Origin of the sequence: Streptomyces sp. Z423-1, assembly GCF_013009255.1 — a bacterium.
Classification (GTDB): Bacteria; Actinomycetota; Actinomycetes; order Streptomycetales; family Streptomycetaceae; genus Streptomyces; species Streptomyces gossypiisoli.
This window is the reverse complement of sequence record NZ_CP053109.1, coordinates 1305433-1416764: the sequence shown is the minus strand read 5'-3', so window position 1 is coordinate 1416764 and position 111332 is coordinate 1305433. Positions and strand designations below refer to the sequence as shown.

The window sequence follows — 111332 nt, the reverse complement described above, 5'->3', positions numbered from 1 at the left end:
CAGCATCCACCAGTTCGACCTGCTGCTCTCCGTCCTCGGCCCGTGGGCCGAGGTCAGCGCCTTCGCCGGCCGGCTCGCCCGGCCCACCGACCCCGAGGACGTCTCCATGGCCCTTGGCCCGGTTCGGCAGCGGAGCGATGGCCACCGTCGTCAACTCCGTGCTCGCCCCGCGCGAATCCTCCGGCCTCCGCTTCGACTTCGAGCACGCCACCGTCGAGCTGGAGCACCTCTACGGCTACCGCGAGAAACACTGGCGCTTCACCCCTGCCCCCGGCCACGAACACATCGCAGACCTGTGGCGGCCCGACGACGGCACAGACGCCGAGAGCGGGCACCGGCTCCAGATCGAGGCCGTCCTCGACGCCCTCGCGAGCGGCGCCGAACCGGGTGTCCCGCTGGACGAGGCCCGCCGCACCTTCGGGCTTGTTCACCCGAGTCGGCGGAGACCACTGGGAGGCCGACTTCCTCGTTGACCCACGGGAGGGCGCGTTCACCGTCGCGCTACGGCTCGATGGTGCTCAGAGCGTTCTCGGCTCCCGGCCACCGCCCGACTCTTCTGCCACCCTCCGCATCCGATCTACGGAGCCGACCTGGAACGGACCAGACGACATCGAACTGGGCATCGGTCACGGAACCGGCACCGATGTCCTCGGCCGCCTGGACGGACGCTACCTCGCCACCGAAGTAGCAGGCGGGTTCACCGGGCGCTTGATCGGTCTGTGGACCGAGTCGGGGCAGGTCCTGGTCCGCCGGGTCCGTTTCACCGAACAGCGCGCCTGACACCGCCTCGGCCGAACCGACGACTACAGGCCTCGGGTGCCGACCAGCGCATGTCTGCCTCCCACCTGACGCGATGTCGGCGTACACCTGAACGCGAGCTGCTCGACAAGCCGCTTGAGGAAGAGGCCCATCGTGATGCCTGCGGCCTTGGTGTTGGCGTACGCCTGGGCGTGGAGCTGCGCAGGGACCATGCCGGTGAGGCGGACCATCCCCTTGCGGTCGGCCGGTGTTCAAGGGGCTCTTCTTCCTGCATTCGTAGGTGCCAACCAGCAGAACGCATGAGAAGAAGAGCCCGGATGGAACGCTACGGCACCCACGACGTTCCTGACCCGTTTGCCTGCTCGATTCAGGCGGCCAAGTCGCTGGCAGTACGGCTGCCGGCGCCTGAGACCGCCCAGTTGGACCATGCCGCGGTGGAACGGCTGATCGAGACGGACGGCCGGGACATCCTGTGCTGCCGCCCGGCCGGATGCATGTAGAAGGCCCGGGTCATCAGCAGGGACGTGGCATCGCTGCGCGCCGTCCTACCGGCAGAATCTGGACAGACTGCCGCCGCCTGGTGTTGTGGAAGTCGGTGATCCGGGTGGCGATCTTGCACCGTACTGGCCAAGGCCGGGCGGGGCGTCGGACAATGATCCGGACATCAAGCGGGGACCGCCCCGCGCAGCCACCGGGGGAGGATCCCTTGGAGCAGTCCGCGAGCGACGACGGCCTCTTCGACCACTGTCCCTGGCTGTTCGGCAAACAGGCTTCCGAAGGGCAGCGCGCGGCACAGCGGGAGCGGCAGAAGCGGCTGCTCGGCGCCGGGCAGGTGCGGTTCGGCGAGGGGTGCTTCGTCGCGGCGACCGCGGCCGTGTATCCGAAGCGGCTGCACCTGGGCGACCGGTCGTACATCGCGGCCCACGCCTACGTCACGGACGACGTGCGCACGGGCGCCGACTGCACGGTCAACCCGTTCGCCGTGGTGCGCGGCACCGTCACGCTGGGCGACGGCGTACGCATCGGCGCGCACAGCTCGCTGCTCGGCTTCAACCACGGCGCCGCGCCCGATCTGCCGGTCCATCGGCAGCCCGTCACCAGCCGCGGCATCACCGTGGGCGACGACGTGTGGATCGGCTCCCACGTGGTCGTCGTGGACGGCGTCACCATCGGAGACCACTGCGTCGTCGGCGCCGGCGCGGTGGTCACCAAGGACCTGCCCGCGTGGACGGTGGCGGCCGGCAACCCCGCGCGCCGCATCCGCGACCGCCGGGACGCGCGCGGCAAGGCCCCGCGTTCCGCCGCGCCGCTCGCCGGCCGACTGCCGGAGTTCGCCGAGACCGCCCGCGCACAGGCCGCCGGCCTGCTGGCCCGCTGCTGGCTTCCGGACGCCGGCCGCTACGCCGACCAGCCCGGCTCCGAGCCGACCGTGCGGGCGCACTGCGACGCGGTGGAGATCGCCGATCTGCTCCTCGGCACCGCTCCACCGCAGTTGCCGGCCGCCGAACACGCGGCGCGGCTGCGTGCACTGCAGGATCCCGCCACCGGCCTGGTGCCCGAGTACGGCGAGGCACCCACGCAGCCCGGCCCGGCCGGCCCGGCCGGGCTGCCGGACGACGGCGCCTGCGCCTATCACGTGCTGTGCGTGGGTTACGCGCTGGATCTGCTCGGCAGCTCCTTCGCCCACCCGCTGCGCCCGGTGCGGGACACCACAGCGGACCAGCTGGTCCGGCGCCTGGCCGCACTGCCCTGGCGGGACCGCGCCTGGCGCGCCGGGTCGTGGGTGGACGCCTGGGCCACCGCGGCGCACTGGAACCGGCGCCTGGGCGGGGAACCGGCCGAACCGGGGGCGCTGGAGGCGATGTTCGGCTGGCTGCACACCCATGTCGACCCGTGGACCGGCATGTGGGGCTCTCCCACCCGCGAGGGCGGGCGCCTGCAGATGGTCAACGGCTACTACCGGCTCACCCGCGGCTCCTTCGCCCAGTTCGACCTGCCGGTGCCGTACGCCGAGCGGGTCATAGACACCGTTCTCGACCATGCGCGCGACGCACGCCACTTCTCTCCCGGCCGGGAGAACGCCTGCAACGTCCTGGACGTCGCCCACCCCCTGTGGCTGTGCGCCCGGCAGACCTCCCATCGCGCCGAGGAGGCCCGTGCCTGGGCGGCGGACCAGCTCGCCGCCGCCCTCCGGCGCTGGCATCCGGGACAGGGTTTCGCATTCGGTCCCAGGCCCGACGGCACCGGCCCGGGCCGCGCACCCGGGCTGCAGGGCACCGAGATGTGGCTCGCCATCATCTGGCTGCTCGCCGACCTGCTCGGCCTCGCCGACCTCCTGGGCTACCGCCCACGCGGCATCCACCGCCCGGAACCGGCCCCGGCCGACGAGAGCGGATAAGCCCGCTGACCCACGCCCCGCCGCTCGGCGCCCCGTGCCGGTCCCGTATCACCGGCGTGGGCGCCCGGTTCTTCACGCGGCGGCTCCTCAGCAGGCCGAGCCGCCAGGGCAGCAGGTTGCAGGGGCCGGTGGCGGCGAGGTTCACGCCCTGGTACACGTAGCGCATGCCGCAGGGGCTGATGGTGAGCCGCTGGTCGATGCCGCTGCGGAACAATTCGCCGTGGCTGATGTCCCGGGTCCAGGCGGTGCCGTCGAAGGTGACGTTGTGACCTCGATGGAGCCTGCGGCGGTGGCCACGGTGCGGGACCGGTGGTGACCGTTGCGGAACACCAGCCGATGTCCGGCCGCGTCCGTCTCTGCGGTCAACTCCGCTATGTACTGGTTGACTTCGGCCTCCAGCGCGGCGGCGGGCACCCGGCGTGAAGCTGCTCGGCCTCCAGCAGGCTCCGCGCCCCGAGCGCCATCGCGACGGCGAGCTGGACGAGCACCCCGGCCCGCCCCCGCCACCCGGCATTCGTGCTGGAGGGAAGCATCCCGGCGAGCCCTCGCGTCAGCCCCACCCGATCCGCCAGCCGACGCGGCAGCACCGCCCCCGCATGTCCGACCAGCCCCTTTCCGTCGGCTGCCACGGACAGCCCAAGATCCCACCCGGTACGCTCGCTCACCAGAAAGGTGTCCTGACTTCTGCACCGATACGACCAAGACACTCGCATCCTCGCAGGTCAGCGCACCTTTCTGCGGTCAGGCGCCATCCGCTTACCGCTGGGCAGGCTGGGGACTCAGTTCCTGATACGCGCCACCAGCACCCGACGACCGCCGGTGCTGGCGCTGCTGCCCGACGGCTCCTACCTGACCCGGATGGCGGGCCTCCCGCTGCGGGTGATCGAGGCCGAGATCCACTCCCGCACCGCCGACGGCGGCGACTTCGGCGGGACCTACCGCCTGCTGACCACGCTCAACGACCACCGCACCGATCCCGCCGACGCTGCTCCGCGGCGGCGGGTGGACGGCGGCACCACGCGGTTGACTGGCCGACCAGCCGGGCGACGCATCAACAAGCCCCTTCAACCGCGACCACCGTGTCTTCCAGGACCGTACACACGTTTTCACGGCCTTCCAGGAGCATGCGGCGACCGTCTACCGCGATGGCGACCACGACCCGCGTGACATCCACGCCCTCGATCACCCCTACGCCGGGCTCGTCGTCCAGGTCATCGAGTCCGACTCGCCTGGCAGGCGCGGGGAAATGCTCGCGTGGCTGCGCGACGGAAACAGGTCGAGGGGGTCGGGACCCGGTTGACACTGCTGTGGTCCCTCCAGCGCGATCCCCGCGACAAATGGCGGGAGCACTACGCGGACCTGCACACGGCAGTGGCGGCTTCGGGGCTGGGCAACGTGCAGTTCGTCGTGCCGTTCATCCCGACGGTGCCCGGGACGGACCGCTACGTGGACGAGCTGCGGTGAACCTCGGCGACTGCCGCCACCGGAAGCCCGATCTTCACAGAGGTGGGGGTACGGGCCGCCACGAGGGGCCGGTGGCCGCGCCGCGCATCAGTATGCGGTCCGCTCCGGAGTGGGAGCTCGGACCCGCGCACAGACACGTGTGTCCGCTGCCCGGGAGCCGTTCCGCTACCAGGACGCCAGCGAGCCGTCCGCGTTGCGCCATACCGGGTTGCGCCAGCGGTGGCCGCGTTCGGCGGCTGCCCGGACCGCGGCCTCGTCGATCGTGATGCCCAGACCCGGTGCGGTCGGGCGCTCGATGTAGCCGTCGCGGAACGCGAAGGTCTCGGGATCCACGAGATAGTCCAGCAGCCCGCTGCTGTCGCCGTAGCCGATGCCGAGCGCCTGTTCCTGGATGAGGAAGTTGGGTGTGGCGAAGTCGAGTTGCAGGCTGGCGGCCAGCGCGATCGGGCCGAGCGGGCAGTGCGGCGCCACCAGGACGTCGTACGCCTCCGCCATCGAGGCGATCCGCCGGGTCTCGGAGATACCGCCGGCGTGGCTGATGTCCGGCTGCGCCACGGCGATGCCGTCCGACAGCACGGAACGGAAGTCCCAGCGGGAGTACAGCCGTTCACCGGTCGCGATGGGGATCGAGGTGGCGCGCACCACCGCGCCGAGGTCCCGGGAGAACTCGGGCAGTACCGGCTCCTCCACGAACATCGGCAGCAGCGGCTCCAGCAACGGCAGGACGCGCCGGGACATCGCGCCGCTGAAGCGGCCGTGGAAGTCCAGTGCCACGTCGCGGTCCGGGCCGATGGCCTCGCGTACCGTGGTCACGCTGTCCACGATGGCGTGGATCGCGGCGGCCGTGGCGAGCGGCTCCAGTTGTCCGCAGGGGTTGAGCTTGACCGCGGTCATGCCCTTGGCGACCTGTGCGGCCGCCGCGTCGGCCAGATCCTGGAGGGTCTTGCCGCCGACCCAGCCGTAGACGCGTACCCGGTCGCGCACATGGCCGCCGAGCAGTTGGTACACCGGCACACCGTGGGTCTTGCCCGCGATGTCCCACAGGGCATGGTCGATGCCGGCCAGTGCGCTGTTGAGCACGACACCCCCGCGGTAGAAACCGCCCTTGGCGAGCATCTGCCAGTGCTCCTCGATACGGGCCGGGTCCTGCCCCACCAGATAGTCGAACATCTCCTCGACGCACCTCGCCACGGTGTGCGCCCTGCCCTCGACGATGGGCTCTCCCCAGCCGGAGATGCCCTCGTCGGTGTCGACGCGCAGGAAGAGCCAGCGTGGTTCGACGAGGAAGAGTTCGTAGCCAGTGATCTTCACGGTGCGGACCTCCGGGTCCTGGTGCACGGCCCTGGGGCCGATGGCTGCGGGTAGGGGGCGTGCGGGCTGGGGGTCGGCCAGGCAGTGAGCGGTCTCGCGGACCGTCTGCCGGACAGTCGGAAGCCCGGGCTATTCCTGGGAGCTGATGCTGCGGCCGCCGTCCACGAGCAGGTTCTGGCCGGTGATGAACGAGGCGTCGTCGGAGGCGAAGAAGGCCACGGCGGCCGCGATGTCCTCGGGGCTGCCGAGCCGGCCGACCGGCGCACGCTGGGCGGTCCGGGCCTGGGACTCCGGCGGTGTATGCGCCCACAGGGCCGTGACCACGGCGCCGGGAAGGACGGAGTTGAACCTGATCTCACCGCCGTACTCGACGGCGAGCTGGCGTACCAGGGCGCCGATGCCGCCCTTGGCCGCCGCATACGCGGGGAAGCCCTTGAAGCCGATGGCCGCGTGCACGGACGAGGTGATCACCACCGCGCCCCGGGCGGTCCGGAGCGGGGGGACCGCGGCCCGGACGCCGTAGAACACCGAGTCGAGGCAGAGCCGTAGCTGGTCGTGCCACGCGGCGTCGTCCAGCTCGTGCGCCGCCCCGGACCGGTTCCGGCCGGCGTTGAGGTGCAGGACGTCGAGGCGCCCGGTCCAGGACGTCACCGCCTCGACGGCCGCGGTCCACGCGTCGGGTGAGGTGACGTCGAGCCCGCGGTGCCGGGCCCGTCCGCCCCGGGCGCGGACCTCCTCGGCCACCCGGCGGGCGCCCTCGGCGTCCACATCGGTGACGAGGACCGACGCCCCTTCCGTTGCGAGGCGATGGGCGGTGGCTTCGCCGATGCCGGAGGCGGCGGCGGTGAGCAGGGCCGTACGGCCCGGAAAGCGCGCGAGGCCGGCGCGACTCATGGTGTTTCTCCCGCTCTTGCCGTGGAACCGCGCAGCATCAGGCGCGGCTCGGTCGGTACGACGACATCTCCCATTGGCACCCCCTGGATGGCGGCTACCAGAGCATCGACGGCCGCGGTGCCCAGTTCGTACAGGGGCATCGCCACGGTGGTCAGCGGCGGGGAGAGGTGGCCGGCGACCGGCAGATCGTCGTTCCCGACCACCGAGACGTCCTCGGGGATCCGCAGACCGAGGCCCCGGATCGCCGCCATGGCGCCGATCGCCTGGGCCAGGGAGCTGGTGTAGAGCGCGGTGACCGGCGGGCGCGTGCCACCGTCGACCGGACGCAGCAGTCGCAGTGCCGCGGACACACCGCCGTCCTCGGTGAAGTCCCCGGAGGCCACCGGAGCGGCGGCGAGCCCGAGTTCCCCGGCGCGCCGCAGGAACGCCTCCTTGCGGGCCTCACTGGGGGTGATGCCCGGCGGGCCCGCGATGTGACCGACCGCGTGGTGACCGAGGGAGTGGAGGTGGTCGAGGGCGGTGACGCTGGAGCGGGCCACGTCCATGGTGACGTTCCGGCCGGACCCCTCCACCGAGCGGTTGAGGAAGACGTGGGGGACCGCGCTGCGGCTCAACGCGTCCAGCAGGGGGTGGCCGGGGCGCGCGGAGGCGATGAGCAGTCCGTCGACCCGGCCTTCCTGCACCAGGTCGTTGAAGGACTCATCGGCTTCCTGCCCGTCGAAGTCCTCGGCCAGCAGGGAGAGATAGCCCAGTTCGCGGGCGCGCTGGTAGGCGCCGCGGGCGATGGTGACGTACGTGGGGTTGGCGAGGGCGGGGACGAGCAGGGCCAGGGCGTGCGTGCTGGCGCCCGCCAGCGCCCGGGCCCCTGAGTGGGGACGGTAGCCCAGCGCCTGGGCGACGTCGTGCACGCGCCGTCGGGTCTCCGGCCGGACGGACAGATCTTCCCGGCCGTTGAGCACCTTGGACACGGTGGCCTTGGAGACTCCTGCCTCGCGGGCGACGTCCACCAGCCTTGCCCGAACCGGCTGCTCAGCCACCTCGGCAGCCTCCCTCTCCCGTAGTGAGCGCACGGCACGCGGTAACTGTTTCGGCAAGCGGTTACCGAGTGCGTGTCGGATCTCTTGACACCCTCTGGCGCCACAACCTAGCGTTCGCCGAAGTTTCAGGCAACCGGTTTCTCAGCGCTGATAAGCACTATGTCTGGGCAAAACGGATAGCCGTAATACCAGTCAAAACATGACAAGTCGACTGACGCCGACCATCCGTGAGGTGTGCGATGAAGCGCTCCGGAAGACTCTCAGGGCGGCCGCGACGCCGTTTACCTGCACCTGTACAGGCAAGAAGTCGAAAGAAACCGGTTTCACGCATCAGGCGGGCTGCCGCCTGAGCTCGGTGCGATCACGACGCGGGCCGCAGCCGGAGCCACTTCCCGGCGAGCTTCACGCCCTCTGAACCCGTTCCGCGCGACGGCGCGGACATCCGCTCCTGGCCGCGTACGGCGGCAGCAACGACCGCCTCACCCGGGCGGCGCCGACGGGGCCGGGGGCAACCTCCACCGGGACGCGTCCCGCGCGCACCACGCCCCCAGGGCGGCGGAACCAGGCGCCCCCCACGACGAACAGCTGCCTGCCCCCCGGAACCGACTCCGGCGAGACCCGCCCCCGGTCCGGACATCGTCCGCACGGCGACCACCCGAAGCCGCTCTGCGTCCCCGCACCTCGGCGTCCTCAAAGGTCCGTCCGTGAGGCCGCGTCACGACTGCCCCGTCGGTCTGCCGGCCACTCGGCGGCGGCCACTCGGCTCTACCCCGGCACGCTCCCGTGCGCCTCACCGGGCGAGCCGGCGCCTCACTCCTGCCTTGCCCCAGCGGAGTTCCTCGCGGATCTCCGCATCGGAATTCCCGCCGCACATCGGCCCTCGATCCGCCCCGCAGCCCCGCTGTCACCTGTACGAAAGGTTCACGACCATGTCCGTTCCCGCCAGAAGCGCCCTCGGACGGCGCGACTTCCTCGCCGCCACCGCCGGTGTCACGCTCGCCGCCGCGGCATTGCCCGGATGTGCCGCCTCCGTCGACGACGGCTCCGGCTCCGGCACCAAGAAGGGCGCGTCGACGCTCACCGTCATGGCCAACGACGAGGACAAGAAGACCATACAGGCCGCCGCGAAGGTGCTGGGTGTGAAGATCACCTTCCTCGCCTTCGACCAGACCAAGCTCAACGCCATGCTGGCCAGCAAGAACCCGCCGGACGTGGTGCGCGGCTTCGGTGCACTGGACACGCCGTACTTGGCCGCTCGCGGCCTGATGGCCGACCTGGACCCCTACTTCGCCGAGAGCTCGGTCCTCAAGACCTCCGACCTCGACCCGGTCAACGACCTCTGGCGCTTCGATGGAGAGAAGCAGGGGGCGGGCCCGCGCTACGGCATGACGAAGGACTACTCCCAGGACGCGATGTTCTGGTACCGCACCGACATGTTCGACGCTGCGAAGCTGGAGCACCCCAGCGACACCGAGCCGCTCTCCTACGACGAGTGGCTGGACCTCGGCAAGCGGCTGGCCAAGCGTCGGCTCGGCAAGGTGAAGGTCTACGGGCTGAGCGCCGGGCCCGGCACCTTGCCCCAGTTCATGAACATGACCGCCTCGGCCGGCGGCAAGCTGTTCGCCGATGACCTCGCCTCCGTCGACTTCTCCTCGCCCGAGGCGATGAAGGGACTGAGCTGGTACCTGGAGTACGCCAAGGCCAACATCGGCCCGAGCCCCGCCAACCCGAACCCGGACGGCTGGGACTGGCCCACCTACCAGGCCGGGCGGATGGCGATAGCCGGCGACGGCTACTGGTTCGGCGGGTCGATCGGCGGCGACCCCAAGATCGCCGAGGTGTCACGGTTCGCGCCCGCTCCACAGATGGGCGGCCACCGCATCAGCCCCACCTTCGGTGCCACCGGCTACTGGATCCCCGAGGGCGCCAAGAACAAGGACGCCGCCTGGAAGTTCTTCGAGTGGTACTTCGCAGGCCAGCCGGCCAAGGACCGGGCCAGCAGTGGCTGGGGCATCCCGAGCCTGAAGTCGCTGCGCTCGCTGATGCCGCAGGCGCAGCCGTTCCACAAGCAGTCCTACGCCGTCCAGCAGAAGGAACTCCCGTACTTCCAGATGATGACCGTCACCCCGTACGCCCAGGCGACCGCCCTGGACGCGGTGATCAACAAGGTGCTGCCGGGCGCGGTCAAGTCCGGGACCTCCGCCGGGAAGGTCGCGGACGCACTGAACTCGCAGATGAACGAGGCGATCGCCGCGGGCAAGGAGCTGGTGGGGTGAGTACCGGTCAGCTCACCGGAGACACCGCCCGGGCCATGCCGTCCCCGTCCCCGGGGTCGGCCGCCCGCCCGGCACGCAGACGACTGTCCCTCAGCAAGCGCAGGGCATGGGCGTTCTACGCGTTCAGCGGCCCGTGGGTGCTGGGATTCCTGGGGCTGACGGCCTACCCGCTCCTGTACGCGCTGTGGCTGAGCTTCACCAACTCCGACGGACTCTCCCAGCGCACCAGCTTCGTCGGTCTGGCGAACTACAAGGAGGTCTTCTCCGACCCGGACACCATGGCCTCCCTCGGCCGGACCGCGCTGTTCACCGGCATCACCGTGCCGCTGTCGATCGCGGCCGGGCTGATGCTGGCGGTCCTGGTCAACCAGCCGATCCGCTCCCGTGGCCTGTTCCGCACCCTGCTGTACCTGCCCGCGGTCGTACCGCCGGTCGGCGCGGCGCTCACCTTCAAGCTGATCTTCGACCGGGACTCGGGGGCCGCCAACGGTGTCCTGGACGTCCTCAACATCAACGGCGTTCCCTGGCTGATCGACCCCTACGCCCGCTGGGTGCTGATCACCCTGACGATGTGGGGTGTCGGCAACGTCATGATCATCTCGCTCGCCGGGCTCCAGGACATCCCCAAGGAACTTCTGGAAGCGGCGCGGGTCGACGGTGCCAGTTCCTGGCAGTCCTTCACCCGGATCACCCTGCCCCTGCTCTCCCCGGTGATCTTCTTCCAGGTCGTCACCGGGATCATCGGAGCGCTGCAGAGCTTCGCGCCGCTGCTGATCGCACTCAACCCCACCCCGGCGGGCGTGACGTCCGTCCCCGAGAGCAACTACTTCTACATGATCAACGTTTTCGCCCAGTACTTCGCCAACGGACGCTACGGCTATGCCTCAGCGATGCTGTGGGTGCTCTTCGCGTTCATCGTCGTCATCACCTTCCTGGTGTTCAAGGTGAGCAAGGGCGCCGTCTTCTACACGGTGGAAGCGGAGCCGGCGAAGGACAAGCCCCGCACGATGGGAGACGCGTAATGGTGTTCGCCCGGCGCAACGCCGTCTACATGCTCCTTGTGGCACTGCTCGTCCTCTTCCTCAGCCCCTTCGGCTGGCTCGCGATCACCGCTCTCAAGGACGCGTCGGAACTGCGGGTCATGCCCATCCACTGGTGGCCGCACCACCCGAACCTGGACAATTTCCGGCAGGCGCTGACCGCGTTCGACTACCTCGGCTATGCGCGCAACTCCCTGACGATCGCCGGCATCTACGCCGTTCTGGTCACCCTCGCCTCGGCCTGGGCCGGATTCGGCTTCGCCCGGCTGACCGCCCCGGGCAAGCGTGTGATCTTCGCGGTGCTGCTGTCGACGATGATGCTGCCGCAGGTCATCACCCTCATCCCGACCTATCTGATGTTCGCCGAGCTCCACCTGCTGAACACCTATATGCCGTGGGTGCTGTGGGGGCTGTCCGGCGCACCGTTCCTGATCTTCCTGTTCCGGCAGTTCTTCAGCAACATGCCGAAGGAACTGGAGGAGGCGGCGATCGTCGACGGCTGCGGTACCTTCCGGATCTTCCTGCGGATCTTCCTGCCGCAGTCATGGCCGGTCATCGCCGCCAGCCTGATCCTGTCCTTCAGCTGGTCATGGGGCGACTACATCGGCCCCGCGCTGCTGCTGGACGACGCGCACACCACCCTCACGGTCAAGCTCGCCAACGGCTACGTCAACGCACAGGGCATGCCGATGTCCAACCTCGTCGCCGCAGGCGCGGTGATGTACGTGATCCCGGTGCTCGTGCTCTTCCTGATCATGCAGCGCGGCTTCGTCTCCGGCATCGCCACCTCCGGGCTCAAATGAGCCGGCGGGCAACTGGCACATCGTCAATTTCCCGCGAGCAACCTGAAAGGCACGACGAACATGACCGACGTCCAGGGCGCCGACACGACCCGCAGGGTGGGGTGATGGACCGCCCCGCCCTCACTCCGCAGCTCGGCCGGACCCGGGTGATGGCCATCCTCCGGTCGGCCGACGCCTCCGGGCTGCCCGCCGCGGCCCGGGCGCTCGCGGCCGGCGGCATCACCTGCCTGGAAATCACCCTCACCACCCGCGACGCACTCGACGCCCTGGCCTGGATCCGTGACGACCTCGGGCCCGAGGTCGCGGTGGGCGCGGGCACGGTCATGAGCTGCGGCCAGGCCCGGGACGCGCTCGCGGCCGGCGCCGAGTTCCTGGTGGCGCCGGTCGTCGACGCCGACGTGGTGCGCGGCGCCGCGAAGAGAGGTGTGCCGTGCTATCCGGGCGCCTGGACGCCGACCGAGGTGGCCGCGGCCTGGCGGGCCGGTGCCGCCGCCGTCAAGCTGTTCCCCGCCTCGACCGGCGGCCCCGGGCACCTGCGCCAACTGCGTGCGCCGCTGCCGGAGATCCCGCTCATGGCCGTCGGCGGTGTCGACATCGCCCACGCCCGCGAGTACGTCGACGCGGGAGCATACGCCGTGGGAATCGGCTCCCCGCTGCTGCGCGGGGCGGACCGGGCCCCGGGCTCCGGGCCACTGGAGTCCCTCACCGCGAGGGCGCGTGACCTGCTCGACGCGGTCGGCGCCACCATGCGGGCCCCCGGCCCCCGGACCGAAGAGGCCGGCCGGTGAGCGGCCGGCAGAAGGAGCCCTGTCTCGTGACAGTCGGCGAGGCTCTCGGGGTGCTGTCAGCGTTCCGGCCCGGCCCCCTCGCCCTGGGGACGGACCTGCGCCTGGGGCTGGCCGGAGCGGAGTCGAACGTCGCCGTCGGAGTCAGCCGGCTCGGCGGCAGCGCCACCTGGATCAGCCGCGTCAGCGACGACGCACTCGGCGACCTCATCCTGCGCGAACTGCGGGCCGAAGGGGTCACCGCCGTCGCCGTACGCGACGCCGCTCCCACCTCGCTGCTGCTGAAGGAGCAGCGCACCGCCGGCCACAGCCGCACCCGCTACTACCGCACCCACACCGCCGGTGCCCGGCTGTCACCCGAGGACATCCCCGAGGACCTCATCGCCCGGGCGACGGTCCTGCACGTCACCGGCATCACGCCCGCGCTGGGTGACAGCCCCGCCCGGGCCGTCACCCGGGCCGTGGACATCGCCGCAGGCGCCGGGGTGACCGTGTCCCTGGACATCAACTTCCGTTCCCTGCTGTGGAGCGAGGCGGATGCCCGGGCCGCCCTGCTGCCGCTGCTGCGCCGCAGCGACCTGGTCTTCGCCGGACCGCACGAGGCGGGACTCGCGGTGGACGGCACGCAGGACCCGGACAAACTCGCCGAGGGCATCTGCCACTTCGGCCCCGCCTCCGCCGTGATCAAGACGGGGGCCGAGGGCGCGTACGCGCTCATCGACGGGCGGCAGTACCGGCAGCCCGCCATCCCCGTCCAGGTCCACGACTCCGTCGGAGCGGGCGACGCCTTCGCCGCCGGGTACCTCGCCGAACTCCTCGCGGGCGAGCCGCCCGAGCGGCGGCTGCGCACGGCGGCCCTGCTGGGCGCCTTCGCGGTCGGCACCGCCGGTGACTGGGAGGGCCTGCCCCGTCGCTCCGAACTGCGGCTCCTCGACCACCATGACGACAACGTCCGCTGACCTCCCCGGCCTCCCCGCACCTGCTCAAGGACCACTCATGCCCACCAGCACCCCCGACGACCGGCCCCTCGTCCTCACCGGCTCCCACACCCCGGACAGCGGGGGCGACGGCACCGGAGTCGCCGCCCTGCGGCTCGATCCGGCGACCGGCCACCTGGCGTACGACAGCGGGGTGCCGCCCGTGCCGGTCAGTGGTGCCTCCTTCCTGGCCGCGCACCCGTTCCTGGACGTCCTCTACAGCACGAACGAGAAAGCCTCCGGATCCGTGACCGCCCTTGCCCGGCAGGGCGACGGCACCCTGACCGCCCGGGGAGCACCGGTCAGCAGCGGGGGCGCGAACCCGTGCCACCTCACCGTCCACCCCGACGGCGGCTGGCTGCTGACCGCGCACTACGGCGACGACGTCACTCCCGGCAGCGTGGCCGTGCACCGGCTCGGCGCAGACGGACGGGTGGGCGAACCGACCCACGTCGTGGTGCACGAGGGGTCGGGACCGGTGGCCGGCCGGCAGGAGGGCAGCCACGCCCACCAGGTACTCGTCGACCCGGCGGGCCGTTACGTCCTCGCCACCGACCTGGGCGCCGACGCGGTCTTCACCTACTGGCTCGACACGCGCACCGGAACCCTCGAGCGGGCGGCGGTGAACCGGCTGTGCGCCGGCTCCGGCCCTCGCCACCTCGCCTTCGCTCCCGGCGGGGAGCTGGTGTTCAGCGCGGACGAGCTGTCCTCGACCCTCACCTGCCACCGGTACGACACCGCCAAGGGCACCCTGACGGCCGTCGCCACGGTGCCCGCCACCAGGGCCCGGGACGTCGTCAACCAGCCCGGCGGCATCGTCGCCTCCCCCTGCGGGCGCTTCGTCTGGCTGACCAACCGCGGCGCCGACACCGTGGCCGCCTTCCGCCTCACCGGCACCACCCCGGAACCGATCGGCGAGACGGCGAGCGGCGGCACCTGGCCCCGAGGCCTGACCTACGCGGCCGGTCATCTGCTGGTCGCCAACCAGCACAGCGGCACGATGGCCGCCCTGCGCGTCCTCGACACGGGAGCCCTCGAACAGGCTGCCCCGGCGATCTCCGCGCCCTCGGTCGTGTGTGCGCTCGTTCTCTGATGACTCACTTCGCTCACCTGCTGGGTCCGCTGATTTGAAAGGCAGTCATGTCCGATCCCCGCACCACCACCCCGGTCGCACGCTTCACCCTCGACGCGGCCTTCGGCATCGGTGACGTCCACCCTCGGCTGTACGGATCGTTCGTCGAGCACCTGGGCCGCTGCGTCTACACGGGCCTCTACGAGCCCGGCCACCCGCAGGCCGACGCCGACGGTCTGCGCCACGACGTCCTGGACCTGGTCCGGGAACTGGGCGTCACCACCGTGCGCTACCCAGGCGGCAATTTCGTCTCCGGCTACCGCTGGGAGGACACGGTGGGACCGCGCGAGGAGCGGCCGGTACGGCTGGACCTGGCCTGGAAGACCACCGAGACCAACGAGTTCGGCCTCGGGGAGTTCATCGATTTCTGTGCCAAGACCGGCATGGAGCCCATGATGGCCGTCAACCTCGGCACCCGCGGGGTCGAGGACGCCGTACGACTGCTGGAGTACTGCAACCACCCGGGCGGCACCGAGCTGTCCGACCGCCGTGTCGCCCACGGGGGCAAGGAGCCGTACGGCATCAAGATGTGGTGCCTGGGCAACGAGATGGACGGCCCCTGGCAGATCGGCCACAAGACGGCCGAGGAATACGGACGGCTCGCCGCCGAGACGGCCCGCGCCATGAAGATGATCCAGTCCGATCTGGAGGTGGTGGCCTGCGGAAGCTCGAACTCCGGCATGGAGACCTTCGCCGCGTGGGAGGCCACCGTCCTGGAGGCGGTCTACGACCTGGTCGACCACGTCTCCCTGCACGCCTACTACGAGGAGATCGACGGCGACCGGGACTCCTTCCTCGCGTCCGCCGTCGACATGGAGCACTTCATCGAGTCGGTCGTCGCCACCTGCGACCACGTCCGCGCCCGGCTGAAGAAGAGCAAGCGCATCAACCTCTCCTTCGACGAGTGGAACGTCTGGTACCAGAAGCGGCCCAACCCGCACCCGGTCGAGGACTGGCAGCAGGCGCCACGTCTGCTGGAGGACGTCTACACCGTCACGGACGCCGTGGTCTTCGGCTCACTGCTCATCGCCCTGCTGCGACACGCCGACCGGGTCACCGCGGCCTCATTGGCACAGCTTGTCAACGTCATCGCGCCGATCATGACCGAGCCGGGCGGCCCGGCCTGGCGGCAGACCACCTTCTTCCCCTTCGCCCAGGCGTCGGCGTACGGGCGCGGCCGGGTGCTGCGCGTCGAGGTGGACAGCCCGACGTACCCCACCGCCCGGTTCGGCGAGGTGCCGCTGCTGCACACCACCGCCGTGACCGACGACGAGACCGGAGCGGTCACCGTCTTCGCCGTCAACCGCGGGCAGAGCACCGCCCTGTCGCTGGAGATCGACGTGCGTGGGATCGAGGCCCACACCGTGGCGGAGCACCTGGTTCTGGCCGACGCCGACCCGGAGGCACGCAACACCGTGGACCAGCCGGCCCGCGTCGTCCCGCACCCCGCCACCGGCACCACCGTCACCGACGGCGTCCTGCGGGCCGAACTCGAGCCGCTCTCCTGGAACATGATCCGTCTGGTGCGTGCCTGAAAGCTGCACCGGACGGGCCGGAGCGCGCGGATCCCGGCCCGCAAGGCCGCCGAGCGCGACGGAGCCGTGGTGGTGGCCGGACGACTCGGGCACCGGGCGGCGCATCGTCCACTTCGGTGGTCGATCAGGCGACCGTGGGAGCGGCCATGAAGGCATCCACCCGCCGACCGATCTGCACCGCACGTACCTCAGATGGGCGGCCACGCAGCACGACTGGAGCCCCGACGAGTGCCGCAGGGAAGACGGCCGGCCGGCCCGCGAGGAGTGGCTGTACGCACGCCGCGCCCCCGCCCGCCCCTGCCTGATCGGCCTCGCCGACGGCATGATGGGCACCCTGACGCACCCAGAGGAGACGGGCTCCGAGGCCGCCGCCCGTTCCGCGTCCTTCGGACTGCTCATCGTCTGGGAGCCGCAGCTGGTGATGCAACTCGCCGTCGAGTGCGCGGCCCAGACCCGCGGCCACCCCACCGCCCACCTGTCGGCAGGCACGTACGCCCTGATCGTGCACGGACTGGCCCACGGCGAGAGCCTCGACGCCGCCGTGCAGCGCTCGCTCCAGCTGCTCGCCGACTGGCCGGGGCAGCAGCCAGTGACCGACGCCCTGAACTCCCCCGTGCTGACCAGCAACGACTGCCCGGTGATCGCCCGCGCCCGGTCCGAGGCCGGGAACACCGCCGCATCGGCCACGTCTGAGTCCGTGGCCAGCTCCGGGAGCGCCATACGGGAGGTCAGCCGCTCCAGCACCTCGGCCTCCGGCACGCCTTTGGTGTGCGCCGAGAACTGGACATACGCCTCGACCGGCAGGCCCCACATCCACCCCGGCAGCACGGTGTTCACCCGGATCCGGTGCGGGCCCAACTCCCTTGCCGGCGAGTACATCGCGCTCGTCAGGGCGCGAGCAGGTTCACATCGATGACGGACTGCCAGCCGGCGAAGTCCGCGTCCTCAAGACCGCCGAAGTAGCTGTCCCGGGCGGCCACATGAACGACGGCGTCGAGCCACCCGAAGCGCTCGGCCGCGAGCGCGGCAAGTGCCTCGCACTGCTCCTCGTCGATGATGTCGGCCGGGCGGTAGGCGGTGTGCGCGCTGCCGGGGTCGATCTCCGCCGCCGACTTGGCGAGATTCGCCTCCGTGCGCGCTCCGAGCAGGCGTTGCCCCGTCGCATACGACCGCCGCCGCGACCTGGTGCCCGAGCCCGGCGCCGACTCCCGAGACGATCACGGTCCTGCCCGCGAGCAGTGACATGCCGAGGCCTCCTTGACTCTGGCGGATTGTCTGACGGGGCGTCAGAGCATGGGCGTCGGTCGGAGGAAGGAAGGGGAGCGACATGAGTGAGGAGACCCGCAGCGAGGTGTACGCGGAGCCGGCCGCCGTGGGCCCGTACGGCGTCCACCCGGGCCACGCCCTGATCACCATGGTCGAGCCGCATCCGGGCCACGAGTACGCGTACAACCGCTGGTAATTCTGGCGCATTCCCCTGACGGGGGCGTATGAAGGTCGAAACAGCTGTGACCTGCTAGAACGGGTTGCAGAGGCGATCGGAGGCAGTCAGAGGGAAACGCTCTGCCCACCAAACGCACCGTCGGCCTTCACCACCCACAACCAGGTGATGAAGGTCGACGTCACGCACAGGGGCCGGACCATTTGCCAGCAGTGTCCGGTACCGGTCCGGCCCCTTCGTTCACCCGGCGGCCACGAGTGCCGCCACGGCCGCGGTGATCGCGTCGGTCGCGGTGTCCACCTCGGCCTGCGTCGGGTTGGCACCGGTCTCGCGCAGGGCCAGCCCGGCCTTACGGGCCTCGGTCAGGTCGGCCCAGGACTCGGCGGTCCAGTCGGCCTCGGACAGCGCGGCGGTTTCCTCCAGGAGGAGATCCAGTCCGGTGACGTCCACCGGGACGCGGAGGAACTGGAGCTCGGACAGGTTCGTGTAGCCGTTCGCCGAGTACAGCCGGAGCGCTTGGTAGCTGACGGGCGCCTCGAGCGGGTACTCGGTCCAGCCGCTGGAGGCGGGCGTCGAGAGTGTCAGGAACGTCTCCCAGGCCTTGCCTCCGTCGTTGGAGCCTTGGACCTTGAACCCGTTGGCCCGGTGCGCGTGTCCGGGGCGCGGTTGGACCTTGACGGTCTCGACGGTCAGGACGCGGCCGTCGTCCGGGAGGACCCGCACCCAGCCTTCGGCCGTCTTGGTGTCGGTGTACGTGGACGGGTCGCCGTCGAACAGGACCCAGCCGTTGGCGGCTGCATCGAGCGAGCCGTTCCAGGACGGGCTGCTGGCCTCCACCCAGGACGGGTCGACCGGCATGATCGTCGAGGGCGGGTCCTCCAGGAGGTCCCAAGCCTCGAGGAGCCGCTCGGCGAGCGCCTGCTCGTCCGCGCCGTCCTTCTCGGCGGCCGCCCTGATCGCCTCCACTTCCCGGGTGAACAGGATCCCCGAGGCCCGCGAGTGCAGGCCCAGGTCGACCGCTTCGGCCCGAGCCAGCAGCTTGGCCAGGTCGAGGTGGACCTCGCCGTAGATCCGCAGCTCGGCGACGCTGATGATGGTGCCGTTGCGGATCCGCAGGTACCGGTAGGAGCCGTCGTCGAGCGAGGAACGGTTCTGCCAGTCGTGGGTGGTCTCGGACGGCTTGGTCAGCCGCGTCCAATTGACCAGGTCGTTCGATCCCTCGAGCGTCTGGGTCCACATGCGGGACAGACCGTAGCCGTCCTGGCGCGGCCGCAGCTCTGCCCGGTCGAGCGAGACCGCCACGCCGTCGCCGAAGTCCCAGATCAGGTAGTACTCGCCGTCGACGGCGCGCACGTCGCTGGCGGTGCCCAGGTCGTCGTCGGTCATCCTCAGTCCGTGGCGGGACTTGTTCGCGTCGGCGTCGCCGTTGAGGTCGACGACCTCGCCGAGGGCGCCCAGATCGAGGTGGTCGCGCTGGTCGCTCGCCCACAGCTTCGATCCGTCGGTCGTCCCGTAGAACGTGTCGGCGGCCTCGCCGTCGGCGGTGGTGTGATCGATTCCGACGGTGACCGTCCGGCCGCCGGTGACGCCATCGAGCACCGTCGAGGCGGTCCAGGTCTTGCCGTCGTCGCTGACGGCCTTGGCGTTCTGCCCGGCGATGGTGACCGCGACGTCGCTGATCGGCTCCTCACTGGAGAAGGCCACGGTGACCTTGTCGCCGGTGGTGACGCGGCCGATGGTCGCGTCGTCGGAGGACAGCGAGGCCGCGGCGATACCGTTGACCGATTCGGAGCGTTCACCGTGGATGTGGAGCTCGGCGATCGAGAAGATGTCGGGGTAGGCCGGGTCGGTCTTCTCGCCGCGGATGTCGACCTGGACCTTCAGGAACCGGAACTCCTCGCCGACCTGGTCGGCGACGACCGGGATGCGCTCCCAGTCGGACGTGTTCGAGGTCGCCCGCTCGGTCAGCAGCGTCCATTCGGCGCCGTCGAGCGAGCCGTACACGTTCGCGCCCTGGTACCGGTTGGGGAACAGGTTCCGCGCCCGCATGTCGAACTGCGATGCGGCGACCCGGTAGTCCGGCCCGAAGTCGAGCGTGAAGAACGTGCCGAGCATGTCGCCGCCGAACGTGGTGTGATCGTCGTCGGCGAGGTTGCGTACCCCGCCCTCGTTGATCACCGTCGGCGTGACGATGCCGGTGAAGTCCAGCGTCCCGTCCTCCAGGCGCGGGTTGAGCAGCCTGAGCGCGTCGATGGCGTCCAGCAGGGAGTCGAAGGCGGCGCGGAACTCCGCGTCGGTGCCTTCATCGTCGGCGACCTGCTTGACCGCGGCGAGCGCCTCCAGGTACGGCTCGTGGGTGACGGTGGTGTAGACGGCGTCCTCGTCGGTGCCGTCGGCGACCGCGTCCTCGATCATGCGGGGCCGGTTCTTGGACACCACGAGCTCGAAGGTGCGCGCCGTGATGGACTCGCCGTCGTCGGCGACGACCTGGACCGGGTAGCGTCCGCGGTCCTGGGGCGTCGGCGTCCAGGTGACGGTCCCGGTCTCGGCGTCGAGCGACGCTCCGTCCGGGAGGCCGGCGGCCGAGTAGACGACCGAACCGCCCGCGTCGACCGCGGACAGGTCGAACGCCGCCTCCACGTCCTGCCACCAGTAGTAGTGGTCCCGGGTCTGCTCGAACCGCGGGGCGGTGAGGTTGTCCTTGGCTGCGAACATGACGGTGTCGAAGTCGACGGTGACGCCCTCGGCGCCGGTCACGCGGTAGTAATGCACATTGGACCCGGTCGCCGGGTAGGTGACGTACCGCCATTCGCCGTGCGTGTCAGGCAGTTCCACCGTTCCGAGGGTTCCGGGTCCGGTCTCGTCCGGGTTCAGGCCGGACGGCTCCTCCTTGGAGAGCACATCGAGCGTGGCTTGGCCGTTGGTCCGCACCAGCACGCCGATGTCGCGGCCATAGGGGCGCATCATCCGGCTGACGGCGCTGGTCGTGCCGTCCGGGTTCGCGTGGGCGCGGGCGAAGGTGCGGCCGTCCTCGGTGACGATCTCGGTGCCCTCGTCCATCAGCAGGGCGTAGCGGCCGAACGAGAGCTCGGTCTCTTCGACGGGCGTCGGCTCCGTTCCCGCCAGTTCCTCGGGGAAGGCGACCCAGTACTCGACGCTCTTGTCGCCGGGGGCCCAGAAGTTCCTGGTGCCGGTCCCGTAGCGGAAGAAGGGGCCGTCCATACGCCGGTGCAGCTCTGCCAGCCACGGAGCCTCGGCGTCGACGTCAACGCCTTCTCGGTACTTGTACTGGTAGTACAGCTCCGAGAGTGGGTTGAAGACCCGGCCGCGGTACGCCTGGGAGAGCGTGCCGCCGGCCTGTTGTTCGTCGACCCAGGGGATCCAGGCGCCCATCATGAAGCCGTAGAAGGCGTCCGCACCGTGCAGCAGGCGGTTGTCCAGGAAGGAGTAGGCGCTCACCGCGTCGTCGGCGGTCGAGACGGTGCCGTCGACCGGGTCGACCTTGGTGCCCTGGACGTCGAGGAAGCGGGCCAGGGCGGCGAAGTTGTCGATGTTGGTCTCGCCGTGGGCCTGGTCGCGGCCCATCTCGCGGACCTGCACGAAGTCCTTGCCGTAGGGGTTGAGCTTGTGGTCGGCCCCGATGAGCGGCATCTGCGTCGCCATCGCGCCGTTGTCGTAGCCGTCATAGGTGGAGTTCTTGGTGAACCACTCGACACCCTTTGCGTAGCCTTTGACGTCGTCGGCGTAGATCGCCGTGGCGATACGCCCGTACAGGCCGAAGTTGTGCTGGTTCATCCACTTCTTGTTGGAGAAGTTGAAGACGTCGACGATCGGGTTCGCGAGGTTGTTCAGGAGCTTCTTGTCGTCGTCGGCGTCCCAGGTCACGTCATAACCGTCGTGGGTACCAGCGGTGTCGTCGGGGACCGGTTCGGTGGCGCGGATGATCTCGGCGGCCATCAGGAACTGCGACAGCGGCTTGCCGGTGTGGATGTGCGCGTCGGGAAAGTAGGCGTAGCCGTCGGGGTCCATGTTCGACCAGGTGCGCAGGCCCATGATCGCGCCCTTGCGGTACACCTCGTCACCGGTGTTGATCCACAGCAGCGCCTGGGTGAGGACCCCGAAGGAGTCGCGGGTCAGGCGCCCGCGCAGACCCCCTTCGGTGAAGGTCGACGTGACGGGGACCTCCGGCTTGTCCCTGACCATGTTGTCGACGGTGTAGCCCTTCTGCGCCCATGGCCGGACCTGCGTCATGGCATCGAAGTAGGAAGCCCAGGGCTCCTGGCCGGAGCGGACCATCTCCTGGGCGTTGCGCAGGTTTTCGGCCGACAGGCCGACGCCTGGGTGGACGAATCCGGCGTCGCTGACCGTCTCGTGGATCTTGACCACATGGTCGGTGAGCAGGCTCTCGTAACCGTCGGCTCGGGCGGGCGCCGCAGCCGCCCCGGCGAGTCCCGCCGTCAGCGCCAGTGCCGCGCCTATCGCGGTGATGCGCGATCTAGCGCGTTCCATGACTTGTTTCATTGCAGAGACCTTTCTGGGGCCGTGACGAGCCGGGCGCGGCACGGCATCCGGGGTTGTCGGGTATCGCGTCCGTCAGCCGGTGGCCTTGCGCCGTGTCCGGCGTCGGGGCCGTCGGCCGGCGGAGGTCCGTGAGGGTCCGTGAAGGTCCGTGGGCGGTGTCGGTGAGCGGGGTGATGTTCGCCTGCGGGGCGTCACTCACGTCCAGGCGGGCACGAGGGTGGGTACAGGCGCGGTAGTAGTAGTGGGAGCCGGCAGTGACCCTCCTGGCGAAGGCGTTGCCGTAGGTGCGCAGCGTGATCCCGGCGGTGTCCCGGCCGCGAGTGTGCTTCAGCGGCAGCATGATCAGTGGCGTCCGGACAGCCCCTAAGGGACCGCCGGTACCGGCGGGCGCACCGGCCCCGCGTCATACGCGATGACCGCCACTGCGGCCGCTCTCTCCTGCTCGCCGTTCATCAGCCCCTCAGGCGTTTGGACCATCCATAGAAACCGGTCTCTATGGAAGCTAAAGCCGACTGCACGGCGGAACAATATGTCGGACGCGAGAATCTGCTGAAGCGCCCAACACTCAAGGTGAAAACATGAAATTTGGGACCATCGAGGAGTGACGGACAGTGATACTCTGGGGGGAACCGGTTTCTGTAAGCCATGAGACAGTGTCAGACGCAGTCCTGCAGGGCGGTGCTGAGGACGGCGCGTTCCACGGCCTGGGCCTGTTGAGCTGCTTCGCGGTTCACCTGGTGGACTTTGTTGTCCGCTCAGACGCGCTTGTTGCATCTCCTGGATGCCGCGTGCACAGGTGGCGCATTTTCAGGTGGCCCACGGAAGGCGTCAGGACGCGCTCGATGCGGTCCTCGGAGCCCTGGCGGGTGCACCGCTTGTGGCGACATTTCGGGCGGAAGGCCGGCTGCACGCCGCGGCTACGAGCCCGCGGGTATGCCGCGCGGGCGGGTCGGTGACCTCCTTCCGCACGCAGCGGCCGGTCGTCGCCGCAGAGGCAGCTCTTCGGGCCTCCGAGGCTGTGGCCGCTCGTCGCTGAGGACGCTGTATAGAAACCGGTTGTGTCAAAACGAGCCGAACCCTTGACGCCATCGTGGCTCATGCCACAGATTTCGGCCTGACGGATCAGCCCCTCGCCCACCTACCCCCTCCGCGAAAGCAGATGTCCTCCCCGCACGCCCCGACAGCCCGCAGAGGTGGCCGCACCCTCGGGCTTTTCCACCTTCGGCCGCAGACGGCCACCCCCGCACACGTTCCGTCAAGGAGTCCCCATGAGCTCGTCCCTCTCCCGGCGAACCGCCCTCCAGGCCGCTGGCGTCCTTGCTGTCAGCAGCATGGCCGCTGGCGTCGGGGGTACTGCCCAGGCTGCCACCGGAGAAACCGGTTCCACAGGCGACATCGTTGTCGTCCACCCGGCCCTGCCGCAGGTGCCGGTCAACAACTCCTTCACCGTCAAGGTCCGGTGGTCGGCGGCAGTTGGCAGAGAGTCGGCGTCTACCTGGCCAAGCTGGCTCTGATCGACGCCGTCACCGGCCAGAACCCGGTCCAGAAGTCCTCCTGGCCTCCTTCGACTTCTCCGGCACCGTCGAGGTCGAGGTCACCTACAACCCGGGCGGCGCCGAGAAGTTCCGCATCCGGCCGGACTCGTACGGCATCACCCCCGAGGTACTCGGCAGCACCGCGCGCTTCACCCTGGACCGGCCCCGCAACGTCGTCGTCCAGGTCGACGACAAGATCTTCGACTGCCTGCACCTGTTCGCGAACCCGATCGAACAGGACGTGCCCGCCGAGGGCGACAAGCACGTCATGTACTTCGGGCCCGGCCTGCACACCCCCACCAACGGTGAGCTGATGGTGCCCGGCAACACCACGGTTTACCTGGCCCCCGGAGCGGTCCTCGTCGCACGCGTGATAATCGAGGAGGTGGAGAACTCCCGGGTGATCGGCCGCGGTGTGCTCTACAACTCCAAGGCGGGCGCACTGTTCATCCGCAACTGCGAGAACGTCACGATCGACGGCATCACGATCCTCAACCCCCGGTACGAGAACATCCGGGTGGCCGAGTGCCAGAACCTCACCATCAAGAACCTGCGCGCCTTCAGCCGCGAGGGCTGGGGCGACGGCATCCAGCTCTACTGCTCCGAGAACGTCACGATCGACGGCTGCTTCCTGCGCACCTCCGACGACTGCATCGCCCTCTACACCCACCGCTGGGACTTCTACGGCGACACCCGCAACATCACCGTCAAGAACTGCTCCCTCTGGGCCGACGTGGCCCACCCGATCAACATGGCCGTGCACGGCAACCCCGACCCCGACAACCCCGAGATGCTGGAGAACCTGAACTTCGAGAACATCGACATCCTCGACCACCGTGAGCCGCAGGTGAACGCCCAGGGCTGCATCGCCATCAATGCCGCCGACGGCAACCTCGTCCGGGATGTGAGGTTCGACGACATCCGCGTGGAGGACTTCCGCTGGGGCCAGCTCGTCCACATGCGGGTCGTCAACAACCCGAGGTGGAACAAGGCGTCCGGCCGCGGCATCGAGAACGTCTACATCAAGGACCTCAGCTACAACGGCAAGAACGCCGACGTGTCGATCGTCGCCGGGACCGACGCGGAGCGCACCGTCAAGGACGTCACCTTCGAGAACCTCCGTGTCAACGGCAGGGTGATCCGCGACAGCGGGGGCAAGCCGGCGTGGTACCTGGCCTCGGACGGCGTGCCCATGTTCGTCAACGAGCACGTGCAGAACCTCCGCTTCCTCACCACCGAGGAGGCCGCGGGCCTGTAATCCGCCGGCGGTAGGCCCCGGAGTCCTCTGCGAGGACACCTGGGCCGCGCATGCGTCCCTCTATAGAACTGGGCCAAGAGCGTCGTCCTGCCGAAGTACGTCCGCCCCAAGCCGCTGGTGTGGACCGACGAGCGGGTAGCCGGCTGGCAAGCCACAGGCAAGAAGCCGGGCAAGGTCATGGTCTGGACCTCCGAACAGACCGGAGCGTTCCTCGACGCCGTCGCCGAACATCGGCTTTACCCGATCTTCCACCTGATGGTCTTCCGCGCCCTGTGCCGCGGCGAGGTCGCCGGCCTGCCCTGGAGCGAGACCAACCTGACCATCGGCACCGTCCACATAAGCGAGCAACTCGTCACGGCCTCCTACGAGGTCTGGGAAGACACACCCAAGAGCGACAGCGGGGAGCGCACCGTCTCCGCCGCGCGGGGTGGAGCGGCGCGGGCCGGCGTCCCGGAGCATGACCCGGTCCGAGCGCAGCCGGCCGACCAGTTCGACGGGCAGGTCGGCCAGGACGTAGGCGAGGCGGGTGACGTCGTAGCCGGTGTCCATGACGATGAGGATGTCCGCGTCGCCCGGCCGCCACTGCCCGGCGTGCACCAGCCGGGTGACCACCTCGCGCAGCTGGGCGGCGGTCACCGCAGTGGCATCGTCACACGGCCCCAGCCGGATCGCGTCCAGCACGGCCGTCCAAGACGTGCGTCCCGTCTCCAGCGCGGCGACGAAGGAATAGGGCCAGCCGGGGATGAACTGATCCGCGCTGCGGCCCCGCCCGTAGACGTGGCAGAACAGCAACTCCGGGCTGGTGGGGGCGTCGGGCCGCAGCCAGTTGCTCACGTCCACCGCGAGCACGATCCGCCCGTCGGCGGCACGCGGCAGCGGCGCGGAGGCCAGCAGCCTGCGCAGGCGGCGCGGCTCCAGCCAGCCGTGGTTGACCGCGTCGTACATCGCCCCGTGCCCGCGCCGGTGCTCGGCCGTGAGCGTCAACTCGACCAGCGACGTCACCGGGCCGTCCGAGCACAGCACCGCGTCGGTGAGCTCGAAGAGCGCGTCCGCCCGGGTGTAGAGGCAGTCGTAGAACTCGACACGAAAGTGGGACAGGACACCCAACGCGGCGTCAGCGGGCTGTTCAAGGGCGAGACTCATCACCAGCGGCCGTTCCTTCACGCGACGTTGCTCGACACCTCGAAGCGTGAAGAACGGCCGCCCTGCTGTCCCGGGAACGAACCAAGATCAGCGGGTCAGGTGAACGGCCGAGGTTAAACACCAAGCTCAGACGCCCGTGGGGCCGTGACCTGACGCCGACCCAGCAAACCGTCAGCCGAGCGCTGTCCACAGCACGGGCCCCGGTCGAGCGCGGAGTTGCACGACTGAAGTCAGTGGCAGATCTTCCGCAGGTCCGGGTGCAGTCCGAATCGAATGGCGTCAATCGCTGCGGCCGTCCTCACTCTGGAGCGACAGTGCTGAGAGAGCTCACTGGCTCGTTCCAGAGACCACCTGTGTTCCGCTGGGGGCCCTGTCGGCTCGTACCCCGCCCACTCACAGGTGAGGGCGGCGAAGTCAGCGTGCGTGATTGGCCAGCGAGAGAAGAAGGTGCGCTGATTCGGGGCGGAAGTAGTCGGAGTGGGCGCCCTCTATCCGCAGCGGCGAGCTGCGGTAGTAGGCGCTGGCGTCGATGTTGATAAGTCGGCTGGCGGGGAAGGCGTAGCTATCGGTCGTGAGCTGCAGGGGCATGGTGTGCAGGTGTTCCTGCGGTCCGGTCGCCCCAAGAAAGCCGATGCCGTTGTGTCCGTTCTCTGTCTGGCGATGCCACAGGCCGAGGGCTCGGTCGTGGGGGGAGAACGTCATGGTGATGGGGGCGTTGAGGACGCTGTCGTTGAGCAGGCAGGCGTAGGGGCCGGTGGTGAAGGCGTCTGCGGGGACAGCCATCTGGAAGATGGTGAGGCTATCGAGGGTCCAGGGGTATGTGTTGGACTTCCAGGGCCAGGTGAACGTGTCCGGGCCGTCCGTCAGACGGTTGCTGGTCTGTTCGATGGCGTGGGTGAGGAAGCGTCCGCCGAACGAGTGGCCGACGGCGTGCAGGTATTGCCCGTAGGAGCTGCGCAGTACGTCCGGGCCGGTTTCTGGCAGGGTGCGGCGCTCGTTGAAGTAGCCCAGGACGGCGGCCAGTACATGGGAGGCGTGTCCGCTGTGGGCCATGGCGGCGGTACGGTCGCGGATCGTGCGGTAACCGGTCTTCGTCGCTGCGCTGCCCGACGGCCAGCGTACACATACGTACTGCGGTCGGAACGGGCTGATGCGCGGGTAGGCGTGCGGTTGCTGCTCCGCCAGATCCTCCACAAGTTGGAAGAGCCGTGCGGCCGCCTTCTCGGCCTTGTCGTTGCTCGTACGCCACCCGTGGACGTAGAGGAAGATGTCCGTGGTCTCCTCGTGGAGTCGCAGGTGTTTCTCGATGACCGCCGACACCTGTTCGGAGGCAACCGGTGCTCCGTGTTCGGGGTCGAGGAGGTGACCGGTGTCGTTGAGATCGAGCAGGTCCACGGTTGTCATGTCGACTCCTTGGCCGCGGCGGACGCCTCCACCAGACGGTTGTCGATGCCGCGGAGCAGGGTGAAGACCAGGCCCAGGGGCGTGGCGTGCTTGGTCAGGAATTCGTGGGTGAGGCTGCGTGCCACGGGCGCGGCGCGCTCGCCCTTGAAGAACTCCTCGAAGAACCGGCAGGTGTACAGGCTGCCGAAAGTCTTCGGTATCTCTATCTCGGGGCCTATCAGGCATCCGATGCCGAGGTTGAACAAGGGGCGGCCGAGCCCTTCGTGGACGAAGGTTCTGGTGCGGCCACCCTCGCAGACCATCATGAAGCACAGCGGGTCGGGGAGCCGTTCCTGCCTGGTGGTGCGCCAGTATTCGAGGTCGGAGCTGCAGATTGACTCGCCGTCGGTGAGGGTGAGACGAGCTTGCGTGGTGCCGCGCTGGTCCTGACGCTCACCGCAGCCGTGGGCGCCGAAGACAAGGATGTGGTCGTGCACTCGCGGGTCACTCAGCGCTTCGGCGAGGTCCTGCTTGTACGAGCGTTCGGTGACATTGGCATGGGTTTCGATGACCGCGCGCACGGCGCCAATGGGGTCGGTGCCCGGTGCGTCACCGTTCTGCATGCGCAGATCGAACTGAAGTCCCGCCTGAGGACGTTCCGTTCCGTGCTCGATGAGGGGGTGGTAGTTCTCCACGTATCCCAAGTTGTGCTCGACGAGGTGCGTGTATCCGAGGAATCCGCTCCAGCCCCAGGCCGCGGACTTCTGCGGCAGCCGGGTTGCGGGATCAGGCGGAAGGTAGAGCATCCCCCACGGCACGAAGAGGTCGTTGGACGTGATCGTCACGACTTGCGGGCCCGATCGGAGCGCGGCACACAGGGCTTCACGCAGGCGGGAAAGCCCCGCGTCTCCGCGGGAGAAAAGGAACTCGAACAGGGCATGTCCCGACCGGGCTAGGACGAGTCCGATGTCGGCCAGCGCGGCTTGGGCGGTGTCCATACCCAGATCGGTTGCCGGGGACCCGTTGAAGATGTAGTCCCGAGAGCCCGGTCTTCGGCGGTTGACCACCGTCTCCAGCCAGGTCCGCAGCAGCAGGCCGACCTCGGACGCGATTTCCTCCCTGCTGCGCTGGATCACCCCGCGGAAGGGGGCGTTCCCGTCGAAGGGCAGAGCGTCACCCCAGGCCATGACGTCATACGATCTCCCGTCGTCGCGGAGGTCGAACGTCAGGAGCAGGCTGCGTGGCATGCACTGCTCCGACCGCAGGCGGGGAAGAGCGCGCAGCGAATCGTACGGATCAGCGGTGACGGAGTAGTCCAGTTCACGTTCTTGCGACATCGCTAGAGCTTGGAACCCTCCGCCTCGGCCACTGGGAGCACTGTCCTTAACTGTTGGATCAAGGTCCCGTCGGCGCGCCGCAGGACATCGATGCGCAGCGTGACCGGGTCTTGCGACTGGGGGATCACGCGGAAGTCGCTTGGAGGTGATCCGCGTTCATCGGTGAGATGGGTGTGGATCAGGGACGGCCGCACGATCGCCGCCGTGGCATCTATCCGCAGTGTGATGTCCAGCGGTGCGTCGTCCGTCGCCTCCGACGCCGTGAGCTTGCCCTGTTCGCCTTCGAGAGGCTGATACTGGAAGGTGACGCGGACGCCAGCCTCCGCCGTCGCGGCGGCATCGTCTTCCGGCAGATGCAGTCGGGCCCGGTGGCCGCAGTGCTGGCGGGGCTTTGGCGGCGGTGCCTCCGCGCCCACCTCCCCGTCCGGTACTGATGAACGCAGGCGTTCTTCTTCCGGGGTGGTGGCCGGCCAGGCGAGGGATGTGTAGAGGTGGTGGTCGGACAACAGCCATTGCGCCACGCCCGCGTCTCTGGACGTCAGTATCGTCGCCGGCTGCGCGAGCCACGGCGACATCGGGCCCTGGTCGTCGACACAGCTGATCTCGAGACCCGGGAAGTAGAACTTCCAGGGGACCTGATCGGCTGGTTGCTGGAGGCGTCGGGTGACCAGACCCGCGTACGCCGCCCAGGCGGAGGCAGGCCACTGCTCCTGCGCGGACAGCGCTAGCGGGTCGCTGGCAGGTAGCCAGCTAGACGCAGCCGACGTGTTCCACGTGATCGCCAGTTGCGTGAATCCGGCCCGCTTGCCCCAGGGTGGACGCGTCGGACCGTCCACGAACTCGTCAGGCTGCGGCGCATGCACCGAGTGCGACCGGCAGGCATCGATCAGCAGGGTCACCCGCTCTGCCCGCGTGCGCTGCAGATCTCTGACCAAGTCACTGACGGAGATGGTCTCCTGCCCTGCCAGTCCCAGGCTCAGGTCGAGACCGTCAGCATCCGCATCGACGGTCCCACAACTCGACACGTACACCAGGAGCATGTTGCGGCCCTGCCGGGCCATGTCCTCGAGGCGGCTGCGCAGGGTCTGCCGGGTCGGCGGGGTGTCGAGCAGGGTGGAACTGCGTGCGGTGAATCCGCAACGGCTCTTCAACAGAGCCTGGTAGACCCTGTTGGCGTCACGGGAGGGCTGGTCGGCGGACGCGGCCTCGTCTGTGTGAACAGCGCCCGCCACGGCAAGGGCGTAGCGCATCACGTCGGTCGTCAGCTGCGTCGAGGTCGTCCGCGCGGGCAGGAGACCGGAGCCTTCACGATGGGCCGCGCTCGGTGCCGAGGTCAGTGGTCTGAGGAACGCGGTCGCGTTCCTCAGACAGGGACGCCGGTAGCCGTTGCGATTGAGTTCCACGCCCACACGCCGGGACAGCGTTTCCAGACGCAGCTCGTCGGACGCGGCACCGGAACCGGTCTGCAGCTGTGCGATCAGCTGGCGTGTGAAGACTGAAAGGCCATGGCTGTTGGCCGCGAACCCGGTAGGAGTGGTGCCCATCGACGACAATACGGCTACGCCGCCACGCGACACGCGCTCGACCGCGCGCCGGATGAGCGCGTCGTAGTGCCCGGAGACGACCCCCGTGGAGGAGGAGAAGCATGCGTCAAGGATCAGTAGCCGGTCTGCCGCGTTGGTGCGGCCAGAGGTCATAGCTTCGGCCACCAGACGTGCTGGCACCCATGTGCTCAGGTCGCCGTGCCGTGAACCGCGCAGCGCCAGATAGAGCGAACCCTCGGCGGAGAGGGTGGCGTGTCCTGTCCAGTAAACGATCAGGCCATCGCCATCGCCATCGGTCGACGCCTCCGTCAGGTGGCGCAGCACGCTCTCTTCTGCCGCTGGCTGGACTGTCTGGCAAAGATCAGGCGGAAGCCCTCCGATCAACGGATCGGTTAAGGCCGTGTGTAAGGCGCTGACATTGCGTTCGGCTCCGGGCGGCAGACGCAGACCGGACTGGGGGTAAGAATCAGCACCGACCAAGAGAGCACGCGTCGCGCCTGCCATCATGCCCCCCACTGTGCATCGTCCCCCGTTCAGAGTAACGCCAAGGCGCCAAGTAGTGGCAGTAGTTCGTCGGCCAGAAGCAGCGGCGGGACTCGGTGATGTCCCAGAGGATCAGGATGCAGGGGATGAGGAGCGGCAGAATCGTCACCAGCGTCCGATTCAAACGGGGGTCGAAGCTGTCAGAGCCGGGGACGACCAGCTCGACGGTGACCAGCACGAGACCGAGGATGAACAGACCGATCCCGCGGCGGTTTTCTTCCTGCGCCTTTTCCCAGCTGCCTTGACAGTTCTCTTCCCCTTTCCATGCCGCGTCAGAGAGTCCAGGGGCACTATGCCTACAACCGTTGCGCGTTGGAGCAGATCGTCGACAACCTGGTCGAGAACGCGCTACCCGTCTCCCCGCCCGGCACGACCATCGCTCTGGCTACGGCATTGCTGACCACTCCCTAAGGGGTCCTTTCAGAAAGCCGGATGCTTGCGGGCGAGGGTCATGCAGTGTGCGAGCTGAAGGAAGGCGTCATGCATGTCGTCTCGGGTTTCCCAGCGGGTCCGTAAGCGGCGAGGGCCGTGGAGCCAGGCGATGGCGGACTCGGCAACCCATCGCGCACGGCCCAGGCCCGAGCCGTGTGGCTGTCCGCGCCGGGCGATCTTCGGGACGATGCCGCGCTCGCGTAGACGGCGGCGGTAGCTGTCGTGGTCGTAGCCACGGTCGGCATACAGCGCGCGGGGCTTGCGCCGGGCCGGCCCCTTGCCCGCACCGGCGGCACGCCGTCGACCAGCGGCAGGAGCTGCGTGATGTCGTTGCGGTGTCCGCCGGTGTGCGATACCCGCAGCGGGGTGCCGTGCGCGTCGGTCAGCACGTGGTGCTTCGAGCCCGGCCGTGCACGGTCAACCGGACTCGGGCCGACTTTGGGCTGCTTCGCCCCGCTTGGCCGGCACGTGCGAGGCGTCAACGGTGACGCGGGAGAAGTCCAGGCGGTCCGCCGCCCGCAGCCGGTCCAGCAGCACCCGCTGGAGTTTCTCCCACACTCCGGCCTCCTGCCATTCGGCCAGCCGACGCCAGCAGGTAGGACCCGAGCCGAACCCCAACTCCTGCGGCAAGTACTCCCATTGGATACCGGTGTACAGGACGAACAGCACGCCCTGGAGCGTCTTGCGGTCATCGATGCGCTTGCGCCCCGGGTACCGGAACCGCCGCTCATGCTTCGGCAGCAGCGGCTCGATCACCGCCCACAGTTCGTCGCTGACCTCCCACGGCTTCCGCCGCGTCATGGTCACCCCCACAAAGCACGGGATCACGTCCATGTCCACCGTGCCACAAGAAGATCTTTCTGCAAGGACCCCTTAGGCGGCAGGCGAGTGAGGTGGCGTACAGCGCGACGGCTGTCACGTTGCTCAGGGCATGCACCAGGCCGACACGTTGCTGCTGGCGGTGCAGTTCCGCCCAGTCGACCCAGCCTGCCAGGGCCGCGGGGGCGGCGGCGGTCAGGCCGACGCCGATGAGCACTTCCGTTTCACGGGAGCGGCCCGGCCGTAGATCGAGCAGGGCCGCAGACAGCCAACTGCCGATCGGCACCTGCACCATCAGCGGATGCACGGGATGGCCCAGCCACCTTCCGTGCAACGCGTCCCGGCCGCGACCGAGCGGCAGGGCACGCACACCCCGGCCGATCGCGTCGATCACCGCATCGGCCCGGGGGTCACGTTCCAGGCGGTCCAGCAGCCTCAGGACCCGGTTCTGCCGCATCCGACGGCGTGGCGTCGTGGTCATGCGCAGCCGGGTCCCCACCTGCGCATACCGCAAACGGCCGACCAGGCCGGTTGAACCCCGGCAACGGCCCCATGTCACGAGCCGGCGGGCGAGGACGCGCCGCGGTAGGGCGGCATGGACTGCCTGTTCCTGAGGGACGGCCACCGGGGTCGCGGAGTGGGTCCGAAGCTGATGAAGGCCGTGCTGGCTGCAGCGCGCGCACTCGGCCTCAACCAGGTGCAGTGGCAGACCGTGAGGAGAAGCGACGCTACTTCCTGTTTCTCGACCAGAAGGCCGTCGTGTGGAAGCCGGTCATCAGACGCGACCGGGATCCGATGACGGGTACCTGGGAGGGACGACTGGGCTGCTCGTCCTCGGTCTGAGGGCAACGAAGGAGGAAACCGTGCAGCGGCCTGAGAGGAACTGCTGGATTTCGATACCGGCGAGCTGGAGGACTGGGACGAGGAGCGCGCACGAGCGGCCCTTGACGGCGAGCACGGCACGCTCTACCGCAACCACCTCGACATCGCCCTGCGCCTGGACCAGTGGGCGGAGGCCGAAAGCCGGCGCACCGACACGGACGCGCGCTACAAGGCGGGCTTACCCAGGCCCTGCGGGACACGGCCGCGTTCCTGCGGCAGACCTACTACCTTCCCTGAGCCGGGCGAGGCGTTTCGCCCGGACGTCCGGGGTCCTGGCCCTCTTGATGATCTGGTCGGCGCCGTTCCGCCCGCCGTGCCGGGGCCCGTGGGTTTCCTTCGAGCGTGCGCGGGGGACCCGACGCCCGTGGTGGCATACGGAGCAGAGCAGCGGGTGCGCCTGCCGGCGCTGCGGGCGGGCTGGCTGACGCAGACGTTCGTCCACTGGCCGTTCAGGCCTGACGCGGTCCAGGCGCTCCTGCCCGGGGGACTGGTCGTGGACGAGTACGACGGGGCCGCCTGGGTGGGGCTCACTCCCTTTGTCATGGCGGACGTGCGACCACCCGGTGTTCCCGCCTCGCTGCCCGGCCTGCCGACGTTCGCGGAGACCAACCTGCGCACGTACGTACGGCACCGTGACGGCCGGGACGGGCTCTGGTTCCTGTCCATCGAGGTCGCCTTCCCCCCGATGGTGGCGGCCCGCGCCATCGGCGCACCGTACAACCCGGGCACCCTCCGCGTATCCACGGACGGGGACACCGTCTCGTACTCCGGTTCCCGATGGATCGGTGACGCCTCCTACCGCCTGGTCGTCCGGCCTGGCGACCCGATCGAGCCGACGGAGCGGGACGTGTGGCTGACCTCGCGCTGGCGGGCGTACACCCGCAGGCTCGGCATGCTCTGGGAGACGCCCGTCGAGCACGAGCCATGGCCGCTGGCCACCGCCGGCGTCGATGTACTGGAGGAGACACTGACCGCCGCGGCGGGCCTGCGGGAAGCCCCCCTCGGCGAGCCCCTGGTGCACTTCTCGGAAGGAGTCAGGTATGTACGGCTCGGGCCCTCCAGGCCGTGCGTCCCGGAGAGCATCTTCCAGCCTTCCTGACACCCCTCGCCGGAATTCCGGCGCCGTCACCCGACGCCCGCGCGTGCGCTTCGACGGCTGGATCGCGGGCATGGGCACCTCCTCCGGCACACGGATCGTGCTCGGACACTGGCAGGGCTCGCCCTTCGGGACGTTCAGCGACGTGATGCTGGAGAGGGCCGACGGGGACAGGCTGCTGCTGGCCCCCACGCGCGAGACAGCGGACTTCATCAGCGGCACCTACGTCTTCGACACGGTCCGTGTCGTCCCGGTCGAGGTGAGCGTCACGGACGACGCCTGGACCGTCACCGCCGGGCCACTCGACCTGCGTTTCACCACCGGCCGGCGAGGGCTTCTGGGCTTCGCGCTGCGGACCGTACCCGGCGCGCTCGCCCGCCGTCCGGCGTGGAACGCGCTGACGGACCGGCCCGCCCGCCTGCTGCTGCCCGGCGTGCGCACCCGCGGCAGCGCCGGGCAGGGCCGCCGGGAGTGGTACGGCGCCCGGGACCTGCTGCCGATCCGTGCCGTCTCGGCCGCCTACGAGGGCGCGGACCTCGGGGCGATGGCACCGGTCGAGCCGCCCGTGCGCTTCGGGTTCGGTTCGGCGCCGAGGAACCCCTCCGTCACCCGGGTCACGACGACGGTCGAACTCGGCCCGGAGTGAGGGCGCCTGGGCAGGGGTACCCGGCCGGAACCTACGAAGGGATGTCCCTTGGACAGAACCGGAGCGCGGGAGCCCGCCCACACGCTCGCGGTCGCGCACGGTGCATTCAACATCGTGGGCGGACTGTGGCCCCTGCTGCACCTGCGCAGCTTCGAGTGGGTCTTCGGCCCGAAGACCGACGTGTGGCTGCAGATGACGACGGGCGGACTGCTCGCCTCCGCCGGTGTCGCCCAGCTCGCTGCGGCCGGGGACGCGCAGGGCCCGGCCCACGCCCGCCGCATCGGGCTGGGCACCGCCCTGACCCTGCTGGCCGTCGACCTGGTCTACGTACCCAAGGGGTGGATCCGGCCGACGTACCTCCTTGATGCCGCGATGCAGACCGGATGGATCGCCGCCTGGCTGCGTTCGTCCCCAGCGCGGAGTACGGGGGACGTCAGGAGCGGCCGACGGTGAACGAGCGGCTCCCGTTCTCACCGCCCGGACGGCTGCTCCCGACGCGCCGTCCGGTGACGATTGCCGGATTCATGCCCCGTAGGCATGCCTGCGGGGCAGCGGTCCGACGCGGGCGTGACGGCCGGGGCGGGCGGTGGCGTGGCGCTGTCCGGGGCCCGGGCCGCCGCGGGCGGCCAAGGCGTCGGCGACGGCACCCGTGGCGAAGGCGTAAACGGCCTTGTGCAGCAGGTCCACGACGAGTTCCTTGCGGGGCCAGGTCTGCGGTGGGGCGCCGACGCCGGTCGCGTTTTCCAGGATCTGGTCGTTGGTGAGGCGGACGACGGCGAACTTGGCGGAGGCGACCGGTCCGCGCAGTCCGGCCTGGGCCATGACCGACCGGAGCACCCCGAGGAGGGCGGCCTGGCCGTAGTGCATGCCCCAGTTGACCGACAGCGGCTGGGGGCCGGGTCGTTCGGGCAGACCAGTCAGCCGCTGCAGGACACGCGCGGGAACATGGGAGTCGGGCCGGCCGGTGACGGCCTGCTCGATCTTCTCGCCGAGAGTCATCGCGACCCCTCCGGCGGTACCGGCGAGCAGTCCCTGCCACAGTGCGCGCTTGATCATGCCCTGGCGAGTACCCGGTACGACCGCCTTCACCCACCGGTCGCGCGGCGGGGGCGTCCCGGTGGGCGCCGGTGGGCGGGGAGTACCCCGACTGTGCCGCCTATCTCTCCCATATCGCCCGAGCCCGGCACATGGGCCGCGCAAAGTACCGGCGAGATCCGCGACCGGCTACAACGCCGTCGGAGTGGGTGGCGAGCGCAGGTGCGGGTACCCATGGCGCGAATCACGCGAAACGGATATTTCCGACCCCACCCCTGATCTACGGAGGATGCCATGTCCTTGGTCGAGAAGCTGCTCGACGCCTACCCCGCCGAGACCGGGATGCCGCCCAAGATGCTGGGCGAGGCGGTCGACAAGCTGTACGAGTGCGCCGGCGTCTGCCTGTCCTGCGCCGACGCGGCCGCCGCCGAGCAGGACCCGGAAAAGATCGTGATGTCCATCAAGTGCGTGCGCCTGGACAACGACTGCGCCGACCTGTGTACAGTCGCGGCCCGGATCCTGGCCCGCCAGACGGGATACGACGCGCCGACGACGATGGCGATCATCGAGGCGACCCGCACCGTCCTGCGCGCGAGCGCGGACGCTGCCGAGGAGTTCAAGGGCACCCCGTACTTCGAGCTGTCCGCGAAGGAGTGCCGCGAGACGGAACAGCTGCTGGGTCGGCTGGCCGAGCAGATGGGCTCGAGTGACGCCGGCGAGGGGTACCCCACGTCACCGCCCAGCGCGACGACGCCTGCCGGAGCCTCCATGGGCGGCGGGGCAGGAACGTCCGAGGCGTCCCAGGAGGTCTCCGAGGAGCAACTCCGCGGGATGCACATGGACGAGCTGCGCGACATGGCCCGCGACAAGGGTCTCAGCGGTGTTCACGACATGCGCAAGGAGGAGCTCATAGCCGCGATCAGCGGGAAGCGCGGATCCTAGCGCGGCGAATCGGTGACCAGGATGGACCGGCAAGATCACGCCTTAACAGGTCAAGGCCCCGGGTCGTCGTGTCCGGCGCCGCCGCCTCGAGCAGGTCGGCTCCAGGACGCTGTCCCTGGCAGCTCTCCGGGAGCACGACCTGCTGACGGGCGCCTGAGCAGTTGCTCTGGACCCACGCGCCTACGACGTACCGGGCGGGTCGCGCAGGATGTCCGTGGTGATGTCCGGCAATGACCTGCCGGTGCGGAGGGCCTCGGCGCGCATGAGGGCGAGGGCGTCCTCAGGGCTGATCCGCCGTCGGGCCGCCAGGGCTCCGACGGCACGCGAGGTGTCGAACCAGTGGGCACGGACCACCTGCTCCGGCTCCCACGCCGGGGCGTCGTTCCCCGTGAGCAGCATCTCGCGGGTGGGCAAGAGCGCCGCCGTCACCGCGTCGGCCACGTGGGACGCCTGCTCCAGGGCGTCCTCATCGAGAGCGCGGGGCCGTGTCGACAGCATGTCTACCGACCCGAGGACGTAGTCGCCGAAGAACAGGGGGAGCGCGTACACCGAGCCCACTTCCGGGAGTTTCTCGCGCGCCATCGCCCCGAACAGCGGCCAGGGCGTCAGTTCCTGCCCCAGGTCGTCCACGGCCACGGGCTCGCCGGTCTGCGCGGCACTGATGCAGGGCCCCTCCAGCACCGTGAACTGGATTTCCTCCAGCAGCAGGGCGGCATCGTCCGACGCGGCGAGCAGCTGCCGGGAGGGGGTGTCGGTGAGCAACGACAAGGTGGCACCGTCCACGCCGAGTCCCTCGCACACCGCCGCGCACACCCGCCGGGGAACCTCCTCGCCGGGGGTGCCCGCCGCGGCTTCCGCGACCAGCCGCACCGCCTTCGTCGCCTCAGCCGTCATCCGGCCCTCCGCAGCCCTGACGCATGTGCCCCGATGCCACCGTCACGTGTTGTCTCCCTGTGTCATCCGAGCGGACGGCCACCGCCGACTCACCACCCCTGTGCCTGCGGCGGACGCCGATCCGCGCATGTCGGGTGCCCTGTGTCGCCGCGGGTGAGAAAGACCCGGTCGACTCGGGGGAGGGCCGACCGGGGGAGCAAGCGGCGGGGCGAAGGGTGGTCTCCTCTCGGCGAGTGGCTCCGTGGGGCTTCAGCCGAACGATCGTCCCCACGGGCGACAGGTGAGGCGCGGGGACACTGTCCCCTCCGTACCCGCACACAGTTGAACGATGAAGTCCGAGGTTCTCTTCCGCGCCACACCAAGATCCGGTTCAGGACCTGCAGGCCCGTCTCCCGGCTGGGCACGGCCACGTGGACGTGCATGCCGTGTCCCGCAGGGTGCGATCCGGCTGCCGAAGCCGCAGCAGATGCGGGGGAACGACGAGCTTGCCAGCGGGGGGTGCCCGAAAGAGGCAACGAACGACTCGCCTGACTCACCTGCCCCGGACACCCCGGACCTCCCGGACGAGCTTCCCGCTGGTGTTCCCGATGTGGGCTGCTCTGGTCGTTCAGGCCCCGACTGGAGCGGCTCCCGACGACCCGGACCGCCTTGACCGGGACGGTGACGGCATCGGCTGCGAGGCCAGGTGAATCCACCCTGTACTCCACCACTCCGGTGGCAGACGGCCAGCCCCGCCCGCGGTCGGTGCCGCGGCCTTGGCTTCGGCGGCCGGGACGTGACGGCTCTGCGGGCCTCGCTGCTCGGAGCCTGTGCCGATTGCGGCTGACGTCGCGTCGCTGCTGTGACATGCCTGTCGGGTGCCATACCTTGGCGGCGTTGCCCGGCGGCGGTCAGCCGGTTCTACCCGGGTGTCGTGGACGCGAGGTTCTCCATCGGGCGCGTTCCTGCACGTTGGCGCGGAGGGCGGCCTGGTGGCCACCGGGTTGCGGGCCATGGTGGTCTCATGTCCCGTGTGCCGGGGCTGAGCCCGATGTCTGCCGTGAGGAGGAATTCGGGTGAGCAGCACCGCGCTTGTGGGGGACGTGCTGTCCGCTGCCGAGGCCGGCGGCTTGGGGGCGGCGCGGTCGCAGATGGCGTTGTCGCTGGGCTGGCACATCATCGTCGCCTGCCTGGGGGTGGGAATGCCCGCGATCACCGTGTTCGCCGAGTGGCGCGGTCACCGCACGGGGGATGTTCACTACCGGCTGCTGGCGCGGCGGTGGGCGAAGGCGATGGGGGTGCTGTTCGCGGTCGGAGCGGTGTCCGGAACCATTTTGTCGTTCGAGATGGGCCTGCTGTGGCCCGGGATGATGGGCACCTACGGACAGGTCATCGGCCTGCCGTTCTCACTGGAGGGGATCGCCTTCTTCGTCGAGGCGATCTTCCTCGGCATCTACCTGTACGCCTGGGACCGGCTGCCGCCCCGCCAGCACATGCTCACCGCACTGCCGATCCTCGTCGCGGGAGTGGCCAGCGCCTTCTTCGTGGTCGCCGCCAACGCCTGGATGCAGCAACCCGTGGGCTTCCAGATGCAGGGCGGTCGGGTCGTCGCCGTCGATCCCTGGGAGGCGATGTTCAATCCGGCGACCCCGCCGCAGACCGTTCACATGATCCTCGCCGCGTTCATGGTGGCCGGTTTCCTCATGGCCAGTGTGTACGCGGTCGCCCTGCTGCGAGGCCGCCGCGACCGGTACCACCGGCTCGGCTTCTTGGTGCCGTTCACGATCGCCGCCCTGGTGACCCCGGTGCAGATCGGGGTGGGCGACTGGGCGGCGCACTTCGTGGCGGACAACCAGCCCGTCAAACTCGCCGCCATGGAGGGCGTCTTCGACACCGCGCGCGGCGTTCCCCTGCATGTGGGCGGTATCGCCGTCGACGGCGAGATGCGCTACGCCCTGGAAATCCCGCGGGGCCTGTCCCTGCTGGCGCACTTCGACGCGGATGCGCGAATCATGGGGCTGAACGAGGTTCCGGCGCGCGACCGCCCGCCCGTCAACATCACCCACTGGGCGTTCCAGATCATGGTGGGCTGCGGGTTCGCGCTGCTGGCCCTGTCCGCCTGGCTGGGCCTGGTGTGGCGGCGCCGCAAACGGCTGCCTGGTACCCGGTGGTTCCTGCGCGCCGCCGCGCTCTCCGGCCCGGCCGCGGTACTGGCGCTGGAGGCCGGATGGGTCGTCACGGAGGTGGGACGCCAGCCCTGGATCGTCTACCGCGTCATGCGCACCTCCGAGGCGGTCAACCCCGCACCCGGAGTGGTGTGGGGATTCGTGGTGGTCAGCGTCGTGTATCTGGTGCTGACCGTGGCCACGGTTTATGTGCTGCGCCGCTTGGCCCGTGCACAGCCGGTGCCGATCGCCCCGCAGGAGCGCGATGTCGCCGAGTTCAAGGTCGTCTGAGACGCCGAGCGGAAGGTAGGACTCCGGTCATGTCGCTGCCCGAGACCACGCTGGCCGTGCTGTGGATCGGCCTGACCGCCTACGTGTTGTTCGGCGGTGCCGACTTCGGCGGCGGGGTATGGGACCTGCTCGCCGGAACCACCCGACGCGGCAGGCCCCAGCGCGACCTGGTGGAGCACTCCATCGGGCCCGTCTGGGAGGCCAACCACGTCTGGCTGATCTTCGTCATCGTGCTGCTGTGGACCGGTATCCCGCCCGTCTTCGCCGCCATCGCCTCCACCCTCTACATTCCGCTGACCCTGGCCGCCCTGGGGATCATCGCCCGCGGTGCGGCCTTCGCCTTCCGCAAGGTCAGCGTGGAGATCTGGCAGCAACGCCTCTTCGGCGCCACCTTCGCCTTCTCCTCCCTGGCAACGCCCTTCTTCCTGGGCACCGTGGCGGGCGCGGTGGCCTCCGGCCGGGTCCCGCCGGGCATCACCCAAGGCGACACCGTCTCCAGCTGGATCAACCCCACCTCGCTGATCAGCGGGGCTCTCGCGGTGGGAACCGCCACCTACCTCGCCGCGGTCTATCTCACCTGGGACGCCCAGCGAGCCGGTGATAGGCCGCTGACCGAAGCGTTCCGCCGCCGCGCACTCCTCACCGGCCTCGTCGTCGGTGCCCTGTCCGCGGCCGGGCTCGTCGTCCTGCACGCCGACGCACCCGCGCTCTACTCCGAACTCACCTCCGGCAGCGCCCTGCCCCTGCTGATCCTCTCCGTGGCATCGGGGCTGGTCTCCCTGGCCCTGCTGATGTGGGGCCGCCATTTTCGGGCAGTGCGGCTGACGGCCGCCCTGGCCGTCGCCGGCTTGCTGTGGGGCTGGGGAATCGCCCAGTATCCCCGGCTGCTGCCCGGCGTCACACTCCAAGACGCCGCCGCCACCGACACCGTCCTGTCGGCCAGCCTGATCTCCCTGGCGGTCGGAGCAGTCCTCCTGCTGCCGTCCCTGTGGTGGCTGTACGCCACCTTCCAACGCGACCACCCCCACCCGGCCGAACAGGCTGACGGGCTGACCGACGGAGACAGAAGCACGTGACGGCGCTCATCGCCGGCTGCACCAACACCGAGCCGAGGGCCCGGTTCGGCTGTGCCGGTACCGGCAGCCGGGGGCTTCCCAGCCGCGGCGTGTGATCAGCGCCCGTTTCACTTCCTGGATCGCCTTGGTGATGGCGATGTCACGCGGTGCAGTTGAAGATTGTGCGGCAGCGCCACACGCCGTCATTTCCGTTGAGGTCTCCAGCCGCGGCTCAGTCGTCCCCGCTGTCGAAGACGAAGCGGTGCGCGTGGACGATCGCCGCCGGACCGAAGTACAGCCCGTCGTTCCAGAAGACCGGGCACGACGATGTGCACGCGGCGCACAGGATGCACTTGGTCGTGTCGTCGAAACGCTCCCGGTCCTCCGCGGACTGGAGGCGCTCCCGGGTGGGCTCGTTGCCGGTCGTGATGAGGAACGGCATCACGTCCCGCTAGCCCTGGAAGAACGGCTCCATGTCCACGACCAGGTCCTTCAGCACGGTCAGGCCCTTGATGGGCTCGACTGTGATGGGCTTGCCCGGCTTGATGTCGTTGATCAGCGTCTTGCACGCCAGCCGGCTACGGCCGTTGATCCGCATGGCATCGACCCGCAGATGCCGTGCGCGCAGGAACGGCGGAAGGTCGGCGAGCCGTCCTGCTCCCACTTGATCTTGTGCAGACCGTCGAGGACGCTCCTTCGGATCGATTTCGACCAGGAAGTCCTGCCAGGTCGCCTCCGCGGAGACCTCCGGGTCGAACCGGCGGATCAGGAAGGTGACCGTGATGTACGGGGACGCGGCGGAAGTCTGCTCCGCCCTGTCCATAGCCGGCGTGGCCATCGGAAGCGGCCCTCCAGCGCTCGCTGTGGTGGCTGCCTGCCAGACCGGTCGACGGCCGAGGCAGGCGCAGGCGCGGTGACCCCCCATCCCGCAGAACGCTGCGACGCCCCGCCGGTCCACCGTACGCCCGGTGCTGACCCGGCGCCGCGCGCCAACGCATGCGGTCGATCGGCGATCATCAGCCGCCGGGTACACGGGAGGGCCAATGGGGCTGAACCGGACATGTCGCTCGGCACCACGGCTGATCAACGCCGTGTGGCGCCGATTCCTGGCTGATGAGGCGCTGGCTCGTTGACGGCCTGCGCGGGGCCGTCGCCGCAGAGTTCCCCGAGCGGCGAAGCCGGCCGAGACTCTCCGCCTCAGCGACGTGCACAGCGAGCTGGAGCCTGAGCACACCTTGCTCTGCCTGCTTCAGCAACCGCCCGGCACGGCCGTGGCATTGCTCATGCCCGGGGTCCTTACAGTTTGCGTGGCTCAGCGTTTCTGGCCGGATCGGTGATGTCGATGCCCGCCGGAATGAAGCCGCGCTGCCACTTGGCGGCCAGTTCCTTGAGGTGCTGCTGATAGCGATCAGGGGTGACGACTTTGACGTTGAACAGCATCCGGGCGTGGTCGACCCCGCAAAGTTCGGCGCACTTCCCCCGGAAGGTGCCTTCGCGGTTGGCGGTCACCTCGAAGGCATTGACATTGTGGCCCGGGAAAACGTCCTGCTTCATCAGGAACGGCAACACCCAGAAAGAATGGATGACGTCACGCGAGGACAGGACGAACCGGACCTTCTCGCCCATCGGTAGCCACAGCGTCGGGCCGGAATTGCCGGTCTGCGGGTTGCGGGTGCTGGGGACGCCCACGTCGTAGACACCTTCGGCGCCTTCGGGGAAGTCCTTGCTGTACCTGTCCGGAACGATCCTCAGGTCGGGATGGGCGTTCGCGTTGCCCGTATCTGCCTTGCCGTCCACGTTCTCGATGTAGTTGAAGCCCCAGCTCCACTGGAAGCCGACCACGCCGATCGTGTGGGCCGGCCGTTCGGAGAGTGCGAGGAGCTCGGACTCGTCGCGGGCGGTGAAGTAGAAGAGGACCGAGACGATGATCAGCGGAACCGTGGTGTACAGCGCCTCGATCGGCATGTTGTACCGGGTCTGCGGGGGGAACCTCGACCTTCGTCCTGCTGCGCCGGTGGAAGATCGCCGCCCACAGGATCAGCACCCAGACCACCACTCCCACGGCCAGCGCAGCTGCCCAGGACCCCTGCCACAGGGAAAGGATCCGCGGAGCCTCCTCCGTTACCGGGGTGGGCATCCCCAGGCGGGGGAAGTCCTTGTACGTACAACTGGTGGCGGTCGCCAGGACCAGGCCCGCAGTCAGTGCCTGCACGGGCTTCCGCCGCGTCGGCCGCCGCGGCGTGGGGGTACCGCCCGCGCCCCCCCCAGGGCGTGGGGGAGGTCAGAGCCGTTGGGACTCACGTAGCGCCTTCCCGAGGGTCTTGTCCGCCCGGCCGCTGCGGCCGCCTCACCGGTCGCTCGCCGCCCTGTGTCGGGCATCGGTTTTGGATGTGTATGCGGACAAAACCTACTGATCCCCTTCGGCCCCGGGGCACTCAACGCGCCGCCCACCCACGTGATGCCGCGTCGCTCTCGAGCATGCATCTCCTCGTCTAAGACTTGGGGTGATAAGCGGCCGGCTGTCATTCCACCCGAACGGCTGCCCTCCAAGAGGTCGCCAAAGCCGTCGCCGATGCATGGAGCTGTTGAGGGAGCTGCTGCGGTAGCGATGATCATCGACCACGGCTGTAGGTCCGTCAGAGTGGGCGCCCAGCGCGCGGCGGTGCCCTGCTTCCGTTTGGCTGTCTCTCCCAAAGGCGGCCAGCCGCCGTTGCGACGCCGACGAAGCCGACTCCGGCCCGTCGGGGGAGTCGGCGGCCCCCTCAGCCCAACGTCCCGGGAGAGGTCCCCGCTGGCTGGAACACGGCGAATCCCGTGTTCCCGCACGGTAGAGCAGCCCCACCGGGACTCGGTGCCGCTCCTCGGCCCAGGCGTGCCGCATCACATCGAGGCACCTGCGGCTCGGGCAGGAACTTCGGGCCGTCGGTATCCATCCCGTCCAGGCAGGACAACAGCTCCCTGGCCTCACGTTCCTCACGCAGCCGTTCCTCAACCACCTTTTCGCCGCCCGGCCCTGCCCGGCGGGTGAAGGGATGGATCACCTCCTCCTCGGCCGTCTCGTGCACGGCGAGCAGGCGGACGAGGCGGCGAAAGGCGGCCGCCGCTCGTCTCCGGTGGTCTGCTCCACCTCGTCGAACGGATTGCGGATGTCGCCGTACTGGCGCCCTGCCGACGGTCACCGAGTGCCCCGGCTGCACTGGTCAACCTCTGTTTGGAGCCGGTCGGGGCAGCTCCACGTCGGGTGCGACGGGCACGGGCACGTCCGCCGGCCGTGTACCAGCCCACCCCCAGCACCACCGCCAAGGCCGCATCCACCACATCGCCGCCGTAATACATCCACTGGACGCCGCTGTGTAGGTCGGCAGCAGCGAAGTCGGTGCCGGGCGGCGGAAATGCGTACAGGGTCTTGGCGAGCACCGCGTGCGCGGCGCCGGCGGCCAGCAAGGTGGCACCGCGTACGGTGACACTCCAGCGACGGCGCACCGGATCGAGCTGGCACACGGCGAAGGTGAACACGAGCCCTGCCGCCAGCATGTGCGCGTGCACCACGCCGTGCAGCAACGGCTGGTGCCGCATGGCCGCGAACAGCTCCGTCCGATACAGCAGCCAGAGGCCGCCGACGTCCAACAGGGCCGCCAGCGGTGGGAGGACGAGCCAGCCGACGGGACGGGATCGCGCGAGAACCAGCAGGCGTCGTCGTGCCCGGCCGGGCCTGAGGGCTCGCAGGGCAAGGGTGAGGGGGTGGGCCACGACGAACAGCAGCGGGGCGGCCATGCCCACGACGAGGTGCTGGATCATGTGCCCGGTGAACGGCCCCCCCGGCACAGCTCCCCCCGACGCCCAGGCCGTACCGACGCCCCCGGCGGTGAACGACACATCCCGCCACCGGGGCCAGGCATCCCCGCGGCGCCGCAGACGCCCCGTGGCCAGCAGATACGCCACCGCCACCAGCAGCGCGGCCACCGCGGTGAGCAGCTGGCCCGTCCCGGGTCCGGTGGCCGGGCCGGGCTGGACGTGCGCGAGTGTCACGACGCCGGCCCGGGCCCGCTGCGGCGGGCCGCACGCAGGGCCAGGATCACGCCGATGAGCAGCAGGACCAGACCGGCGATGTTCCACGCCCAGTCGTACGGGGTGACGTCAACCCCGTAGCGGATCTGGTGCAGGCGCAGCAGTTTGTGGTCCACGACCCCGTCGAACAGCTGGAAGAGGCCCAGCCCGAGGAAGAAGCCCGACCACGCGTGGGCCGACGCCAGGGCCCTGCGGCGGCGCAGATCGGCGTAGAGGAAGAACCCCGCGACCAGAGCCAGCAGTTCGGCGGTGTGCAGCAGTCCGTCGGACAGCAGGCCCACGCCGGAGGTGGAACGATCGTAGAAGTGGTGCCACCCCAGGATCTGATGGAAGACGATCTCGTCGACCGAGGCCATGACCGCTGCACCGATCAGTGCGCAGACGGCCATGGACCTGCGGGTCGCGGAGCCGGTGTCCGGTGCGGTGTCGGACCGGACGGAGTCGCTCATGGCTCTTCCTTCCCGCTGTACGACGACGTCGGCTGGGGATGCCCGGCGCCGGGTACCCGCCAGGACAGGGCCAAGCACAAGTACACCGGCCCTCAGGGGAGAGGAGAACACGCTTCAGGACAGGGAGGGGGAACGCCGCCCATGCTCGACGTCGCAGGAGTTGGAGGCCGGTTCCCGCGCCAACCGGCATCGCGGCGGTCACTCGGTCGGCGGCACAGCGAGGACATGGGCGGATTCGGCATGCGGACGGCCAGTCGTCCGGCCGGGGCGCCTGCTGGGCGATCACATGTCTGGTTCGGCGCGCTTTTCGGCGCCCGTCTCCAGGTAGCCGGGGTCGTCGCCCGCGACCCGGCCCACGAAGACGTCGTTGGGCGTCGTGCCCGTCGTGCTGTGCCGGTCCGCCGCCTCGGTGTCCGGCTTACCGCCGGTGTCCTCCGACCGACCTGAACGGACCTCTGCGGAGGGCTTGGTCGTGCGACCCCTCAAGTGTTCGCGGACCCATGACCACACGGACATGATGCCTCCCGATCAGGAGATGCGTGCGACGCCGACGGCGTGCCCGTGGTGCCCTTCCACTCAGCGCCGCACGCGGTTGGTTCACCGTCGTTTGCGGCGCATCGCGACGGCCGCGGCCAGCACCAGGACCCCGGCGAGCCCGGTGAAGACCTTCTTGGCAGCGGCCATGGGCGTGCTCAGTCCGAATGCGTCGCGCATCCGGTCGTAGAGACCGAGCGGCACGCCCAGGACCGCGTTGCCGGGTGGGCGCCGCGGGATGACGGGGTGGGGGTGGGTGGGCGCGCTGCGTCGCACCGTGTCCCATGCCGTGCCGAGCCGGCGCAGCTGCGCAGCGGGCAGCGCTTCCTGCAGCCGGGGCAGCACGAGGTCCTCCTCGTCGCGGATGTCCTGCCGTATCCATGCGAAGACCCGCCGTACCTTCTCCTCACGCTCAGGAGAACCCGGACTCAGGCGTTCGATGTCGGCGACAAGATCGTTGATCTGCTGGTGTTCCTCCTCGACCCGCAAGGTCAACTCGTGCCCGTCCTCGACCGAGCGCCGGACGGCCGGCCATAGCACGGTCTCCTCGGCGAAGGCATGGCTGAAGACCAGCTGGACGGTCTCCCGCAGGACCCGTTCGCGGTGCTCGCCGTCCGCCAGGGTCTGATAGCGGTCCATCAACCTGTCCATCTCGGCATGATCACGGCGTTGCCGGGCCAGCACGCTGCTCGGGCCGCCCAGTTGCTCAACCGTCTGCTCTTTGATCGTCTGCGGCATGGAACTCTCCTCTGCGCGGACCAACCGCAACACCCGTCCGCCCCAGCGGCTGCCGACAGTGTCCGGTGGCGGGTACCCCGACGCGGCGCGGCACACCGTTTGTGGTGTTTTCACCTGATGTTCGGCCCGGTCACGGCCCGGCCAGGTCGCCGGGCGTGTCAGGCGCCGGTCAGCAAGTCGCCCTCCTGTACTGCTGTCAGGGACAGCGTCTTGTAGCCGACCTGCTCGAACAGCACGACGAGGCGGTCCTCCTCCGTGCGCATCACGGTGCCCGCACCCCACTCCGCGTGGCGCACCCGGTCGTTCGTCTCACAGGGGCCGTGCTCGGGCGGGGGAGCGGCCTCCCGGTGCCCGGCTCCGGTGGCTGGGTGCTGGTCCTCTCGGTCGCACACGTCGCACCGCCCGCACGGTTCCTCGAGCTGCTCGCCGAAGTAGCCCAGGAGGTACTGGCGGCGGCAGGTGGGCGTTTCCGCGTAGCCGCGCATCATCTCGATGCGCGAACGGTCGACGCGGCGCCGCCGCTCGAACACCCGTCCCACCTCTTCGGCGGCCTCATCTACGGTGCGGCCGGGCAGAGCCCGGACTGTGCGGCGCCTGCCCTCGACGGTCACCGCTCCCGCCTCTTCCAGCAAGTTCAGCAGATCGCTGGTCTTCCGACGCGACAGGCCGCACAGCTGCGCCGTCCGGCTACGGCTTTGCGGGGCGTCCTGGCCGAGCAGCGTGGTCATGATCCGGCGCAGTGCGTCGGCGTCCAGGGCCCGGGCTGTGAGGAACTTCTGCAGTCTCAGGTCCTCGGGGCGGTAGAACAGCACCGCGCGGGCCGGCTCCCCGTCCCGGCCGGCGCGCCCGATCTCCTGGTAGTAGGAATCCAGCGACTCCGGGACGGACGCGTGGGCGACGAACCGTACGTCCGACTTGTCGATGCCCATCCCGAACGCGGAGGTGGCCACCACCACGGCGGGAGCGCCGGCCATGAAGCCGTCGTGGATCCGGCGGCGGTCGGATACGAGCTCGGCGAGGATCTGCTGGCGCGGTACCGCGCCAGCAGATCCTCGCCGTGACGTTGGTGCGCTGGGAGACCTCGCGCAGCACGTCGAACCCGGCCGTCGGCGCAATCCGGTGGGTCGCGAGGAGGACGCCTATGGCCTGGTCCACTGTCGCGTGGGAGCCGACAGTATGCTGCAACTGTGCGTTCACCTGCTCCAGGTCGGCGATAGCGGCGTCGGCACGCCTTGCACCGGGCGAAGGCCGCTGCGTGCGGGAGGTCGTCATGACTGGTCTCCATAGGGGGCGAGGTCTCCTGTACGCCTGCCCACAATCGCATCAGCAAGACGAGCTCGCTGTGGCCTGAAGATGGACCGCTCTCAGTAGGGACTCAGGAGTAGGCCATCGTTGCTGGGGGTCGGGGCTCGGTCCGGCCGGCCGGCTGCGATTGCTGTGCCAGTCCAGTATCAGGACCGTGGCGTCGTCCTTGAGGTTGCCGTGGCAGGCGTCGAGCACCGCGGCGGTCAGGCTCCGGACGGCTTCTCGCGGGTGCAGCGCACGGGTGTCGTGAACGACCGAACCCAGGTCGACGGCCGCGGCACCACGCCCCTGCATTCCGTCGGTGAGCAGGACCAGGCGGTCCCCGGGACGCAAGTGCAGTTCCTGTAGGCGGTAGGGGGCGGGTGCCGCCACACCGAAGGGCAGGTTGACGGCGAGTTCCACCTCGTCGACGGCGTTGTCACACAGCAGCAGGGGCCGGGGGTGGCCGGCGTTGACCAGTTCGCACAGGCCCGTTTCGAGGTCCCCGCGCACGCCACTTTCGGTCCGCGCCCGGGACGGCATCCCGGCTCCTCGCAGTCTGAGCGCCCGGTCGGAGGCCGCCTCTTCGGCTCCGACGCCGCAGCGAGGCCCTCAGGGCTGGTGAGGCGCTCTGAAGGCCACCTCGTTCAGTGGCGTCCTGAGGGCGCAGGCAGGTCTGCGATGGTTACCCCGCCCCTGAGGGGTACCCGGCTTCACGTAATGCACATAACGGGCAAATCGGAGGTCGAAATGGCAACGCATCCCCGGTCGGACATGGAAACGCACCCCGACATCCTCGCCATGCGCAGTCGACACGAGATGGCCGAGCGTGTCGCGAGTACTCCCAGGGCGCAGGCTGTCGAGGCGATGGCCCTGATCACGGGCCTCTACCTGGCGGCCTCACCGTGGATCGCGGGTTTCAACGGCTTTTCCACCCTGGCCGTCAACAACTTGATCGTCGGTATCGCATACGCCGTGATCATGAGCGGTGGCTTTGGCCGGGCATACGAGCGCTCGCACAGCATGGCGTGGGCCGCTTGCGCACTCAGCGTGTGGACGATCTTTGCGCCCTGGGTTGTAGCAGGAGACGTCAGTACCACCAGGACCATAGTCAACAACATCATCGTCGGCGTGATCGCGCTCCTGCTGGCCCTTATGGCCGCCGCAGCCGGCCGCCCGGTGGATCGGTCGTCCGGTGATCACTCATCCCCGCCCAGGTGATCGAGCTGGATCCGAAGGTCGTGGCACCTACCGCTACCGCGCTACCGGGAGCCGCCTGTCGTCGGTGCTCTGCCCCCGTCAGGCCGCTCCTGGCGGAGGCGGGCTTGCCCGGTCGTCAGCTCCGTAAACAGCGACGCGTTCCGCGTAATCAATCAGCGTCCAGGGCGCCCCGGAGGATCGGACGGCTACTCCGGCCGAGCCGCGGTCGGCAAGCTGCTTTGAAGCCACCTACGGCCCTCGCGGGCCACCAAACTTACGGCCCTGCTTTGGTGTGAGTTTCCAACGCCCGCGCGTACGCCCCGGCGCCGGCCTGATGGAACCCGTACGCTCGCCGGCCACCTGTCACCGCAGACTGAGCCGACGCTCGACTCGCCCGCTGCGGGCGGGGGCAGCAGCCGCTGCATAAGAGTGGGAGGGCGCTGCTTGGTGTGCAGGAGATGGTGATACGGCCGTGATGCGTTCGCCGACCGGCTCCTGCTCGATTGACAGGCACTGTGAAGGCCATGACGATCTCGAGGCCGTACTGACCGATCCTGCCGAGGTCGGCCGCCCCGGCCGGTGGGGACCGTGAGGAACACCTCCAGCCGCTCGGCGAGAGGAAGCGCCCGACTGCGGCCCGTGGAAGCATCGCATGTAGCCGTGGAGGGCTGCCGAGTACCCGTCGGTGGAAGGGCACGGTGATCGGGACTGCCGCCCGTGGAGGACAACTAAGGTCATCGGAGGCAATGATGACCAGGAAGTCGGGGTGCCCCTCCGATCAGGGAGGTGAGTGGCGGCGCCAGCGGCGTCCGCCAGCGCCGTCGCAGGTGCCGTACGCAGTTCCATGAGAGCTGGCACGACCGACCACAAGGAGATCGGGCACCTCTACCTGATCACGTCCTTCGGGTTCTGCCTGGCCGGTGGGCTGCTGGCGATGGCGGTCCGGGCGGAACTGGCCGGCTGGGACTGCAGCGTGTGTCCGACGAGCAGTACAGCCAGCCATTCACGATGCGCGGCACGATCATGCTGCTGCTCTTGGTGACCAGCTCAAGGCCGTCCTGGTCATAGCCGACCCCGCTCTGCGGGAACGATTGTCCGGTCTGGGCAACCGCGAGCTGTTCCGCACATGCGCGCGCCTCGGCCTGCGCGACGGCGGGGGCGACGAGGACGCGGTGGCCCAGGCCACCCATATGACCCTGCGCATGCTCGCCGAGCGCATCGAGCAGCTCACCGGGCAGATCGACGAGCTGAACCGGCGCCTGACCCGGCTCGTCGAGAGCCACGCCCCGCAACTGCTCGTCCCGGTGGGCATCGGCCCGGACAGTGCCGTCACTCTGCTGATCACCAGGGGAGACAATCCCGAGCGGCTGAGCACTGAGGCGTCCTTCGCCACTTTGTGCGGAGTCAGTCCCATCGAGTACTCCTCCGGCCGCCGGACCTCGCGTCGCCTCAACCATGGCGGCGACCGGCAGGCGAACGCCGCCCTGCACCGCATCGTGTTCACCCGGCTGCGCTTCGATCCCCGCACCCAGGCGTACTACGAACGCCGCACCCAGGAGGGCAAGACCCGACGTGAGAACCATTCAATGCCTCAAGCGATATGCCGCCCGAAAGGTCTTCAACCTGGTCAGGACGGTATCCACCAAACCCCCGTTATAGGGGCGTCCGTGATACGTGAGAGGGTCTGACGCGTGAGTGAGACACCGTCGAACACCCTGCAATACCGCTTTGACGGGCCAGAAGAGGCTCCCGTCCTGATCCTCGGTCCCTCACTGGGTACCACATGGCACATGTCGTAGAAGCCGTCTCTGGGCGTCCAGCTGGTCCAGGGCGGGCGCTTAAGTCCAGGTCGGAGCCCTGTGACGCGCGAGCGTCTACGGGGCTCGTGACACGGACGTGACAGAAGATGCGCAGCGGAGCCCTTGCGTGCGGCGGCGGTTTGGGGGAGCGCTGTGCCATCGGTATCTGGGCGAATGACCGACCGGCTGGACGCTGCGCTTGGGCAACCTGATGGTGCGTAGGGTGCTCAGAAGTCGGAGCCCAGCAGGGCGAGAGGACGACGTTCGAGCTGCGCGAAACGGACCTTTTCGCGCAGCCAGGCCGCAACATCACCTTGCCGTTCGAGCAGGAGAACGAGTTCCCGGAGTTCGCCCAGGACGATCACTCGCTGGTTCAGTGCGCGTTCGCTTTCTTCGATGGCCGGCCCGGTGAAGCCAGATGCAGAGATGAATAGGGCGCGGACTTCCGAGCGCCCGTACACCCGCACTAGGTGGCGGCTCATCGCGTTGATCTCGACAGGCTCACCCCACCACTTGATCTCCACGAGGTACGTGGATCCGTCGACTTCGAGGGCGGCGTCGATCTGTTCCACGGGATGCCCCTCGTCGCTACGCAGCGTGAAGGATTCCCTGATCAGGATGCCTTCGGTTGCGAACAGGTCGTTGAGCACGCCTTCCAGGGCGGTGCCTCGCTTTCTCGGGTCGTCTTCGTTGAACAGTTCGTTGAGTCGGTCTCGGAGTGCTTGAAACCTTGCCTTCCGTCGAGCAAGGCGCTCAAGCTCGTTTGTGCGTGCTTTGATGCGAGCTGCTCGCTCTTCATCATGTGCCTGGCTCATCCGCGTGAATGAATCCTTGACGTTCACGAGTTGTCGCACGTTTGCCTGTAGCCCCTGGGCCGGGAGACGGTCGTCCGGCCACAGTGTGGAGAAGTCCTCGAATTCGATCGTTCGTTTGATGATTTCCCTGCGAACGCCCAAGCCTGCGTCGCCCTGTTCATTGATCTGGCTGAGCACGGCACGAACGATCTTGTACTTGCTGACTGCTGACTTGTCCGCGGCGAGCTGGTGTCGATGGGGCGCGAGCAGGTCTTCGCTGACGCCGGCGCCCCGCAAGAATCCAAGGACCCCTTCTTTGCTCCGGTTGAGCCGGGGCACCAGTTCGATCAGCAGGTCCAATAGCTCAGGCGGCCAGTGGTAGGCGTCGTTGTGGGCCACTCGTCATCTACACCTTCCGCGCGGGAGCCGCTCTCCGGGGTGCTTTCGATCTGGACGATGTCCGAACGGCGCAACCCTATGAACCTGATTGTGCAGCGGCTGTCGCCGCTTGAGACTGGGTTTCGCGGGATGCACGGCATGAAGCTGGTGCGGTGATGCTTGATGGCGCCTCTCGGTACGCTGGAAGACTTCTTGGACCCACTGGCGGCTTCAGACTGGCCGAGCCGGGGGACTGGCCCTACTACAGGGGTTGGCCTGTCGGGCTGCTGTCCCACGGCTCAATACCAGCTGGCCCGACCGGCAGGCCGGCCCAGGGCAGGACTCGCCAGATGCCTTCGGCTTCGCGGGCGGCTATCACATACGTGCCCGAGGGCACCGCGCCGAACGTCGCGTCCGCGCAAGCCTGGGTAGTCGGCGGACCGGTGTGAACGACGGCGCTTCTCTCCGGGGTAGAGGTCGCGTAACTCCCCAGCCCTGGGGGTCGTCATTGGAGGCGGGCCGTGTGGTGGATCCCGGGGACTGATCGCCGCCGCACTGGACGCCGGCATCACGGCCTCCTGGGTGACCGGGACGGGCAGGCGGGTGCGATCTCGAAATCAGGCGCACCTCCGGAAGCATCACAGGAACACGGAACCGCATGAGGCGCCGAACGCATCGTGCGCACCAGCGCAGCCGATCTCACGACAAGCCGCGCCGGAGCGCTCCGGCGCGGCTTCGTCGTCTCACGGCTCCGCGTAGCGGTCCCGTCAGGCCGGTCCCCGGCGGGGCCTCGCCGTATCACAGCCCGTGCTGGTTGTGGCTGTTTGACCAGGTGGAAGACCTCCCGGGCCGCATAACGTTTGAGGCACCGGACGATTTCGCGTCGGGTCTTGCCCTCCTTGATGCGGCGCTCGTAGTAGTCCTGGGTGCGCGGGTCCACCCGCAGGCGGGTGAAGACGATGCGGTGGAGCGCGGCGTTGGCCTGACGGTCGCCGCCGCGGTCGAGACGACGAAACTGCCGGCGTCCCGAAGAACGCTCGACGGGACTGACCCCGCACAGCGCGGCGAAGGACGCCTCACTGTCCAACCGCTCGGGTTGTCCCCCACCGTGATCAGCAAGGTGATGGCCGTGTCCGAACCGATCCACCACGTCGAGCAGCTGCGGGGCATGACCTTCCACGAGCCTGGCCATACGAGCATCCACCTCCCGGATCTGCTCGGAGAGCTGGCCGATCCGGAATGCCAGCAGACCCAGCGTGATCCGCGTGGCCTGCAACACCGCCTCCTCACCGACCTATGACGAGGGCCAACGCCACAGCGCGTTGGCCCCAACGAAACTCTGTGCGAGTGTGCGCGGTGTAGTCAGACTTCGCCGCCCTCGTCCCACTCACATTCGGTGCAACGGACTCCCGCGTACATGTCGTCTCGGGCGTGACAACGGGGTAGCGGCCTGTGTGTCGGGCCCGCACGTACCACTCCTCGGCCGACGCGACACCGCGGAGAGTCACAGCGTGTCCCGCCGTACTCGAGAGGCCACGCAGATCCCGCGCGGTTCCTTCCCAGGGAGGCATCCCGCCATGGTCCTCTTCCTGACCCTGCTCATCGCCGGCATCGCGCTGATCGTCATCGGCGCGGCCGTCGACGGCATGCTCTATCTGTTGTCCGCCGGCGTACTACTCCTCATCGCCGATCTGCTCTACCTGGCGGCCCGCTCCATGTGGCGCTCCCCTCGGCGCCCGGCCCGCTGAAAACGCCCGGCCACGGCGGCGGCGGATCCTTGGTGGTGCGGTGGTCGGCTCACTCCAGGAGGGCGAGGTGTTCGGCGGCGCCGCCGCGCCATTCGATCAGGAAGAGGGTCGCGTCGTCGGTGGTGCGGCCGCCCCGTTGCTGCTTGAGGGCGTGAGAGAGTGAGCGCACCACCGCTCGTACTCCCTTCTCCGTGTGTTCGATGCGGTTGACCCAGTGGATGAGTTGTTCTTCGCCGAATTGTTCTTCGCCGGCTTCGTGCTCCTCGATCAGGCCGTCGGTGAAGCACAGCACTCGGTCGCCGCGTTGGAGCATCTGCCGGCTGATCCGGGGCTCTTCACCGCCGAAGCCGACGGGCAAGGTGGTCGGGCCTGCCAGCTGCCGGACGACCTGGTGGTCGCGGATCAGCAGCGGTGCGGGGTGGCCCGCGTTGACCCACTGCAGGTGGCCCGTCGTGATGTTCAGACGCATCATCTGGGCGGTGACGAAGTGGTCGGGCCCGAACTGCTCGGCGATGGCCCGGTCCATGAACGCGTAGATCTCGGACAGGCCGATGTTGGCACGTCTGGCGTGCCGGTAGGCCCCGACGGCGACGGTCGCCATCGTGGCGGCGTCCAGGCCGTGGCCCATCGCATCGAGCATGGCCACGTGCAGGATGTCCTCGTTGAGGGCGTAGTCGAAGCTGTCGCCTGCGACGTTGTAGGCGGGCTCCAGGATTCCGGCCACCGCGACCTGCGGGACGGACATCGCCAGCGGCGGCAGCAGGGACCACTGGATCTCCGCGGCCAGGCTCATCGGTTCACGGCGCCGGGCGCGGAAGAACTGATCGGTGTAGCTGTGCTTGGTGACCAGCATGTCGGCGACCAGGCCGGCGAGCCTGCGCAGCAGCCGCCGGTCGTTGTCATCGACGCTGTCCAGGGTGAGGGCCATCACGCCCACCTGGTCGCTGCCGTCCAGCAACGGCAGGTACATCCGGACGCCGTCGGCCCTCGGCACCTCGGCAGTGGTCGCGTGCAGAAAGGCCGTGCCGGCGGGAGAGTCATCGATCGGCTCGGGCTCGCCGACCACCAGCCGCCGACCTGGCAGTGGCACCAACACCAGCTGGCCGTAGTCCTGCAGCAGGATCGAGACGTCGCGGCCACCGAGCCTGGCCACCTCTTCCGCGATCAGCGGGCCGATCAGATGCGGCGGCATCTCGTGGGCCCGGTCCAACAGCACCCCCAGCAGTCGCTCACCGAACCCTTCCGACCGGTCCAGCATGCCCTCGTCAGGTCGGCGCTCACCTTCCGTCATCTCCGCACCCCCGCACCGGCGTCGTCAAAACTTCGGCCACCGTGTCCATGCTCACCTCGTGCCGTGAAACCAGCGCCCGCACCAACAGCGCTAGCACCGACACGCTCGGTCCGTCCTGCGGTTACGGCGAATGCGCTCCGCTCGACCCGCTCACGTGATCCGTACACACGGGTTCCTGACACGACCGCGATCAACCCGCACAGAGTGACGCGCCCGGCCCCCCGACCAGCCCATTACGCCGGAAAACGGCATGTCGCACATGATCAGAACACACAGCTCTCCGTTCCGCTGTGCACGACATCTCTCCCGGAGCCGTCACAGGAGCAGAGGATCGGAGCCCATGTACGCGAGCAGTCGTGCGGTCTGCGGGGACGGGTGGTGCAGTCGCAGGGACGCGTGGGTCTCGGCGGCGTGCCGCGACGCGTCGAGGAAGACGCGCAGGCCGCCGCTGTCGCAGCGGTCGACGGTGGTCAGATCGACGTCGATGGTGGTGATGCCGTCAGTCAGGCACCGCTCCAGAGCGGCGCACAGCTGGGGTGCGGTGGCCGGGTCGATCTCACCGGCCAGGGTGATCAGTGCTCGCCTGCCCCGGTCGTGCCGGTAGATGTTCAGCTGCGGAAGAGTCATGACGCCTCGGTTCAGATGCCTCGGTTCATGGGTCTCGGCCGCTCCTCGCGCGGTCCACGGCCCCGGGTGCATGCGCCCGGGCGCCCGCGTCGGTACGGGTCGAGTCGACGGTCCGTGCGCGCGGCCGGTGGGGGGAAACCGGCTGGTCACCTGTGGTGAGTGTACGGCTACGGCGGCGGCGCGGCGGGAAGCGGCCGCGGCCCCCGTCGCGGTGGTCCCGTCGTTCGCGGGCGGTCGGCGACTCGGACCGGTCCGGTCCCACAGGGGGCTGAGGCGTGCCGCGGCCGCGGCGGCCGGGCAGGGGGGCGCTGTACCGGTGCGCGGCGATTCTGTCGGCGTGCTGGAGGTTGAGCCGGTGGATCACGTACGCCGCCGCTGCGATGAGGACCACGAAGGCGACGGCTGTCAGGAAGGTGTTCATGGCGGCCGCCTCACATACCGATGATCAGTCGGCTGGCCCGGCCGGGCGGACCGGTCTGTCGGGGAACGGCCGCTGACACCGCGGAGGCGCCGCCCTCGTACTCCCATGCCTCGTCCGGGTCCAGTGGTTGGTCGGCCGCCAAGACGCCGTGCCGGGCCTCGTCCGCGGCGATGAGCGCGCTCGCGGTCAGTGGCGGGCCGTCGTAGTCGGACGCGGCAGCCATCAGCCGGGCCGCCGACTCCGCCCCGGTCTCGGGCGGGATGACCAGGAGATCCCAGCGGCTGGTGCCGTAGGAGAGCAGCAGCAGCTTGTGCGGGTCGATCTCCGGGGTGAACCAGCCGACCTTGACGATGTGGCCGTCCACGGGAACCTTGCGGGGGATGACCGGCCAGTGCTTCGGGTTGACGGCGATGCGGGTGATGCGGCCCCACAAGGGGTCCAGCACGTCGGTGAGTGCCGGCAGTTCGCTCAGCAGATCCCGGGATCGGGGCCACCAGGCCCCGTCCAGGAGTCCGCGGGAGGTGCCGTCGGTCTTCAGGGCGAGACGCGCGGCCGGGGCTGCGACGGGCTCGGGTTGCGGCAGGGTTAGGTGCAAGGTCGCCGACATGATGCGGACCCGTCTCCGGGCCGCCTCTGCGGCGGCCCGGGTTTCATCTTTCGCCGAGAACGACCCGGCATGGTAGCCGGTGTGCGAAATGCCCTCGGTGCTGTCCACACTACTCCGCGCTCCGCCACAGCGCGGAGTATGCGGCCGCCTAGAGCTGGAGCAGCCGCTGGGTGATCTCCCGGTACTGGCTCAGCGCGTGCCGGAGTTCGTCGGACTGTGTTCCGGGGGCCTGGTCCTGCCACCCGGCGCGCAGGAGACGCCGCCGTTCCGCGAGGGCGTTCACGAGCTGGGCGGTGGCTTCGTCGTAGGCGTTCTCGGCCTCTTCCAGCGCCTCGCGCGGAGTGTCGGCGAAGGTGTTGAAGGCGTGCCGGAGGCGCTGGACGATCTTGTCCTGTTCGGCTGACGGGAGCAGCGGCTCCGGGCCCGGGGCACGGCGTTCGGCGGGGCCCCGGGTCTGGCCCGCGGGCTGCTGGGCGCGTGTCTGGTCGTACATCATCGGGTGCCGCTTCCGTTCCGCCCGAAGGCGCTCTTGGTCTTCTCGACGGCCCGTTTCAGGCTTCCGGAGACCCGGTCAATCCTGCCTCGGCGTTGCAGTCGCCTGTTGCGGGTGACCCGGCCGAGTTCTGCCGTGATCCTGCCCTTCATCGGCTGCGCCTGGTTCCTGACGGTCCGTGAAAGCATCATGGCCGGCCTCGCTGTTGTCCAGTAGGTGGGTTCCCGCGGAGTCTGGGCGAGGCGGGTGGGCGGGATGCTTCGCCGTGTTCGGGAGTGGCATGGCCCTGCGCCGTGCCGCCAGTCAACGTCCGGCGACGGTCCGTGTCAACGCGGTGGCCACGCGATCCGGCCTGCCTCGTTTCGTAGCGTGAGGGAGTACGGTTGGAGAAAGCGAGGTCTCTTCGTATGCCGGTGTCCGAACCGGCCCGTCCTCACGACTCCCCATCACAGGGGTAGCCCGTGTCCCCGGCCGCGTCATACGCATCCAGGGCCGAGGAGCAACGTATGCCGCACAGTCCGATCACGTCCGCGACGGGCACACCGTCAAACCCCGCCCCGCCGCCCCAGGGTTACGACGGGACGTCTCCGTTCCCACCTGACGGCCCGGCGCCCGCGCGCGACGGCGGTGAGCGGCTGTACGTCATGGTGACGGCGGTGATCGTCGTCCTGCCGTTCGTGGCAATCGGCCTGGCCGGCTGGCTGTTGTGGGGACGCCTCATCCATCCCGCCGACATCGTCCTCGCGCTCGTCCTCTACACGATCACCGGTCTGGGCGTCACGGTCGGCTTCCACCGTGGCCTCACCCACGGCGGCTACCGGGCCGTCCGTCCCGTGCGGATCGCGCTCTCGGTGGCCGGTTCGATGAGCTTCCAGGGCGACGTCATCGGCTGGGTCGCCACCCACCGCCGCCATCACGCCTTCACCGACCGGCCCGGCGATCCGCACTCCCCGTACCGCTACGGCGCGCATCTGCGCGGCCAGTTGCGTGGGCTGCTGCACGCGCACGTCGGCTGGCTGTTCCGCAACGACCGCACACCCGCCGACCGGTACGCTCCCGACCTGCTGGCCGACCGCGACATCCGCGCCGTCGCCCGCGCCTTCCCGGCGCTGTGCGTCCTCACGCTCGCCCTGCCGTTCGCGGTGGGCTGGGCCATCGGCGGTACGTGGCTGTACGGCGTGACCGCCCTGCTGTGGGCGGGGCTTGTGCGTATCGCGCTGCTCCACCACGTCACCTGGAGCGTGAACTCCCTCTGTCACCTGATCGGTGAGCGCCCGTTCCGCACCCGGCGCCACGACCGGGCCACGAACCTGTGGCCCCTCGCCCTGCTGTCGTTCGGCGAGAGCTGGCACAACCTCCACCACGCCGACCCCACCAGCGCCCGCCACGGCGTCGACCGCGGCCAGCTCGACCCCTCCGCCGCCGTCATCCGCCTCCTGGAACGCCTCGGCTGGGTGTACGACGTGCGCTGGCCCACTCCGGACCGCGTGGTCGCCCGCCGCGTCTGACACCGGTCACTCACCTCCTCCGCCGCACGGCAGTTGACAGGAGCTTTCATGACCACCGCGCTGCAACCCCCTCCTCCCTCCCATCCCCTTCTCCGCCTGCGCCTGGCTCCCCACGGCGGTATGCCCCAGCCCATCGACGGAGCGTGATGGCCCCGTTCGTACGACCTGCTCGCCGAACTCCCCCGGCTGCTCGCCGGATTGCCGCGCGCGTGGGGCCACATCACGAGCGTCACCGTCAACGGGGCGACATGGTCCGCGGTGCCCGGCCGGATGCTCGTCTTCAACCAGGTCGTACGACTGAGCAGGACCGTGGCGGCATCCGCCCCGCACACGATCGTCCTGCTCGCCCCCGGCCGGGGCGCTGGGACCTGCTGGTCGTCCCTCCGGATACGACCGAGGAGGCCGCGGAACCGCTCATGGCCGCGGCGGGGGGTCACGTCTGATCCGGCCCACCACGGACTGCCCGGCGAATCATCAGGCACCCACGGCCAGGGCGGCGACGACGACCGTCACACCCCCACCACCAGTCGGCCGGGCCGGCCGGCGGTGGCCTCGTACGATGAGGAAGTTCCGCCGGCCTGTTCCGCCATCACGAGGGCGGTCGCGGTCATCGGCGGGCCGGTGTTCGCGCTCGCGGCGGCCATCAGCCGGGCGGCCGAGGGAGCGCTGGTCTGCGGGGGTATCACCAGGAGGTCCCAGCGGCCCGCCGTATAGGACAGCAGCAGGATCTTGTGCGGATCCTGCTCCGACGTGAACCAACCGACCTTCACCGCATGACCGTTGGCTAAGACCGTGCGCGGGAGGATCGGCCGGTAGTGCGAGTTGACGGCGATATGAGTGATCCGTCCCCGCAGCGGATCCAGTACGTCCGCCAGAGCGGAGAGTTCGTGGTCAGGTCACGTGACCGAGGCCACCAGGCGCCGCCCAGCTCGGCGTGCCTGGTGAAGGGCTCTCGGGTTTCAGCGCGCGTCGCGCGGTTGGGGCCCTGAAGGGAATGGCCCGTAGCGGGGGATGAGAGGTGGTTGCGGACATCGCGCGAAACCCGTCTCTGCATCTCGAAGAGGCCGAACGGACCGCTCCTGGACGTCGGTTCACTTCCCTTTGCGGTCGTCCTCAGAGGAGCGGCTGGTATCCAGCCAGGACCGTGCCGGTTCTGCCGGGCGGGTGGTGTCCACGGTGAGCTGGAGGCGGGTCCCTCCCTGGCTGTCCGCGGGATAGCTGCGTTGCTCGGTGGTGGCGAAGCACTGGCGGAGAACCTGCGCGACGCGACGGGCGACCTCGGGGGAGGCGGCGACGATGCGGACCTCGGCGTGCCCGTCCGGGGGTGTTTCCGTGGGCTGCATGGCGACCTCGTTGTTCGGGCACAGATGAGCGGACCGACCTTTCACTCTACTCTGGCATGCCCCGTGGCCCTCGGGTGTGACCGGCGAGCTTCCCGGCCGACGTGGGCCGCGGAGTACCGTGAAGCAAGGAAGTCACTCCGTTTTCCTTACAGGCAGGCAGGCAGGCGAATGCGATGCCCGACTCCGGCTCCCCGCGTGTGACCAGGCTCCTGCCGGACGCCGTCCACCAAGCCCTGAAACCCGGGACTGCTGTCGTACGGCTGGAGACGACGCACGACCGCCGGGCTGTTCTCGACGGAGCATGGTGGCCGCGGTCCCGGGACATCGCCACGGAGCTCCCCGCCCTGATCGCCGCCCTGGCCGAGTACCTCGGGCCGGTCACACGTGTCGGCCTGGACGCCGGTGCCTGGGAAGCACTGCCGACGAGGCTGGTCATCGATGACCGAGTCGTGCACATCGACTCCTTCCCGGTCGGTGACGACACCGTCCTCATCACCCGTGGCGAGCAGGATCTCTTCTCCTTGCTCGTGGTCCCGCCGCACGCGACGCCCGACGCTGCGCGCGCCGCGATGGCCGAGGCCGTCCGCGCCGGCAACGTCACGCAGGCCGAACAGATCCTCATCGACACCGGCACCGACCGGGCAACGCCGGAGATGTGAGAGCGATCAGCCGCCGCGCGGGCTGGTCCGCTTCGGTGCGGGTGCCGGGATGGTCGCGGTGAGGTGGATCCGATGACCGCCGTCCCGACGAGCTATCACCCCCCATGGCAGGCAAGCGAGGACGGGAGGCGTGCGCGCGCTCCTTGCTCGCTTCGGCTCCAGCAAGCGATTACTCGAGCCGCCGCTCTTGTTGTTCCTCGTCCTCGTCGAACACATGCACATCGCCAACCGCGATGTTGACCTCGACAACTTCCAGACCGGTCATCCGCTCGATGGCAGCGATCACGTTCTCTCTGACGTCGCCCGCAACCTCGATGATGGAGACGCCGTACTCGACGACGATCTCCAGGTCGACCGCGGTCTGTACCTCGCCGACCTCGACCTTCACCCCGCTGGTGACGGACTTCCCGCCGGCACCGGGCATACGTTCACGCATGGCCCCCATGCCACGGGCGAACCCACCGCCCATCGTATGGACGCCCGGCACATCCCGGGCCGCCATCCCGGCGATCTTCGCCACCACACCGTCGGCGATCGTTGTACGGCCACGCGATCCCGGATCGCTTCCGTGCGGCACCCCCGCACTCTTCCCGCCGCGCTCGCCCAATGATCCCGCGTGAGGGGTCTCGGGCCGGTTCGGCAGTCCGGTGTCCGTCATCTTCGGTCACCTCTTTCCGAGGCGCAGGCAGCCTGTCGTGCCTCTTCTTCACGCTAACGGCGATTGCCCGACGTCGCTCAGGCAAGTGGCATGCGAGACGATGTCGGGTCTTGCGCCAGGCCCCGGTGGCACCCCACGCAGAGGGGCGGGTTGGGTGGCCGGTCGGACCGCCTTACCGGACGCGGGGCCTGCGGCGGCGCCCCATCCGCGTTCTGAGAAGGACAAGGTCGGCGATGAGCACCATCACCCCGATGATCAGCAGGTAGAGCGTGTCCCTGCCGAGCGCCCCGATGACGCCGAGCGCAACCGCCACGATGAGCAGCAGAAGAAACAGCACCACGTCAGCCTCCCGGCATCAGCGGCGGGCCAGTCACTGTCCGCCGTCCACGTAGACGGCGCATCTCTCGGCCCTTCGGTTCGACAACGTCGCAGTTGCGTCACTCATGGAGGTCGGCCGAGTGGATCACACCTTCTCCCTGTGGCATGCCGGTGACGCAACGGCCCCGGCGTATACACACCGGGGCCGCCCTTCCGGGTCATTGCACGTGAGCGTGCGCCGACCCACTCACCAGGGTAGGACAGACACGCCATTTCAGTCATATGGGAGGACATGGCCGTCATGTGACCGGCCGGAGCCCTGCGGGCGGCCTGGGCCGTGTCAGTCACTGTCCTTCTCTTCGGTCTCCATGAGCTGGATCCCCTTGTGCGTCAGTGTGACCATCGCGGGTGTGTTTCCTCGCGCCCAGTCGACCTGGATCAGCCCCTCGGCCGCCAGGTAGGTGCAGGCGGCGGCCAGGTCCTCCTCGGGCATGGCGAGATCCTCGCGCAGCTGCGCCCCGGTGAGGCCGAGGAGGCGATTGCCTTCCATGGCCTCGTACAGGGTCTTCATGATCGCCTCGCGGTAGTGCTGCCGCTCGTGCAGTGTCGCCATGGTCGCCTGCCTCTCGTGTGGGCACCGACGGAAACCCGTACGTCTGGGGCGGTATCCTCCTTCCCCCGCTGACGGTCATCTCCTCAGATTTCGTCCGGCTGTGTGTGATCGTCCCGGGAGGACTGGCTGGTCAACAGCCAGGAGCGCACCGGCTCTGGCATGCGCGTGGTGTCCACGGTGAGGTGGAGGCGTGTTCCGCCGTCGGCGCCAGCCGGCCAGCTGCGCGCTTCGGTGGCGGCGTAACAACGGCGAAGAATCTCCGCGACATGGCGAGCGCCTCCGGGTCAGCGGCGACGATACGAACCTCCGCGTGCCCGGCCGACGGCAGTTCCGGTGACTTCATGGCGATCCCCTGCTCATTCACGACGGTGTGCATCAGGGCGGCGTGCCGGTGGGTGTGACGGCCGTCGCCCCATACCCACCCCCGGCTGGAAGCGGTCTGCGTCATCAGCGGCTCCCGTCTCGACGCTCACGGCGGGTGGCGTCGGCAGGAGAACCCCTCGGCGCGGTCGCATGTGGGCTCTTACGCTTCCGCCGACCGATTCCCGGTACGGCGTCGCTGTAGCGGAACGCCTCGATCCTTTCGTCATGCTGCGCGGTGAGCCGGTGGATCAGGAACATTCCCACGATGATGACGAAGATGATCACGGCGACGGTGACGGCTGTCTCCACATCCTCACCCCTACAGGGCGGAACTCAAGACCTCGACGCGGCTGCGGCCGCCGAAGCGGCTCCGCCGTCGGTCTCCCATTCCTCTTCCCGGCCCCGAGTCTCCGCCGCGTCGTGGCTCATGGCCTCGTCTGCCATCAGACCGCTGGCCGTACGGATACCTCCCGGAACGGTTGCTGCTGCCATCAGCCGGGCGGCGGCGGCCGGCTCCGTCTCCGGAGGGATCACCAGCAGGTCCAGGCGGCCCACCGTGTAGGAGAGGAGGATCACTTTGTTGGGGTCCTGCTCGTCGGCGAACCAGCCGACATGCACCGTGTGCCCCGTGACGGGGACCTTGCGCGGGATGACGGGCCAGTGGGCCGGGTTCACGGTGACGTGGGTGATCCGGCCCCAGCACGCGTCCAGCGCGTTCGTCAGACTAAGTATCTCCCGGAGGAGATCACGGGAGCGGGGCCACCAGGCACCGTCCAGGAGACCTGGACCTGAGCCGGTCGGGGCCAGGGACAGCCTGGCCGACGCCGAAGGCAGGTGCTCTTTGATGATCGTAGGTTCGATGGTCGCGGTCATGACACGGACCTGTCCCCGGGCCTCCTCCTGGAGGCCGGTGTTGTTGCTCGCCGGAAATGACACCGACGTGGCGGCCGGTGTGCGAAGTACTCCCGGTCGTTTCACTCTACGCCGCTCCAAGGCCCCGGGACGTCCTCGTGAGCAGGCATTTTACTGAGAGGAAACGAGTCCGGCACCGCCGACGAGCGCAGCCGGTGCGGCGGCGTACGACTTACGGTGAGAGGACGAGATCCCGCGTTCGGCGGCGACACCGAATCCCGCAGACAGGTGGACACACCATGACCGAATCCGACATCCCTCGCGCGCCCGGGCTCCTGCCGGCCGTCGCACGCCAGGCAGCGCGCCACCCCCGTCCCGCAGCGGATGGACCAGAAGGAGGGGCGCAACCGGAGACGGAGGGCCCCGGGTGACCGCCCGGCGCCGGACCGCCAGGCCGTGGGCCCGGGTGTGGCCCTTCCCGGCGGGTGTGGGCGCGCAGCATGGCCACCACGGGAGTGATGCCGATACCGCCGGTCAGGAACAGCAGGCGCGCGGGCGGTGGGCAGGGCAGCACGAAATTCCCCTGGACGGGACCGAGGCGCAGCGTTTCCCCCAGCGTTTCCCCGGGCCGGACCCGGTGGGCGAGGTGCGGGGACACCCGCCCGTGCGGGACCGCCCGCACGGTGATTGCGAAACGCCCGGAGCCGTCCGGTGGGGTCGTGATCGCCGTCGAGGCCCACTCCCACCGGCACGTACTGCCCCGCCGCGCGATGCCCCGACCAGCCGCGCCCCACCCGCACCACGAGCGTCGTCGCGTCCGCCGTCTCCGCCCGGACCACCTCCACCCGGCCCGCCGGCCACCTGGCCGACCACAGGGGATCGACGACCGCCAGAAAGTCGTCAGGCAGTAACGGCGTGGTCAGCCCCCGGCGCCCTGCCACACGGGCCGCGCCAGTCGCCGCAGTACACCGGCCATTCCGCCTTCCTGTTCCCTGTCACTCTCCTCGCTGTCCGATTACCTACGCTCACGCAGCCGTGAAGGACCGGCAACCCGGGCTGCTCCTTCCCTGACGGGCATCACGGTGGCGCTCCCCGCGGCTCCGGCGGCCAATCCCCGGCATGGCGTCGTTGTGGCGCAGGTCCGCGAGCCGTTTCTCACTGCGAGTCCTGAGTCGGCGGATCAGGGCGGTTCCGGCTCACTGCGACCGGGCCGCGGTCATGGCGAGTATCGCTGCCATGGTGAGCGGTCTCCGTAGCCTCGACTCCCTCGGCCCGAGGGCAAGGGCCGTCGCGCTCGGTGGCGGGAGTGCGGCGGTGGTGCCCAGGCCCCGCCGTCCGTCTCCCACGCCCCCTCCGCGCTTCGGGCGTCGGTGACGTCGCCAGTCGCCTTCCTCGTCGGCCATCAGCCGCGCAGGCGCGCGCCGGTGGCCGGTGTGCGTCTACGGTCACCGGGTGTGGCCCGTCTCCTGCGTCGGGCTGTCGGTCCTCAGCTGTCACCGGCGGCGCCGGGCACGGATCGGGCCCGTGCCGCGCTGGTAGATGTCGGGGATGCCGTCGGCGTCCTCGTCGAGGTGCTCCGCCTCCCACAGCCTGCGGTAGATGCTGTTACGCCGTTTGACCAGCAGGGCGGCGATGCCGGCGGCGAGCAGTGAGCCGACCAGTACGGCGGCCTTGATCCGCTCGGTGTCAGCCGGGTCGGCGAAGGCCACCTCGCCGATGAGCAGGGCGACGGTGAACCCGATTCCGGCGAGAACCGCGAGGGCGAAGACATCGGCCCAGGCCAGGTCGGGGTTGAGCCGGGCCCGGGTGTACCGGGCGGCGAGGTAGGTTCCCGCGAAGATCCCCACGGCCTTGCCGACAACCAGGCCAAGCACCACGCCCAGCGGCTCGGGACGGGTGAACACCTGGCCCAGCACGGGAACGGAGATGCTCACCCCGGCGGCCAACAGGGCGAACAGGGGGACGGCGACACCGGCTGATACCGGACGCAGCAGGTGCTCGGTGCGCTCCCCGGGCGAGGCATTCTCCCCCGTGCCCTGGTCGCGGGCGCAGCGAAGGATCAGTCCCATCGCCACCCCGGCCACGGTGGCGTGCACCCCGCCGTTGTACATCAGCGCCCAGATGACCACGGCCAAGGGCACGTACCACCACCATCCGCGCACCCTGAACCGTTGCAGCAGGTAGAAGACGACCAGCCCGCCGACGGCCCCTCCGAGGGCTGCCGGGTTCAGGCGGCTGGTGAAGAACAACGCGATGACCAGGATGGCGCCCAGGTCGTCGACGACCGCCAGGGTGAGCAGGAAGGCCCGCAACGCGGTCGGCAGGTGGGTGCTGAGCACAGCGAGGACCGCGAGTGCGAAGGCGATGTCGGTCGCCATCGGCACCGCCCAGCCGCCGGCACGGCCGCCACCGGCAGCGGCCGTGGCAAGGTAGATCGCCGCGGGCACCACCATGCCGCACACCGCGGCGACCACCGGCAGGACCGCGGTGGCCGAGGTGCGCAGCTGGCCGGCCACGAGTTCGCGTTTGAGCTCGATCCCCGCGACCAGGAAGAAGACGGTGAGCAGCCCGTCGGCGGTCCAGTGCTGCACCGACAGATCCAGCCCGAGTGCCGCTATCCCGAAGTGGACGTCGCGCAGCGCCTCGTAGCTCCCGCGCCACGGCGTGTTCGCCCACACCAGCGCCACCAGGGCGGCGATCAGCAGCACCAGGCCGCCGACCGTCTCCGTTCGCAGGGCCCGGGCCACCTGTACGCGTTCCGGCCAGGGCAGCAGTCCGAGGAAGACCGAAGGCTCGCGCGGGGCAGCAGGCATCGGGGGGACCTCCGGGCAACGGGCATAGGCACGGAGCCCTCCCATGCCGACCGGACGTTCCGGTGTGATCGCGCCTTTATGGCTCATTCGTAACATCTCATCCACCGTAGCCCGCCCGCAGCCGCCCGTGGTGCGGGACCACCAGGGGACTGCGCGAGGCGGCACCGGGGCTGTCGTCGGCGCGTCCGCACCCGGGTCATCCAGGCAACCGTCACGGAGTTGAGGGGATCGGAGAACTGGTCGTAGTCGATCTTCTTCCTGCCGACCCCGTCGTGCGCTGAGGCTGGGCAGGACCTTGGCCCGAGTGCCGCCTCCGGTGGCGCCGGGTTCCACTGCTCCGGGTGTTGAGGCGCCGTCGAAGGGACGGGGGATCCGTCGGTCGGCTGTGGTCCGCCAGTTGGGCGAGTCGGTTGAGGTCGGCGGTGATGTGACTGATCCAGGGCCAGTGCCAGGCCAGGCTGGACGACCAGCTCGAGGCCATCGGTGAGGTAGACGGCGAGGTCGGCGCCCAGGTCGCTACCCCTGATCGCACTGCTTGCCTTTGTGTCCTGTTGTGCTCGGCCGGGATCCGGTTTGGGGTGTTGCGTGAAGGGGATTGAGCATGTCCTACGGTTCCTGAGCGGTAGAGGGATAGGGAGCGGGAGGATGGATGGGTGCTGTCCCGGGTCCGTGGTCTGACTCATGATTTCTCTGACCGAAGTGTCTCGATCACACGGTGTCGGCCGTTGGCCGGGGATGGTGCGTTGTCGGTGCCGGGCTGGCGGGGTGTGTCCCGATAGGGGCCTGCCGATTGTTGTGGCGTCCTCACGATTCTGACCGTCTGACGCGGCCCGGTACCGGCAACGCGACACGTCATCGCACCGGAAGGGGGGAACGGAACGGGCATGTCCAGTTCGACCGTGCCCAGTACGTCGTCGGCTCCGCGAACCCGTCGCCGCCCTGCGGGGGAGGTGGTGCTGGGAGTGGATACGCATCGGGATGTCCACGTGGCTGCAGTGCTCTCCGTATCGGGGGCAGTCCTTGCCACCGATGAGTTCCCGGCCACCGCGGCCGGCTCCCGTGATCTGCTGAAGCGCGCCAGGAAGTGGGGAACCGTGAGGCGGGCCGGAGTGGAGGGGACCGGCTCTTACGGAGCGTCGTTGTCCCGCTATCTTCTGGCCCAGGGCGTGGACGTGTTTGACGTGAATCGGATGGACCGTGCGGATCGTCGTCGGCGTGGCAAGTCGGATCCGCTCGATGCCCAGAACGCGGCGCGAGCCGTGTTGAGCGGGCGGGCCCGTGCCCGGGCCAAAACGGGCGACGGACCGGTGCAGATCGCGAGAATGTACAAACTCACTAAGGGGTCCTTGCAGAAAGATCTTCTTGTGGCACGGTGGACATGGACGTGATCCCGTGCTTTGTGGGGGTGACCATGACGCGGCGGAAGCCGTGGGAGGTCAGCGACGAACTGTGGGCGGTGATCGAGCCGCTGCTGCCGAAGCATGAGCGGCGGTTCCGGTACCCGGGGCGCAAGCGCATCGATGACCGCAAGACGCTCCAGGGCGTGCTGTTCGTCCTGTACACCGGTATCCAATGGGAGTACTTGCCGCAGGAGTTGGGGTTCGGCTCGGGTCCTACCTGCTGGCGTCGGCTGGCCGAATGGCAGGAGGCCGGAGTGTGGGAGAAACTCCAGCGGGTGCTGCTGGACCGGCTGCGGGCGGCGGACCGCCTGGACTTCTCCCGCGTCACCGTTGACGCCTCGCACGTGCCGGCCAAGCGGGGGCGAAGCAGCCCAAAAGTCGGCCCGAGTCCGGTTGACCGTGCACGGCCGGGCTCGAAGCACCACGTGCTGACCGACGCGCACGGCACCCCGCTGCGGGTATCGCACACCGGCGGACACCGCAACGACATCACGCAGCTCCTGCCGCTGGTCGACGGCGTGCCGCCGGTGCGGGGCAAGCGGGGCCGGCCCCGGCGCAAGCCCCGCGCGCTGTATGCCGACCGTGGCTACGACCACGACAGCTACCGCCGCCGTCTACGCGAGCGCGGCATCGTCCCGAAGATCGCCCGGCGCGGACAGCCACACGGCTCGGGCCTGGGCCGTGCGCGATGGGTTGCCGAGTCCGCCATCGCCTGGCTCCACGGCCCTCGCCGCTTACGGACCCGCTGGGAAACCCGAGACGACATGCATGACGCCTTCCTTCAGCTCGCACACTGCATGACCCTCGCCCGCAAGCATCCGGCTTTCTGAAAGGACCCCTAAGGCGTCGGCCGTCAAAGCCCGCACGCAGGCCATCAACCAGCTCAAGGCCGTCCTCGTCACTGCCGATCCCGTCTTGCGGGAGGAACTGGCCGGACTGGGCAATGCCGAACTCTTCCGTACCTGCATGCAGTTCACCGATGCGCGTGGGCGCGAGGAGGTCGGCGCCGAGTCGGTGGTGCAGGCCACCCGGATCACGCTGGGCCTGCTGGCTCACCGGATCGGCCGGCTCTCCGAGGAGATTCGGGATGTGGAGGCTCGTCTTGGCCGGCTTGTGGAACGGCACGCCCCGCAGTTGCTCGACGTCGTGGGGATCGGTCCGGACACGGCGGTCGCTCTGCTGATCACGATGGGGGACAACCCGGAGCGGCTGGACAGTGAGGCGTCGTTCGCCGCGCTGTGCGGAGTCAGCCCGGTCGAGCGTTCCTCGGGACGGCGAAACTACCGTCGGCTCAACCGCGGCGGCGACCGTCAGGCCAACGCCGCGCTCCACCGCATCGTGTTCACCCGTCTGCGGGTCGACCCGCGCACTCAGGACTACTACGAGCGCCGGATCAAGGAGGGCAAGACCCGGCGCGAAATCGTCCGTTGCCTCAAACGCTACGCGGCCCGCGAGGTCTTCCACCTGGTCAAACAGCTACAACCAGCACCCCGCTCATAGGGGCTGTCGTGAAGGAGAACGACCGGTGAGCGAGCTGTACCGGTTCATCCACACGGAGAAGGCGAACTACCCGGTCGTTCTGCTGTGCCGGGTGCTGAAGGTCGCCCGCTCGTCGTACTACGCGTGGTGTGATGGCGAGGCGGCCCGCCGCGCCCGGGAGGCCGCGAACGACGCGCTCGGGCATGAGATCACGGTGCTGCACATCGCCTCCCGCCATACCTACGGTGTCCCGCGCATTCACGCTGAACTGCGACGCCTGGGGCAGCGGGTGAACCGCAAGCGTGTCGCCCGCGTGATGCGCGAGCGCGACATACGCGGCGTCACACGGCGCAAGCGCCGCTCGCTGACCCGGCCGGATGCGAAGGCGAAGCCGGCCCCGGACCTGATCGGCCGTGACTTCCACGCCGAGCGTCCCGGGATCAAGCTGGTCGGCGACATCACCTACCTGCCCACCGCCGAGGGCTGGCTCTACCTCGCCTGCTGGCTGGACCTGGCCACCCGCGAGGTCGTCGGCTGCCATGGCCGATCACCACCGAGCCGACCTCGTCGTCGACGCCCTGGACATGGCACATGGCCGGGGAACCTGGAGCCGGGATGTGTGATCCACAGCGATCGCGGCAGCGAGTATACCTCGTCCCAATTCCGTTACCGGATAGAGGAGTTGGGACTCCGGCAGAGTTGCGGGCGGACTGGGTCATGTTTCGACAATGCCGCCGCGGAGAGCTTCTGGGCCCTCCTGAAGGAGGAGATCGGCACCCGGACCTGGCCCGACCGGGCGACCGCCCGCGCCGAGGTCTTCACCTTCATCGAGACCTTCTACAACCGCCGCCGTCTGCGCAAGCACAAAATCTTCGGCTACCTCACCCCGGCCGAGACCAGGCAGCGACACCAGCACGCCCTTGCGGCGTAACGATCACGTGTCCGAGATCACGGGGAAACTTCAAACCTGCTCGCCAAGCGGGCCACGGCCCTGCACCTGGGGCCGGCGAACTACTGCTGGTTCCTCGATCCGTCAAAGGCGCTGTGCCTCAAGCTCGCAGGGGCTCACGCCCGCGGGGCGACAGAGCCATTGATCGGCATGTGCGATTCGGCGCGGTGCCCCCAGGCCACCCACCATGCCGGGCACCGCCCGGTGTGGGCGGCCAGCGCCGAGAGCAAGAAGGTCTTCATCGCCACCATCGGGCGCGCGCAGCGGACAGAGAAGGCCCGGCTGGGTACGGAACTCGCCCGCGATGAACGGGTGCTGGCCGAGATCGACGCCCTCTGCGGAACGGGGGCATGACGTGGCCCGTATCAGCTACGAGACCCGGCGGGACAACGAGGCGGCCATTCGGCACGTCATGGACCGGCTCCTTGCCGGTGAAGTTCCCCCGGGCGGCAAGTGCGACATCAAAACCCTCGCGGCCCAGGCCGGGGTCGCCCGCACCGGTTTCTATCCCAAGAAGAATCGCGACGGCTCGCCGCGGCCTGGCCCCTACCAACACCTGGCGGAGGAGTTCGAACGCCAGCTGGCCGAGCTCCGGGGAACGGGCGTGACCCCGGACCCGCGCGCTGCACAGATCGAGCGCCTCAAAGAACAGGTCTCCGCGCTGAAGGAGCGCCTTGCCGCGCGTGACGAGCAGATCGGCGGCCTCACCGACTTCAGGGAGCGGGCTCTCTCGCAGATCGCCGCCCAGCGGATGGAGATCGAGCGGCTTCGCGACGCCTTGGCCGTGCCGTCGAATGTCCGGGCCCTGCCGAACAGTCACAGAGCGAGTCCGCCGCACGGATCGTGTAGCTGACTGCCTCCTCTGGCCTCGGTGCCTGCGTAGCTTGCGACGCTTGGGGCGGGGCGCGCGGCGAAGACTGCCGGGCACCCCGCCCCCGCGTTGCCGAGTGATCTCCTCGCCTTGGAATAAGGGCGCGCACCTTGTCCAAGGCGATCCCGAACGCTCCTGTCCCCCAGCACGCAGGGCCGATAGCAGGATCAGCGACGCGGACGGGTAGCGAGCGCGAGGAGAGCGGCGGCTGCCGACACAGCGGCGAGCAGCACGAAGAGGTGCGGATATCCGCCGAGTGGTCCGGCGAGGGCTGCGGCAGCGAACGGGGCGAGGGCGCTCGCGATGGTGGCGAGGGCCGCGAGGATGGCGGAGGGGCTGCCGTAGTGGGTGGTGCCCCAGCGGTCGGTCACGGCGGTGGCCCGGAGGAGAGTGAGGTTGCCTCGGACGACTCCGGCCAGGACGGCGAGCAGGATCAGAAGCGGGATCCTCGGCCGCCCTCGCCCGGGCTCAAGTGGTCGGCACGCGCAAGGATGTTGTAGGCCCGCATTCGGAATGTCCCGTTCCGGCGTGGCGACCTGGGTGTTCTCGACTGTCTCACTTGGGAGACATGGCACCTCTATCTCACGATCTTGCCCTTTGAGAGTCGCTGTCACCACTTACCCAGTGTTGGCAGGCCATCCGACGTCGTTCGCACACTGCGCCCGCGACGGGCCGACTGCTTGGTCATCAGCCGTTGACGGGCGAGTGCGCTCCCGTGCGCGACCTCGTCCGGCCGTCCCGAGCACTCCGTATCTGGCTGACGGCGAGCATGGCCAACCGGGTCTTCGCGTACAGTGCGTCCGCTACCAAGGACACGGCTCCCCGGATGCGGACCGCGCCGCCGAGCAGCGCGGGCAGAGCGCCAGCCGTTGTTCCGCAACGTCCTCGGCTAGGCGTCGGCTAGGCGCGCGGCGTACAAGCTGGCCCGGCTGCCGCGGAGCGAGATCTTCCCGAGCTGTATCAGGAGCTCCGGTTCGCAGGGCAGTAAGACCTGTTGGGTCTGTGCACCGAGTGCCGGGGCCAGCGACACGAGGTCGACGCGCCCCCCTTCGTTGAACCCGTGTGCGGTCGCTGGCCGACGGGCTCGGCGTGGTGCCGCGCGTCGACCAGGTCGGTCGAGGCCGCCCAGGCGCGGGCCGACCAGATTGGGCTTGCTGGGGTAAGACCCGGCTGCCGGGCGTACGCCACGGAGTCGGACCGCCTCGCCGGCCAGGAGACTCCTGGCCGGGCGTCAGTCGCGGGAATTGCCGAAGAGGAGGCGGTAGGCGATCAGCAGGACCAGGGAGCCGCCGATGGCCGCGCCCCAGGTGGTGAGGTCGAAGAACTGGTTCTGTATGGGCCGGTCGAGGAACTTGGCGGAGAGCCAGCCGCCGGTGAAGGCTCCGGCGATGCCGATGAGGGTGGTGCCGATGAGGCCGCCCGGGTCGCGTCCGGGCAGGAGGATCTTGGCGATGGCTCCGGCCAGGAGTCCGAGAACGATCCAGCTGATGATGCCCATGACGTGACGCTGCTCTCCGGTTCGGCTGACGGTGGCGGACCGGCGGGTCTGTACGGGGAGGGACATCCTCGGAGCCGGCTTCAGTTGCGGGCTGGTCACGTCCGCGGTGTGTCGTTGCCCGGCTGAGCTGCGGGACGACCGGTTGCGTCGCCGGGTGCGGCCCGGATGATGCGCGCGGAGGCGGCCTCGTCCGAGGCCGCCTCCGCTGTGGTCGGCGGCGTCTGGTCGGACTTCATCGCCTTGGCCTCGCTCTTGAGGATGCGGGCCGACTTGCCCATGGAACGGGCGAGTTCGGGGAGCTTCTTGGCGCCGAAGATCAATATGACGACGATGAGGATGATGGCAAGTTCGCTGATGCCGAACATGGGTGTCCGTCTTCTCCCCGGTAGCGGGCGGCAGGGTGGCTAGAGGTGGCTGGCGATGGCGGGCATCAGGTCCTGGAAGGTGCGGCCGGTGGCCGGTTCCCCAATGGCGGACATGTTCCAGGTGCCGCCGGAGCGGTGGACCTTGGCCATGATCTGGGCGGTGTAGGAGCCGCCACCGGAGAGGGTGTAGCGGGCCAGTTCCTGGCCGGTGTTCGCGTCGATGAGGCGGCAGAAGGCGTTCTGCACCTCGGCGAAGGTCTGCCCGGTGAAGGAGTTGACGGTGAAGACGATCTGGTCGACGTTGGCGGGCAGGCGCAGCAGGTCCACGAGGATCGACTCGTCGTCGCCCGCACCGGCGCCGCCGACCCGGTTGTCGCCGGTGTGGCGGACCGAACCGTCATCGCTGATCAGGTGCTGGAAGAAGACGACGTCGATCGGCTCGTTGCCGGCGAAGAGCACCGCGGAGGCGTCGAGGTCGATCTCGCGAGCGGTCAGCTTGGCGAGGAAACCCTTGCGCGGGGCGGCCTGCCAGCCCAGGCCCATCCGTACGACGCTCAGCGGTTGACCGCCGGTCTTCTCCAGGCTGATCTGCTGGCCCTTGGTCAGCGTGACTGTCACCGGTTTCCTCCTGGTACTCGGGGACCGAAGTGCCCTGCCCCAGCGGTACATTGGGGCAGCCCGCACGAATCTACAGCACTGTAGAAGCTGTGGGCAGGGGCCCGCCCGGCCCGCCGGGTAGGGCATGGTCCGGCGGCACCCGTTCGGCCTGCGCCCGCCCGTGGGAGCGGGGGTCAGTCCCGGGAGGGGAGAGAGGGGCCGGTGAAGTCCGGGCTGCTGTATCCGGGGCTCGTGTTGCGCTGTGCGGGCGGCGGGGCGGGGTGCAGCGCGGGGGTGGGAGGCTGGTGCAGCTCGCGGCGCAGGAATGGGAGAAGTCCGCGCTCCAGCAGGGCCTGGCGCCACGCCGCGTGGGCCTGGGCGAGGGAGGCGGTATCCGGTTGCGGGTGACGGGATGTGGCGCGGTGCCGGGCTGCGGTGATCACGAGTGCGGTGCCCGCTGCCGCGGCGGCGAGCACTGCCACGGCCCCGGCGGCCCAGCCGGTCCGGATCAGCGCGATGGCGAGGGGCTGCTGGGCGCCGGCCAGCTGGAGCCCGTAGCCGAGGAGAAGGAAGATGGCCGCTGCCGCGGCGGACAGGACTGGCGTGAGTACGGCCAGTGCCGCCAGCATCCCGTTCCCGGCGGTCGCGGGCGCGGGCTGGCGGGGCCGGCCGGTGGGGGCCGGGTCGGCCACGGTCCGCAGCCTTAGCCGCAGGAGGGTGGCGTACTCGGTGGCGGCTTCGGCGGCGATGGTGTCGGCCGCGGTCAGCGCCCGGGCGCGCAGTTGCTCGGCGGTGACCTGCGCGGTCGGCTGCTGCAGGGTCTCGCGGATGTCAGGGGCACCCAGCGCGGCGTGCAGCGTGTGTTCGAAGTCTGCTTGGTCGACGGCTTCGAGGCGGCCAGGCTTGTTCATGAAGGTCCCCCCGATCGTGGAGTGCGGGCCGGGGCCGGCGTTTTGGCGGCGCGGCCCGCTGGCGGGCATGTGGCAGCGGACGTGCTCGTCGCGGGCGGGGCGGACGTACGGTCCGGCCCGCCCGCAGACGCGTGGTGGTGGTCAGACGTTGACGCCGAAGTCGGCGGCGATGCCCGCCAGGCCGGAGGCGTAGCCTTGGCCGACCGCGCGGAACTTCCACTCCGCGCCGTTGCGGTACAGCTCCCCGAAGACCATCGCGGTCTCGGTCGCGGCGTCCTCGGACAGGTCGTAGCGGGCGATCTCGGCACCGCCGGACTGGTTGACGACGCGAATGTAGGCGCCTCGCACCTGGCCGAAGCTCTGGCCGCGGTTGGCGGCGTCGTGGATGGAGACGGGGAAGACGATCCGGGCGACGTCGGTGGGGACGGTGGTCAGGTTGACCTTGATGACCTCGTCGTCACCCTCTCCTTCGCCGGTGAGGTTGTCGCCGGTGTGCTCCACCGATCCGTCGGGGCTCTTCAGGTTGTTGAAGAAGACGAAGTGCTGGTCGGAAAGCACCTTGCCGGACTCGTTGACCAGCAGCGCGGAGGCATCGAGGTCGTAGTCGGTGCCCGTAGTCGTGCGGACGTCCCACCCGAGGCCGACCAGGACGGCGGTCAGGCCCGGCGCCTCCTTGCTCAGCGAGACATTGCCGCCCTTGGAGAGGCTCACACCCCTGTCGCATCCCTTTCCGTGTCCGACGGCCGGGCGCAGGGGCCCGGCCGCTGAGTGACTGAACACGAAATCTACAGCACTGTAGAAGTTGCTGGGGGGTTGTCAGGGCCGTCCATGCCGCAATCGGATATGGAGCGCGGTGATGCCGGGCGGTCAGCCGCGCAGTCCGGGGTAGCCGGGGCCGATGGTGAGGGTCACCGCACCGGGTGCGGCCTGCGGGTCCTGCCTGGGGGTGGCGGGGATCCTGAGCCGGGCGGCCAGGGCCTTCGCCTGTTCTTCGAGGCTGGACGGGTAGGTCACGGTGGTTTCCTTCGCCGGCGTGGGCGCGTTGCCGGTTCCGGTGACCGTGTAGCCGGCCGCGCGCAGCTCCTTGGCCACGGTGGCGGCCTGGCCGGGCGTGCCGGTGCCGTTGAGGACCTGGACGGTGATCGTGCGGGCCGAGACCGGCCTGGCGGCGGTCAGTTCGTCCTTGTCAACCTCCTGGTCTTTGGCGAGGGCGATGAAGAGGGTCTGTGCCTGGGGGTACTGCCAGGCGATGTTGGCCTTGTCGGTGGGGACGTCCAGTTCGCGCGGGTAATTGGGGACAGTCAGGAAGGTCAGCCGGTCCTCGGGTATGCCCTGGAGGCTGGAGGCGAGGCTGGTCAGGGGTGCGATCCCGGCCAGGGTCTCGTCGGTGGTCAGTGACTTGGTCGCCGAGTCCAGGAAGGAGTACAGGTCGCCGGGGCTGGTCAGCTTGTCCTGGGCTTTGGCGGCCAGGGCCTGCATGAATTCCTGCTGGCGCCCGATGCGCCCGATGTCGGAGCCGTCGCCGAGGCTGTAGCGGGTGCGGACATAGCCGAGGGCCTGCTCGCCCTGGACCGTCTGGCAGCCCGCCTCCAGGTCCAGGTGGGCCTTGGGGTCGCGGATCGCCTGTTTCGGGCAGACCTCGATGCCGTCCAGCGCGTCGACCATGCCCTTGAAGCCCTGGAAGTCGACCGAGAGGAAGTGGTCGATGCGCAGCCCGGTGTTCTGCTCGATGGTCCTGATGGTGCAGGCGGCAGCGCCGCCGATGTCGCCCGTGGCGCCGCCGATCGCGAACGCCTCATTGATCTTGAAGTGGTGCGGCGCGGAGGTGGTGCCGTTCCCGCGGTCACAAGCGGGTATCTGCACCCAGGAGTCGCGGGGCAGGGAGACCACGGCGGCCCATTCCCGGTTCGCGGCGATGTGCAGCACCATCAGGGTGTCCGACTGCATGGTGGTCAGGCCCTTGCCGTACCCTGCGTTGTCGCCGTCGCGGCTGTCCGAGCCGACCACCAGGACGTTCATCGCGCCGGGGCTGAGGTTGGCCGGACGGCCCCCGCCGATCTTGTTGTCGATACCGGCGGCCTGGATGTTGCCGTCCAGGCGCTGGTACAGCCAGTAGCCGCCTGCGCCCGCGACGACGAGCAGTACGCCCAGGGTGGCCCCGGTGAGGGCCAGGATCCTCCCGCGCCGGGTCAGCCCGGTCTTGGTGCGCCGGTGCCCTCGGGACCGGACCGGCCCGCGACGTTCGCGGGATGCGCCAGGCTGTCTGTCCACGTGTCCGCCTCCCTGTGCCGCCCGGTGCGGCGGTTCGCTGCGCTGTGTCGTGATGCCGCGCGGCGGCTACCTACTTCCGTGCCGGCGGGGTCAAGAATCTACAACGGCGTAGAAGATGGTTGGGGCGGAGGGCGTCGTGAACATATGCGAGGGCATGCTTCATTGCCTCGTGTCCGGCAGCGACGGAGAGGGAGTGGCAGGTGGATGAGAAGCATGGTGGGCCGCCGCTGCGTGGGCGCCCCCGCAGAGGGCCGGGCGAGCTGGAGGCCAGTGTGCTGGCCGTCCTGGGCAGCGCGCCGGGGCCGGTGACGGCCGGCTGGGTGCGCGAGCAGATCGACCCCTCTCTCGCCTACACCACGGTGGTGACCACGCTGACGAGGCTGCACGCCAAGCAGGCCGTGGTGCGCCGCCGCGACGGGCGCTCCTATGTCTGGAGGGCTGTCTTCGACGCAGCGGGGCTGGCCGCCCGGCGCATGCACCAGATCCTCGACCAGGAGAGCGACCGGGGCGCCGTGCTCAGCCAGTTCATCGCTGAACTCCCCCCGGACGACGAACGGTTGCTGCAGCTCGGACTCGACATCACCACCAGCGCGGGTGCGGGCAGTTGCTGAGCCCGCCCGCCAAGGCGGGGCCCCTTGCACAGCTCGCGGAAGTGGACATCGTGGAAACAACGTCGGTTGTGCGGGCGACGGGCTCAGTACGATGACAGCGGCAGGCGGGGCCGGCAGGCGGGAGGGTCGACGGTATGACGGACCAGAACAGGGGCGGTATCGAGCAGTCCCGGCGCCGGCGCGGCCAGGGCGAGCTGGAGACGCAGGTGCTCGCCGCGCTGCACCAGGCTCCTGGGGCGGTCACCGCGGGCTGGGTCCAGGAGCGCCTCGGCGGCACTCTCGCCTACACCACCGTGATGACCATCCTGACCCGGCTGCACGCCAAGGGCGCGGTCGCCCGCCGGCGGGCGGGCCGCTCGTTCGAGTGGACCGCGATCGCCGACGAGGCCGGGCTGGCCGCTTTGCGGATGCGGAGGGTCCTGGACGCCGAGACCGACCGCGAGGCGGTCCTGGCCCGCTTCCTGACCAGCCTGACGCCGGGGGATGAACAGGTGCTGCGCGATCTGCTGGCCCAGGGCTCCGAGGAGGGGGAAGACTAACCGCCATGGGGGTCTTCGTATTCCTGCCGCTGGTGCTGCCGTTAACGGCCTGGCCCATCGCCCGCCTCGCCGAACAGCATCTGCACCCCAGGGCGGCGACCTGGCTGCTGTCGGCCGTCGCCGGGGTGCTCGCGCTGTGCAGCACCCTGTGCCTGGCCCTGCTGATGGTGGTCGGCACCGCGCAGCTGCCCGGCAACCCGCTGCCCGATGGCTGGTCGGACCCGGAGGTCCGCGAGGCCGTCCCGTACGACGAGATTGCGGGCAAGGCCGCCATCCCCGCCCTGATCGCAGTGATCGCCGCCTGTACCCGGACGGCGTGGCGCCATCACCGCGTACGCCGCCGGGCCGAGAGCGCCCTTTCGGGCCTGCCGGCCACGCCGGTGGCGGTGCTGCCCGACGACCTGCCGTACGCCTACGCGCTGCCCGGCAGGCGGAACCGGATCGTGGTCACCACCGGGATGCTGGCCGGGCTCGGTTCGGCCGAGCGGCGGGCGCTGTTCGCCCACGAGCGCGTGCATCTGGCCCGCCGCCACCACCGGTTCCTGCTCACCGTGCAGCTCGCCGCACGGGCCAACCCATTCCTGCGGCCGCTGCGGAGCGCCGTCACGTACTGCGCCGAGCGGTGGGCGGACGAGGAGGCGGCCACCGCGGTGGGCAGCCGGCGCACCGTGGCCCTGGCGATCGGCAAGTCCGCGCTGATCTCCCGGGGCGCGCCCATCGCCACGCTCGCGCACTTCGCGGCCCCCGGTCCGGTGCCGCGCCGGGTCGCCGCCCTACTCGGACCAGCTCCCACCGGACGGATCTGCCCGCCGGTGTTCACCACGGTGGGCCTGGCCGCCTGGACAGCCGCCGCGGGCACCACCGTATCGGCACTGTCCTCGGCGAACTCGGCCGTCACGCTGTTCCTCATCCTGCACGCGGCCACCCCGATGTAGCCGGGCCCCGCGATACACGGCGAACAGGGTGCTGCCGCCTGTCCGGCGGCAGCACCCCTGTCCGGCTGTCGGGTCAGCTGCGGGCTTTGAAGCGTTCGAGGGCGGCCACGCCCGCGGCGGCGAGCCCGATCTGGATGAGCCATTCGATCCAATCGACGCCCTTGGTGTCCGCCACTCCCAGGCCCGCGGCGATACCGGTCCCGACGAAGGCCGCAGCGATACCGACGCCGATCGTCCACAGCACGCCGATGCGCTGACGACCCGGCAGAACCAGCCGTCCCAGCGTGCCGATGATGACGCCGATCACGATGGCGCTGATGATCCCGGAGATCTCCATACCCGTCCTCTTCCCTTCCCCGTGCGGGGCTAGAGGTCGAACTCGTGCGGTGGCAGATCGAGCGTGAAGCACGCCTCGCGGACGATCGCCTGCTCGGTCTTGTCGAAGTCGCCGTCGGCGCCGCCGATGACGATGCCGATCTGGATCACGGCGCGCGCCTCGGCGGGCTTCTTCTTCGCCTTGGCAATCTCCTGCAGCACGCTGACCTTTCCGAAGTCGAAGTCGGCGGTCAGCTTGTTCAGATTGTCCTCGAAGCGCCGCTGCAGATCCATGGCGTCGAAGTTCTGCAGCACCTCGTTGGTGGCGATCAGCTGCGCCACGCGCCGCCGCTCGGCCGGGTCGATGGTGCCGTCGGCGGCGGCCACCAGCGCGCACATCGCCATGGAAGCGTCGCGGAAGGCGCCGCTCTTGAGGTCGTTCTTCTTCGCCACCAGCTGGGTCTGCATCGTCGATGCGGACTCCTTGATGCGGTCCCACAGGGCCATGAGAACTCCGTAAGTGTGTCAGGTTGCCCGAGCCGTGACCGACACGAGCCGACACCATAATCTACAGCACTGTAGAAGGCGGCGGGGGTCCGTCGACACGCTCGGGGATATAGGTGTCAGGCTTCCGCATGGAGGGCGTCCCCGAGTCGGCCTGACCGGAACCTCAATCCCTCGGGATCTACGCCACTGTAGAACTCCGGAGCGTCGCCGCTGGATGCCGCAGGGTCCGACTTACCGTGTTGATCAGTCGCACAGCGGTCCACTCCCTATCGTCCCTGGGCCGAGCGACATCTGGGAGGAGCCCTCCCTTCCTCCCCGCGGCGGCATGGCGTGGGGCGACCAAGGCCATGCCGCCGTCTCGCACTCAAGGAACGGAGTCGCCATGGCGGGCCACGGATTCGCGCTCCCCGGATGGATCATCAGTCAGATGCTCACTCGCAAGGCGCCGGCGCCGCCACCCGCGTACTTGCGGCACTCTCCGGGATCGCCGGTGTTCATCGCCGACTTCGCTTCCAGGCAGCAGTGGGTCGCGGGCCGTTCATGGGCGTACCCCGGCGGCGGGCCGACCAACCCGGGGGACAACAAGCTCGACCACCTCGTGCCCGACCCTTCCTACTGCCGCGACGGTGTTTTCCGGGCCACCCGCCGGCCGGAAGGTACCTGGAGCGCCGGGCTGCTGACGACCGAGGGCAGCGACGAGGACTTCATGGTCCGTACGGGCGACATCCTCGAAGGCCGCGTCCGGCTGCCCGTCGAGCACGGAGCCTGGCCCGCGATCTGGACGTGGCGGGACGGCGGGAACGAGATCGACGTGTTCGAATACCACCCCGACAACCCAGACGTCCTGGAGCTGTCGAACCACGTCAACGGGAGCGGGCGCTACTACACCGACCCTGCGATCCGCCCGGGCGCGTGGGTCGACCTGAAAGTCGAGCTCTGCCAGGAGTCCGTCAACTGGTGGGTCAACGGCTGCCACGCCTTCTCGGATGGCGTCGGAGTCGGCCCTGACTGGTGCGCGTACCTCATCGTCAACCTGTCGGTGTGCGCGGGCCAGCACCATCCAGCTCCGGACCCGGCCACGTCAGCCATGTCCTACGAGGTGAGCCACCTGCGCGTGTACCGCCCGTGAGCCCGCCAGGGGCTCCGGGGCAAGCCGCGGTAGGGCGGCCCCAGGAATGCGGCAACGCCGCGCCGATGACCCGGCGGCGCTCAGCATGGCGACGCCGATGCCGGTCTTGAGGGGCCGCCCGGTGTGGGCGCCCGCACGGCCCCTCGACGGGTGACGGGGCGGGGTCAGCCCTCGTCGCCCTCGTCTTCGTCGTCGCCTTCGAAGAAGTCGCCCACCTCGTCGACGACTTCGGCCGCGACCATGCCGCCGACCACACCGACGGCGAGTCCCGCCGCGCCGGCCGCGACCACGGTGCCCATGCCCGGCCCGGAGCGGTGCCCGTGACCATCGCCGTGGCCATGGCTGTGGTCGTCCTTGTGGGGGTGGCTGCCGTGGGCGGCGTAGGGGGCGCCGTGTCCGTAGTGGCCGCCATGGTGCGGATCGCCGTGCCCGTACGAGCCGTGACCGCCGTAGGAGGCGCGGTGCTCGATGAGCTGACGGATCCAGCCGTCGACTTCCGCGTGCCAGTTGACCTGCTCGACGCCGTGGTGGTGGACGGTGAAGCGGGTCACCGCGTCGTGGCCCCCGGAGAAGAGGCCGCCGCGCTTGTCAGCCTCCAGGACGACCTCCATGCCGCCGGGGTTGGCGAGGAAGGTCACCTCGATCTCGTTGACCTGGTGCGCGTACTGCGGCGCCGGGGCGAGTTCGATCTCCTGGTAGAAGGGCAGCTGCTGGCCGGTGCCGCCGATGCGCCCCAGCTCCAGGTCCGCGGACTTGAAGCCGAAGCCGAGCTGGCCCAGTGCCTCCAGGATCGCCTCCTGGGCGGGCAGTGGGCCGACGGTCAGCTGGTCGAGGTCGCCCTTGTCCTTCGCGCCCGCCACCGCCAGCTCGGTGCGCACCCCGAGCACGATGCCCAGGCCCTGCCCGTACAGCTCGGTGATCGGGGTCTCCCACGGCAGCATCACGCTGAAGGGCACGCTGTGCGGCTCGCCGGCGGCGAGGCGGAAGCCGCCGCCGACGGTGAACCGGTCGAAGACGACCGCGCCCTCGGACTCCCCGCCGTCGTGCTCGGCCTCGACGCGGGCCACCAGCTCCAGGGTGATGTGCTCGATCGTGAAGTCGGCATCGCCGCCCTTCAGGTGGACCTGCCCGCTCAGGGTCCCGCCGGGCAGCACCGCGCCCGGGTCGAGGACCGTGTCCACGGTGGGCCCGCCCACGCCGAGCGAGCCGAGCAGCCGCTTGAACACCATCGTGGCGTTCACTCCTTCATGTGTACGTACGGTTCTTGACCCCGCCGGGCGGCAGGCCCCGAAGGGGCGGGGGTCCGCCGCCCGGCGGGAGAGGACTACTTGGCGGAGGTGTCGAGTGCGGCCAGGGCCTGCGCCCAGCGCGCGTACTTCAGCTCGGCCAGATCGGCGACCGTCTTGACGCCGAACGCCTCCTGAAGGAGTTCACCGCCCCGGTCGGAGACTCCCTTCAGTGCGGAGACGGGCGCGGCGAGGATCTCCGGCAGGCTCTTGTCCGCCCACGCCTTGTCCAGCACCTTGTCCAGGTCGATCGAAGCCACGACAGCCCTCCCAGGGGAAATGCGGATGGAAATTTCCGGACGACGTGCTGCTGGGGTGGCCGTGGCCGGCGGATAATGGCCTGCTCAAACCGGTGTGCGCCCTCCCGCCTTTGCCCGTCGCCCGCGAGGCGGCCGGGAACATCCGGGCCGCCCCTCGCGTTATCTACACGCATGTAGAAGCATAGGGGTGAGGTGCCCCGCACGGACGACATCCCGGCGGAACGTCCGAAAAGCACTCGTGCGGGCGGCAGAAGCCGCCCCCGCGGGGGCTTTGCCGTCCCTTTACCATGGGGTGGGGTGTGGGCGCCTCACCGAACCGCCTCTGGATCCGCCCGATCCGATGAGCCAAGAAGGAGCAGCAGACCCGCCATGGGTGAACCTCCCAGTCCCAGCCGTGCCATTGCCCGCCCGCCGCGCATGCGTGAGGGATCGGGGGTGGCACGGTGACCGAAGTCCTGCTATTGCTCCTGGCCCTGGCTCTGACCTTGGCGTGTGCGGTGTTCGTCGCGGCCGAGTTCTCGCTGACCACCGTCGAGCGCGGTGAGCTGGAGCGTGCCGCCGAGGCGGGTGAGCGCGGCGCGGAGGGCGCGCTGAAGGCCGTACGCCGTCTGACCGTCCAGCTCTCCGGTGCCCAGCTCGGCATCACGGTGACCTCTCTGGTGATCGGCATGCTGGCCGAGCCGTCGCTCGCGGCACTGCTGCGCGGCCCTTTGAAGACGGTCGGTCTGGGCGGTGCCGCCTCGTCGGTGGCGACCGTGCTGGGCGTGGCCGTTTCCACCGTGGTCCTGATGGTGGTGGGCGAGCTGGTGCCGAAGAACTGGGCGATCGCCCGCCCGCTGGCCGTCGCCAAGGTGGTGGCCGGCCCGCAGCGAGGCTTCACCGCCGCGTTCGGCCCGTTCATCCATCACCTGAACAACACCGCGAACCGGTTCGTCCGCCGCTTCGGCCTGGAGCCGACCGAGGAGCTGGCCTCCGCCCGCAGCGCCGAGGAACTCATCGCGCTCGCCCGGCACTCGGCCGCCGAGGGCGCCCTGGAGGCGGACTCCGCGGAGCTGTTCGTGCGCACCCTGCATCTGAGCGAGCTGACGGCCGAGAACGTGATGACCCCACGGGTCGACGTCAAGGCGCTCGAAGCGCACGCCACGGCCGCGGACGCCGCGAACCTCACCCACGCCACCGGCCTGTCCCGCTTCCCGGTCTACCGCGACAGCCTGGATGAGGTCATCGGCACCGTCCACATCCGCGACGTGCTCGCCCTGGAGCCGGAGAAGCGTCAGCTGACGCCCGTGACCGAGCTGGCCACCGCGCCGCTGCTGGTGCCGGACAGCCTGAGTGCCGACCGGCTGCTGGAGCGGCTGCGCGAGATGCGCACGATGGCTGTGGTCATCGACGAGTACGGTGGCACGGCGGGCGTGGCGACGGTGGAGGACATCGTCGAGGAGGTCGTCGGCGAGGTCCGCGACGAGCACGACCCCGTCGAAGTCCCTGATCTGCTGCCCGCTCCCAGGACGGGGGACGGGCGTGCGGCGTGGGAGGCGGACGGCTCGGTCCGCCTCGACGAACTCGCCGGAATCGGGCTGACCGCGCCCGAGGGCCCGTACGAGACGGTGGCCGGCCTGGTCGCCACGCGCCTGGCGCGCATCCCGGCCAAGGGCGACGAGCTCAACGTGGACGGCTGGCGGCTTCATGTCCTCGACGTCGAGCACCACCGTGCCGACCGAGTCCGCATCACCGAACCGGTCCGGGTGCCGGCCCAGGCGGGGGAGGAGTCCCGATGACCGCGCTGCAGCTCACCATCGGTGCCCTGACCCTGCTGACCAATGCGTTCTTCGTGGGCGGGGAGTTCGCCCTGATTTCCGTGCGCCGCAGCCAGATCGAGCCGCGGGCGCAGGAGGGCAACAAACGGGCCCGGATGACCTTGTGGGGCCTGGAGCACCTCTCGGCGATGATGGCCACCGCCCAGCTCGGCATCACCGTCTCCTCGCTGGTGCTCGGCGCGGTCGCCGAACCGGCCATCGCGCACCTGCTGGAGCCCGCCTTCGAGACGGCCCACATCCCGCACGCCCTCATCCACCCGGTCGCGTTCGTCATCGCGCTGAGTGTGGCGACGTATCTGCACATGCTGATCGGCGAGATGGTCCCGAAGAACATCGCGCTGGCCGCGCCGGTGGCGACCGCGCTGCTGCTCGGTCCGCCGCTGGTGGCCCTCACCCGGGCGCTCAGGCCGGTGATCTTCGGTATCAACGCCTTCGCCAACGCGCTGCTGAAGCTGCTCCGGGTGGAGCCGAAGGACGAGGTGGAGGCAGTCTTCACCGACGACCAGCTCGCGCGCATGGTCGTCGACTCCAGCGCGGCCGGCCTGCTCTCGCCCGCGGACGGCGAGCGCCTGCGCGATGCTCTGGAGCTGGGCACGAGGCCGGTGGGCGAGATCCTCGTCCCCGCGCAGCAGATGCGCACGGTCCTCCACACCATTACCCCGGCCGAGCTGGAGCGGATCGCGGCCGAGGCGGGCTACTCCCGCTTCCCCGTCACCGGCCCGATGGGCACCCTGCTGGGCTACCTGCACATCAAGGACACCCTCGGCATCACCGACCGGAACCAGCCGTTCCCGCGGACGGCCCTGCACCCGGTCACCGGGGTCCGCATCGACACCCCGCTGGACGACACCCTCACCGCCCTGCGCACCGACGGCAGCCACCTGGCCGCAGTGACCGGCGAGACGGGCGCCGTCCTCGGCTTCGTGACCATGGAGGACGTCCTGTCCGAACTGGTCGGCCCGGCCCGGCCCGCTGCCTGACCGCCGACGCCGCCCGGCGGGTTTGCGCGGAAACGCTCGGGAACGCGCACTCCGTCACCATCGTTTACTTCCCTGCACGCCGACTCAAGGAGCAAGCCCGTGTCCGCCAGACCGACGGACTCCCCGGGGCACAGTCCCCGACCCTCCCGCCACATCTCTAATGATCGTTTCGATCGCGGCGCGCGGCGGGGTGGTGTTCGATGAGTACCGCGAATGCCGTACTCGGCCTGCTGGCCGTCTTCGTCCTCACCGCAGGCACCGGCTACTTCGTGGCCCAGGAGTTCGCGTACGTCTCCGCCGACCGGCTCGCCCTGACCCGTGAGGCCGAGGCGGGCGACAAGAAGGCGGCCCGCGCCCTGAAGGTGCTGGAGCGGCTGTCGTTCATGCTGTCCGGCGCCCAGCTGGGCATCACCGTCACCGGCCTGGTCGTCGGTTTCATCGCCGAGCCGTCCGTGTCCGCGCTGCTCAAACCCGTTCTGACCGGCATCGGCATTCCCGAGGGGGCCGTCTCCGGCATCTCCGTCGTCCTCGCGTTCGTGCTGGCCACCATCGTGCAGATGGTGCTGGGCGAACTGGCGCCGAAGAACCTCGCGATCGCCGTGCCGGAACGGCTGGCGAAGGCACTGGCCGGCTCCACGCTGGCGTACTTGAAGGTCGTCGGCCCGGCGGTGCGGGTCTTCGACGGCGCGGCGAACGGGCTGCTGCGCAAGGTCGGCATCGAGCCCGTCGAGGAGCTGCACCACGGCGCCACCCTGGAGGAGCTCGGCCATCTGATCGGCGAGTCCCACGAGCAGGGCGAGCTGCCCAAGGACACCGCCGACCTGATCGACCACGCCCTGGAGTTCTCCGAGCGGACGCTGGATGAGGTGATGGTGCCGCGTGTGGACGCCGTCTTCGTCCGCAAGGGCGCCACGATTGCCGAAGCCGTTGAGCTGATCGGCAAGCACGGCCACTCCACCTACCCCGTCCTGGGGGATCACCCGGACGACGTCGCGGGCGTCGTGGGCGTGCGCGAGCTGATGCGGCTGCCCGCCGACAGCCTCGCCGCCGCCACCGCGGGCGCGCTCGCCCGCCCGCCGCTCCTGCTGCCGGACACGCTGCCGCTGCCGGACGCGGTGAGGCGGATGCGTGAGCTGAACGACGAGTTCGCCGTGGTCCTGGACGAGCACGGCGGGGTGGCGGGCATCGTCACCTACGAGGACATCGCCGAGGAACTCGTCGGTGACATCGCCGACGAGACCGACACCGTCACCGAACTCGCCGTCCCCGACGGCACGGGCTGGCTGGTGGACGCCGGACGCCGCCTCGACGAGGTCGCCGACGCCACCGGCATCGACCTTCCCGAGGAAGAGGACTACGACACCGTGGCCGGTCTGGTCATCGACCGCCTCGGCCGCTTCCCGGCCATCGGCGACCAGCTGACCGTCGGCCTGCCCGACGGCGGCCGCGCGATGATCGACGTACGCACACTCGACCGGCACGTGCCGGAGCGGGTCCGCCTCGAGCGACTGCCCGTGGCGGAGCATGAGGAGGAGCAGGCATGAGTTTCCCGATGGCGCTCTTCGTCACCGTGCTGCTGCTGATCGGCAGCGCCTTCTTCGTCGCCGCCGAGTTCGCGCTGGTCGCCGCCAAACGCCACCGCATGGAGAAGGCCGCAGCTTCAGGTCAGCGCGGTGCCAAGGCAGCCCTGGCCGGGATGCGTGAGTTGTCCCTGATGCTGGCCGGCGCCCAGCTCGGCATCACCGTGTGCACCCTGGGCCTGGGCTCGCTCTCCAAGCCCGCGATCTCCCACGAACTCGACCCGCTGCTGCACACGCTGGGCCTGCCCAGCGCGCTCAGCTACGGCATCGCCTTCGCCGTCGCGATGATCGTCGTGGTGTTCCTGCACATGGTCGTCGGCGAGATGGCCCCCAAGTCCTGGGCCATCGCCCACCCCGAACGCTCCGCGATGCTCCTCTCCCCGCCCTTCCGGGCCGTGGTGAACGTGGTTCGCCCGCTGATCGGGATGCTGAACCGGATCAGCAACGCCCTGGTACGGCTGTGCCGGGTCAGCCCGCGCGACGAGCTGGCCTCGGTCCACAACCGCGAACAGCTGACGCACCTGGTGGAGGAGTCGCAGCGGCTCGGCCTGATCAGCGCATCCGACTCCGAACTGATCACCCGGTCGCTGACCGAGCCCCAGACTCCGGTGAGCGACCTCCAGGTCCCGGCCGCCGAGATCACCTCGGTCGACGGCGACGCAAGCGTCGACGACATCCTGCGCACCGCCGCCGACCACGACCGCACCCGGCTGCTGGTCCGCGAGGGCGGCACGGTCCTCGGCTCCCTCCACGCCCGCGACGCGCTGGTCGTCCGCGCTCAGGGCCGTACCGTCACCGCGCGCGCCCTGGTCCGCCCCGTACCGGAGCTGACCGGAGACGCCACCGTCGCGGACGCGATCGACCTGCTCCGCCGGCACCGCGCCTCGCTCGCACTCGTCTGCGACCACACCGGCCGCCTCACCGGCCTGGTCAGCCTGGACGATCTGCTCGCCCGCTACCTGCAGCCCCAGGCGGCCTGACCTCCCGAGAAGGCAACACCGAGGGGCGGGCGAGCTGCCCACCCCCTCGGGTGTCTGCCAGGGGACACACATCAGGAATCGGGTGCCCGGATGCGTGAGCGGCGGGGTCTCGTGTTGAAGCCGCCCCCTGCGCCACGCGGGCATCTACAGTGCTGTAGAAGTCTCTCCTGGAGCGTGATCGCTCAACAGGCCCGCCTTCCGCCCGGTCGGCGGGAACGTCGCGCTGCGCGAAGGAGCAGGTACAGCAGGATGACCGATCACCACGATCCTACGGCCAAGGCGTGGCGGCCCTCCCGCCGGAGGCTGGCGGAACGGGCCCGCGCCGTCACGCAGGCCCGGTGGTTCGCCCTCACCGTGTTCGGCCTGATCCTCGCCAACGCGGCGCTGTTGGGCGCGGAGACGTACAGCGGAGTGGTCGAGGACTGGCACCAGTGGTTACGCCTCGCCGAACACGTCTGCCTGGCCGCTTTCACGGTCGAGATACTCCTGCGGGCCTGCGCGCACGCCGACCGTCCCCGCGACTTCTTCCGCGACCCGTGGAACCTGTTCGACCTGGCCGTCGTGGTCTCCGCGTTCCTGCCGGTCGCCGCGAAAACGGCACCATCCTGCGGCTGCTGCGCCTGGCCCGCGTCCTGCGCACCGCCCGCTTCCTGCCCCAACTGCGCACCTTCATGGTCGCGGTCGGCCGCAGCCTGCCCGGCACCTTCAGCTTCCTGCTCGTCGGCGCCCTGCTGCTGTACGTCTACGCCATGGTGGGCTGGGTCTTCTTCGCCGACCACGACCCCGAGCACTTCGGCTCCCTTGGCCGCGCCGTCCTCACCCTCTTCCTCCTGATGACCCTGGACGGCCTCGGCGACGCGGTCCACGCCGGCCTGGAAATCTCCCGCTGGAGCATCCTCTATTACGCCTCCTACGTTCTTCTCGCCTCCTTCGTCCTCGTCAACGTCCTCATCGGCGTCGTCATCAGCTCCCTGGACGAGGCCCGCGAACTGGAGCGGGAGCAGGACGAGGCGCGGAGTGCGGCCGAGCCGCCGCCTGCCGCGACGGCGGACGAGGCCGAACGCGAACTGCGCGACCGGATCACAGCCGCGCGGCAAGCCCTCGACGACCTCGAAGCGAGCCTGCAACGCTTCTCCGCGCCCCAACCCCGCGAAGCGGAAGGGACTGTGCCATCGCCCTCGGGGCACACCTGATGGCGACCGGACTTTGCGAAGAGGGGCAGCCATGGAGATCTCGGGCATCATCAGCGCCATTGTGATCGGCGTCGTCATCGGCGTTCTGGGCCGGCTCGTGGTCCCCGGCCGCCAGCGCATCGGCGTGCTGTGGACCATCCTCGTCGGCATCGCGGCCGCCTTCGCCGGCACGGGCATCGCCGCCGCGTTCGACGTCGCCGACACCAAGGGCGTCGACTGGATCGAGTGGCTCATCCAAATCGGCCTGGCGGCCCTGGGCGTCGCCACGCTGGACCGATTCAGGGCGCGCCGCCGCTGACTGGTCACTTGGATACCGTGCGTCTGGCACGCCTCGATGAGGGTGGGGTACCGGACGACCTGGGTGAAGAGGCGAAGCCGGCGGATTGCGTAGGAGTTGCCCAGGGTGGGCTGGATCACCTCCGGTGCTGAGGTGAAGTCATGCTGCGGGCACCGGGACTGGCGGTTGTTCTGCGTCTCGATGCCGTATTCGCGGGCGCGGGCCCCGTTACCGCGTACGGCGGCCGCGGTTCACCCGGCGCTGGCAGCTCGTCGCTGCCCGACCGGAAGCCGTAGAGGACCTCGTTGATGTTGGCGGCGGGAGCAGAGCCAGTAGAGTATGGCCTTCGTCACAGCCTTGGATGGGGATAGCGACACGATGCGCTGCTGCTATGCGACACCGACCACGTCGCCGGCCGCCTCGTAAAGCGACACGACCTGCGGGGGACACGATCTCTGCAGAAACAAACCTGCTGCGTGAACTGCACTGGAGCCCGACCGCCCTCGGCATCGTTATGGGCGCCGGCGGAGTCGGCGGCATCCTCGGCGCCCTCGTCTGGCAGCCCCTGGAGCGGCGCTGGGGTCCCGGCAAGGTGATGCTCGGCGCGCTCGCTCTCAACCCACTCGCCCAGATTCCCCTGGTCCTCGCTAGCCCCGGACTCGGCGGGCAGATCGCCATCGGCACCGGCATGGTCATCCAAACCGGTGCCGCGGTGTGCCACGGCGGACTCCAGCGCGCCGTCCGCCAGGAACTCGCCCCCGACCATCTCCAAGGACGGGCTCAAGCCACCGGAGCCTGGCTCGCCTTCAGCCTGCGCCCGTTCGCCGCGCTCGCCGCCGGCGCGCTGGGCACCCTGCTCGGGTTGCGCCCCACTCTCACGCTCATCACCGCGGCCCTGGTCGTCCCGTTCCTTGTGCTTTGGAACTCGCCGGTTCGCGCTCTCGGCCCCGCCGCCCCCGTCTCCCTGATCCCGACCGAGGAGCCCGCCAGCCCATGACGATCACCAACCCGGCCGAGTACTGGGATCCGCTGTGGGCATCGGGGCGCCGCTACCGCGGCCTCGGGCCGGAGGAGCAGCAGCTGACCCGCCACTTTCTCGGCGCCGGCCACGGCCGGCCTGCGCTCGACATCGGCTGCGGCGACGGGGCTCTCGCCCGGTACCTGCACGCCGACCTGGGATACCGCACCACGGCGATCGACTGTTCCTCCGCCGCTCTGAAGATCGCGCAGGCCGAGCAGGACATGACCGACGGTCCGGTCTTCCAGCAGCTGGACATCGAGACCGACGAAAGCAGCGTGCTTCCCGACGCCGGCTACGCCGTCATCACCTGCCGCCTGGTATTCGCCTTCATCAAGGACAAGCCCGCCTTCCTTGACCGTATCCGATGCCTCCTCCCGCCCGGCGGAACGATTTGGGTGGTCACCCCGCTTGCTGAACGACTCCCGGAGGAGCGGAAGTCGATCGGAATCACCGGTCAGCAGGCGGAACTGCTGACCGCGCCCTGGTCATCGGTGAAGAGCGAAGACCTGGACTCGATGCGCTGCTACGCCCTGCGCCCCTGACCCGCCACGATCCAAAGCCTCACCCCCGACGAGGCCCAACGGTGCCCAGCGCCCTAGCTCTACGCCTCTTCCTCCAGCCCTGCCTGAGGTGATCGATGTTCTCACTGCCCGACGACGCCACCGCCCAGCGCATGCGTAGCGCCAGGGGCTTTGCGTGCACCGCTCTCACTCTGACCGACGTCGCCGAGCATCCCGTCTGGGGCTACGCCGGCCGGACCCTTTCCGGTGCCGTATCCAGCGCACAGGGCACTGGCTGGCTCCGTGTCGTCGCTGAGCGCCCCGGCAAGGCGCACGGGAAGCTCTGGGACGGCCCCAAAACCGCCCATGAGCTGCTTCCTCCCGAGATCCCCCGCCCCGTCCTCCACCACGTCCACGACTGGCAGGCCGCCGGCTGGGCGTACCGCGCGGAGCTGTATCAGCACGCGGACGCCACCGTCATCTCCCACTCACCGGTCCTCGAACACGATCCGGCCCTCCCTGCGGCATGGTGGGCGCAACTGCGGACGTCGCTCGACTCCCTTGCAGGAGTCCTCACCGAACGCATCGCCGTACGCGAGGAGTACATCCGCCGAGCCGTCCCCGAATACACCGGCTGTGACGTGGGGCAGATCGAGTGGTCCACCGCTCACGGCGACTTCCACTGGTCAAATCTCGGCGGACCCGGCCTCACCATCCTCGACTGGGAAGGCTGGGGGCAAGCCCCGGTCGGCTTCGACGCCGCCCAGCTCTACCTCTACTCCCTCCACACCCCCGCCACGGCCGCCCGCGTACGCCAGACGTTCGCCGACATCCTCGACGCCCCGGGCACACGGGTGGCAGAACTGACCGTCTGCGCCCAGGTACTCCAGGCCGCCGATCGCACGCCGTTCTACAAGGAGCTGACGGGCCCGGTGAAGGAGTACCTGGACGCGACATACGTGAGGACGAGGTGATAGCTACGGATCAGCGAGCAACCGACGACCAGCCCACACCTCTCAAGCCGGCCGACTCAGGCTGGTAGTGCCCGCAGGTGGGCCAACAGGCCCTCCGTATCCGTCAGATCCGGAACGACAAGGTCGGCGCCAGCGGCACGAAGGTCCGCCACCGAGTGGACACCGGAGGCGACAGCGATACAGTGCGCCTTCGCGTCATGCGCAGCACGGACATCGCGAGGCGTGTCTCCGATCAGCACGGTCGGCGTCGTCATCGTCATGCCATAGGCGGCGTGCATTCGGGCCCGGGCAGCGTCGACGAGACGGGCCCGGTCCTCGCTGTCCTCGCCGTACCCACCCACGGACATGTCGAGCAGGCCGTCGAGGCCGAAAGCCCCCAGCTTGACACGCGCGTTCGCGGCGATGTTGCCAGTGAGGACCGAGGAACAGATTTCGGCATCTGCCGCGAGCGCCTTCAACGCCTTCTCGACGCCAGGCAGAACCCGGCCCCGTCGCCGCAGATCCTCTTCGCGGCCACGCCCGGCTTCTTCCAGCGCTCGCTGCGCCGACTCCCATCCGGGAACCGGCAGGCCGTGCCGGACGAACATCTCGCGCATGATCGCCCGGTCCGTGCGACCTTCCGTCGGCGCAGGCAGGTTGGCGTCCCGCCCCGCGAGGGCCTTGAAGGCGCTGGCGTAGATCTCTTTGCTCACGCCGGCGTTGTCTACGAGGGTGTGGTCCACGTCCCAGAGCACAATGAGCTGCACGTGCCCAGGGTATGCAGCGTGAACTGCCTGTTAATAGTGCCCTCTCGGGACGTCCTGGCGTCCCGCAAGATCTTGCCGCGTCCCATGACGTCCTGCGAAGATGCGAACGTGAACGAGCGGTTGCGTACGGTGATGATCCAGCGGAAGGTGTCCCCGGAGGACCTCGCGGCTGCGTGCCAAGTCGATCCCAAGACGGTCGAGCGCTGGATCAGCCTGGGTCGGCAGCCGCACCGCAAGCACCGCTGGGCGGCGGCACAGACCCTCGGCGTAGACGAGTCGTATCTGTGGCCACCGGAGGAGGACGACACCCAAGGACAGCCGACGGAGCAGGCGGAGCTCGTCGCCGCCTTTCCCAACCGCGCGAGCTTCCCGCAGAAGTCCTGGGTCCGCCTCCTGCAGTCCGCGCAGGAACACATCGACGTCCTGGTGTTCAGCGGAACGTTCTTCGCCCAGACCAACCCGCGCGTGGCCGCGATGCTCGCCGAGCGCGCCGACGCTGGCGTCCAGGTCCGCCTCTGCTTCGGCGACCCATCGGGCAAGGCGGTCGCCGTCCGAGACGAGGAAGAAGGAATCGGCGGCACGCTCTCCGCCAAGATCAGGGCCTCGCTCACCTACTACCGCAAGCTGATCGGCACCCCCGGCTGCGAGGTACGCCTCCACGACACGACCCTGTACAACAGCCTCTTCCGCTACGACGACGCGCTCCTCGTCAACCCGCACGTCTGGGGGCAGCCCGCCAGCGCCAACCCTCTGTTCGAACTGCGACGCCTGGGGGACGACGGCTGGTTCGACCACTATGCCGGCAGCTTCGACGCGGTCTGGGAGACTCCAAAACCCTGGTCACCCGAATCCATGTAAGGAGCGCGGCCCGCGATGGGACGTACGGAGTACTGGTACGACGACAACGCACCCAAGCCGAACACGCTGATCCCAGCCTGCAACATGCTCGCCGCCAGGGAGACCGACGGAGCAATTCTCCTGCAGCGCCGCCGCGACACCGGTCAGTACGCGCTCCCCGGAGGAGCCATGGACATCGGAGAATCCCCCACTCAGTGCGCAGTGCGGGAATGCAAGGAGGAGACCGGGGTCGATGTCATCCCCATCGGGCTCCTCGGCGTCTACTCAATCCCAGAGCACGTGGTCGCCTACACCGACGGCGAGATCCGGCAGGCATACGAGGTGACCGTGATCGGACGCCCAGTCGGCGGCGAACCGGCCATCAACGATGAAGCAGACGACGTCCGCTGGGTCCTGCCCGACGATCTGGAGTCATACGACATCCACCCTTCGATGCGCCGGCAGATCGCCCACTACCTGGACGGGACATACGCGCACGTCGACTGAGCTCCGCTCGCGCCCCTACCCTCCGACCGCAGCGAGCCGGACTTCGACCCTGTGCACAGCCGCGCATAGCTCCGGTTCCGCTCGGCGGATGAACCGGCCGACCACGCTGTCGGGGCCATACCGGCCGAGGATCTCTGACAGGCGGGCATCGACCGTGGTCGGCTCGCCGTCCGGTGTCGTCGTCATGTCGCAGTAGGCCAGTGCATCCACGAGCGCGGCCTGATCGAGGACGGGAAACTCCGCCTCAAGATCCTCCCTCAGCCCGCGCTCCTCTGCCTCCAGCACGGCACATGAGTGGTTGGCCACCAACCGCACCAATCTCTCATCCGCTGCTGTGCGATCGCGCAGGTATCGGGCGCCGTCGAGAGGATGGAACCCGGTGGCAGCCAGTGCCGGCGTGTAGCCGATGTCGTGCAGCATCGCCGCAGCCCAGAGGAGGTCCACGTCGTCGCCCAGGATTCCCGCCAGGGACTGCGCCCTTGCGGCGACGCCCTGAGAATGTGCCCAGCGCCGCGGCAAGGGCTCGGCAAGAAGGGACCTGGCCAGGTCACGGGCCCAATTAGTGAGATCCATGCTCGGCAGACTATGACGTAAGGCGTGGGGGCTGAGCGGGGATCGGCCGGACGTCCCGGGACGTCTACCGTTCTGCTACCCAGCCGGGCGGATCTCAGGCGGCCAAGGTGACGTAAGCGCCGACCGTGAGGCCCGAGAAGGTGATGAGTTGTCGGGCTGCAAGCACGTGAAGGCGGCGTGCATCCCCATGCCGGCGATACGGGCTACATCGAGGCCGCAGGTGCTGCGGGAAGACAGATTGTCTTCCCGCTCCGCGGGGCGCTCGGTGGCGGTGGAGAGTTCCCCCGCCGGAGCGCCGGGCCGGGCAGCTGGACGTCCGGTGAGCAGGTGGCTGTGGCCAGGCCGGGCCCGATCTCCCAGGCGGTTACACCGGCTGCCCTTCAGTCGGGTGGTCTCCATCCGAGTGAGGTTAGGGTCCTGAGAGGTGGACTGGGGGTAAACACGTCGGCTACGCCTCCTTCAGCGCAGGCGGCTTGACGGCCCGGCCCGGCCCGGACCGCTAGCGCGGGGTGGTCGACGTCCCGGCTGTCGGCGTCCCCCTCGTGGGTCGTCGTGTGGCGCGGATTCGTACTCGGCGGGCAATACCGGGCTGCGCAGCCGCTACTGTGGCGGCTCGCCTGATCTAGCGCCAGATTTGGAGCAGCCTCAGATGAACAGCGCCCCTTTCCGTCTCGTCGTCACGGGCGGCGGAACCGGTGGACACACCTACCCCGCGCTGACCGCTGTGCGTACTCTGCAGGCCCGGCTCGCTGCCGATGGCAGGGCGCTCGAGACTCTGTGGATCGGGACGGCTGACGGCTTGGAGGCACGCGTGGCCCCGGCCGAGGGCATCCCCTTTACCAGCGTGGTGACCGGTAAGATCCGCCGCTCGAAGAACCCGCTGAAGATGGCGTCGCCGGCGAACGTGCGGGATATGGCACGGGTACCGCTCGGGGTGGTGCAGGCTCGGAAGGCGATCGATGGTTTCCGGCCGGATGTGGTGCTGGCGACGGGTGGCTATGTGGCGGTCCCGGCCGGACTGGCGGCGCGGATGTGCCGTCGTCCGCTGGTGTTGCACGAGCAGACGGTCAGGTTGGGGCTGGCGAACCGGAAGCTGGCTGCGTCGGCGGCTCGGATCTGCGTGTCGTCGGAGTCGACGCTGCCACTGCTTTCGGAGTCGGCGCGGCAGGTCGCTGTGGTGACGGGGAACCCGGTGCGGCCCGAAGTGCTGTCTGGACACGCAGACAGGGCCGTACAGACGCTGCAGCTGGGGGGCTTCGACCGGCAGCTGCCGACCGTGTACGTCACTGGCGGCGCGCAGGGTTCGCAGCAGATCAATGAGCTGGTCGGCGAGGTGCTGCCGTGGCTGCTGCGCCAGGCGAACGTGGTGCACCAGTGCGGTCCGGACAATGTCGAGGGACTGCGCGCGCGGGTGGCCGGGCTGCCCGCCGGGCTCGCGGGCCGGTACTACCTGGCTGGCTTTGTCGGCCCGGAGCTGCCGGACGTGCTGGCGCTCGCGGATGTGGTGATCTCACGCAGTGGTGCGGGGTGAAGTTTCCCCGTGATCTCGGACACGTGATCGTTACGCCGCAAGGGCGTGCTGGTGTCGTTGCCTGGTCTCGGCCGGGGTGAGGTAGCCGAAGATTTTGTGCTTGCGCAGACGGCGGCGGTTGTAGAAGGTCTCGATGAAGGTGAAGACCTCGGCGCGGGCGGTCGCCCGGTCGGGCCAGGTCCGGGTGCCGATCTCCTCCTTCAGGAGGGCCCAGAAGCTCTCCGCGGCGGCATTGTCGAAACATGACCCAGTCCGCCCGCAACTCTGCCGGAGTCCCAACTCCTCTATCCGGTAACGGAATTGGGACGAGGTATACTCGCTGCCGCGATCGCTGTGGATCACACATCCCGGCTCCAGGTTCCCCGGCCATGTGCCATGTCCAGGGCGTCGACGACGAGGTCGGCTCGGTGGTGATCGGCCATGGCATAGCCGACGACCTCGCGGGTGGCCAGGTCCAGCCAGCAGGCGAGGTAGAGCCAGCCCTCGGCGGTGGGCAGGTAGGTGATGTCGCCGACCAGCTTGATCCCGGGACGCTCGGCGTGGAAGTCACGGCCGATCAGGTCCGGGGCCGGCTTCGCCTTCGCATCCGGCCGGGTCAGCGAGCGGCGCTTGCGCCGTGTGACGCCGCGTATGTCGCGCTCGCGCATCACGCGGGCGACACGCTTGCGGTTCACCCGCTGCCCCAGGCGTCGCAGTTCAGCGTGAATGCGCGGGACACCGTAGGTATGGCGGGAGGCGATGTGCAGCACCGTGATCTCATGCCCGAGCGCGTCGTTCGCGGCCTCCCGGGCGCGGCGGGCCGCCTCGCCATCACACCACGCGTAGTACGACGAGCGGGCGACCTTCAGCACCCGGCACAGCAGAACGACCGGGTAGTTCGCCTTCTCCGTGTGGATGAACCGGTACAGCTCGCTCACCGGTCGTTCTCCTTCACGAAGAAGGCGGTCGCTTTTTTAGGATCTCGATCGTCTGCTGTTGTTCGCGGACCTCCTTGCGCAGCCGCTTGAGTTCCTCGCGCTCGGCGCTGGTCAGCTCACCGGGCTCGCCCTCGCCCCGGTCCGCCTTGGCCCGGCGGTACCAGCCACGCAGGGACTCCGAGCTGATGCCGAGTTCCCGGGCCACCGCAGTGACCGTCTTGCCCGAGGAGTCGACGAGCGCGATCGCGTCCCGCTTGAACTCCTCGGTGTACCGCTTCGTGTACTTGCTTCCCACCTGGTGCTACTTCCTCTGGAACCTCAGGTCCCAGTCTCCAGGTGTCCACGATCAAGGGGAAGCTTCAGGGGACGCTGGCTGAGCTGACTGCGCTGGGCAAGCCTGCTGTGTTTGTGCCGCTGGCGTCGTCGGCCGGCAACGAGCAGGCGCACAACGCGCGGCATCTGCAGGAGGCCGGGGCAGCGGTCGCGCTCGAAGGTGCGGTGACGGCGGATCAGGTGCGGAACGCGTTGGGCCCGCTCCTGGCTGATGCCCAGCTTCGGTGGGCGATGGCGGACCGGGCCCGTGCGTACGGCCGTCCGGACGCTGCCGACAGGCTCGTGGACGAGGTCCTGTCGGCTGCGTCCGGCCAGCCGGTTACTGGGGCGGCCGGCCGACGTGGAGAGCCGTCCCTGCCTCAATGAGATCGTTTCATCTTGAACTCGCAGGTCGCGGTACCGGTGTGAGCCCGTGATGCCGTCCTCGTGCTGGCAGGCGGAGTGATCGCCGTCGGGTGATCGTCCGTCACCGCTGGACTTCGCAGTTCGCCAGAACGAGCAGGGCCCGTAGCAGCGTGGTGGCGTGGTGGACGTTCATGCGCACCTTGGTCAGAATGCGCCAGCTCTTCAGGTTCGCGAAGCCGTGCTCGACGGCGGCGCGTTCGCGGCTGACCAGCCGGTTCGCCTCCTTCTCGGCGTCGGTGAGGCGGTGGGAGCGGGTCGCCTTACGGCCGGTGATGATGACCGGAGCATCGTCGGGGTTGTCGTCGAGGCCGACGAAGCCGAGGTCGGCCAGGGCGCCGAGGCCGGCCTCGCGTAGATGCCTGGTGATGTGGTCGTGGCGGGCGGCGGTGATCTCGCTGGCCCGGCCAGGGCGGGCGGAAGAGATCCAGACCAGGTTTCCCTTCTCGTCGGTCAGCGCGAGGAAGAGCAGGCCATGGGCCTTGTGTTTCCCGCTGTAGTTCTTGCGGTTGTCCGCCCCGGTGCGGCGGCGGGTGCGCACGAGGGTGCCGTCCAGCAGGACCACCGCACCGCCCCGACGGGCGATCTTCTTCAGGGCGCGGTCCAGACGCGGGGCCCGGGCAGCGAGCAGGTCGAGGACTTCCAGGACCCAGCGGCGGACGGTTGCGGCCGAGACGGAGTTGCCGCCGGCCATGTCGGCCAGGCGCTGATCGTGACGCAGGACGGCCAGCACGACGATCGCCTGCGTGCCCGGAGCGGCCTTGCGCCAGCGCGTGCGCAGCTGCTTGCGGCGCCGGCGTATCAGTCCGCCGACGAGATCGACGGTCCGCTTCGACACAGGAAGCCGGACCTGGTAGACAACACCGGGAGAGCCCTCGGCGGGCGGCTGTTTCTTCACACAAACGCCAACTCCCGCTGGGGGCCCTCGTGTACGGCCGGAACTGGCCGCTCTGCCCCAGTCGGCGATCAGCGCGGCAGGTACCGTCCCGAGCCCGTCCGGGTCAGCCAGCCCCGGTCGGACAGCTTGCGCAACTGGCCGCGGACCGGCTCGACCTTTGCCGGAGTGTTCTCACGGCCCAGCGCGAGCGCAACGTCCTTGGCCATCACCGGCCCCGACGCCTTCGCGACGATCTCCATGATCCGCCGATAGTCCGGCGTGAGCACCTCCACCCCCATGCCTTCCTCGCGGTCCGGGATCAGCCGCATCCCACCCGCCCCGGGCGTCACCTCCGGCTCCGGCTCCGGCTCCGGCTCCGGCTCCACGATGCCCGACGGCCGCCGTCCCCCGTCCGTTGCCTCGGCCCACTGCCCGAACACCACCTCGGCTGCCTCCAACCGGCCCAGCTCGGCGTCAATCTCCGCCAGTTCCTTGCGCAGCAGCTCGGCCCGCTCAGTCAGTCGCATCCGCCGCTCGATCGTCCACGTCAGTACGTCCACCATGCGCCTCCCTCCCTTTGCGGAACCTACGAGACGCCTCGGGCGGACCACCCCAGAACCCGCGAACCGGCCCGTGGCAGACGATCACCTGCTAATGATCACGTCCGAGACCAGCACGAGCGTGTCAATCTCCACCCACACCAGCGGCCCGACCTGCGAGTTCAAGATGAAACGACCTCACTGGGCATGCGATTTTCGACGCGCAGAACGGTGCCACCTCATGACCGGCTCCATCACGTGGCCATGGTCGGCGAGTCCCTCCCCGACGCCGGCCCGTCCGTTTCCCCGCTGACCCCAGCCTGGACAAGAGCGCACCCGTCCCGTCCTGGTGGTCCGAGGCCGTCCGCGCCTGGCTGCCCACTGGACGGCCGACCAGTCGCTGACCGTCCTGAGCCCCGAGTCCCGGCACGGCGAGCGCGCCGACCGCTGGAGGCCCAGGTTGACTGGGAGACCGCCGCCCGTGCCGCTGCGAGCACGACTCTCTTCTGCCCCCGTGGCCTGCGCACCTGCTGGCACAAGGGCGCGGGAGCGGACCGCTGGTCTGGTACACGCTGCCCGCTGGCACGGTCTTCCCGTCGTCGCGGTCCTGCGTCAGGGGAGAGTAGCGGTGAATCGCTTTGTCCCATGTTGTCAGGACGGTGCGGGGCGCAAGGGTTCGCCGGAGTCACAGTCAAGACGGGTCCCGCACAGTAGGTGGGTGGATCTCTCAGGGCCCCGTCAGCCCCAGCCGGTACGGCCATATCGCACACCCAGCGTGATCACCCCCCACGACTAGGTTCGATGTCACAGCAGATGAAATGGCTGTGTTCGCTGTCAATCGCCTCGATGGGATGGCATGGGACATCGGATTCGCCCACGGCAGACGCGAAAGAGCCCCGAAGGACTGGAACCACTCCCGGCAGGCATGTCAACGTACAACCTCCCCGGAAAACACCAAGTCAGAGACGCTTCTAGCGATGCGGATGCTGTCTCGCGCCATGGTCCCTACCAAGGAGGCTCACCTGCCGAAATCCGCACTTCGCTCTCCCCGTTTCCCCGCTCCTCTTCGCGCTCGGCGCCATGAATGCGTGGACCGCTCAGGCGAAGGCCGACTACGCCGCGCTCTCCACGGCCCTGTGCCTCTGCATCTGCAGACTTCTCGGTGAGCGCCTGGTGCAGCGCGGATATCGCCAAGACCTGATGGTGCTTGCATCGCGGCCCACCCCGATACTCACGCGCGTGGCACCGCACAAGCCGTCGGTGCCTCCGAGCGTGTTATGACCCGCAACCTCAGCCGACTCACCGAAGACGGGCTCGTGGTCGTGCTCGTAGACGACGTGCACTCCGCGCTCAGGTCCCACCGACTGGCCTCGTAGCTCTCGGATGCCGGGCGGAATATAGGCCACGATCCCCGGTTACCGAAACCGGGGATCGCGCGGACTATTGAGGCTGTTCGTTCTTGGCTGTGCTTGGCGGTGGAGCCATAGCGGATAGTGCCGCCAGTTTGCCCAATCCTGATCGTTTTGGCGGCGCTTCAAAGACATGCCCCCTGTTCGAGGAGAGTGATTCTTCTGCCGGATCCCATCAAGAAACTTCCGCCGAACTCGAAGGGGAAGGTTCGGTACCAATTTGTTGTGGACGCTGGGATCGACCCCGAAACTGGTAAGCGTAAGCAGTTGAGGCGCACCTTCGACTCGTTGAAGGAAGCCAAGGCTGAGTACGCGAACATAACTAATCGACGGCATGAGGGGTCACTTGTGCCGCCCAACAAGATCACCGTGAATGAGTGGCTCGACCGATGGCTGGCCATGAAGGCGGAGGACCTGGAAGAAACCACCATCTACAGCTACAGGATTACCCTGGACCGAGTTCGGGGGAGGCTCGGCAATATCCGCCTCCAGGACCTAACTGAAGAGCACGTGGAGGAGTGGAGGGATTGGGCGCTGACGCATGGCCGTGTGCGTGGAAAAGGGGCCGGGACGCCACTCAGTGTCACAACTGTGGATATGAGCCTCGCCCGGTTGAAGGAAGCGCTGGGGAGAGCTGTTACGCGGCGATTGGTGTACGTGAATGTCGCAGCGCACGTATCCATTCCTCGAAGGGCGCGCAAGGAAGAGCGTAAGACTAGGGAGGAGGTCCTGCCCTGGAATGTCCAAGAGGTTCAGAGGTTTATCCACGGGATCAGGGGTGATCGCCTATACGCTGCGCTTCTTCTTTCGCTGATGGGGCTTCGTCCGGCCGAGGTCTGCGGCCTCCGGTGGGAGGACGTTGACTTTGAGAATGCCACGATCGTTATTGCGAACACGCGCACAATGATAGGAAATCGGCACGTGGTGGAGAAGGACACCAAGTCCCTTGCGGGTGAGCGGGCGCTGCCGTTGCCGACTCTCGTACTGGGTGCCCTCAAAGCGTTCCGGGCTCTCCAGGCTGAGGAGAGGCTCGCGCTGGGGGAGGCGTACACAGATTCTGGCTACGTGCTGGTGCACGAGGCGGGCGATGCCTTCACGATCAAGCAACTCCGCCGGCGCGCGTACAGGCTCATGGAACTTCTCGGGCTCCGTCGCGTCAGGCTCTACGATGCGCGCTCGTCGTGCCTCACCTTCCTGGCCAACAACGGTGTCCCGGATCACATCCTCGCGCGATGGGCCGGGCATACAAATATCCAGACGACCAAGCGGTGGTACGTCAAGCCGGACGTAGAGGATCTTCGTGGAGCCGCCACGACTTGGGATGACATGCACGGGTTCGGTGGAGAGGGGGCGTGACGAAGGGGGAAGAGTTGATCCTAGGACTGGGCAAAGGGCAGGCGCCGGGAGGGCCCACTGGCGCTGCAGAGAATATGTACCTGGGCTCTCGCCGGCAGGACCGGCAGCGCCGGAGCGGGACAAGGCCCGCTAACCCACCCCGGCGATGTGACATCTCGTGACAGATGAGAGGCTCAGGCGGGTGAGTGAGACACCACCGAACACCCTGCAATACCGCTTTGACGGGCCAGAAGACGCTCCGGTCCTGATCTTGGGTCCCTCACTGGGTACCACATGGCACATGTGGGACCGGCAGGTCCCCGAGCTGATGAAGCAGTGGCGCGTCTTCCGGTACGACCTGCCCGGACACGGCGGCGCCCCCGCCTACCCCGCCGGTTCCGTCACCGACCTCACCGCCCGGCTGCTCACCACCCTCGACAGCCTGGGCGTGCACCGCTTCGGCTACGCGGGCTGCGCCCTCGGCGGCGCGGTCGGCGTCGAGCTGGCCCTGCGCCACCCGGAGCGGCTCGCCTCGCTCGCGCTGATCGCCGCCTCGCCCCGCTTCGGCACCCCCGACGAGTTCCGCCAGCGCGGCGTGATCGTCCGGACGAACGGGCTCGACCCGATCGCCCGCACCGCGCCGGACCGCTGGTTCACCGCCGGGTTCGCCGCCGCCCAGCCCGCGATCACCGAGTGGGCCGTGCAGATGGTGCGCACCACCGACCCCGGCTGCTACATCGCCGACTGCGAGGCGCTCGCCACCTTCGACGTACGGCACGAACTCGGTCGCGTCGGCGTGCCCACCCTGGTCCTGGTCGGCTCGGAGGACCAGGTCACCGGCCCCGCCGAGGCCCGCACGCTGGTCGCCGGGATACCCGACGCCCGCCTCGCCGTCGTACCCGGCGCCTCCCACCTGGTCCCCGTCGAGCAGCCCGCCGCCGTCACGGACCTGCTGGTCATGCACTTCTCCACCGCCTGGCAGCCCGCGTTCGACGCCACCGGTCAGATGGCCATCGCGGCCGCCCCGGTCAAGCCGGTCCTCGCCGCGCCGCCGCCCCCGCAGGCCACGCCCGTCGCCGAGATCGCCCCGGCCGCCGTGGACCCGCAGGCGGACGGGCGGCCGGATCCGTACGACGCCGGGATCAAGGTGCGGCGCGAGGTGCTCGGCGACGCGCATGTGGACCGGGCGCTGGCGCAGGCCGACGAGTTCTCCGGGGACTTCCAGGAATTCGTCACCCGCTACGCCTGGGGCGAGATCTGGAACCGTCCGGGCCTGGACCGCCGTACCCGAAGCTGCATCACCCTCACCGCCCTGATCGCGGGCGGCCACCTGGACGAACTCGCCTTCCACACCCGAGCCGCCCTGCGCAACGGCCTCACCCCGGCCGAGATCAAGGAAGTGTTGCTCCACGCGGCCGTCTACTGCGGTGTACCGGCGGCGAACAGCGCGTTCAGGGTCGCCCAGCAGGTCATAAGAGAGGAGACGACACCTCAGGAGTAGGCCCCCACCACACACGCCCGGGCAGGATGGACCCATGAAGCTCACGAAGAAGTCGCACGCCTGTGTCCGTCTGGAGAAGGACGGCCGGACGCTCGTCCTCGACCCGGGCGGGTTCAGCGAGACGGACGCCGCGGTCGGCGCCGAGGCGATCCTCGTCACCCACGAGCACGCCGACCACTTCAACGAGGAACGGCTGCGGGCCGCCCTGGAGGCCAACCCGGACGCCGGGATCTGGACGCTGAGGTCCGTCGCGGAGAAGATCTCGACGGCATTCCCGGGCCGTGTGCACACCGTCGGCCACGGCGACACGTTCACCGCCGCGGGCTTCGACGTCCAGGTGCACGGCGAACTGCACGCCGTGATCCACCCGGACATCCCGCGCATCACCAACGTCGGCTACCTGATCGACGGCCGCGTCTTCCACCCCGGCGACGCCCTCACCGTGCCCGACCAACCGGTGGAGACGCTGATGCTGCCGGTGATGGCGCCGTGGAGCAAGATCTCCGAGGTCATCGACTACGTCCGCGAGGTGAAGCCGCAGCGGGCGTACGACATCCACGACGCCCTCCTCACCGACCTCGCCCGCCCGATCTACGACAACCAGATCGGCGCCCTGGGCGGCTCCCGGCACCTGCGGCTGACGCCGGGGGAGTCCGCGGAGCTGTGACGGACCACGGGCGGGACGCGTTGTCGGACCCGCCCGGTAGGTTGTGAGGCATGCGCATCGCGACCTGGAACGTCAACTCGATCACCGCCCGTCTGCCCCGGCTGCTGGCCTGGCTGGAGAACAGCAACACCGACGTGCTGTGCCTGCAGGAGGCCAAGGTCGCCGAGGAGCAGTTCCCGTTCGACCAACTGCGCGACCTGGGCTACGAGGCCGCGGTGCACGCCACCGGCCGGTGGAACGGCGTGGCGGTGCTCTCCCGGCTCGGCATCGCGGACGTCGTCAAGGGCCTGCCCGGCGACACCGGCTACGACGGCTCGGTGGAACCCCGCGCCATCTCCGCGACCTGCGGCCCGATCCGCGTCTGGTCGGTGTACGTGCCGAACGGACGTGAGGTCGATCACGCCCACTACGCGTACAAGCTCCAGTGGCTGGAGGCGCTGAAGGCGGCCGTCACCGGTGACGCGGGCGGCACCCGCCCGTTCGCGGTGCTCGGCGACTTCAACGTCGCGCCGACCGACGACGACGTCTACGACGTGGCCGCCTTCGAGGGCCTCACCCACGTCACGCCCGCCGAGCGTGCCGCGCTGACCTCGCTGCGCGAGACAGGCCTGTCGGACGTGGTCCCGCGCCCGCTGAAGTACGACCACCCGTTCACGTACTGGGACTACCGCCAGCTCTGCTTCCCCAGGAACCGCGGCATGCGGATCGACCTGGTCTACGGCAACAAGCCGTTCGCCAACGCGGTCAAGGACGCCTACGTCGACCGCGAGGAGCGCAAGGGCAAGGGAGCCTCGGACCACGCGCCGGTGGTGGTGGACCTGGAGGTCTAGAACCCCGGCAACCCCGGCAACCCGGGCCGACTCACAGCAGCGTCAGATCCACCGACTCCGCCAGCGCCGCCAACCCGGCGTCCCCCGGATGCAGATGGTCGCCGCTGTCGTACGCCGGGAGCATCCGCGTCGGCCGCGCCGGATCCCGTACCGCCGCGTCGAAGTCGAGCACCCCGTCGAACACGTCGTTCTGCCGGATCCACGCGTTGACGGCGGTCCGCTCGGTGTCCACGGCGGCCGTGCAGCGGGGCTCGCCGCCGCACGGCAGCAGGGTCGCCACCAGCACCCGCAGCCCGCGCGCGTGCGCCCGGTCGGCGATCTCCTCAAGACCGGCGGTCAGCTGCCGCGCGCTCCTGCCCACCCGCAGGTCGTTGATGCCCTCGAACACGACCGCCGTACGCACCGAGGCCTGCGCGTGCACATCCCGGTCGAGCCGGTGCAGCGCGCTCACCCCGGACGCGTCCGCGGAGACCCCGTCCCCGGGATAGCGGTCGCTGATCACGTTGTTGCCCGCGATGCCCTGGTTCAGCACCCCGTAGTGCGGCACCGCGCTCTGCGCCAGCAACCGCCCGGCCAGCACGTCCGGCCAGCGCCGGTTGGCGTCCACCGTGGACTTTTCGCCGTCGGTGATCGAGTCGCCGAGCAGCACGACCGACCCCGGCCCGCCTGCCACCTCCACACCGGTCAGCAGCGGCCAGCTGGTCAGCACGGTGGGGTACGCCGTCGCCGCGCCGTCGGCCGTGTGGTCGCCCGGCCCGCTGAGATACGAGCGCTGCTGCGCGAGCCGGTGCACCGGCGCCGCCGCGACCGGGCCGGGCAGGTGGAAGCTGACCAGCAGATTGGCACCCGCGGGCACGTCGAAGGCGAGCGGATCGCTGTACGCCTGGGCCCCCGCCGGGATCTCCACGCCCCGCGCCCCGCCGAAGCTCAGCCGCACCGGCGTGCCCTCGGCCGCCGCGCCCGTGTCCTGCACGGCCACCGTCGCGCCACCGATGCGTACCGGCGCCGCCGCGAACGTGTTGTCGAACCGCAGCCGCACCCGGGGCCCGCCCGCCGAGGTGTGCACCACCAGCCGCAGCGTCCGGTCGGTCCACGGGCCCACGGCCGGATGCCCGGACGTCGCCGTCGCCCAGCTGCCCGTCCAGCCGGCCGTGGCGGCACGTACCGACAGGGCGAAGACATGCAGGTCAGGGGCGAGGGGCAGCTGCACCGAGGCGACGGTCCGCCCCGCGTCGACCGGCACGGTCACGACGTACAGCCGCGCCTTCTCGGCGAGTTGACCGCCGGGCGTGTTGACATGCGGCAGCGCCACCGCCTTGGTGGCGAGCGGGCCGCGCCGCCAGTCGGGCGCGGTGAGGACGTACGGGGAGAGGGCGCCGTCGGCGTACGAGACCGTGCCGGAGGCGGTGAGGTCGGCGCCGGACGTGCTCGCGACCAGGAAGGCGAGCGCGTCGCCCCGGCCGTGCAGCGCCACGCTCTGGCCGTCGGCGCGCACGTTGTCCGGCTCGCCCACGGCCCGGTCCGGCCAGGTCAGCGTGGCGCCCTGCACGGTGAGCGCGCGGCCGGGCGTCCAGCCGGCGGCCACCAGGTCCTGGGCGGACAGGGAGGCGCCCACGCCGTCGAAGTCGGCCTCGGCGGGGCTGGTGTCGTCGCTGACGGCGGTGTTGTCGAAGAGCCGCTCCAGCGGCAGCGGCGCCGCCGTCCCGTCGTGGGTGGCCTGTGCGGAGGCCGTGGGCAGCACGGACGCGATCAGCACGAGGACGACCACGAACCCCCGGACACCTCGGCGCACCAACCGGACCTCCTGCTTTCCTGACTTTCCTGCGGCAAAGCGATGATCGTGAAGCTAGGGAGGCGGCCCGGGGCTGGTCAACGAACCCTACGCGAACGCGGCGTGAAACCGCCCGGACGACCGGACGTGACCGTCCGCGCGCCTGTGGTGCGCACGCCGGTGCGAATGACAGGCTGGACGTATGAACATCCCTTTCCTGGGCCACCGAGGCCAGAAGCCCGGAGTCTTCGACCCCGAGGGCATCGCCGAGCTCCTGGCCGAGTGCGAGCTGCTCCGTTCCCAGGCGGGCCGGGCGGGCGTCCAACTCGACGACAGCGTGGCCTCGTTGGAGGCGCTCGACCAGCTGCTGCCGCGCTGGCGGGACGACGAGGAGATTCTGCCCTGGCTGGGCAATGACGCCGGTCTGTACCTGGGTACGGTGATCGTGCGCACGGTGCCCGGCGCGGCCTGGGAGATCGGGCCGGACGGCCGGCCGGTGGTGCGGCTGGCGTCCGGCCGTGAGTTCGACGTCGTGGCCTCCGGTCAGGAGTGGGCGGCGAGCGGGGTGCCCGAGCTGTCGCAGCTGTACGCGGAAGTCGCCGAGCACTGATACGTGTTCGCGTCCGGCGGACCTCGACTACGATGTGCCGTTCAGCCCTGTGATGGGTCCCCCCACGGCCGTCCGGCCGTAGGGGGCGGCAGTACCCCGAGCCAGGCCCGTCCGGTGGCGGCCGCAGATCACTGCTCGCGCAGCGGAATCGACACGTACGACGGGTCGTTCGCCGGTGAGGAGAAGGTCAGCCGCGCGCCGGACGGGTTGTGCTCGATGTAGAGCGGGTCGACGGTGTCGACGACCAGGGCGAGCCGATGCCCTGCCGGGACGTCGTAGGCCGTGGAGAACAGCTCCAGGTCGACGCCGAACGGCTGTCCTGGCGTACGCCCGTGGAACGTGTAGGGCGCGTTGCTGACCAGCTTGCCGAGGCCGAGTGGGCCCACGTCGTAGAGGTAGGCGACGAGGGTTCCGCTCGCCTTCGTCGGGGTGAGGGTCGTGTGCAGCTTCGCGGTGCCGCGCACCTGCTGGGTCGCCGTGTACCTCTCCGACTGCCATACAGCGGCCCAGCGGCGCGGCAGCAGGGGGATCGAGGCCGTCGGGGGCAGCTGGGCGACCTGGTCGAGGATGCTGGATAGGAGGATGACCCCGCCGTCGGCCCCCGAGTTGACGTTCGCGCGGATCGTGGTCGAGCCCGCGAGGTCGATCTTCCGGCTGGTCGCGGCGACCGACTTCCAGTCGGGGTAGCCCTCGTAGCCGCCGCCCGTGCGGGACTTGAGGCGGACCGGCTGCTCGCGGTCGATGCCGTTGTCCTCGCCCTTGAGGTAGTGGTCGAACCAGCGCTCGGTGCCTGTCCACACGTCGTTGGGCAGGCCCAGCAGCCCGGTCGCCTCGGCGGTCGCGTGGTCCCCGGGGCGCAGTTCGAGTCTCTTCGGGACGGTCAGCTTCTCGTAGAAGTCCGCGTACTGGTTGGGCGGGAAGATCGTGTCGCCCCAGGCGTTGGCGAGCAGGAGTGCGGTGCCGTTGTCGTTGATCCGGTCGACGTAGGCGGCGGGGGAACGTTTCTTCCCCCAGGCGATGAGCTCCGGCTCCTTCTCCAGGTTGGAGGCGAAGAAGTCCTTGAACACCTGCTGGAGTTCTGGGCTGGGCCGCCCGGTGATGTGGCCCGCGCCCTGCAACAGGGCCGCGGCCTGGGAGTGCTGGGTGCGGCCCGAGTAGATCGAGTCGATCAGGTCGGCCCAGCCGCTGAGCGCGGCGACGGCCCTGACCCGCTTGTCGTGCGCGGCGGCGAGCAGGCTGATGCCGGCTCCGTACGAGACCCCCGCCATGCCGATGCGCTCGGCGTCGGAGGGGGTGTTGGCGAGCGCCCAGTCGATGACCCGGGACGCGTCGGCCATGTCGGGTGGCCCGGCGACTTCTATGTAACCGCCGGACTGCCAGAAGCCGCGGGTGTTGTAAGTGACCACGACATAGCCGGAGTCGGCGAGCTTCTGGGCCTGTGCGAGGTACTCGATCTGGGGCGTGGCCCAGCTCGTGGGCAGCACGAGCAGCGGGTAGCGGCGGCCGGCGTCGGCGCCCGCGGGCGTGACGACGTTCGCCTTGAGGATCGTGCCGCTGTCGCCGGTGATGTCGACGAAACGGACGGGGTGGGGGGCCGCCTGGGCGGCGGGGGCGAGCCCGAGGGCGCTACCGGCGACCAGAGTCGCGGAGACGGCGCCCACGGCGGTCGTGCGCAGGGCCTTGCGATGGAGTCCCACGGGTCACTCCTCACTCGTTTCAGTGCAAAGTGACCCGACGGTAACCGCGGCGTCTTACCGGGGGTAACCCGTCGGTAAGTTACGTGAAAGTAACAATCATTGAACAGTGCAGAAAGTGCGTGAGCCTAGGAGGCGCGGTGTGAAGTGCGGGGAGCGGCGGCGGCCGTGGGGAGGGGTGCCTGGGCGGCCCTGGTCACATCCGCGACCAGTTCGACCACGTCCGGGCCGTACGCCTGGGAGTTCACCACCTTCAGCAGCAGCACGAAGGTGTGGTTGCCGTGCTTGCGGGCCAGCCGCTCGTGGTTGCGGGCGAGATAGCGGGTGGCGGCCTGGTTGGTGATCGCGCGCTGACCGCAGAAGAGGAACACCGGTCTCGACTGGCCCGCGGTGATCCGGGCCAGCAGGACGTATTCGGTGACCCCGGCGTCCATGCGGTACCGCTCGCTGCCGATCTGGAAGGCGCCGCGGTCCGGGCCGGGTTCGGGGTCGATGTTGACGCGTACGCCCGGCAGCATCGCCGACATGTGGGCGAGCATCCGCCGGTTCGACGCCGGGCCGCCGACACAGAACTCGGTCCGTTCGCCGAAGCCCTGCTGGGCCGCGTCCTGGGTGACGACCTGGGCGTTCGCCCCGCAGTCCTTGATGAGGGCGGACAGTTCCAGCAGCGCGAACACGTCGTGGCGGTGCACCGCCAGGTCCGGGCTGCCGGCGTCCCGGTTGACCACGAGCAGCGACTCGGAGTTGTCGGGCAGCCCGAAGAAGGCCTGCTTGCGGCGGAGCTTGCGCTTCCACAGGTAGGTGCGGGCCAGCCAGCCGAGCGCGGCGCTGAGACCGGCCGCGATCACGCCCAGGACGATGTTGCGCACGTCGTCAGTCATGGGGGCGCATGGTAGCGGGCGCAGGGAAATGGTGTTCGAGGGCGGCGGTTTGGGCTCCTGACGCGAGCATGCCCATGGATTAGGCTGCCCGAACGGTCCCTGACTGGAGGTGCGGATGCGTCGCCCTGTCGTGCGGAAACTGACGGTTCTGGCAGTGTCGGCCGCCGTGGTGTCGGTGGGGGCCGCGGCGCCCCCGGCGCCCCGGACGACGCCGGTGGAGAAAGTCCCGGTCGCCGTCGGCCACGGCGGCGCGGTGGCGAGCGTCGACGCGGACGCCTCCGCCGCCGGCATCGAGGTGCTGAGGAAGGGCGGCAACGCCGTCGACGCGGCCGTGGCCACCGCCGCCGCGCTGGGCGTCACGGAGCCGTACTCCGCCGGGATCGGTGGCGGCGGTTACTTCGTCTACTACGACGCCCGGTCCCGTTCGGTGCACACGATCGACGGCCGTGAGACCGCGCCGCTGACGGCCGACGAGAAGCTGTTCACCGAGAACGGCAAGGCGATTCCCTTCGCCGAAGCGGTCACCAGCGGACTGAGCGTCGGCACCCCCGGCACCCCCGCCACCTGGCAGACGGCGCTGAAGAGCTGGGGCAGCAAGCCGCTGCGCACCCTCCTGAAGCCCGCCGAACGGCTGGCCCGCGACGGCTTCACCGTCGACGCCACCTTCCGCGCTCAGACCGCGTCCAACGAAGCGCGGTTCCGGAACTTCCCGGACACCGCGAAGCTCTTCCTGCCCGGCGGTGAACTGCCCGTCGTCGGCTCCACCTTCACCAACCCCGACCTGGCACAGACCTACGAGGAGCTGGGCCGCAAGGGCGTCGGCGCGCTGTACCGGGGCAAGCTCGCGAAGGAGATCGTCGACACCGTCAACGAGCCCCCGGTGGACCCGGCCTCCGGCTACCACGCCCGCCCCGGCGACCTGTCGCTGAAGGACCTGGCCGCCTACCGCACCAAGAACCAGGCGCCCACCAAGACCTCGTACCGCGGTTTCGACGTCTACGCGATGGCACCCTCCTCCTCGGGCGGCACCACGGTCGGCGAGGCGCTCAACATGCTGGAGCGGACGGACCTGTCGAAGGCGAGCGAGGTCCAGTACCTGCACCGCTACATCGAGGCGAGCCGGATCGCGTTCGCGGACCGGGGGCGCTGGGTGGGCGACCCGGCCTTCGAGGACGTACCGACGAAGGAGCTGCTGTCGCAGCAGTACGCCGACTCGC

The 111332-nt window shown here is 69.5% G+C and carries 105 protein-coding genes and 21 pseudogenes (2 of these 126 only partly in view); 63 read left to right on the top strand and 63 right to left on the bottom strand.

Going from position 1 to position 111332, the window contains the following annotated elements:
- From HJD23_RS43540 to HJD23_RS06620, 3 genes and pseudogenes are all read left to right on the top strand, one after another.
- A pseudogene (locus tag HJD23_RS43540) lies at positions 1–37 on the top strand (Gfo/Idh/MocA family oxidoreductase); its annotated part reaches 287 nt to the left of the window's first position; the annotation flags it as partial.
- Between the two features lie 100 nt (positions 38–137).
- Positions 138–473 (top strand): hypothetical protein, encoded by a 336-nt coding sequence (locus HJD23_RS43535; RefSeq protein WP_240981027.1) that lies wholly within the window; start codon positions 138–140, stop codon positions 471–473.
- Complete coding sequence (locus HJD23_RS06620) at positions 424–780, top strand: hypothetical protein (RefSeq protein ID WP_171111907.1); 357 nt, start codon at positions 424–426, stop codon at positions 778–780. The genes HJD23_RS43535 and HJD23_RS06620 overlap by 50 nt, the downstream gene beginning before the upstream one ends.
- Positions 781–803: 23 nt before the next feature.
- Here the strand turns inward: HJD23_RS06620 and HJD23_RS06615 are convergent, their stop codons facing one another.
- Positions 804–989, bottom strand: a complete 186-nt coding sequence (locus HJD23_RS06615; protein ID WP_171115869.1) for a hypothetical protein — start codon at positions 987–989, stop codon at positions 804–806.
- An 87-nt stretch (positions 990–1076) separates the two neighbouring features.
- On the opposite strand from HJD23_RS06615, the gene HJD23_RS06610 reads away from it, so the two are divergent.
- The gene (locus HJD23_RS06610) at positions 1077–1259 is read left to right on the top strand and encodes a hypothetical protein (RefSeq protein WP_171115871.1); all 183 of its coding nucleotides are present in this window, start codon (positions 1077–1079) and stop codon (positions 1257–1259) included.
- A gap of 206 nt (positions 1260–1465) precedes the next feature.
- A complete protein-coding gene (locus HJD23_RS06605; protein WP_232108055.1) occupies positions 1466–3157 on the top strand; it encodes an acyltransferase in 1692 nt (563 codons plus the stop codon).
- A 371-nt stretch (positions 3158–3528) separates the two neighbouring features.
- Here the strand turns inward: HJD23_RS06605 and HJD23_RS42995 are convergent, their stop codons facing one another.
- Positions 3529–3822, bottom strand: a complete 294-nt coding sequence (locus HJD23_RS42995) for a hypothetical protein (RefSeq protein WP_180686821.1) — start codon at positions 3820–3822, stop codon at positions 3529–3531.
- Between the two features lie 160 nt (positions 3823–3982).
- On the opposite strand from HJD23_RS42995, the pseudogene HJD23_RS43525 reads away from it, so the two are divergent.
- Together HJD23_RS43525 and HJD23_RS06595 are read left to right on the top strand one after the other, a co-directional pair.
- Positions 3983–4138 (top strand): annotated as a pseudogene (locus HJD23_RS43525) (transposase); the annotation flags it as partial.
- A gap of 85 nt (positions 4139–4223) precedes the next feature.
- Positions 4224–4621: pseudogene (locus HJD23_RS06595) on the top strand (hypothetical protein); the annotation flags it as partial.
- Between the two features lie 165 nt (positions 4622–4786).
- Here HJD23_RS06595 and dgoD read toward each other — a convergent pair.
- The 3 genes from dgoD to HJD23_RS06580 all read right to left on the bottom strand — a co-directional run bounded on the left by dgoD (position 4787) and on the right by HJD23_RS06580 (position 7863).
- Positions 4787–5932 (bottom strand): galactonate dehydratase, encoded by a 1146-nt coding sequence (gene dgoD / locus HJD23_RS06590; RefSeq protein WP_171115874.1) that lies wholly within the window; start codon positions 5930–5932, stop codon positions 4787–4789.
- A 129-nt stretch (positions 5933–6061) separates the two neighbouring features.
- Complete coding sequence (locus HJD23_RS06585; protein WP_171115876.1) at positions 6062–6826, bottom strand: SDR family NAD(P)-dependent oxidoreductase; 765 nt, start codon at positions 6824–6826, stop codon at positions 6062–6064.
- On the bottom strand, positions 6823–7863 hold the full coding sequence (locus tag HJD23_RS06580) for a LacI family DNA-binding transcriptional regulator (protein WP_171115878.1): 1041 nt from the start codon (positions 7861–7863) through the stop codon (positions 6823–6825). Before HJD23_RS06580 ends, HJD23_RS06585 begins: the two co-directional genes overlap by 4 nt.
- 929 nt (positions 7864–8792) lie before the next feature.
- Between HJD23_RS06580 and HJD23_RS06575 the strand changes: the two genes are divergently transcribed.
- The 8 genes and pseudogenes from HJD23_RS06575 to HJD23_RS06540 all read left to right on the top strand — a co-directional run.
- Entirely contained in the window at positions 8793–10139 is a 1347-nt protein-coding gene (locus tag HJD23_RS06575) for an extracellular solute-binding protein (RefSeq protein WP_171115880.1), read from the top strand.
- Complete coding sequence (locus HJD23_RS06570; protein WP_240980646.1) at positions 10136–11161, top strand: sugar ABC transporter permease; 1026 nt, start codon at positions 10136–10138, stop codon at positions 11159–11161. The genes HJD23_RS06575 and HJD23_RS06570 overlap by 4 nt, the downstream gene beginning before the upstream one ends.
- The gene (locus HJD23_RS06565) at positions 11161–11982 is read left to right on the top strand and encodes a carbohydrate ABC transporter permease (protein WP_171115882.1); all 822 of its coding nucleotides are present in this window, start codon (positions 11161–11163) and stop codon (positions 11980–11982) included. Before HJD23_RS06570 ends, HJD23_RS06565 begins: the two co-directional genes overlap by 1 nt.
- Before the next feature lie 104 nt (positions 11983–12086).
- On the top strand, positions 12087–12770 hold the full coding sequence (locus HJD23_RS06560) for a bifunctional 4-hydroxy-2-oxoglutarate aldolase/2-dehydro-3-deoxy-phosphogluconate aldolase (protein WP_197973201.1): 684 nt from the start codon (positions 12087–12089) through the stop codon (positions 12768–12770).
- Between the two features lie 26 nt (positions 12771–12796).
- A complete protein-coding gene (locus HJD23_RS06555; protein ID WP_240980645.1) occupies positions 12797–13726 on the top strand; it encodes a sugar kinase in 930 nt (309 codons plus the stop codon).
- A gap of 37 nt (positions 13727–13763) precedes the next feature.
- On the top strand, positions 13764–14837 hold the full coding sequence (locus HJD23_RS06550) for a lactonase family protein (RefSeq protein ID WP_171115888.1): 1074 nt from the start codon (positions 13764–13766) through the stop codon (positions 14835–14837).
- Between the two features lie 47 nt (positions 14838–14884).
- Entirely contained in the window at positions 14885–16411 is a 1527-nt protein-coding gene (locus tag HJD23_RS06545) for an alpha-N-arabinofuranosidase (RefSeq protein WP_171115890.1), read from the top strand.
- A pseudogene (locus tag HJD23_RS06540) lies at positions 16404–17015 on the top strand (ADP-ribosylglycohydrolase family protein); the annotation flags it as partial. The gene HJD23_RS06545 and the pseudogene HJD23_RS06540, both read left to right, overlap by 8 nt.
- A gap of 2 nt (positions 17016–17017) precedes the next feature.
- Here HJD23_RS06540 and HJD23_RS44955 read toward each other — a convergent pair.
- Positions 17018–17656, bottom strand: a pseudogene (locus HJD23_RS44955) (SDR family oxidoreductase); the annotation flags it as partial.
- Positions 17657–17738: 82 nt separating this feature from the next.
- On the opposite strand from HJD23_RS44955, the gene HJD23_RS44675 reads away from it, so the two are divergent.
- Positions 17739–17873: a hypothetical protein gene (locus HJD23_RS44675; RefSeq protein ID WP_269475824.1), complete on the top strand. Its 135-nt coding sequence runs from the start codon at positions 17739–17741 to the stop codon at positions 17871–17873.
- Positions 17874–18092: 219 nt separating this feature from the next.
- Here the strand turns inward: HJD23_RS44675 and HJD23_RS06530 are convergent, their stop codons facing one another.
- The gene (locus tag HJD23_RS06530) at positions 18093–22361 is read right to left on the bottom strand and encodes a putative Ig domain-containing protein (protein WP_171115892.1); all 4269 of its coding nucleotides are present in this window, start codon (positions 22359–22361) and stop codon (positions 18093–18095) included.
- A complete protein-coding gene (locus HJD23_RS06525) occupies positions 22348–22713 on the bottom strand; it encodes a hypothetical protein (RefSeq protein WP_171115894.1) in 366 nt (121 codons plus the stop codon). Before HJD23_RS06525 ends, HJD23_RS06530 begins: the two co-directional genes overlap by 14 nt.
- A 1133-nt stretch (positions 22714–23846) precedes the next feature.
- Here HJD23_RS06525 and HJD23_RS06520 point away from each other — a divergent pair.
- On the top strand, positions 23847–25166 hold the full coding sequence (locus HJD23_RS06520) for a glycosyl hydrolase family 28 protein (protein WP_346770300.1): 1320 nt from the start codon (positions 23847–23849) through the stop codon (positions 25164–25166).
- Positions 25167–25616: 450 nt separating this feature from the next.
- Here the strand turns inward: HJD23_RS06520 and HJD23_RS06515 are convergent.
- Positions 25617–26309 (bottom strand): annotated as a pseudogene (locus HJD23_RS06515) (transposase); the annotation flags it as partial.
- Between the two features lie 143 nt (positions 26310–26452).
- Between HJD23_RS06515 and HJD23_RS06510 the strand changes: the two are divergent.
- Positions 26453–26630 (top strand): annotated as a pseudogene (locus HJD23_RS06510) (transposase family protein); the annotation flags it as partial.
- A gap of 93 nt (positions 26631–26723) precedes the next feature.
- Here HJD23_RS06510 and HJD23_RS06505 read toward each other — a convergent pair.
- The 4 genes from HJD23_RS06505 to HJD23_RS06490 all read right to left on the bottom strand — a co-directional run bounded on the left by HJD23_RS06505 (position 26724) and on the right by HJD23_RS06490 (position 31294).
- Positions 26724–27713 carry an alpha/beta hydrolase gene (locus HJD23_RS06505; RefSeq protein WP_171110410.1) on the bottom strand — a complete coding sequence of 330 codons (990 nt, stop codon included), beginning with the start codon at positions 27711–27713 and terminating at the stop codon, positions 26724–26726.
- Positions 27710–28828: a hypothetical protein gene (locus tag HJD23_RS06500; RefSeq protein ID WP_171110411.1), complete on the bottom strand. Its 1119-nt coding sequence runs from the start codon at positions 28826–28828 to the stop codon at positions 27710–27712. The genes HJD23_RS06505 and HJD23_RS06500 overlap by 4 nt, the downstream gene beginning before the upstream one ends.
- 203 nt (positions 28829–29031) lie before the next feature.
- On the bottom strand, positions 29032–30897 hold the full coding sequence (locus tag HJD23_RS06495; protein WP_171110412.1) for a caspase family protein: 1866 nt from the start codon (positions 30895–30897) through the stop codon (positions 29032–29034).
- Positions 30898–31039: 142 nt separating this feature from the next.
- A complete protein-coding gene (locus HJD23_RS06490; RefSeq protein WP_171110413.1) occupies positions 31040–31294 on the bottom strand; it encodes a hypothetical protein in 255 nt (84 codons plus the stop codon).
- An 86-nt stretch (positions 31295–31380) separates the two neighbouring features.
- Between HJD23_RS06490 and HJD23_RS06485 the strand changes: the two genes are divergently transcribed.
- Entirely contained in the window at positions 31381–31527 is a 147-nt protein-coding gene (locus tag HJD23_RS06485) for a hypothetical protein (RefSeq protein WP_171107098.1), read from the top strand.
- A 9-nt stretch (positions 31528–31536) separates the two neighbouring features.
- On the opposite strand, the pseudogene HJD23_RS06480 reads toward HJD23_RS06485, so the two are convergent.
- Positions 31537–32349, bottom strand: a pseudogene (locus HJD23_RS06480) (IS5 family transposase).
- Between the two features lie 67 nt (positions 32350–32416).
- A pseudogene (locus HJD23_RS06475) lies at positions 32417–32824 on the bottom strand (DUF2231 domain-containing protein); the annotation flags it as partial.
- A 138-nt stretch (positions 32825–32962) separates the two neighbouring features.
- Between HJD23_RS06475 and HJD23_RS44950 the strand changes: the two are divergent.
- The 5 genes and pseudogenes from HJD23_RS44950 to HJD23_RS06455 all read left to right on the top strand — a co-directional run.
- Positions 32963–33034 (top strand): annotated as a pseudogene (locus HJD23_RS44950) (GNAT family N-acetyltransferase); the annotation flags it as partial.
- A gap of 35 nt (positions 33035–33069) precedes the next feature.
- Positions 33070–33210, top strand: coding sequence for a hypothetical protein (locus HJD23_RS43515; RefSeq protein WP_240981026.1), 141 nt, complete (start codon positions 33070–33072; stop codon positions 33208–33210).
- Positions 33211–33613: 403 nt separating this feature from the next.
- On the top strand, positions 33614–34348 hold the full coding sequence (locus HJD23_RS06465; protein WP_171110180.1) for a DUF2071 domain-containing protein: 735 nt from the start codon (positions 33614–33616) through the stop codon (positions 34346–34348).
- A gap of 70 nt (positions 34349–34418) precedes the next feature.
- Positions 34419–34991, top strand: coding sequence for a hypothetical protein (locus HJD23_RS06460; RefSeq protein WP_206326184.1), 573 nt, complete (start codon positions 34419–34421; stop codon positions 34989–34991).
- A gap of 48 nt (positions 34992–35039) precedes the next feature.
- Positions 35040–35444, top strand: coding sequence for a hypothetical protein (locus tag HJD23_RS06455; protein ID WP_171110178.1), 405 nt, complete (start codon positions 35040–35042; stop codon positions 35442–35444).
- A 69-nt stretch (positions 35445–35513) separates the two neighbouring features.
- On the opposite strand, the gene HJD23_RS06450 is transcribed toward HJD23_RS06455, so the two are convergent.
- A complete protein-coding gene (locus HJD23_RS06450) occupies positions 35514–36047 on the bottom strand; it encodes a hypothetical protein (protein WP_171110177.1) in 534 nt (177 codons plus the stop codon).
- 273 nt (positions 36048–36320) lie between these two features.
- On the opposite strand from HJD23_RS06450, the gene HJD23_RS06445 reads away from it, so the two are divergent.
- Positions 36321–36968 carry a Rho termination factor N-terminal domain-containing protein gene (locus HJD23_RS06445; RefSeq protein WP_171110176.1) on the top strand — a complete coding sequence of 216 codons (648 nt, stop codon included), beginning with the start codon at positions 36321–36323 and terminating at the stop codon, positions 36966–36968.
- A gap of 180 nt (positions 36969–37148) precedes the next feature.
- On the opposite strand, the gene HJD23_RS06440 is transcribed toward HJD23_RS06445, so the two are convergent.
- Entirely contained in the window at positions 37149–37862 is a 714-nt protein-coding gene (locus HJD23_RS06440; protein ID WP_171110175.1) for a GAF and ANTAR domain-containing protein, read from the bottom strand.
- A gap of 1055 nt (positions 37863–38917) precedes the next feature.
- Between HJD23_RS06440 and HJD23_RS06430 the strand changes: the two genes are divergently transcribed.
- Both HJD23_RS06430 and HJD23_RS06425 read left to right on the top strand, forming a co-directional pair.
- Complete coding sequence (locus HJD23_RS06430; RefSeq protein ID WP_240980644.1) at positions 38918–40297, top strand: cytochrome ubiquinol oxidase subunit I; 1380 nt, start codon at positions 38918–38920, stop codon at positions 40295–40297.
- A gap of 29 nt (positions 40298–40326) precedes the next feature.
- Positions 40327–41373: a cytochrome d ubiquinol oxidase subunit II gene (locus HJD23_RS06425; RefSeq protein ID WP_171110173.1), complete on the top strand. Its 1047-nt coding sequence runs from the start codon at positions 40327–40329 to the stop codon at positions 41371–41373.
- Between the two features lie 84 nt (positions 41374–41457).
- Here the strand turns inward: HJD23_RS06425 and HJD23_RS06420 are convergent.
- From HJD23_RS06420 to HJD23_RS06375, 10 genes and pseudogenes are all read right to left on the bottom strand, one after another.
- Positions 41458–42190: pseudogene (locus HJD23_RS06420) on the bottom strand (succinate dehydrogenase iron-sulfur subunit); the annotation flags it as partial.
- Positions 42191–42648: 458 nt separating this feature from the next.
- A pseudogene (locus tag HJD23_RS06415) lies at positions 42649–43489 on the bottom strand (cytochrome c oxidase subunit II).
- Between the two features lie 625 nt (positions 43490–44114).
- The gene (locus HJD23_RS43510) at positions 44115–44426 is read right to left on the bottom strand and encodes a hypothetical protein (RefSeq protein ID WP_332110696.1); all 312 of its coding nucleotides are present in this window, start codon (positions 44424–44426) and stop codon (positions 44115–44117) included.
- Positions 44341–45381, bottom strand: coding sequence for a cytochrome c oxidase assembly protein (locus HJD23_RS44945; RefSeq protein ID WP_346770299.1), 1041 nt, complete (start codon positions 45379–45381; stop codon positions 44341–44343). The genes HJD23_RS43510 and HJD23_RS44945 overlap by 86 nt, the downstream gene beginning before the upstream one ends.
- Positions 45378–45869, bottom strand: coding sequence for a DUF2243 domain-containing protein (locus HJD23_RS06400; protein WP_232107897.1), 492 nt, complete (start codon positions 45867–45869; stop codon positions 45378–45380). The genes HJD23_RS44945 and HJD23_RS06400 overlap by 4 nt, the downstream gene beginning before the upstream one ends.
- Positions 45870–46151: 282 nt before the next feature.
- On the bottom strand, positions 46152–46385 hold the full coding sequence (locus HJD23_RS06395) for a hypothetical protein (RefSeq protein WP_171117937.1): 234 nt from the start codon (positions 46383–46385) through the stop codon (positions 46152–46154).
- An 81-nt stretch (positions 46386–46466) separates the two neighbouring features.
- Positions 46467–47141: a hemerythrin domain-containing protein gene (locus tag HJD23_RS06390; RefSeq protein WP_171117935.1), complete on the bottom strand. Its 675-nt coding sequence runs from the start codon at positions 47139–47141 to the stop codon at positions 46467–46469.
- A 158-nt stretch (positions 47142–47299) separates the two neighbouring features.
- A complete protein-coding gene (locus HJD23_RS06385; protein WP_277347770.1) occupies positions 47300–48256 on the bottom strand; it encodes a RecQ family zinc-binding domain-containing protein in 957 nt (318 codons plus the stop codon).
- Positions 48207–48413 (bottom strand): annotated as a pseudogene (locus HJD23_RS06380) (ANTAR domain-containing protein); the annotation flags it as partial. The pseudogene HJD23_RS06380 and the gene HJD23_RS06385, both read right to left, overlap by 50 nt.
- A gap of 51 nt (positions 48414–48464) precedes the next feature.
- Positions 48465–48929 (bottom strand): annotated as a pseudogene (locus HJD23_RS06375) (PP2C family protein-serine/threonine phosphatase); the annotation flags it as partial.
- Positions 48930–49175: 246 nt separating this feature from the next.
- On the opposite strand from HJD23_RS06375, the gene HJD23_RS06370 reads away from it, so the two are divergent.
- From HJD23_RS06370 to HJD23_RS06365, 3 genes and pseudogenes are all read left to right on the top strand, one after another.
- The gene (locus tag HJD23_RS06370; RefSeq protein WP_171117933.1) at positions 49176–49646 is read left to right on the top strand and encodes an SPW repeat protein; all 471 of its coding nucleotides are present in this window, start codon (positions 49176–49178) and stop codon (positions 49644–49646) included.
- Between the two features lie 823 nt (positions 49647–50469).
- A pseudogene (locus HJD23_RS43505) lies at positions 50470–50660 on the top strand (cytochrome ubiquinol oxidase subunit I); the annotation flags it as partial.
- A gap of 56 nt (positions 50661–50716) precedes the next feature.
- Positions 50717–51313, top strand: a complete 597-nt coding sequence (locus tag HJD23_RS06365; protein ID WP_240980642.1) for a transposase — start codon at positions 50717–50719, stop codon at positions 51311–51313.
- A 338-nt stretch (positions 51314–51651) separates the two neighbouring features.
- Here HJD23_RS06365 and HJD23_RS06360 read toward each other — a convergent pair whose 3' ends face one another.
- Positions 51652–52617, bottom strand: coding sequence for a restriction endonuclease (locus HJD23_RS06360; RefSeq protein ID WP_171117931.1), 966 nt, complete (start codon positions 52615–52617; stop codon positions 51652–51654).
- Positions 52618–53164: 547 nt separating this feature from the next.
- Positions 53165–53788 carry an IS110 family transposase gene (locus HJD23_RS43500; protein WP_232107903.1) on the bottom strand — a complete coding sequence of 208 codons (624 nt, stop codon included), beginning with the start codon at positions 53786–53788 and terminating at the stop codon, positions 53165–53167.
- A gap of 385 nt (positions 53789–54173) precedes the next feature.
- Here HJD23_RS43500 and HJD23_RS06350 point away from each other — a divergent pair, with 385 nt between their 5' ends.
- Complete coding sequence (locus HJD23_RS06350) at positions 54174–54344, top strand: hypothetical protein (RefSeq protein ID WP_171117929.1); 171 nt, start codon at positions 54174–54176, stop codon at positions 54342–54344.
- 49 nt (positions 54345–54393) lie between these two features.
- Here the strand turns inward: HJD23_RS06350 and HJD23_RS06345 are convergent, their stop codons facing one another.
- The 4 genes from HJD23_RS06345 to HJD23_RS06330 all read right to left on the bottom strand — a co-directional run bounded on the left by HJD23_RS06345 (position 54394) and on the right by HJD23_RS06330 (position 57786).
- Positions 54394–55635, bottom strand: coding sequence for a PP2C family protein-serine/threonine phosphatase (locus tag HJD23_RS06345; RefSeq protein ID WP_171117927.1), 1242 nt, complete (start codon positions 55633–55635; stop codon positions 54394–54396).
- Between the two features lie 315 nt (positions 55636–55950).
- The gene (locus HJD23_RS06340; RefSeq protein WP_171117925.1) at positions 55951–56262 is read right to left on the bottom strand and encodes an STAS domain-containing protein; all 312 of its coding nucleotides are present in this window, start codon (positions 56260–56262) and stop codon (positions 55951–55953) included.
- Between the two features lie 431 nt (positions 56263–56693).
- On the bottom strand, positions 56694–57398 hold the full coding sequence (locus HJD23_RS06335; RefSeq protein WP_171117923.1) for a DUF5994 family protein: 705 nt from the start codon (positions 57396–57398) through the stop codon (positions 56694–56696).
- Positions 57399–57438: 40 nt separating this feature from the next.
- Complete coding sequence (locus tag HJD23_RS06330; RefSeq protein ID WP_171117921.1) at positions 57439–57786, bottom strand: hypothetical protein; 348 nt, start codon at positions 57784–57786, stop codon at positions 57439–57441.
- Between the two features lie 503 nt (positions 57787–58289).
- Between HJD23_RS06330 and HJD23_RS06325 the strand changes: the two genes are divergently transcribed.
- Together HJD23_RS06325 and HJD23_RS44940 are read left to right on the top strand one after the other, a co-directional pair.
- Positions 58290–59291 (top strand): acyl-CoA desaturase, encoded by a 1002-nt coding sequence (locus tag HJD23_RS06325; RefSeq protein ID WP_171117919.1) that lies wholly within the window; start codon positions 58290–58292, stop codon positions 59289–59291.
- 198 nt (positions 59292–59489) lie between these two features.
- Positions 59490–59585, top strand: a pseudogene (locus tag HJD23_RS44940) (hypothetical protein); the annotation flags it as partial.
- A gap of 215 nt (positions 59586–59800) precedes the next feature.
- Here HJD23_RS44940 and HJD23_RS44935 read toward each other — a convergent pair.
- Both HJD23_RS44935 and HJD23_RS06315 read right to left on the bottom strand, forming a co-directional pair.
- Complete coding sequence (locus HJD23_RS44935; RefSeq protein WP_346770335.1) at positions 59801–60124, bottom strand: DUF5994 family protein; 324 nt, start codon at positions 60122–60124, stop codon at positions 59801–59803.
- Positions 60125–60382: 258 nt separating this feature from the next.
- Positions 60383–60634, bottom strand: coding sequence for a hypothetical protein (locus HJD23_RS06315; RefSeq protein ID WP_171117916.1), 252 nt, complete (start codon positions 60632–60634; stop codon positions 60383–60385).
- Between the two features lie 173 nt (positions 60635–60807).
- Here HJD23_RS06315 and HJD23_RS06310 point away from each other — a divergent pair, with 173 nt between their 5' ends.
- The gene (locus HJD23_RS06310; RefSeq protein ID WP_171117914.1) at positions 60808–61293 is read left to right on the top strand and encodes a DUF5994 family protein; all 486 of its coding nucleotides are present in this window, start codon (positions 60808–60810) and stop codon (positions 61291–61293) included.
- 169 nt (positions 61294–61462) lie between these two features.
- On the opposite strand, the gene HJD23_RS06305 is transcribed toward HJD23_RS06310, so the two are convergent.
- The 7 genes and pseudogenes from HJD23_RS06305 to nhaA all read right to left on the bottom strand — a co-directional run bounded on the left by HJD23_RS06305 (position 61463) and on the right by nhaA (position 66910).
- Positions 61463–61951 (bottom strand): Asp23/Gls24 family envelope stress response protein, encoded by a 489-nt coding sequence (locus HJD23_RS06305; protein WP_171117912.1) that lies wholly within the window; start codon positions 61949–61951, stop codon positions 61463–61465.
- A 172-nt stretch (positions 61952–62123) separates the two neighbouring features.
- A complete protein-coding gene (locus HJD23_RS06300; RefSeq protein ID WP_171117910.1) occupies positions 62124–62291 on the bottom strand; it encodes a hypothetical protein in 168 nt (55 codons plus the stop codon).
- 318 nt (positions 62292–62609) lie between these two features.
- Positions 62610–62882, bottom strand: a complete 273-nt coding sequence (locus HJD23_RS06295; RefSeq protein ID WP_171117908.1) for a hypothetical protein — start codon at positions 62880–62882, stop codon at positions 62610–62612.
- A gap of 83 nt (positions 62883–62965) precedes the next feature.
- Positions 62966–63225, bottom strand: a pseudogene (locus HJD23_RS43485) (hypothetical protein).
- Between the two features lie 104 nt (positions 63226–63329).
- Complete coding sequence (locus HJD23_RS06290; RefSeq protein WP_171117906.1) at positions 63330–63554, bottom strand: hypothetical protein; 225 nt, start codon at positions 63552–63554, stop codon at positions 63330–63332.
- Between the two features lie 24 nt (positions 63555–63578).
- Positions 63579–64118, bottom strand: coding sequence for a DUF5994 family protein (locus tag HJD23_RS06285; protein ID WP_171117904.1), 540 nt, complete (start codon positions 64116–64118; stop codon positions 63579–63581).
- 1472 nt (positions 64119–65590) lie between these two features.
- Entirely contained in the window at positions 65591–66910 is a 1320-nt protein-coding gene (gene nhaA, locus HJD23_RS06280) for a Na+/H+ antiporter NhaA (protein ID WP_171117902.1), read from the bottom strand.
- An 884-nt stretch (positions 66911–67794) separates the two neighbouring features.
- Between nhaA and HJD23_RS06275 the strand changes: the two genes are divergently transcribed.
- The 6 genes from HJD23_RS06275 to HJD23_RS06250 all read left to right on the top strand — a co-directional run bounded on the left by HJD23_RS06275 (position 67795) and on the right by HJD23_RS06250 (position 71591).
- Positions 67795–68298 carry an IS110 family transposase gene (locus tag HJD23_RS06275; RefSeq protein WP_232107900.1) on the top strand — a complete coding sequence of 168 codons (504 nt, stop codon included), beginning with the start codon at positions 67795–67797 and terminating at the stop codon, positions 68296–68298.
- A 23-nt stretch (positions 68299–68321) separates the two neighbouring features.
- A complete protein-coding gene (locus HJD23_RS06270) occupies positions 68322–69140 on the top strand; it encodes an IS5 family transposase (protein WP_171133996.1) in 819 nt (272 codons plus the stop codon).
- Positions 69141–69225: 85 nt separating this feature from the next.
- On the top strand, positions 69226–69810 hold the full coding sequence (locus HJD23_RS06265; protein ID WP_232107521.1) for a transposase: 585 nt from the start codon (positions 69226–69228) through the stop codon (positions 69808–69810).
- A 25-nt stretch (positions 69811–69835) separates the two neighbouring features.
- The gene (locus HJD23_RS06260) at positions 69836–70720 is read left to right on the top strand and encodes an IS3 family transposase (RefSeq protein WP_171133995.1); all 885 of its coding nucleotides are present in this window, start codon (positions 69836–69838) and stop codon (positions 70718–70720) included.
- Positions 70721–70888: 168 nt separating this feature from the next.
- On the top strand, positions 70889–71092 hold the full coding sequence (locus HJD23_RS43480; RefSeq protein ID WP_232108051.1) for a hypothetical protein: 204 nt from the start codon (positions 70889–70891) through the stop codon (positions 71090–71092).
- Position 71093: 1 nt separating this feature from the next.
- Positions 71094–71591: a hypothetical protein gene (locus tag HJD23_RS06250; protein ID WP_240980641.1), complete on the top strand. Its 498-nt coding sequence runs from the start codon at positions 71094–71096 to the stop codon at positions 71589–71591.
- A 185-nt stretch (positions 71592–71776) separates the two neighbouring features.
- Here the strand turns inward: HJD23_RS06250 and HJD23_RS43475 are convergent.
- From HJD23_RS43475 to HJD23_RS06215, 7 genes and pseudogenes are all read right to left on the bottom strand, one after another.
- Positions 71777–72049, bottom strand: a pseudogene (locus HJD23_RS43475) (MFS transporter); the annotation flags it as partial.
- A gap of 791 nt (positions 72050–72840) precedes the next feature.
- On the bottom strand, positions 72841–73107 hold the full coding sequence (locus tag HJD23_RS06240) for a GlsB/YeaQ/YmgE family stress response membrane protein (RefSeq protein ID WP_171117068.1): 267 nt from the start codon (positions 73105–73107) through the stop codon (positions 72841–72843).
- A gap of 95 nt (positions 73108–73202) precedes the next feature.
- The gene (gene tatA / locus HJD23_RS06235; RefSeq protein WP_171117066.1) at positions 73203–73472 is read right to left on the bottom strand and encodes a Sec-independent protein translocase subunit TatA; all 270 of its coding nucleotides are present in this window, start codon (positions 73470–73472) and stop codon (positions 73203–73205) included.
- Between the two features lie 39 nt (positions 73473–73511).
- Positions 73512–74090: a TerD family protein gene (locus tag HJD23_RS06230; protein WP_171117064.1), complete on the bottom strand. Its 579-nt coding sequence runs from the start codon at positions 74088–74090 to the stop codon at positions 73512–73514.
- Positions 74091–74263: 173 nt separating this feature from the next.
- Complete coding sequence (locus HJD23_RS06225) at positions 74264–74980, bottom strand: hypothetical protein (RefSeq protein WP_180686811.1); 717 nt, start codon at positions 74978–74980, stop codon at positions 74264–74266.
- A gap of 141 nt (positions 74981–75121) precedes the next feature.
- A complete protein-coding gene (locus tag HJD23_RS06220) occupies positions 75122–75733 on the bottom strand; it encodes a TerD family protein (protein ID WP_171119087.1) in 612 nt (203 codons plus the stop codon).
- A gap of 114 nt (positions 75734–75847) precedes the next feature.
- Positions 75848–77173: an LCP family protein gene (locus HJD23_RS06215; protein WP_171119085.1), complete on the bottom strand. Its 1326-nt coding sequence runs from the start codon at positions 77171–77173 to the stop codon at positions 75848–75850.
- A 278-nt stretch (positions 77174–77451) separates the two neighbouring features.
- Here HJD23_RS06215 and HJD23_RS06210 point away from each other — a divergent pair, with 278 nt between their 5' ends.
- The 3 genes from HJD23_RS06210 to HJD23_RS06200 all read left to right on the top strand — a co-directional run bounded on the left by HJD23_RS06210 (position 77452) and on the right by HJD23_RS06200 (position 79336).
- Entirely contained in the window at positions 77452–77862 is a 411-nt protein-coding gene (locus HJD23_RS06210; RefSeq protein WP_171117062.1) for a BlaI/MecI/CopY family transcriptional regulator, read from the top strand.
- A gap of 134 nt (positions 77863–77996) precedes the next feature.
- Positions 77997–78401 carry a BlaI/MecI/CopY family transcriptional regulator gene (locus tag HJD23_RS06205; protein ID WP_171117061.1) on the top strand — a complete coding sequence of 135 codons (405 nt, stop codon included), beginning with the start codon at positions 77997–77999 and terminating at the stop codon, positions 78399–78401.
- 5 nt (positions 78402–78406) lie between these two features.
- Complete coding sequence (locus tag HJD23_RS06200; RefSeq protein ID WP_171117058.1) at positions 78407–79336, top strand: M56 family metallopeptidase; 930 nt, start codon at positions 78407–78409, stop codon at positions 79334–79336.
- 73 nt (positions 79337–79409) lie between these two features.
- Here HJD23_RS06200 and HJD23_RS06195 read toward each other — a convergent pair whose 3' ends face one another.
- Together HJD23_RS06195 and HJD23_RS06190 are read right to left on the bottom strand one after the other, a co-directional pair.
- On the bottom strand, positions 79410–79673 hold the full coding sequence (locus tag HJD23_RS06195) for a GlsB/YeaQ/YmgE family stress response membrane protein (protein ID WP_171117056.1): 264 nt from the start codon (positions 79671–79673) through the stop codon (positions 79410–79412).
- A 29-nt stretch (positions 79674–79702) separates the two neighbouring features.
- Positions 79703–80158, bottom strand: a complete 456-nt coding sequence (locus HJD23_RS06190) for a TerB family tellurite resistance protein (RefSeq protein ID WP_171117054.1) — start codon at positions 80156–80158, stop codon at positions 79703–79705.
- 427 nt (positions 80159–80585) lie between these two features.
- On the opposite strand from HJD23_RS06190, the gene HJD23_RS06185 reads away from it, so the two are divergent.
- Positions 80586–81287 (top strand): family 16 glycosylhydrolase, encoded by a 702-nt coding sequence (locus HJD23_RS06185; protein WP_171119083.1) that lies wholly within the window; start codon positions 80586–80588, stop codon positions 81285–81287.
- A 164-nt stretch (positions 81288–81451) separates the two neighbouring features.
- Here the strand turns inward: HJD23_RS06185 and HJD23_RS06180 are convergent, their stop codons facing one another.
- Together HJD23_RS06180 and HJD23_RS06175 are read right to left on the bottom strand one after the other, a co-directional pair.
- A complete protein-coding gene (locus tag HJD23_RS06180; RefSeq protein ID WP_171119081.1) occupies positions 81452–82516 on the bottom strand; it encodes a sporulation protein in 1065 nt (354 codons plus the stop codon).
- A 95-nt stretch (positions 82517–82611) separates the two neighbouring features.
- Positions 82612–82833: a hypothetical protein gene (locus tag HJD23_RS06175; RefSeq protein ID WP_171117053.1), complete on the bottom strand. Its 222-nt coding sequence runs from the start codon at positions 82831–82833 to the stop codon at positions 82612–82614.
- Positions 82834–83276: 443 nt separating this feature from the next.
- On the opposite strand from HJD23_RS06175, the gene HJD23_RS06170 reads away from it, so the two are divergent.
- The 9 genes and pseudogenes from HJD23_RS06170 (at position 83277) to HJD23_RS06130 (ending at position 92155) form a co-directional block, all read left to right on the top strand.
- Entirely contained in the window at positions 83277–84611 is a 1335-nt protein-coding gene (locus HJD23_RS06170) for a hemolysin family protein (RefSeq protein ID WP_171117050.1), read from the top strand.
- Positions 84608–85630 carry a hemolysin family protein gene (locus tag HJD23_RS06165; protein WP_171117048.1) on the top strand — a complete coding sequence of 341 codons (1023 nt, stop codon included), beginning with the start codon at positions 84608–84610 and terminating at the stop codon, positions 85628–85630. Before HJD23_RS06170 ends, HJD23_RS06165 begins: the two co-directional genes overlap by 4 nt.
- Positions 85631–85830: 200 nt before the next feature.
- Positions 85831–87174, top strand: a complete 1344-nt coding sequence (locus tag HJD23_RS06160; protein ID WP_171117046.1) for a hemolysin family protein — start codon at positions 85831–85833, stop codon at positions 87172–87174.
- The gene (locus tag HJD23_RS06155; protein ID WP_171117044.1) at positions 87171–88190 is read left to right on the top strand and encodes a hemolysin family protein; all 1020 of its coding nucleotides are present in this window, start codon (positions 87171–87173) and stop codon (positions 88188–88190) included. The genes HJD23_RS06160 and HJD23_RS06155 overlap by 4 nt, the downstream gene beginning before the upstream one ends.
- 249 nt (positions 88191–88439) lie before the next feature.
- Positions 88440–89383 (top strand): annotated as a pseudogene (locus HJD23_RS06150) (ion transporter).
- Positions 89384–89414: 31 nt separating this feature from the next.
- Positions 89415–89681 carry a GlsB/YeaQ/YmgE family stress response membrane protein gene (locus HJD23_RS06145; protein WP_171117041.1) on the top strand — a complete coding sequence of 89 codons (267 nt, stop codon included), beginning with the start codon at positions 89415–89417 and terminating at the stop codon, positions 89679–89681.
- Between the two features lie 493 nt (positions 89682–90174).
- Positions 90175–90657, top strand: a complete 483-nt coding sequence (locus HJD23_RS06140; RefSeq protein ID WP_180686813.1) for a hypothetical protein — start codon at positions 90175–90177, stop codon at positions 90655–90657.
- Positions 90654–91223 (top strand): class I SAM-dependent methyltransferase, encoded by a 570-nt coding sequence (locus HJD23_RS06135; RefSeq protein WP_171117039.1) that lies wholly within the window; start codon positions 90654–90656, stop codon positions 91221–91223. Before HJD23_RS06140 ends, HJD23_RS06135 begins: the two co-directional genes overlap by 4 nt.
- 95 nt (positions 91224–91318) lie before the next feature.
- The gene (locus HJD23_RS06130) at positions 91319–92155 is read left to right on the top strand and encodes a hypothetical protein (RefSeq protein WP_171117037.1); all 837 of its coding nucleotides are present in this window, start codon (positions 91319–91321) and stop codon (positions 92153–92155) included.
- Between the two features lie 56 nt (positions 92156–92211).
- Here HJD23_RS06130 and HJD23_RS06125 read toward each other — a convergent pair whose 3' ends face one another.
- The gene (locus HJD23_RS06125; RefSeq protein ID WP_171117035.1) at positions 92212–92901 is read right to left on the bottom strand and encodes an HAD hydrolase-like protein; all 690 of its coding nucleotides are present in this window, start codon (positions 92899–92901) and stop codon (positions 92212–92214) included.
- Between the two features lie 108 nt (positions 92902–93009).
- Here HJD23_RS06125 and HJD23_RS06120 point away from each other — a divergent pair, with 108 nt between their 5' ends.
- Both HJD23_RS06120 and HJD23_RS06115 read left to right on the top strand, forming a co-directional pair.
- Positions 93010–93759, top strand: coding sequence for an XRE family transcriptional regulator (locus tag HJD23_RS06120; RefSeq protein WP_171117034.1), 750 nt, complete (start codon positions 93010–93012; stop codon positions 93757–93759).
- A 15-nt stretch (positions 93760–93774) separates the two neighbouring features.
- The gene (locus HJD23_RS06115; protein ID WP_171117032.1) at positions 93775–94245 is read left to right on the top strand and encodes an NUDIX domain-containing protein; all 471 of its coding nucleotides are present in this window, start codon (positions 93775–93777) and stop codon (positions 94243–94245) included.
- Between the two features lie 15 nt (positions 94246–94260).
- On the opposite strand, the gene HJD23_RS06110 is transcribed toward HJD23_RS06115, so the two are convergent.
- Positions 94261–94818, bottom strand: a complete 558-nt coding sequence (locus HJD23_RS06110) for an HD domain-containing protein (RefSeq protein WP_171117030.1) — start codon at positions 94816–94818, stop codon at positions 94261–94263.
- Positions 94819–95467: 649 nt separating this feature from the next.
- Here HJD23_RS06110 and HJD23_RS06105 point away from each other — a divergent pair.
- A pseudogene (locus HJD23_RS06105) lies at positions 95468–96346 on the top strand (glycosyltransferase); the annotation flags it as partial.
- 33 nt (positions 96347–96379) lie between these two features.
- Here HJD23_RS06105 and HJD23_RS06100 read toward each other — a convergent pair.
- The 3 genes from HJD23_RS06100 to HJD23_RS06090 are packed head-to-tail and all read right to left on the bottom strand — an operon-like array spanning position 96380 to position 97561.
- Entirely contained in the window at positions 96380–96691 is a 312-nt protein-coding gene (locus HJD23_RS06100; RefSeq protein ID WP_171133994.1) for an integrase core domain-containing protein, read from the bottom strand.
- Complete coding sequence (locus HJD23_RS06095; protein ID WP_171133993.1) at positions 96688–97266, bottom strand: IS3 family transposase; 579 nt, start codon at positions 97264–97266, stop codon at positions 96688–96690. Before HJD23_RS06095 ends, HJD23_RS06100 begins: the two co-directional genes overlap by 4 nt.
- 13 nt (positions 97267–97279) lie before the next feature.
- Positions 97280–97561, bottom strand: coding sequence for a transposase (locus HJD23_RS06090; RefSeq protein WP_171133957.1), 282 nt, complete (start codon positions 97559–97561; stop codon positions 97280–97282).
- A gap of 68 nt (positions 97562–97629) precedes the next feature.
- On the opposite strand from HJD23_RS06090, the pseudogene HJD23_RS06085 reads away from it, so the two are divergent.
- Positions 97630–97965 (top strand): annotated as a pseudogene (locus tag HJD23_RS06085) (glycosyltransferase); the annotation flags it as partial.
- Between the two features lie 100 nt (positions 97966–98065).
- On the opposite strand, the gene HJD23_RS06080 reads toward HJD23_RS06085, so the two are convergent.
- Positions 98066–98899, bottom strand: a complete 834-nt coding sequence (locus HJD23_RS06080; protein WP_171109368.1) for a transposase family protein — start codon at positions 98897–98899, stop codon at positions 98066–98068.
- A gap of 68 nt (positions 98900–98967) precedes the next feature.
- Positions 98968–99441: a hypothetical protein gene (locus HJD23_RS06075; protein ID WP_171109369.1), complete on the bottom strand. Its 474-nt coding sequence runs from the start codon at positions 99439–99441 to the stop codon at positions 98968–98970.
- Positions 99442–100979: 1538 nt separating this feature from the next.
- Here HJD23_RS06075 and HJD23_RS06070 point away from each other — a divergent pair.
- From HJD23_RS06070 to HJD23_RS06055, 4 genes are all read left to right on the top strand, one after another.
- Positions 100980–102182 carry a tyrosine-type recombinase/integrase gene (locus HJD23_RS06070; RefSeq protein ID WP_240980640.1) on the top strand — a complete coding sequence of 401 codons (1203 nt, stop codon included), beginning with the start codon at positions 100980–100982 and terminating at the stop codon, positions 102180–102182.
- A gap of 181 nt (positions 102183–102363) precedes the next feature.
- Positions 102364–103662, top strand: coding sequence for a 4-carboxymuconolactone decarboxylase (pcaC, locus tag HJD23_RS06065; protein WP_171109370.1), 1299 nt, complete (start codon positions 102364–102366; stop codon positions 103660–103662).
- 34 nt (positions 103663–103696) lie between these two features.
- Positions 103697–104329 carry an MBL fold metallo-hydrolase gene (locus HJD23_RS06060; RefSeq protein ID WP_171109371.1) on the top strand — a complete coding sequence of 211 codons (633 nt, stop codon included), beginning with the start codon at positions 103697–103699 and terminating at the stop codon, positions 104327–104329.
- Between the two features lie 50 nt (positions 104330–104379).
- On the top strand, positions 104380–105159 hold the full coding sequence (locus HJD23_RS06055) for an exodeoxyribonuclease III (protein ID WP_171109372.1): 780 nt from the start codon (positions 104380–104382) through the stop codon (positions 105157–105159).
- Positions 105160–105190: 31 nt separating this feature from the next.
- Here HJD23_RS06055 and HJD23_RS06050 read toward each other — a convergent pair whose 3' ends face one another.
- Positions 105191–106951: an SGNH/GDSL hydrolase family protein gene (locus HJD23_RS06050; RefSeq protein ID WP_171109373.1), complete on the bottom strand. Its 1761-nt coding sequence runs from the start codon at positions 106949–106951 to the stop codon at positions 105191–105193.
- Positions 106952–107132: 181 nt separating this feature from the next.
- Here HJD23_RS06050 and HJD23_RS06045 point away from each other — a divergent pair, with 181 nt between their 5' ends.
- Positions 107133–107540, top strand: a complete 408-nt coding sequence (locus HJD23_RS06045) for a DUF6278 family protein (RefSeq protein ID WP_171109374.1) — start codon at positions 107133–107135, stop codon at positions 107538–107540.
- Between the two features lie 128 nt (positions 107541–107668).
- Here the strand turns inward: HJD23_RS06045 and HJD23_RS06040 are convergent, their stop codons facing one another.
- Together HJD23_RS06040 and HJD23_RS06035 are read right to left on the bottom strand one after the other, a co-directional pair.
- The gene (locus HJD23_RS06040; protein WP_171109375.1) at positions 107669–109237 is read right to left on the bottom strand and encodes an alpha/beta fold hydrolase; all 1569 of its coding nucleotides are present in this window, start codon (positions 109235–109237) and stop codon (positions 107669–107671) included.
- A gap of 125 nt (positions 109238–109362) precedes the next feature.
- The gene (locus HJD23_RS06035; RefSeq protein WP_171109376.1) at positions 109363–110115 is read right to left on the bottom strand and encodes a hypothetical protein; all 753 of its coding nucleotides are present in this window, start codon (positions 110113–110115) and stop codon (positions 109363–109365) included.
- 115 nt (positions 110116–110230) lie between these two features.
- Here HJD23_RS06035 and ggt point away from each other — a divergent pair, with 115 nt between their 5' ends.
- A protein-coding gene (gene ggt / locus HJD23_RS06030) for a gamma-glutamyltransferase (RefSeq protein WP_171133992.1) crosses the window boundary here: on the top strand, positions 110231–111332 show its 5' portion. Its footprint extends 701 nt past the window's final position; only the first 1102 of its 1803 coding nucleotides appear in the window; the start codon lies at positions 110231–110233; the stop codon falls past the right edge of the window.

What these genes read in the sequence shown, in the direction of transcription:
- HJD23_RS43535 (WP_240981027.1), top strand. Translation starts at nt 138, where the DNA reads ATGGCCACCGTCGTCAACTCCGTGCTCGCCCCGCGCGAATCCTCCGGC.
- HJD23_RS06615 (WP_171115869.1), bottom strand. Translation starts at nt 989, where the DNA reads ATGGTCCGCCTCACCGGCATGGTCCCTGCGCAGCTCCACGCCCAGGCG.
- HJD23_RS06610 (WP_171115871.1), top strand. Translation starts at nt 1,077, where the DNA reads ATGGAACGCTACGGCACCCACGACGTTCCTGACCCGTTTGCCTGCTCG.
- HJD23_RS06585 (WP_171115876.1), bottom strand. Translation starts at nt 6,826, where the DNA reads ATGAGTCGCGCCGGCCTCGCGCGCTTTCCGGGCCGTACGGCCCTGCTC.
- HJD23_RS06575 (WP_171115880.1), top strand. Translation starts at nt 8,793, where the DNA reads ATGTCCGTTCCCGCCAGAAGCGCCCTCGGACGGCGCGACTTCCTCGCC.
- HJD23_RS06565 (WP_171115882.1), top strand. Translation starts at nt 11,161, where the DNA reads ATGGTGTTCGCCCGGCGCAACGCCGTCTACATGCTCCTTGTGGCACTG.
- HJD23_RS06560 (WP_197973201.1), top strand. Translation starts at nt 12,087, where the DNA reads ATGGACCGCCCCGCCCTCACTCCGCAGCTCGGCCGGACCCGGGTGATG.
- HJD23_RS06550 (WP_171115888.1), top strand. Translation starts at nt 13,764, where the DNA reads ATGCCCACCAGCACCCCCGACGACCGGCCCCTCGTCCTCACCGGCTCC.
- HJD23_RS06545 (WP_171115890.1), top strand. Translation starts at nt 14,885, where the DNA reads ATGTCCGATCCCCGCACCACCACCCCGGTCGCACGCTTCACCCTCGAC.
- HJD23_RS44675 (WP_269475824.1), top strand. Translation starts at nt 17,739, where the DNA reads ATGAGTGAGGAGACCCGCAGCGAGGTGTACGCGGAGCCGGCCGCCGTG.
- HJD23_RS06530 (WP_171115892.1), bottom strand. Translation starts at nt 22,361, where the DNA reads ATGGAACGCGCTAGATCGCGCATCACCGCGATAGGCGCGGCACTGGCG.
- HJD23_RS06525 (WP_171115894.1), bottom strand. Translation starts at nt 22,713, where the DNA reads ATGCTGCCGCTGAAGCACACTCGCGGCCGGGACACCGCCGGGATCACG.
- HJD23_RS06505 (WP_171110410.1), bottom strand. Translation starts at nt 27,713, where the DNA reads ATGACAACCGTGGACCTGCTCGATCTCAACGACACCGGTCACCTCCTC.
- HJD23_RS06485 (WP_171107098.1), top strand. Translation starts at nt 31,381, where the DNA reads ATGCCGCGTCAGAGAGTCCAGGGGCACTATGCCTACAACCGTTGCGCG.
- HJD23_RS06460 (WP_206326184.1), top strand. Translation starts at nt 34,419, where the DNA reads ATGGGCACCTCCTCCGGCACACGGATCGTGCTCGGACACTGGCAGGGC.
- HJD23_RS06450 (WP_171110177.1), bottom strand. Translation starts at nt 36,047, where the DNA reads ATGATCAAGCGCGCACTGTGGCAGGGACTGCTCGCCGGTACCGCCGGA.
- HJD23_RS06445 (WP_171110176.1), top strand. Translation starts at nt 36,321, where the DNA reads ATGTCCTTGGTCGAGAAGCTGCTCGACGCCTACCCCGCCGAGACCGGG.
- HJD23_RS06440 (WP_171110175.1), bottom strand. Translation starts at nt 37,862, where the DNA reads ATGACGGCTGAGGCGACGAAGGCGGTGCGGCTGGTCGCGGAAGCCGCG.
- HJD23_RS06425 (WP_171110173.1), top strand. Translation starts at nt 40,327, where the DNA reads ATGTCGCTGCCCGAGACCACGCTGGCCGTGCTGTGGATCGGCCTGACC.
- HJD23_RS06400 (WP_232107897.1), bottom strand. Translation starts at nt 45,869, where the DNA reads ATGAGCGACTCCGTCCGGTCCGACACCGCACCGGACACCGGCTCCGCG.
- HJD23_RS06395 (WP_171117937.1), bottom strand. Translation starts at nt 46,385, where the DNA reads ATGTCCGTGTGGTCATGGGTCCGCGAACACTTGAGGGGTCGCACGACC.
- HJD23_RS06390 (WP_171117935.1), bottom strand. Translation starts at nt 47,141, where the DNA reads ATGCCGCAGACGATCAAAGAGCAGACGGTTGAGCAACTGGGCGGCCCG.
- HJD23_RS06370 (WP_171117933.1), top strand. Translation starts at nt 49,176, where the DNA reads ATGGCAACGCATCCCCGGTCGGACATGGAAACGCACCCCGACATCCTC.
- HJD23_RS43500 (WP_232107903.1), bottom strand. Translation starts at nt 53,788, where the DNA reads ATGGCCAGGCTCGTGGAAGGTCATGCCCCGCAGCTGCTCGACGTGGTG.
- HJD23_RS06350 (WP_171117929.1), top strand. Translation starts at nt 54,174, where the DNA reads ATGGTCCTCTTCCTGACCCTGCTCATCGCCGGCATCGCGCTGATCGTC.
- HJD23_RS06345 (WP_171117927.1), bottom strand. Translation starts at nt 55,635, where the DNA reads ATGACGGAAGGTGAGCGCCGACCTGACGAGGGCATGCTGGACCGGTCG.
- HJD23_RS06340 (WP_171117925.1), bottom strand. Translation starts at nt 56,262, where the DNA reads ATGACTCTTCCGCAGCTGAACATCTACCGGCACGACCGGGGCAGGCGA.
- HJD23_RS06330 (WP_171117921.1), bottom strand. Translation starts at nt 57,786, where the DNA reads ATGATGTACGACCAGACACGCGCCCAGCAGCCCGCGGGCCAGACCCGG.
- HJD23_RS06325 (WP_171117919.1), top strand. Translation starts at nt 58,290, where the DNA reads ATGCCGCACAGTCCGATCACGTCCGCGACGGGCACACCGTCAAACCCC.
- HJD23_RS06315 (WP_171117916.1), bottom strand. Translation starts at nt 60,634, where the DNA reads ATGCAGCCCACGGAAACACCCCCGGACGGGCACGCCGAGGTCCGCATC.
- HJD23_RS06310 (WP_171117914.1), top strand. Translation starts at nt 60,808, where the DNA reads ATGCCCGACTCCGGCTCCCCGCGTGTGACCAGGCTCCTGCCGGACGCC.
- HJD23_RS06305 (WP_171117912.1), bottom strand. Translation starts at nt 61,951, where the DNA reads ATGACGGACACCGGACTGCCGAACCGGCCCGAGACCCCTCACGCGGGA.
- HJD23_RS06295 (WP_171117908.1), bottom strand. Translation starts at nt 62,882, where the DNA reads ATGGCGACACTGCACGAGCGGCAGCACTACCGCGAGGCGATCATGAAG.
- HJD23_RS06285 (WP_171117904.1), bottom strand. Translation starts at nt 64,118, where the DNA reads ATGACCGCGACCATCGAACCTACGATCATCAAAGAGCACCTGCCTTCG.
- nhaA (WP_171117902.1), bottom strand. Translation starts at nt 66,910, where the DNA reads ATGCCTGCTGCCCCGCGCGAGCCTTCGGTCTTCCTCGGACTGCTGCCC.
- HJD23_RS06275 (WP_232107900.1), top strand. Translation starts at nt 67,795, where the DNA reads ATGTCCAGTTCGACCGTGCCCAGTACGTCGTCGGCTCCGCGAACCCGT.
- HJD23_RS06270 (WP_171133996.1), top strand. Translation starts at nt 68,322, where the DNA reads ATGACGCGGCGGAAGCCGTGGGAGGTCAGCGACGAACTGTGGGCGGTG.
- HJD23_RS43480 (WP_232108051.1), top strand. Translation starts at nt 70,889, where the DNA reads ATGTGCGATTCGGCGCGGTGCCCCCAGGCCACCCACCATGCCGGGCAC.
- HJD23_RS06240 (WP_171117068.1), bottom strand. Translation starts at nt 73,107, where the DNA reads ATGGGCATCATCAGCTGGATCGTTCTCGGACTCCTGGCCGGAGCCATC.
- tatA (WP_171117066.1), bottom strand. Translation starts at nt 73,472, where the DNA reads ATGTTCGGCATCAGCGAACTTGCCATCATCCTCATCGTCGTCATATTG.
- HJD23_RS06225 (WP_180686811.1), bottom strand. Translation starts at nt 74,980, where the DNA reads ATGAACAAGCCTGGCCGCCTCGAAGCCGTCGACCAAGCAGACTTCGAA.
- HJD23_RS06205 (WP_171117061.1), top strand. Translation starts at nt 77,997, where the DNA reads ATGACGGACCAGAACAGGGGCGGTATCGAGCAGTCCCGGCGCCGGCGC.
- HJD23_RS06200 (WP_171117058.1), top strand. Translation starts at nt 78,407, where the DNA reads ATGGGGGTCTTCGTATTCCTGCCGCTGGTGCTGCCGTTAACGGCCTGG.
- HJD23_RS06195 (WP_171117056.1), bottom strand. Translation starts at nt 79,673, where the DNA reads ATGGAGATCTCCGGGATCATCAGCGCCATCGTGATCGGCGTCATCATC.
- HJD23_RS06190 (WP_171117054.1), bottom strand. Translation starts at nt 80,158, where the DNA reads ATGGCCCTGTGGGACCGCATCAAGGAGTCCGCATCGACGATGCAGACC.
- HJD23_RS06185 (WP_171119083.1), top strand. Translation starts at nt 80,586, where the DNA reads ATGCTCACTCGCAAGGCGCCGGCGCCGCCACCCGCGTACTTGCGGCAC.
- HJD23_RS06180 (WP_171119081.1), bottom strand. Translation starts at nt 82,516, where the DNA reads ATGGTGTTCAAGCGGCTGCTCGGCTCGCTCGGCGTGGGCGGGCCCACC.
- HJD23_RS06165 (WP_171117048.1), top strand. Translation starts at nt 84,608, where the DNA reads ATGACCGCGCTGCAGCTCACCATCGGTGCCCTGACCCTGCTGACCAAT.
- HJD23_RS06160 (WP_171117046.1), top strand. Translation starts at nt 85,831, where the DNA reads ATGAGTACCGCGAATGCCGTACTCGGCCTGCTGGCCGTCTTCGTCCTC.
- HJD23_RS06155 (WP_171117044.1), top strand. Translation starts at nt 87,171, where the DNA reads ATGAGTTTCCCGATGGCGCTCTTCGTCACCGTGCTGCTGCTGATCGGC.
- HJD23_RS06145 (WP_171117041.1), top strand. Translation starts at nt 89,415, where the DNA reads ATGGAGATCTCGGGCATCATCAGCGCCATTGTGATCGGCGTCGTCATC.
- HJD23_RS06140 (WP_180686813.1), top strand. Translation starts at nt 90,175, where the DNA reads ATGGGCGCCGGCGGAGTCGGCGGCATCCTCGGCGCCCTCGTCTGGCAG.
- HJD23_RS06135 (WP_171117039.1), top strand. Translation starts at nt 90,654, where the DNA reads ATGACGATCACCAACCCGGCCGAGTACTGGGATCCGCTGTGGGCATCG.
- HJD23_RS06130 (WP_171117037.1), top strand. Translation starts at nt 91,319, where the DNA reads ATGTTCTCACTGCCCGACGACGCCACCGCCCAGCGCATGCGTAGCGCC.
- HJD23_RS06115 (WP_171117032.1), top strand. Translation starts at nt 93,775, where the DNA reads ATGGGACGTACGGAGTACTGGTACGACGACAACGCACCCAAGCCGAAC.
- HJD23_RS06110 (WP_171117030.1), bottom strand. Translation starts at nt 94,818, where the DNA reads ATGGATCTCACTAATTGGGCCCGTGACCTGGCCAGGTCCCTTCTTGCC.
- HJD23_RS06075 (WP_171109369.1), bottom strand. Translation starts at nt 99,441, where the DNA reads ATGGTGGACGTACTGACGTGGACGATCGAGCGGCGGATGCGACTGACT.
- HJD23_RS06060 (WP_171109371.1), top strand. Translation starts at nt 103,697, where the DNA reads ATGAAGCTCACGAAGAAGTCGCACGCCTGTGTCCGTCTGGAGAAGGAC.
- HJD23_RS06055 (WP_171109372.1), top strand. Translation starts at nt 104,380, where the DNA reads ATGCGCATCGCGACCTGGAACGTCAACTCGATCACCGCCCGTCTGCCC.
- HJD23_RS06045 (WP_171109374.1), top strand. Translation starts at nt 107,133, where the DNA reads ATGAACATCCCTTTCCTGGGCCACCGAGGCCAGAAGCCCGGAGTCTTC.
- HJD23_RS06035 (WP_171109376.1), bottom strand. Translation starts at nt 110,115, where the DNA reads ATGACTGACGACGTGCGCAACATCGTCCTGGGCGTGATCGCGGCCGGT.